At 36.4% G+C, this 115,343-nt stretch carries 102 protein-coding genes, 8 tRNA genes, 1 other RNA gene, 2 pseudogenes and 1 riboswitch (1 of these 114 running past the window's edge); of the genes and pseudogenes, 64 read left to right on the forward strand and 49 right to left on the reverse strand.

The genetic code is table 11. The features are described from left to right. The first annotated feature begins 202 nt into the window (after positions 1–202). The 15 genes and pseudogenes from VL047_RS02670 (at position 203) to VL047_RS02740 (ending at position 14,845) form a co-directional block, all read left to right on the forward strand. Entirely contained in the window at positions 203–553 is a 351-nt protein-coding gene (locus VL047_RS02670; protein WP_325358258.1) for a hypothetical protein, read from the forward strand. A 320-nt stretch (positions 554–873) separates the two neighbouring features. Next, positions 874–1,754: pseudogene (locus VL047_RS02675) on the forward strand (IS982 family transposase). Positions 1,755–1,974: 220 nt separating this feature from the next. Further along, positions 1,975–3,102 (forward strand): 6-bladed beta-propeller, encoded by a 1,128-nt coding sequence (locus VL047_RS02680; protein WP_325358260.1) that lies wholly within the window; start codon positions 1,975–1,977, stop codon positions 3,100–3,102. 36 nt (positions 3,103–3,138) lie between these two features. After that, positions 3,139–3,466: pseudogene (locus VL047_RS02685) on the forward strand (transposase); the annotation flags it as partial. A gap of 206 nt (positions 3,467–3,672) precedes the next feature. Further along, the gene (locus VL047_RS02690) at positions 3,673–6,303 is read left to right on the forward strand and encodes a hypothetical protein (RefSeq protein ID WP_325358262.1); all 2,631 of its coding nucleotides are present in this window, start codon (positions 3,673–3,675) and stop codon (positions 6,301–6,303) included. Between the two features lie 413 nt (positions 6,304–6,716). Then, positions 6,717–6,944, forward strand: coding sequence for a hypothetical protein (locus tag VL047_RS02695; RefSeq protein ID WP_325358264.1), 228 nt, complete (start codon positions 6,717–6,719; stop codon positions 6,942–6,944). Beyond that, entirely contained in the window at positions 6,931–7,992 is a 1,062-nt protein-coding gene (locus VL047_RS02700) for a 6-bladed beta-propeller (RefSeq protein WP_325358266.1), read from the forward strand. The genes VL047_RS02695 and VL047_RS02700 overlap by 14 nt, the downstream gene beginning before the upstream one ends. A 168-nt stretch (positions 7,993–8,160) precedes the next feature. Next, complete coding sequence (locus tag VL047_RS02705) at positions 8,161–8,331, forward strand: hypothetical protein (RefSeq protein WP_325358268.1); 171 nt, start codon at positions 8,161–8,163, stop codon at positions 8,329–8,331. A 608-nt stretch (positions 8,332–8,939) separates the two neighbouring features. Beyond that, on the forward strand, positions 8,940–9,308 hold the full coding sequence (locus VL047_RS02710) for a hypothetical protein (protein WP_325358270.1): 369 nt from the start codon (positions 8,940–8,942) through the stop codon (positions 9,306–9,308). A gap of 3 nt (positions 9,309–9,311) precedes the next feature. Further along, positions 9,312–10,457: a 6-bladed beta-propeller gene (locus VL047_RS02715; protein WP_325358272.1), complete on the forward strand. Its 1,146-nt coding sequence runs from the start codon at positions 9,312–9,314 to the stop codon at positions 10,455–10,457. 110 nt (positions 10,458–10,567) lie between these two features. Further along, the gene (locus VL047_RS02720) at positions 10,568–10,897 is read left to right on the forward strand and encodes a hypothetical protein (RefSeq protein ID WP_325358274.1); all 330 of its coding nucleotides are present in this window, start codon (positions 10,568–10,570) and stop codon (positions 10,895–10,897) included. 162 nt (positions 10,898–11,059) lie between these two features. After that, positions 11,060–12,148, forward strand: a complete 1,089-nt coding sequence (locus VL047_RS02725) for a 6-bladed beta-propeller (RefSeq protein ID WP_325358276.1) — start codon at positions 11,060–11,062, stop codon at positions 12,146–12,148. A 226-nt stretch (positions 12,149–12,374) separates the two neighbouring features. Continuing rightward, entirely contained in the window at positions 12,375–13,040 is a 666-nt protein-coding gene (locus tag VL047_RS02730) for a BF3164 family lipoprotein (RefSeq protein ID WP_325358278.1), read from the forward strand. Between the two features lie 88 nt (positions 13,041–13,128). Continuing rightward, positions 13,129–13,407 (forward strand): BF3164 family lipoprotein, encoded by a 279-nt coding sequence (locus VL047_RS02735; protein WP_325358669.1) that lies wholly within the window; start codon positions 13,129–13,131, stop codon positions 13,405–13,407. Between the two features lie 310 nt (positions 13,408–13,717). After that, positions 13,718–14,845, forward strand: a complete 1,128-nt coding sequence (locus VL047_RS02740) for a hypothetical protein (RefSeq protein ID WP_325358280.1) — start codon at positions 13,718–13,720, stop codon at positions 14,843–14,845. Between the two features lie 118 nt (positions 14,846–14,963). Here the strand turns inward: VL047_RS02740 and VL047_RS02745 are convergent, their stop codons facing one another. From VL047_RS02745 to VL047_RS02755, 3 genes are all read right to left on the reverse strand, one after another. Further along, positions 14,964–16,133: a 6-bladed beta-propeller gene (locus VL047_RS02745; RefSeq protein ID WP_325358282.1), complete on the reverse strand. Its 1,170-nt coding sequence runs from the start codon at positions 16,131–16,133 to the stop codon at positions 14,964–14,966. A 21-nt stretch (positions 16,134–16,154) separates the two neighbouring features. Continuing rightward, positions 16,155–16,283, reverse strand: coding sequence for a hypothetical protein (locus VL047_RS02750; protein ID WP_325358284.1), 129 nt, complete (start codon positions 16,281–16,283; stop codon positions 16,155–16,157). 132 nt (positions 16,284–16,415) lie between these two features. Next, positions 16,416–17,633, reverse strand: a complete 1,218-nt coding sequence (locus VL047_RS02755; RefSeq protein WP_325358286.1) for a 6-bladed beta-propeller — start codon at positions 17,631–17,633, stop codon at positions 16,416–16,418. Between the two features lie 338 nt (positions 17,634–17,971). Here VL047_RS02755 and VL047_RS02760 point away from each other — a divergent pair, with 338 nt between their 5' ends. Beyond that, positions 17,972–18,118: a hypothetical protein gene (locus VL047_RS02760; protein ID WP_325358288.1), complete on the forward strand. Its 147-nt coding sequence runs from the start codon at positions 17,972–17,974 to the stop codon at positions 18,116–18,118. Positions 18,119–18,224: 106 nt separating this feature from the next. Here VL047_RS02760 and VL047_RS02765 read toward each other — a convergent pair. The 3 genes from VL047_RS02765 to VL047_RS02775 all read right to left on the reverse strand — a co-directional run bounded on the left by VL047_RS02765 (position 18,225) and on the right by VL047_RS02775 (position 19,025). Further along, positions 18,225–18,310: transfer RNA gene (locus tag VL047_RS02765), tRNA-Leu, on the reverse strand. Positions 18,311–18,377: 67 nt separating this feature from the next. Beyond that, positions 18,378–18,453, reverse strand: a tRNA-Gly gene (locus tag VL047_RS02770). An 83-nt stretch (positions 18,454–18,536) separates the two neighbouring features. Next, entirely contained in the window at positions 18,537–19,025 is a 489-nt protein-coding gene (locus VL047_RS02775; RefSeq protein WP_325358290.1) for a regulatory protein RecX, read from the reverse strand. Positions 19,026–19,083: 58 nt separating this feature from the next. On the opposite strand from VL047_RS02775, the gene VL047_RS02780 reads away from it, so the two are divergent. Beyond that, positions 19,084–21,537, forward strand: coding sequence for a bifunctional UDP-N-acetylmuramoyl-tripeptide:D-alanyl-D-alanine ligase/alanine racemase (locus VL047_RS02780; protein ID WP_325358291.1), 2,454 nt, complete (start codon positions 19,084–19,086; stop codon positions 21,535–21,537). A 53-nt stretch (positions 21,538–21,590) separates the two neighbouring features. Further along, the gene (locus VL047_RS02785) at positions 21,591–22,187 is read left to right on the forward strand and encodes a DUF502 domain-containing protein (protein WP_325358293.1); all 597 of its coding nucleotides are present in this window, start codon (positions 21,591–21,593) and stop codon (positions 22,185–22,187) included. Position 22,188: 1 nt separating this feature from the next. Here the strand turns inward: VL047_RS02785 and VL047_RS02790 are convergent, their stop codons facing one another. From VL047_RS02790 to VL047_RS02810, 5 genes are read right to left on the reverse strand one after another with little or no spacing between them, the layout of a single operon-like run. Continuing rightward, positions 22,189–23,367, reverse strand: a complete 1,179-nt coding sequence (locus tag VL047_RS02790; protein WP_325358295.1) for a class I SAM-dependent methyltransferase — start codon at positions 23,365–23,367, stop codon at positions 22,189–22,191. 3 nt (positions 23,368–23,370) lie between these two features. Continuing rightward, positions 23,371–24,642: an aspartate kinase gene (locus VL047_RS02795; RefSeq protein WP_325358297.1), complete on the reverse strand. Its 1,272-nt coding sequence runs from the start codon at positions 24,640–24,642 to the stop codon at positions 23,371–23,373. Positions 24,643–24,656: 14 nt separating this feature from the next. After that, on the reverse strand, positions 24,657–25,466 hold the full coding sequence (locus VL047_RS02800) for a DUF3298 and DUF4163 domain-containing protein (protein ID WP_325358299.1): 810 nt from the start codon (positions 25,464–25,466) through the stop codon (positions 24,657–24,659). Between the two features lie 11 nt (positions 25,467–25,477). Continuing rightward, positions 25,478–25,930, reverse strand: a complete 453-nt coding sequence (locus VL047_RS02805) for a GNAT family N-acetyltransferase (protein WP_325358301.1) — start codon at positions 25,928–25,930, stop codon at positions 25,478–25,480. A gap of 4 nt (positions 25,931–25,934) precedes the next feature. Beyond that, complete coding sequence (locus VL047_RS02810) at positions 25,935–26,615, reverse strand: YggS family pyridoxal phosphate-dependent enzyme (RefSeq protein ID WP_325358303.1); 681 nt, start codon at positions 26,613–26,615, stop codon at positions 25,935–25,937. Positions 26,616–26,676: 61 nt separating this feature from the next. Here VL047_RS02810 and VL047_RS02815 point away from each other — a divergent pair, with 61 nt between their 5' ends. From VL047_RS02815 to VL047_RS02830, 4 genes are all read left to right on the forward strand, one after another. Further along, on the forward strand, positions 26,677–27,222 hold the full coding sequence (locus VL047_RS02815) for a DUF4296 domain-containing protein (RefSeq protein WP_325358305.1): 546 nt from the start codon (positions 26,677–26,679) through the stop codon (positions 27,220–27,222). A 10-nt stretch (positions 27,223–27,232) separates the two neighbouring features. Further along, a complete protein-coding gene (locus tag VL047_RS02820; RefSeq protein WP_325358307.1) occupies positions 27,233–29,596 on the forward strand; it encodes an endonuclease MutS2 in 2,364 nt (787 codons plus the stop codon). Between the two features lie 93 nt (positions 29,597–29,689). Then, a complete protein-coding gene (locus VL047_RS02825) occupies positions 29,690–30,382 on the forward strand; it encodes a CoA transferase subunit A (protein WP_325358310.1) in 693 nt (230 codons plus the stop codon). Between the two features lie 14 nt (positions 30,383–30,396). Then, complete coding sequence (locus VL047_RS02830; protein WP_325358312.1) at positions 30,397–31,056, forward strand: 3-oxoacid CoA-transferase subunit B; 660 nt, start codon at positions 30,397–30,399, stop codon at positions 31,054–31,056. On the opposite strand, the gene VL047_RS02835 is transcribed toward VL047_RS02830, so the two are convergent. Further along, the gene (locus tag VL047_RS02835) at positions 31,053–31,697 is read right to left on the reverse strand and encodes a uridine kinase (RefSeq protein WP_325358314.1); all 645 of its coding nucleotides are present in this window, start codon (positions 31,695–31,697) and stop codon (positions 31,053–31,055) included. The two genes, VL047_RS02830 and VL047_RS02835, sit on opposite strands and share 4 nt — an antisense overlap. 1 nt (position 31,698) lies before the next feature. Next, a complete protein-coding gene (locus VL047_RS02840) occupies positions 31,699–32,559 on the reverse strand; it encodes a DPBB and LysM peptidoglycan-binding domain-containing protein (protein ID WP_325358315.1) in 861 nt (286 codons plus the stop codon). Positions 32,560–32,783: 224 nt separating this feature from the next. Between VL047_RS02840 and VL047_RS02845 the strand changes: the two genes are divergently transcribed. The 17 genes from VL047_RS02845 to VL047_RS02925 all read left to right on the forward strand — a co-directional run bounded on the left by VL047_RS02845 (position 32,784) and on the right by VL047_RS02925 (position 49,304). Next, positions 32,784–34,160 (forward strand): NfeD family protein, encoded by a 1,377-nt coding sequence (locus tag VL047_RS02845; protein ID WP_325358318.1) that lies wholly within the window; start codon positions 32,784–32,786, stop codon positions 34,158–34,160. A 263-nt stretch (positions 34,161–34,423) separates the two neighbouring features. Then, positions 34,424–34,496, forward strand: a tRNA-Thr gene (locus VL047_RS02850). Between the two features lie 40 nt (positions 34,497–34,536). Beyond that, positions 34,537–34,617, forward strand: a tRNA-Tyr gene (locus tag VL047_RS02855). Between the two features lie 79 nt (positions 34,618–34,696). Then, a tRNA-Gly gene (locus VL047_RS02860) sits at positions 34,697–34,769 on the forward strand. A gap of 62 nt (positions 34,770–34,831) precedes the next feature. After that, positions 34,832–34,903: transfer RNA gene (locus VL047_RS02865), tRNA-Thr, on the forward strand. A 61-nt stretch (positions 34,904–34,964) separates the two neighbouring features. Continuing rightward, the gene (gene tuf, locus VL047_RS02870; protein ID WP_325358320.1) at positions 34,965–36,152 is read left to right on the forward strand and encodes an elongation factor Tu; all 1,188 of its coding nucleotides are present in this window, start codon (positions 34,965–34,967) and stop codon (positions 36,150–36,152) included. 70 nt (positions 36,153–36,222) lie between these two features. After that, positions 36,223–36,293: transfer RNA gene (locus VL047_RS02875), tRNA-Trp, on the forward strand. 17 nt (positions 36,294–36,310) lie between these two features. Next, on the forward strand, positions 36,311–36,505 hold the full coding sequence (secE, locus tag VL047_RS02880; protein WP_132225344.1) for a preprotein translocase subunit SecE: 195 nt from the start codon (positions 36,311–36,313) through the stop codon (positions 36,503–36,505). Positions 36,506–36,516: 11 nt separating this feature from the next. Further along, on the forward strand, positions 36,517–37,062 hold the full coding sequence (nusG, locus tag VL047_RS02885; protein ID WP_325358325.1) for a transcription termination/antitermination protein NusG: 546 nt from the start codon (positions 36,517–36,519) through the stop codon (positions 37,060–37,062). A 77-nt stretch (positions 37,063–37,139) separates the two neighbouring features. Next, the gene (gene rplK / locus VL047_RS02890) at positions 37,140–37,583 is read left to right on the forward strand and encodes a 50S ribosomal protein L11 (protein WP_325358327.1); all 444 of its coding nucleotides are present in this window, start codon (positions 37,140–37,142) and stop codon (positions 37,581–37,583) included. A 23-nt stretch (positions 37,584–37,606) separates the two neighbouring features. Continuing rightward, entirely contained in the window at positions 37,607–38,305 is a 699-nt protein-coding gene (gene rplA, locus VL047_RS02895; RefSeq protein ID WP_132225338.1) for a 50S ribosomal protein L1, read from the forward strand. A 2-nt stretch (positions 38,306–38,307) separates the two neighbouring features. After that, a complete protein-coding gene (rplJ, locus tag VL047_RS02900; protein ID WP_325358330.1) occupies positions 38,308–38,829 on the forward strand; it encodes a 50S ribosomal protein L10 in 522 nt (173 codons plus the stop codon). Between the two features lie 62 nt (positions 38,830–38,891). Next, positions 38,892–39,272, forward strand: coding sequence for a 50S ribosomal protein L7/L12 (rplL, locus tag VL047_RS02905; RefSeq protein ID WP_325358332.1), 381 nt, complete (start codon positions 38,892–38,894; stop codon positions 39,270–39,272). 162 nt (positions 39,273–39,434) lie between these two features. Further along, the gene (rpoB, locus tag VL047_RS02910) at positions 39,435–43,244 is read left to right on the forward strand and encodes a DNA-directed RNA polymerase subunit beta (protein ID WP_325358334.1); all 3,810 of its coding nucleotides are present in this window, start codon (positions 39,435–39,437) and stop codon (positions 43,242–43,244) included. 18 nt (positions 43,245–43,262) lie between these two features. Next, positions 43,263–47,543, forward strand: a complete 4,281-nt coding sequence (gene rpoC / locus VL047_RS02915) for a DNA-directed RNA polymerase subunit beta' (protein WP_325358336.1) — start codon at positions 43,263–43,265, stop codon at positions 47,541–47,543. 84 nt (positions 47,544–47,627) lie between these two features. Next, positions 47,628–47,939 carry a DUF3467 domain-containing protein gene (locus VL047_RS02920; RefSeq protein ID WP_325358338.1) on the forward strand — a complete coding sequence of 104 codons (312 nt, stop codon included), beginning with the start codon at positions 47,628–47,630 and terminating at the stop codon, positions 47,937–47,939. Between the two features lie 117 nt (positions 47,940–48,056). After that, positions 48,057–49,304: an OmpP1/FadL family transporter gene (locus VL047_RS02925; RefSeq protein ID WP_325358340.1), complete on the forward strand. Its 1,248-nt coding sequence runs from the start codon at positions 48,057–48,059 to the stop codon at positions 49,302–49,304. Between the two features lie 6 nt (positions 49,305–49,310). Here VL047_RS02925 and miaA read toward each other — a convergent pair whose 3' ends face one another. The 5 genes from miaA to VL047_RS02950 all read right to left on the reverse strand — a co-directional run bounded on the left by miaA (position 49,311) and on the right by VL047_RS02950 (position 53,810). Further along, on the reverse strand, positions 49,311–50,222 hold the full coding sequence (gene miaA, locus VL047_RS02930; RefSeq protein ID WP_325358342.1) for a tRNA (adenosine(37)-N6)-dimethylallyltransferase MiaA: 912 nt from the start codon (positions 50,220–50,222) through the stop codon (positions 49,311–49,313). Then, complete coding sequence (locus VL047_RS02935; RefSeq protein WP_325358344.1) at positions 50,222–50,809, reverse strand: IS1096 element passenger TnpR family protein; 588 nt, start codon at positions 50,807–50,809, stop codon at positions 50,222–50,224. Before VL047_RS02935 ends, miaA begins: the two co-directional genes overlap by 1 nt. Before the next feature lie 63 nt (positions 50,810–50,872). Next, a complete protein-coding gene (locus VL047_RS02940; protein ID WP_325358346.1) occupies positions 50,873–52,291 on the reverse strand; it encodes a CCA tRNA nucleotidyltransferase in 1,419 nt (472 codons plus the stop codon). A 112-nt stretch (positions 52,292–52,403) separates the two neighbouring features. Further along, positions 52,404–52,991: an L-threonylcarbamoyladenylate synthase gene (locus VL047_RS02945; RefSeq protein WP_325358348.1), complete on the reverse strand. Its 588-nt coding sequence runs from the start codon at positions 52,989–52,991 to the stop codon at positions 52,404–52,406. Then, complete coding sequence (locus VL047_RS02950) at positions 52,992–53,810, reverse strand: 2,3,4,5-tetrahydropyridine-2,6-dicarboxylate N-succinyltransferase (RefSeq protein WP_325358350.1); 819 nt, start codon at positions 53,808–53,810, stop codon at positions 52,992–52,994. Between the two features lie 251 nt (positions 53,811–54,061). Here VL047_RS02950 and VL047_RS02955 point away from each other — a divergent pair, with 251 nt between their 5' ends. After that, positions 54,062–54,592 (forward strand): DinB family protein, encoded by a 531-nt coding sequence (locus VL047_RS02955; protein ID WP_325358352.1) that lies wholly within the window; start codon positions 54,062–54,064, stop codon positions 54,590–54,592. Positions 54,593–54,642: 50 nt separating this feature from the next. Continuing rightward, positions 54,643–55,041, forward strand: a complete 399-nt coding sequence (locus VL047_RS02960; RefSeq protein WP_325358354.1) for an RNA-binding S4 domain-containing protein — start codon at positions 54,643–54,645, stop codon at positions 55,039–55,041. Positions 55,042–55,074: 33 nt separating this feature from the next. On the opposite strand, the gene VL047_RS02965 is transcribed toward VL047_RS02960, so the two are convergent. Beyond that, positions 55,075–55,668, reverse strand: a complete 594-nt coding sequence (locus VL047_RS02965) for an OmpH family outer membrane protein (protein ID WP_325358356.1) — start codon at positions 55,666–55,668, stop codon at positions 55,075–55,077. A gap of 182 nt (positions 55,669–55,850) precedes the next feature. Here VL047_RS02965 and gyrB point away from each other — a divergent pair, with 182 nt between their 5' ends. Beyond that, positions 55,851–57,803: a DNA topoisomerase (ATP-hydrolyzing) subunit B gene (gene gyrB / locus VL047_RS02970; RefSeq protein WP_325358358.1), complete on the forward strand. Its 1,953-nt coding sequence runs from the start codon at positions 55,851–55,853 to the stop codon at positions 57,801–57,803. A gap of 43 nt (positions 57,804–57,846) precedes the next feature. Beyond that, entirely contained in the window at positions 57,847–59,130 is a 1,284-nt protein-coding gene (gene tyrS / locus VL047_RS02975; protein ID WP_325358360.1) for a tyrosine--tRNA ligase, read from the forward strand. A 16-nt stretch (positions 59,131–59,146) separates the two neighbouring features. Here the strand turns inward: tyrS and VL047_RS02980 are convergent, their stop codons facing one another. The 6 genes from VL047_RS02980 to accC form a co-directional block, all read right to left on the reverse strand. Then, positions 59,147–60,124 carry an acyl transferase gene (locus tag VL047_RS02980; protein ID WP_325358362.1) on the reverse strand — a complete coding sequence of 326 codons (978 nt, stop codon included), beginning with the start codon at positions 60,122–60,124 and terminating at the stop codon, positions 59,147–59,149. Between the two features lie 19 nt (positions 60,125–60,143). Then, positions 60,144–60,497, reverse strand: a complete 354-nt coding sequence (locus VL047_RS02985) for a hypothetical protein (protein WP_325358364.1) — start codon at positions 60,495–60,497, stop codon at positions 60,144–60,146. Positions 60,498–60,499: 2 nt separating this feature from the next. Then, entirely contained in the window at positions 60,500–62,992 is a 2,493-nt protein-coding gene (locus VL047_RS02990; RefSeq protein WP_325358366.1) for a penicillin acylase family protein, read from the reverse strand. Positions 62,993–63,022: 30 nt separating this feature from the next. Then, positions 63,023–63,328, reverse strand: a complete 306-nt coding sequence (locus VL047_RS02995; protein WP_325358368.1) for a hypothetical protein — start codon at positions 63,326–63,328, stop codon at positions 63,023–63,025. Positions 63,329–63,472: 144 nt separating this feature from the next. Beyond that, positions 63,473–64,063, reverse strand: a complete 591-nt coding sequence (locus VL047_RS03000; RefSeq protein WP_325358370.1) for a riboflavin synthase — start codon at positions 64,061–64,063, stop codon at positions 63,473–63,475. 8 nt (positions 64,064–64,071) lie between these two features. After that, positions 64,072–65,550 (reverse strand): acetyl-CoA carboxylase biotin carboxylase subunit, encoded by a 1,479-nt coding sequence (gene accC / locus VL047_RS03005; RefSeq protein WP_325358372.1) that lies wholly within the window; start codon positions 65,548–65,550, stop codon positions 64,072–64,074. Between the two features lie 381 nt (positions 65,551–65,931). Between accC and VL047_RS03010 the strand changes: the two genes are divergently transcribed. Then, complete coding sequence (locus VL047_RS03010; RefSeq protein ID WP_325358374.1) at positions 65,932–66,780, forward strand: N-acetylglucosamine kinase; 849 nt, start codon at positions 65,932–65,934, stop codon at positions 66,778–66,780. Positions 66,781–67,141: 361 nt separating this feature from the next. Here the strand turns inward: VL047_RS03010 and VL047_RS03015 are convergent, their stop codons facing one another. Next, positions 67,142–67,837, reverse strand: coding sequence for an NUDIX hydrolase (locus VL047_RS03015; protein WP_325358376.1), 696 nt, complete (start codon positions 67,835–67,837; stop codon positions 67,142–67,144). A 151-nt stretch (positions 67,838–67,988) separates the two neighbouring features. Between VL047_RS03015 and pfkA the strand changes: the two genes are divergently transcribed. From pfkA to VL047_RS03040, 5 genes are all read left to right on the forward strand, one after another. Then, entirely contained in the window at positions 67,989–68,972 is a 984-nt protein-coding gene (pfkA, locus tag VL047_RS03020; RefSeq protein ID WP_325358378.1) for a 6-phosphofructokinase, read from the forward strand. A 14-nt stretch (positions 68,973–68,986) separates the two neighbouring features. Continuing rightward, complete coding sequence (locus tag VL047_RS03025; protein ID WP_325358380.1) at positions 68,987–69,835, forward strand: hypothetical protein; 849 nt, start codon at positions 68,987–68,989, stop codon at positions 69,833–69,835. Position 69,836: 1 nt separating this feature from the next. Next, the gene (gap, locus tag VL047_RS03030) at positions 69,837–70,832 is read left to right on the forward strand and encodes a type I glyceraldehyde-3-phosphate dehydrogenase (RefSeq protein ID WP_325358382.1); all 996 of its coding nucleotides are present in this window, start codon (positions 69,837–69,839) and stop codon (positions 70,830–70,832) included. Positions 70,833–70,933: 101 nt separating this feature from the next. Continuing rightward, positions 70,934–72,019, forward strand: coding sequence for a dipeptide epimerase (locus tag VL047_RS03035; RefSeq protein WP_325358384.1), 1,086 nt, complete (start codon positions 70,934–70,936; stop codon positions 72,017–72,019). A gap of 65 nt (positions 72,020–72,084) precedes the next feature. After that, the gene (locus tag VL047_RS03040; RefSeq protein WP_325358386.1) at positions 72,085–72,648 is read left to right on the forward strand and encodes a YqgE/AlgH family protein; all 564 of its coding nucleotides are present in this window, start codon (positions 72,085–72,087) and stop codon (positions 72,646–72,648) included. Here the strand turns inward: VL047_RS03040 and VL047_RS03045 are convergent. Further along, positions 72,645–74,069 carry a sigma-54 dependent transcriptional regulator gene (locus VL047_RS03045; protein WP_325358388.1) on the reverse strand — a complete coding sequence of 475 codons (1,425 nt, stop codon included), beginning with the start codon at positions 74,067–74,069 and terminating at the stop codon, positions 72,645–72,647. The genes VL047_RS03040 and VL047_RS03045 overlap by 4 nt on opposite strands. A gap of 84 nt (positions 74,070–74,153) precedes the next feature. Next, positions 74,154–74,529: RNase P RNA component class A (gene rnpB, locus VL047_RS03050), an RNA gene on the reverse strand. Between the two features lie 120 nt (positions 74,530–74,649). On the opposite strand from rnpB, the gene VL047_RS03055 reads away from it, so the two are divergent. The 3 genes from VL047_RS03055 to rpmA all read left to right on the forward strand — a co-directional run bounded on the left by VL047_RS03055 (position 74,650) and on the right by rpmA (position 75,957). Then, the gene (locus tag VL047_RS03055) at positions 74,650–75,147 is read left to right on the forward strand and encodes a hypothetical protein (protein WP_325358390.1); all 498 of its coding nucleotides are present in this window, start codon (positions 74,650–74,652) and stop codon (positions 75,145–75,147) included. Between the two features lie 93 nt (positions 75,148–75,240). Beyond that, entirely contained in the window at positions 75,241–75,552 is a 312-nt protein-coding gene (gene rplU, locus VL047_RS03060) for a 50S ribosomal protein L21 (protein WP_325358392.1), read from the forward strand. 42 nt (positions 75,553–75,594) lie between these two features. Then, the gene (gene rpmA, locus VL047_RS03065) at positions 75,595–75,957 is read left to right on the forward strand and encodes a 50S ribosomal protein L27 (RefSeq protein ID WP_325358394.1); all 363 of its coding nucleotides are present in this window, start codon (positions 75,595–75,597) and stop codon (positions 75,955–75,957) included. Between the two features lie 66 nt (positions 75,958–76,023). On the opposite strand, the gene VL047_RS03070 is transcribed toward rpmA, so the two are convergent. The 4 genes from VL047_RS03070 to clpB all read right to left on the reverse strand — a co-directional run bounded on the left by VL047_RS03070 (position 76,024) and on the right by clpB (position 84,367). Beyond that, positions 76,024–77,016, reverse strand: coding sequence for a polyprenyl synthetase family protein (locus tag VL047_RS03070; RefSeq protein ID WP_325358396.1), 993 nt, complete (start codon positions 77,014–77,016; stop codon positions 76,024–76,026). 12 nt (positions 77,017–77,028) lie between these two features. Then, positions 77,029–79,152, reverse strand: coding sequence for a ribonuclease R (rnr, locus tag VL047_RS03075; protein ID WP_325358398.1), 2,124 nt, complete (start codon positions 79,150–79,152; stop codon positions 77,029–77,031). Positions 79,153–79,236: 84 nt separating this feature from the next. Continuing rightward, complete coding sequence (locus VL047_RS03080) at positions 79,237–81,711, reverse strand: hybrid sensor histidine kinase/response regulator (RefSeq protein WP_325358400.1); 2,475 nt, start codon at positions 81,709–81,711, stop codon at positions 79,237–79,239. 64 nt (positions 81,712–81,775) lie between these two features. Next, positions 81,776–84,367, reverse strand: a complete 2,592-nt coding sequence (clpB, locus tag VL047_RS03085; protein WP_325358402.1) for an ATP-dependent chaperone ClpB — start codon at positions 84,365–84,367, stop codon at positions 81,776–81,778. A gap of 133 nt (positions 84,368–84,500) precedes the next feature. Further along, a riboswitch (cobalamin riboswitch) is annotated at positions 84,501–84,702 on the forward strand. Positions 84,703–84,791: 89 nt separating this feature from the next. Here clpB and VL047_RS03090 point away from each other — a divergent pair. Further along, positions 84,792–86,783 (forward strand): TonB-dependent receptor, encoded by a 1,992-nt coding sequence (locus tag VL047_RS03090; RefSeq protein ID WP_325358403.1) that lies wholly within the window; start codon positions 84,792–84,794, stop codon positions 86,781–86,783. Between the two features lie 18 nt (positions 86,784–86,801). Next, positions 86,802–87,905: a YncE family protein gene (locus VL047_RS03095; RefSeq protein ID WP_325358405.1), complete on the forward strand. Its 1,104-nt coding sequence runs from the start codon at positions 86,802–86,804 to the stop codon at positions 87,903–87,905. A 74-nt stretch (positions 87,906–87,979) separates the two neighbouring features. On the opposite strand, the gene VL047_RS03100 is transcribed toward VL047_RS03095, so the two are convergent. Then, entirely contained in the window at positions 87,980–89,260 is a 1,281-nt protein-coding gene (locus VL047_RS03100) for a DUF6600 domain-containing protein (RefSeq protein WP_325358407.1), read from the reverse strand. Positions 89,261–89,473: 213 nt separating this feature from the next. Here VL047_RS03100 and VL047_RS03105 point away from each other — a divergent pair, with 213 nt between their 5' ends. Genes VL047_RS03105 through VL047_RS03115 form a run of 3 tightly spaced genes read left to right on the forward strand, consistent with a single transcriptional unit; the run spans position 89,474 to position 92,017 of the window. Continuing rightward, on the forward strand, positions 89,474–90,238 hold the full coding sequence (locus tag VL047_RS03105; protein WP_325358409.1) for an ABC transporter permease: 765 nt from the start codon (positions 89,474–89,476) through the stop codon (positions 90,236–90,238). Next, positions 90,238–91,011 (forward strand): ABC transporter ATP-binding protein, encoded by a 774-nt coding sequence (locus VL047_RS03110; protein ID WP_325358413.1) that lies wholly within the window; start codon positions 90,238–90,240, stop codon positions 91,009–91,011. Before VL047_RS03105 ends, VL047_RS03110 begins: the two co-directional genes overlap by 1 nt. Position 91,012: 1 nt before the next feature. Continuing rightward, positions 91,013–92,017: an MlaD family protein gene (locus VL047_RS03115; protein WP_325358415.1), complete on the forward strand. Its 1,005-nt coding sequence runs from the start codon at positions 91,013–91,015 to the stop codon at positions 92,015–92,017. A gap of 2 nt (positions 92,018–92,019) precedes the next feature. Here the strand turns inward: VL047_RS03115 and VL047_RS03120 are convergent, their stop codons facing one another. The 4 genes from VL047_RS03120 to VL047_RS03135 all read right to left on the reverse strand — a co-directional run bounded on the left by VL047_RS03120 (position 92,020) and on the right by VL047_RS03135 (position 96,809). Further along, the gene (locus VL047_RS03120; RefSeq protein WP_325358417.1) at positions 92,020–92,643 is read right to left on the reverse strand and encodes a 7-carboxy-7-deazaguanine synthase QueE; all 624 of its coding nucleotides are present in this window, start codon (positions 92,641–92,643) and stop codon (positions 92,020–92,022) included. Beyond that, positions 92,643–93,521: a bifunctional 5,10-methylenetetrahydrofolate dehydrogenase/5,10-methenyltetrahydrofolate cyclohydrolase gene (locus VL047_RS03125; RefSeq protein WP_325358419.1), complete on the reverse strand. Its 879-nt coding sequence runs from the start codon at positions 93,519–93,521 to the stop codon at positions 92,643–92,645. The genes VL047_RS03120 and VL047_RS03125 overlap by 1 nt, the downstream gene beginning before the upstream one ends. An 8-nt stretch (positions 93,522–93,529) precedes the next feature. Beyond that, positions 93,530–95,317 carry a translation elongation factor 4 gene (gene lepA / locus VL047_RS03130; protein ID WP_325358421.1) on the reverse strand — a complete coding sequence of 596 codons (1,788 nt, stop codon included), beginning with the start codon at positions 95,315–95,317 and terminating at the stop codon, positions 93,530–93,532. 355 nt (positions 95,318–95,672) lie between these two features. Beyond that, positions 95,673–96,809, reverse strand: a complete 1,137-nt coding sequence (locus VL047_RS03135; RefSeq protein WP_325358423.1) for an AI-2E family transporter — start codon at positions 96,807–96,809, stop codon at positions 95,673–95,675. A 200-nt stretch (positions 96,810–97,009) separates the two neighbouring features. Between VL047_RS03135 and bla the strand changes: the two genes are divergently transcribed. Together bla and VL047_RS03145 are read left to right on the forward strand one after the other, a co-directional pair. Further along, positions 97,010–97,909: a class A beta-lactamase, subclass A2 gene (gene bla, locus VL047_RS03140; RefSeq protein ID WP_325358425.1), complete on the forward strand. Its 900-nt coding sequence runs from the start codon at positions 97,010–97,012 to the stop codon at positions 97,907–97,909. Between the two features lie 58 nt (positions 97,910–97,967). Beyond that, positions 97,968–98,264, forward strand: a complete 297-nt coding sequence (locus VL047_RS03145) for a hypothetical protein (RefSeq protein ID WP_325358427.1) — start codon at positions 97,968–97,970, stop codon at positions 98,262–98,264. 106 nt (positions 98,265–98,370) lie between these two features. On the opposite strand, the gene VL047_RS03150 is transcribed toward VL047_RS03145, so the two are convergent. The 11 genes from VL047_RS03150 to VL047_RS03195 form a co-directional block, all read right to left on the reverse strand. Further along, positions 98,371–98,445 (reverse strand) — tRNA-Arg (locus VL047_RS03150). Between the two features lie 72 nt (positions 98,446–98,517). Continuing rightward, positions 98,518–99,867 (reverse strand): TolC family protein, encoded by a 1,350-nt coding sequence (locus VL047_RS03155; protein WP_325358429.1) that lies wholly within the window; start codon positions 99,865–99,867, stop codon positions 98,518–98,520. A 10-nt stretch (positions 99,868–99,877) separates the two neighbouring features. Beyond that, positions 99,878–103,036: an efflux RND transporter permease subunit gene (locus VL047_RS03160; RefSeq protein WP_325358431.1), complete on the reverse strand. Its 3,159-nt coding sequence runs from the start codon at positions 103,034–103,036 to the stop codon at positions 99,878–99,880. Positions 103,037–103,075: 39 nt separating this feature from the next. Next, the gene (locus VL047_RS03165; protein WP_325358433.1) at positions 103,076–104,242 is read right to left on the reverse strand and encodes an efflux RND transporter periplasmic adaptor subunit; all 1,167 of its coding nucleotides are present in this window, start codon (positions 104,240–104,242) and stop codon (positions 103,076–103,078) included. Positions 104,243–104,363: 121 nt separating this feature from the next. Beyond that, positions 104,364–104,882 carry an isopentenyl-diphosphate Delta-isomerase gene (gene idi, locus VL047_RS03170; protein ID WP_325358434.1) on the reverse strand — a complete coding sequence of 173 codons (519 nt, stop codon included), beginning with the start codon at positions 104,880–104,882 and terminating at the stop codon, positions 104,364–104,366. A gap of 11 nt (positions 104,883–104,893) precedes the next feature. Beyond that, positions 104,894–105,388 carry a thiol peroxidase gene (gene tpx / locus VL047_RS03175; protein WP_325358436.1) on the reverse strand — a complete coding sequence of 165 codons (495 nt, stop codon included), beginning with the start codon at positions 105,386–105,388 and terminating at the stop codon, positions 104,894–104,896. Between the two features lie 141 nt (positions 105,389–105,529). After that, positions 105,530–106,324 (reverse strand): HAD-IIB family hydrolase, encoded by a 795-nt coding sequence (locus VL047_RS03180; protein ID WP_325358438.1) that lies wholly within the window; start codon positions 106,322–106,324, stop codon positions 105,530–105,532. A gap of 200 nt (positions 106,325–106,524) precedes the next feature. Next, complete coding sequence (locus VL047_RS13550) at positions 106,525–106,680, reverse strand: transaldolase family protein (protein ID WP_414635302.1); 156 nt, start codon at positions 106,678–106,680, stop codon at positions 106,525–106,527. A 33-nt stretch (positions 106,681–106,713) separates the two neighbouring features. Then, a complete protein-coding gene (gene rpiB, locus VL047_RS03185) occupies positions 106,714–107,169 on the reverse strand; it encodes a ribose 5-phosphate isomerase B (RefSeq protein ID WP_325358440.1) in 456 nt (151 codons plus the stop codon). Next, positions 107,166–109,172: a transketolase gene (gene tkt / locus VL047_RS03190; RefSeq protein WP_325358442.1), complete on the reverse strand. Its 2,007-nt coding sequence runs from the start codon at positions 109,170–109,172 to the stop codon at positions 107,166–107,168. Before tkt ends, rpiB begins: the two co-directional genes overlap by 4 nt. Before the next feature lie 42 nt (positions 109,173–109,214). Further along, complete coding sequence (locus tag VL047_RS03195; protein WP_325358444.1) at positions 109,215–109,409, reverse strand: hypothetical protein; 195 nt, start codon at positions 109,407–109,409, stop codon at positions 109,215–109,217. A 105-nt stretch (positions 109,410–109,514) separates the two neighbouring features. Here VL047_RS03195 and VL047_RS03200 point away from each other — a divergent pair, with 105 nt between their 5' ends. The 4 genes from VL047_RS03200 (at position 109,515) to pgl (ending at position 114,099) form a co-directional block, all read left to right on the forward strand. Beyond that, positions 109,515–110,126, forward strand: a complete 612-nt coding sequence (locus tag VL047_RS03200; protein WP_325358446.1) for an HAD-IA family hydrolase — start codon at positions 109,515–109,517, stop codon at positions 110,124–110,126. Between the two features lie 14 nt (positions 110,127–110,140). Beyond that, positions 110,141–111,574, forward strand: coding sequence for an NADP-dependent phosphogluconate dehydrogenase (gene gndA / locus VL047_RS03205; RefSeq protein WP_325358448.1), 1,434 nt, complete (start codon positions 110,141–110,143; stop codon positions 111,572–111,574). A gap of 24 nt (positions 111,575–111,598) precedes the next feature. After that, on the forward strand, positions 111,599–113,113 hold the full coding sequence (gene zwf, locus VL047_RS03210) for a glucose-6-phosphate dehydrogenase (RefSeq protein WP_325358450.1): 1,515 nt from the start codon (positions 111,599–111,601) through the stop codon (positions 113,111–113,113). Positions 113,114–113,361: 248 nt separating this feature from the next. Next, complete coding sequence (gene pgl, locus VL047_RS03215; protein ID WP_325358452.1) at positions 113,362–114,099, forward strand: 6-phosphogluconolactonase; 738 nt, start codon at positions 113,362–113,364, stop codon at positions 114,097–114,099. Between the two features lie 10 nt (positions 114,100–114,109). On the opposite strand, the gene VL047_RS03220 is transcribed toward pgl, so the two are convergent. Beyond that, entirely contained in the window at positions 114,110–114,478 is a 369-nt protein-coding gene (locus VL047_RS03220; protein WP_325358454.1) for a DUF488 domain-containing protein, read from the reverse strand. A gap of 230 nt (positions 114,479–114,708) precedes the next feature. Here VL047_RS03220 and VL047_RS03225 point away from each other — a divergent pair, with 230 nt between their 5' ends. After that, positions 114,709–115,343, forward strand: the 5' portion of a protein-coding gene (locus VL047_RS03225; protein ID WP_325358456.1) for a hypothetical protein. The gene runs 49 nt beyond the window's last position; the window shows 635 of its 684 coding nt (coding positions 1–635); the start codon lies at positions 114,709–114,711; its stop codon lies off the right edge, out of view.

The following is a 115,343-nucleotide window of genomic DNA, read 5'->3' on the forward strand; positions in this document are numbered from 1 at the left end:
GATGATATTGTCGGGGGGCTAAATATTTGATTCTTGACTTTGATTGAATACAAACTTTGAAAATGTTACATTGATTTAAGCAGAATATGTTGTAGAACCTAGGGTTTATGTAATAGAAGTGGGTGTATATGTAATAGATAAACAATATCTTGATTGTGTTGATAATACTTATGACATTTATAGAAATCAAAAAAATATAATTATGAAAAAGAAGTTACAAAAGATTAGCATTGTTGTAGCAGCCATCGTCTTATTTGTTGGTGCAATGTTATTAAGTGTTAAGAAAAATGACCATGGTCAATGGAAAGTCGCAACAGTTAGTTCGTTTGCTCAGGGGGGAGGGGAGAGTGGAGGAGGAGAAGATGGAGGTGAGGAAGACGGAGTTAAATCTATTATTATATCAGATACTGGCACAACTACCGAGTGCATAGCGAACAAGGTACATAATGTAATTAGCTTCACTGTTATTTGTTTAGGTGATGGCAATTTGCAATGTGTTAGTGGTGATTTCAACCGCTATGAGTCCACTGAATTTAGATGTGGTATTACTTAAAATCTCTTATGAGATAAGCTGTCGACTTCAGAAATAACTTTAGCTTGAAACTTTTGTATTATGTAGCATTGTTGTCCTCAAAAAGGTTCATCGTACTTTAGGACGGACATAATGCTTAAATATTGGAAGAGTGTTTTGATAGATTTGTGGTAACAATTTATATGTCGACAGGATCATCTAGGTGCCACGGGACAATTTTTGAACTTAATTTACCCGTTGGGTGAAATGAATTAGTTGAAAAAAGGTTAGAAATAAACGAGAAAGATATTGGTCAAGATACTGAAATTCAGTATCTTGAAGTTGCAAAACAAACCAATATCATGTCAAATATAACTAATAATTATTTAAAAGTTCTGGAAGTGATAAATTCTTTAAACATTGATTCAGGCTCTCTGGGTCGCATTGGAAGAAAGCCAAAGATGGCTGATATAGAGGTTGTTGCCCTGAGCCTAACAGCAGAATTCATGTCCATTGATAGTGAGAATGACTTGTTCAGACAGGTTTCCAGTTTACAAATACCTAACCTGATCGAGCGTAGTCAGTTTAATAAAAGGCGCAGGAAACTGTTCGGCTTTTCCGAGACAATCCGATTGGCCATGGCTTCAAGATTTACAGAACTGGAAGATTATTTCATAGTGGACAGCATGCCTTTGGAAATCTGTAAAACAGCGCGGCAAAACCGTATAAGGGTCTGTAAAGAGAACTATGAGACAGCTCCTGAGAAAGGTTTCCGTGCTTCCAAGAACACTTGGTTCTATGGCTATAAACTACATGGGGTATGTACCCTTTCCGGAGTTTTTCACTCGGTATTACGAAAGCAAACGTGCATGATGTGCACTATCTGCAGGATGTTAAACATCAACTCTCTGAATGTGTGCTTCTTGGAGACAAGGGGTATTTGTCTGCTGAACAGCAACTGGACCTTTTTGAATCTGCAAAGATTGTTCTGGAAACTCCCATGAGAATGAATCAAAAAGACTATAAAAAGCAACCCTACATTTTCAGGAAATCACGGAAAAGAATCGAAACACTATTCTCTCAACTATGCGACCAATTCATGATCAGACGAAATTATGCCAAAACATTTATGGGTTTCAAAACAAGAATTCTGGCAGAAATAACGGCAATGACCCTGGTTCAGTTTATGAATAAATTCATTTTTAACAGAAACATTAATAATATCAAAATTCAAATTGTTTAATTTCACCCAACGGGTACTTAATTTATAATATAGTGTCTGGTTTTAATAGTCTTTAACGCTCAGTGGTCAAGAATTCATCAACAATGTACTACGATCCACTTTTGAAACTCGCTTCGTACTGTCACCCTTTCGACAGTCCGACCACGCGGTAAATACGAAGTAAATAGTTCAAAATGATGGATCGAAGGCTTAATTCAACAAACACTAAAAACTAGCAATCATGAAAACACCTATCTTTTTTTGTATGTTAATCCTTTTGTTCCAAGCCTGTACCTCTCAGCTGGTGCATGTGGAAGAAGGAAAACAATTATTGAACCCACCGGCTGAACCCACCGAAGAGGGATATTTCACGGATCATTTTGAAATCGCTGAGATTATACCGATTCAGACAAGCGAGGCTTTCCTGGTATCGGATATCAAAAGAGTTATCCGATACCAGGATAAAGTCATTCTGCTTTCAGGTAAGAACAACACCGTTTTTGTTATTAATGCTGACAATGGCCGCATTGAAACACACATCCACAAAATCGGCAAAGGTCCGGGAGAATGGAGATTAATATTGGATATCGCATTTGATGAACAGTCCGAGCAGATATTGATTTACAACGATTACTCGAAACTTCTCACATTTGACCTTCAGGGACAATTCCTGTCCGAATCAAACGTAGACGGCCTGTATGAGAACATCCATGTATACAACGAGGAAGTATTCTTCCATAATAAACTGGAAGGTTACTCCTGCTATCCTTACCTTATTGACGTATTAAATAGGAAGGATAACACATGGAGAGTGATTGGTCGCGATGAGAAAATAGATTTTCCCATAAGGGTTTCCGGAAGACAAATGGTGAAGAGCAAACAATTGTGGTTCACTGCCCCGCTTGATTTCAACCTGTTCAGTTATGATAAGGAACAGATACGAACCCCGTATGAACTAGCTATTCCTGATGCCGGATTGGATGAGAATCTGATAAACAAAGCGACATCCAACCCGATGCTGTTTTTTGGGGAAGTAGCGAAGAATAACCTGATTTACAGCATTAATTCTATCCGGGAAACAAGTGATTATATTGTCTTCCACGCCAACCAAGGCGGTCTTTTTACCATCAACAAGAAGGAAAACGAGGTTCATTGGGATAAATCTGTGGAAGAACTGTCTTTACACATGAAGCTGACCTATTACCCGCATGATGGTGATGACGATAAAATAATGTTCATACTGCCGGCCGAAGCCTATACACAACATGCCAAATCGAACCCGGGAAGTAGCGATAATTCGCTAGATGTCAAGGAATACGACAATCCTATTCTTATTTTTTATAAGCAGAAAAGCATTGTGGCTATATAAAGCCAAGGTAACTATGTTAAACATCAACTATCTGAATGTGTGCTTCTTGGAGATAAGGGGTATTGGTCAGCTGAGCAGCAATAGGATCTTTTTGAGTCGGCGAATATTGTCTTGGAGACTCCAATGAGAACAAATCAAAGGAATATAAAAAGCAGCCTAATATTTTCAGGAAATCACGGAAAAGAATTGAGACATTGTTCTCTCAACTATACGACCAGTTCATGATCAGAAGGAATTATGCCAAAACCTTTAGCGGATTCAAAACAAGAATACTGGCGAAATAACAGCCATGACTTTGATCCAGTATATGAACAAGTTTGTATTCGACAGGAACATTAACAACATTAAAATTCAAATCATTTAATTTCACCCAACGGGTTGTTATTTATATTTATTAATTATTGTTTTACTTGAAAATCTTACTAAATACATATACATTGAAAAGAGAGATTTTAATTTTTAATTTAGAATAAAAGATAAGTTTGTTTGTAAACTTTGAGAAGCTATCCACGGTCACCAATTACGCTTATTGGTTATAACAAAATATATTCTAATATACCAACATCATAAATGAAAAATAAAAGCAAATTCCTCATTTATTTCCTGTTATTATTATTTGGCTGCACTACCGATCGTGCCACTTACGTCGTCGACCAAATAGGGGACGAAGGGATTATCATAAAAAACTGGCATGTGGTAGGGCCTTTTGAGAGTAACGATGATGAGATTGGATTAGAGACAAATTATCTCCCTAACTTTGATAAAGAGGAGAATATTGGGTACGATCAATTAAAAAAGTTGGCTGGTCAACCGGCTGAAATAGGAGATACAATAATTGTTGATTTCAACAAAATATTTTACATCAAAGATGATGATTCGCCCCATGCCGTGGCGTATGCGGGCTGTATAATAAAATCATCCCGTAGCCAAACATTGAAACTAAACTTTTCGAGTGATGATGGTTCGAAAATCTGGTTAAATCAAAAGCATATTTTTACGGATGAGAGAGGATCAGCGATCTATCCGTATCATAATTATATAGACCTCCCTCTTGAACAAGGTGAAAATTTTCTATTGGTTAAAGTGGCAAATACAGGGGGCGGATGGGCTATGTTTGCCGCCATAGAAAAAGAATCCAAGGAAAACATAAGACGCCATAAAAGGAATTTTGAGCTACAGTTCGGCAACGTGTTCCTATCCGAAAATATTATTGAAAATGACACTCTTAGTCTTTCTGGAGGTATTCCGGAACATACGTATAAACTTGAAGTTTTAGGGGTGCAAAATCTCGTCTTTGATATAACTCCCAATCAGAATATAAACATTGGAAATCTACCAGATGGTTTTTATAAGACGGTACTTTATACTCCCACAGATACCTTTACAAATAGAATCTATAAAACAAAAGATTTTACACGTGATTTTGAACGACTGATAACCAATGTACAAAGTTTACCTCATGGGATGGAAAACGAAAATGTTAAAGCCCTATTGCATAGGTATAACATTTTGATGAAGCCCGGAAATTTACCGAAAGAATGGTTTTTAATAAGAAATTGGGACAGACGCATGCTATTCGTGTTTGATAATTTGGAAAAGGAATACGCGCTCATGAGCAACCAAAGTAAAGAAGGAGATGATGCGGGAACCCTGTTGAAATCCTATCGCTCTAAAATCGATGACGGTAGCCAATATTATACCTTACACGTTCCAGAAAATTATGATAAGAATGTTCCCATTCCATTGGTAATCGAGGTATCAACGATTATGAAATGGTTTCCTTCGCAAGTAGAGACCAATCGTTTCGCAAACATTGATTTGATAGACAACTTTGCTGATATGGCAAATAAATACAACATGATTGTGGCGGAGCCCGGCAACAGAACGGTAGACAAGCCTAATTATAACAATATTGATGTAACAGATCTATGGGAAACTATTAATGATATAAAAAAGGCATACAATATTGATACAACCCGCTTGTTTTTAAGAGGAGCATGCAGGGCAGGTTACGAAGCGCTGAAAATGGCGGTAAAATATCCTGATAAGTTTGCGGCTATAGCTATTGTTGCTCCAGAGATTATCCCGGATGACAAATCGGAGGAAAACATCTGGCAGCATGCTAACAATCCACTCAATTTTTTGAAAAATATTCAAAGTATGCCTTTTTTGAATATCCATAGCGTTTTAGATACCCATAGTCCGATTTCCTCAAGCGATCGATTGAATAAATTGGTAACGAAGGCTGGGTTAACGCATTTTTCATACAGAAAACTGTACACCGAGTTTAATACTTTTTACTCGGCGGAATATATGGATGAGATGTTTCATTTTTTCAGTGAGTCGCCCAGGCTAAAACAGCCGTTATCTGTTAAGTTTTCAACTGATCAACTGAAGTACAACCGATCTTTTTGGATCGAGATCAACCATATCGTTGCCAATAAAACCGCAAATATAGAAGCCAGGCTCGAGGGAAATTCCTTGTTCATCAACCATACAAATATAGTAAGCTACACGGTGGATCTCTCAAATCTACCCTATGATGGAAATACGCCATTGACGATCTATGACAACGGGGAAAAGGTGCCTTTGAATAAAACCCACCATAGTAAAGTCACCCTACCTATAGATTTTGTGTCAAATGGCAAAAGCTATAAGAATACCAGAATTGAGGGGCCTTTTGCCCATATCTTCCATAATGCCTTTATAGTTGTCCAGGGGACATCGGGTACTCCTGAGGAGTCGACAAAAATAAACGACGTCATAGAAAAACTTAACACGGATTGGCAGTATCGTTATTATACTGATTTTAGGATAAAGCCTGATACAGTACTCACGGAAGAGGATTTGGCAAACTTCAACCTCATATTAGTAGGTTCCACGAATTCTAATCAGGTGATTAAAAAAATGATTGCAGACCTTCCGATTACGGTCGATAATGAATCTATTTCTATCGGAAATGAAACAATGCAAGGGCAGAATTTAGGTTATTATTTGATCTATCCAAACCCGTCTAATCATCAAAGATATGTCGCAGTTTTGGGATCCAATAATCCTAGAACTTTCAATATTTGGCCGGAAAGAAACAATGTTACTGTCTTTCAAGATGTATCTGACTTCGGTTGGTATGATTATAAAATTTGGGATAATGCATCTCCATCAAAAAACAGATCAGGATATTTTAATGAACAATGGGAATAATCCACAAATTGCTTATTAAACTATTCTAATAAGCATTGGTTTCTGAGTTTAGTTTAAAAAGAAAAGTTGGGCAATAGAGAGAATTCCATATCAACGTATTTCAGCTCAATACAAATCTACTGGGAGCTTTATTATGCACTCCGCAAACTTACCTTATATGATTTTAATAAAATGGAAAAATTGAACTACATTGGAATTTAATTAATAATGGATTATGATATGGAAACAGGAAGCCCAAAATTAGTTATAGAGGGACTTGACAAGGTATCGATAGTTAACTTATGTGAAACTTATGACAGGAGTGTTCTTTTACTAACTCAGTGTTTAATTACTGTAGTGGGGCGATTAGTTGTAGAGTAAAATTTGATTAGTTGCGAGGTAAATATATTAAGTGTATTTTTTATTGAATAATGATGAACCAGATAAAATATTTTTTATATGTAATCTTGATTTTTTTCTTTAGTTTTTGTAGTGAAAGAAGCTCAGTTCATGAGCAAGAAGAAGAAGAAGAAGCTGAATTAGGATCCTATGAAATTATATCATTTGATCCACAACCTTTGGTTGATCCGAGTGAGATTTCGTATAACTTGGAAAATATTGAATTTGTAAGATTGAGTAACGATTCCAATGATGGTGGATGAAATAAGTAATATAATTATCAATGACTCTCTTATCTATGTTATAGATAATTTTAGGAGTAATTCAGTTAGCATATTTGATAAGAAAGGTGCATTTATTAGAAAACTTAATAAAATAGGGAATGCTCCAGATGAGTATACATCGATAAACGATGTAAGAATTGATAAAGGTACTGGAAATATTGAGTTATTGGCAAATTCGAGTCAAAAGCTAATTAAGTATGATATTAATGGTGAATTTATCGAATATAAAAATTTATCAACACCTGGACTTTTTAGTTTTCACCAATTAGGGAATCATTATTACTTTTATAAGGGCTTACAAGTAGATGAGGAAGATATAAAGGATGGAAGGGGATTCCGGTTGACAAGGGCAAATGTGGAAACACCAGATAAGATAGAACAGAGGTATCTGCCTTTTTATTTTGACGATATACATACACCTACGTCTACGGTGAACTTTGTTAATATTAGAGATATACCTAATACAAATGATACATTGGTGCTTTTTGATCAAATTACGGATGAAGTGTTGAGTATAACACAAGATGGTATCCAATCAAGGTATTTATTGGAGTTTGAAGGAGAGCAAGGTAAAAAGTCAATTATTTTCAATGATCCATCTATTAGTAATAAGTCAGAAGTAATAAAAAGTGATCGATTAACCTATTTGTTGGATTGGCTAGAAAATGATCAATATATAATAATAGAGTATAGTTATTTTTCAATTAAGCATAAACAAAGATTTGTTAGCAAGGCATTATTTAATAAAAACACAAAACAAATTTCAATTTTTCAGGACTATTCTAAATTTATGGTAATGCTTGATGGAATTTTTTGGGATTTAGGCAAATACTCTATGTATATAACGAATTCTGGCAAGTATGTATGTGTTTTACATCCGGTTGATTTAATTAGTAAAATTGCTGCTGAGAAGCAGAATAATTCTTCGGATGGGACTTTCAATGAGCTTGTTAAAAAGTATAAACTTGAAAATATTACGGAAAGCGATAATCCGATTTTGATGATATTTAATTTTTCTAAAAACTGAAGTCATAATGATAATAAAATATATATATATAGTTTGTTTTTATTTGTGATACTTGTTCTTGTCTCTATTTCTTGCAATTGGAGAACTACTCCTGAGTTTAGTGAGGAGTATATTAAGAATTTGTTTATCCAAGTTAAGAAAAGGGAAATACATAACAATGATCTTTTAATGCAATCCTATGAAGATGATGGGAGAAGTATTAATGTTTCTTTTGTCCCTGAAAATGATAATCTTATTGTTTTTAAATATTCTATCTCTGTCAAAAGTCCATTTTGTGAGACAGTTCCAGATGCTTCATTACATCATTGTTGGCCTTTATGGCGATCGGTTGGTACGTAGTCCTTAAAAATCCGAATTGAGTGATGAATGATAATCCAATTCGGAAAGATAGATATCAGACTTCTTGAATTGCTTGACATTAAACTCTTTCAGATGCTTCTCAATAATAATTCTTCATAGTATCTTCGGCTAATACCTTAATCATGGGCACGTTGTGGTACTCAATTAGTGATCGATGAGTATTTTCCAGTCAACTATCCCGAGATACTTTTTAAATTGACCATACGTAATATTGTTTTCCCTCAGGATTCATTAAATTATCGCAATCGATAATAATCAACAGAGCTTATTTAAAAATGATTCATAAAAAGGAGAAAAAGGTAGAGTTGAATTTTAAAGTTAAAAGCTTTCTTTTACTATTCAGAAATAGGAACTTAGAGTCTTTTGGAAACATAAAGTCAAAAGGATGAGATGCGATTCTCAGGGGACTAAATATTTGATTCTTGACTTTGATTTGAATACAAACTTTGAAAATGTTACATTGATTTATGTAGAATATGTAATAGAACCCAAGGTTTATAGAATAGAAGTGGGTGTATATGTAATAGATAAGTAATATCTTGATTGTGTTGATAATACTGATGATATTTATATAAAAAAATATAATTATGAAGAAGAAGTTACAAAAGATTAGCATTGCTGTTGCAGCTGTCGTCTTATTTATTGGTGTAATGTTATTAAGTGTTAAGAAAAATGACCATGGTCAATGGAAAGTCGCAACAGTTAGTTCGTTTGCTCAGGGGGGAGGGGAGAGTGGAGACTTTAGCTGGTTTTCGGAAAATTTAGTTATTGTTGTTAAAAAGGGCGATGTCGTATATGATGCAACACTAGGTTTGACTTATAAGGGTTTTACAATAGAAGTTGCTAACTATGAAAATATTAGGACCGGTGATCCAATAGCGATATATAATTATTGTAGTTCGACTTTATTGCCATATCGTTGTTTCAAGGATGAAATTGGTTTGTTTAGCATATAATAAATGAAAGCTAATATTATAATATTGGTTTTCATATTTTCAATTTCATGCTCCTCTTTTAGTCGGCAAAGTCATGAAGAGACGCAAATTGAAACTATTATTGAAATACCTCCTCTTGTAGAAGACAAAATGTTGGATACAAGCAGAATATCATCTGTTCAATTTATTCCACTTGAAACTAGACAAGGTGTTGTTTTGGAGGGGATTGATGAAATTGAGGTTGGAGAAAATCGTGTTTATATATTAGATAGGAAACAGGAGAGTATCTTTATTTTTGATAAATCGGGGAATTACATTAATAGAATTAGCAAAAAAGGGAGAGGGCCAGATGAATACAATTACATTGTGGACTTTGGAGTATATGAGAACACAAACGGAATTGAAATTTACGATCATAGAAGGCTTATTCTATATGATATGAATGGTAAGTTTTTGAGTTCGAAAAGTGTTCCATTTTTTGCGGGGTCTTTTGTCAAAACTGAAAATGGATATGTTTTCTTTGCTGACAATCATTGCAATGAACAATTTTGCGATAATTTGATATTTTGTGACAATGAATTGAATATAACATCAACAGCACTTCCAGTTAAAGACAATTTTAGGAATATTAAATATTCTGAGGGTAGGAGATTGTTGAGAATAGGAGGGGGGATAAAATTAGTAACCTACGATGATTTTATATATACACTTTCATCTTCTTCAATCATTAATAAGGAAAAACCAGTTTTTGAGGGATCTACAACACCAAAAGTATTCTATGAACAGAAGTTTACTTCGCTTAATGATTTTGTAATAAAGTCGTTAAGCAATCCGAATACTGGCTTTATTAATAATTATAAAGAAAATGACAGCTATACTTATTTTAGAATGTATAAAAAGGGTTCTAGCTATAATTATATTTATAATAAACATACTGGATTCGAAATTAGTTACAGAGGAATAGAAAGTGAACTCTTCTTCCGTGAGATATTGGATCTTTATAACAACGAGCTGTATAGCTATTTTTCGGCAATTACTTTAATCGAAAAAATACATTCCTTATCTGAACTTAATCAATTTGATCAAAAGCTGCTGAAAGCAAATGAAACAAAGTTGTTTAATGTTAAAGAGACAGATAATCCAATTATTATGATTTATAAGGTGGATTGATAGTAGGTGTTTATCCAATGGTAGCAGAAATCTTGTGTTTAATTAGAGATAAGGTCGATTTTTTAAATAAATTAAAAAATACAAATATAAAAAACATACAGAAGATTAGTATGACTGTAGCAGCTATCGTCTTATTTACAGGTGTGATGTTATTAAATGTTGAAAAAAATGAACAAGGGCATTGGGAGATGGCAACGGTGAGTTCATTTGCTCAGGGAGAGAGTGGAGCAGGTGGTGCAATTTATAAGAGGAGCACAGAACCGTGTAATTATACATTAAAAGGAGAGTATAATGCAAAGTTTAAGATTCTTGACATTATTTATACTGTACCTGTCTCAGGTTCACTTACTGTGACTTTAGATAAAGGTGAAATAGTTTGTAAGGCTAACGGTGATACAATGTGTACTCCTAGGGATTGTCCAATATCAATAAAGCTGTAAGTTATTTTTTATACAGATTTAAGTGGAGTGAACTCTTAAATCTGTATAAATATTTATTAGATGAATTTAGATTATGATTAATAAACTCTATTATTTATTGTTGTTATTTGTTTTTTACGCTTGTAATAATAAGAGTAAAAGTAATAGCAATTTCAAGGAGATTTGGAAACTATTAAAATTGAATCGCCAGGTCAAGATTCAATAGTTCATTTATCAAACTTCGTAAAGAGTGTGAAGGTAGTCCCATTGGAATTTACAGAAAATGGTGTCATAGGGGAAGTTCAAAAAATGAAAATTTATAAGGACAGGATTTATATACAAGATAAATATCATTCATCGTTACTCGTATTTGATATTCAAGGGAAATTTCTTTATACAATTGGGACTTTAGGGAAGGGAAAAGATGAGTATCTGGATCTTACAAGTTTTGATGTAAATGAGAAAGGAGTTCTGATTTATAATTATAATCCTAGTGAAATATATTTTTATGACTATGATGGGAATTATCTTAGGAAAGATAAGAAAATAGAATTTCAGGGTGAAAATTTTGCTGTGCAAGATGATTATTATTATTTGTATAGAAGCTCTCCTAAAACAGGATCAAAGTATGAGCTGAATGTTTATAGTTTTGATTATAAAGGACAAGTGGGTTACTTTCCATCAAATGTTGCTTTTGAATCAGCGAGTGTTACAGGTTTGTTTTCAGGTGCATCTAGTGATGGTTTGGTACCTTTCCATCTGTCATTAAATGATACTATTTACATGCTGAATAAGGATGAAATAAGAGCATCTTATCTGGTAGATTTTGGAAAATACCGAGTATCTGAAGAGGATCGCTTGGAATTATATAAAAATATGATTTACGTTGATAAAGCTAGTGTTGATAAGGACTTTGCATTTAATGTTAATAATGTTCATCATATTGAAGACTATTTGTTTTTCAATTATTATTATAGATACATACTTCATCCCGTTTTTTATAATAAAAAGAGTAAAACAGTTATAAATTCATATAATATTTTTGATGATGTAAGCAATATGATTTTTGCTAATCCAATAACCCAATATGAAAATAAGTTGGTTGGTGTATATTATCCTGAGAACATATCAACTAATGTAGAATTTATTCAACGATTGATAAAACAGAAAGGACGGGTAACAGATCAAGGTTTGGAAAACTTGAAATTACTTGAAAACCTATCGAAAGATGTCTTTTCTGTAAATGCTTTTATTATTCTTTATACTTTATAAGGAACGGAATAAGGTGTATGGTTTTTAAATGGGTCTAATATGATAAGGAATATAATTTTTTTCATTTTTTTTATTGCTCTATGTTTGGCTACTTTGTTGAATTACCGCCATAAGGCAATCGTAAATTATTATCAATTTGTCCCCTTCTTAGAAAACGATGACTAAAAAGGGGCTTATAACAGCTCTAATATATAAACTATAACTCTCTTATCTGACTTAAAAATTCATGAGATACTTATCTATCTGTATAATCTTATTCTTTTTCATATCGTCTTGTCAATCAGAAAAAACGAAATCAAGTGAACTAATTGATCTGACTCAGTCTCTAAGTTTAAAAGGTCAGGCTATTAATTCAATTGATTCAAGTTGTTTCTATGATATTGAATTGGTCGATTCAATGTTGATATTGGTTGATATGTGTAATACTAACTTTATTTATTCTTATGATTTAAGTACATACAAACCTTTATTTTCAACAGGGATACAAGGGAAAGGGCCTAATGACTTTGTTTCAATGCCTTTTTTTTCTCAGTCGGATAAAGCAAAGATTACGATGTCAGAACCTACAGGGCAAGCAAAACATTTTAACCAAATTAGCGCTACATTAAATGCAAATGAAACTGTACCGTTAGGAGCAGAATTTATGGGCTCAAAGAATATCATTTTTTCAGGAAATAGAATATATGGGAATAACACCTCATCTGGTGATGGAATAATATTCTATAAGGATAATGAGAAGATTAACTGGATAGAACCCCCAAATTTCATTAAAACGTCTGCGGAGATGGGTGATTTTAAACAATTGCTACTGAACAATTCTTTTGTAATTGGGGGCGGGAGTGATGTAATAGCTGTCGGCATGAAGTACTACAATTCTATTTTTTTTTCTTGACCGAGATGGAAACGTTTTAAAATCTTTCCGTTTAAATGATAATATCGCAGAAGATTATATCCCTTCTGTTGAAACGGATACAAAAAATATTTCCGTTAATAATACAGTCTTTGTTAATGATGCATATGCTACAGATAAGTATGTTTATTTCTTGTACTACGGAAAATCATTAAGTGACTTCGAGAATAAACATACAGGGGAAATTTCGCAGGTTATCGTTTTTGATTGGGATGGCAATCATATTGAAAATATATCAACAGATAAGAAACTATTATTTCTTGCCGCTAATGATAATGACGAGAAATTATATGGAGGTGAAATGACAGAGAAGGAGATTGGGAGCATAATTCAATATGAACTTAATTAGTTGATTTACCGTGCGTAAATATATAAAATGAAAATCAAGGTTGGATGCCGAACAGGAAAGCCTTATTTTACGAAGCTAATTTCTTCGATCATTGACTTAATTTGTGTGAGTTGTTGAAAAATTAAATCAATTATAAGATATGTAATGAAACATCGGGTCTGTGTAATAGAAGTATGTGTAAGTGCCTAAAAATTATAAATATTATGAAAAGAAATTACAAAAGATTTGTAGGACGGCAGCAGCCATTGTCATGTGTGTTTGACTCATTTCAAGAAAGCTTGTAGCACTTTATATAAATTATCTTCAGTATATGATCAAGAAATATAATACCCTGCTTATTATTCTTACATCCATGCTTTTCTTTTCTTGCGCAAGCAATTCGGTTACTATTCAAGATGGTGATTATCCGGAAGGTGCAGAACAGGTGCAATTTAAGGAGATTGGCCAGTCTCTAGACTCTCTCAAGCTCATAGCAGAAATTGACATATTTGATGGATCGAAAATTCCCGTAGGGGTTATCGTTGATATGGAAGAGATTGGTGATATGCTTTACTTTGCTGACAGCAAACAAAGCGTGATTCATGTTATCGATAAAGAAACCCTGAAATATAAAACTTCAATCGGAGGGCCAGGACCTGATCAACTATTTAAGATATTCAGTCTGTATGTCTCTGATAACAACCTTCTAGTCGGCAATTCCCAAGGACCGAATCTGTTGAAGACTTTCAGTTCAAACGGGGATTTCCTCATGAGCTATCCTAATAATGACCCACCACTTTGGTTCATATCAATGAATATCAATGATTCATTTATATCAGATTCTGTTGCTTATGTAACTAATATGTTTGCGGATAAAGGAAGGAAAATAATCAGATATGACCTGCGCGGTGGCGAGGCCAATAAAATCGACGAAATTGTCCCTGTAACAGATCTTCATGCCGAATTGGATTCCGCAATTTCAGCAAAAATAATAACAAATATGTCGGTTTTGAAAAGTAATGTTCTTGATTCTTTATTCTATGTTCTTCCGACTAATAAATATCTTATCAATAGTTATAATATGAAAGGAGAGAAAGTAAGCTCGATAGATCTGAGAGGAGGAATCCCTCAAATCAATAAAGCGTATTTGATCATGAAGAAATTACCTTTCAGTTCTTTATTTATGTCGGCTGTTATTGATGATCGAGACAATATCTACTTTCATATTGCTGAATTTGAAGGTGTTGAGGTAGATGATTCTGCGGATGTAATGGATGCTAAAATAGCCAATACAAAAGCAAAATTGAATTTGGTTTCCGTAAATTTAATGGATAAAACTTATCGAATATTCAAGACCGAATCACGAAGTGTGTCACCTTTAAAAATTATTGACGATAAGCTTTGGTGTTTTGATTCTATGAACTCACAATTATTAGTATACCAATTTCCAAATAAATGAGATAGTAATGATTAAAGGAAATTGCTGCTATTTAATTATATGTGATTATGAATTAATTTCTGTAACGGATTACTTTGTAAAGTTGACTTCATATCATCTTTATCCACACAGTATTTTATTATAGTTTAAAAAGAACTAAAACAGGATTATCATTATTTTCAAAACTCTTAATCAAATGGTAACTATCTGAAGTAAAACTGTTTGGTCTATCTGGATATTGATCTAAATAACTCTTATTACTTGAAAGAAATTGATTAGGAACAACACTTACAAAATAATCGTCATAAATTGCAGCGACCACCATATCGCTGATAATTCTTGGGGTTTGAGCGTTACAACTAACACACGAAGAAAACGTGTAGGTTTTGTTTTTTTTGTGGTAAAAAAGCACCCATGTTTTGCCCTCTAAGTTAAAAGAACAGGTAAAGTATTTCGAATTTTCAAAGTAATTACTGATATGCCAACCTTCATCAATTAAGGTGGGACTCATAAAGAAATAGTCCGGATTCTTTCTTAGTTCTTCGCTAAGGGCCCTTTTTCCAAAGTCAATAAAATATTTCGCTTTAAGTTGCAATCCATCTTTGGAAATCTCATAGATGGTATCGCTCAAGTCCTCACTAAACAAAATATTTTCTGAATTGGTTAATGCAAACGAGTTTAAAAACGATATCTTCTTGTGAGATCCCCGATGACCTTCAAAAGGTAAAAGAGGGTGAACAACATTATTCATATTCATCACCAGTGTGCCTGTTGGTATAGTTTCTATCGAAATAGGATGAAAGGTGATTACCTTGGAACTATCAACAATAGCTAGGTTTTTTGAAAAATGATCCAGCTTATTTACTTCAATAAACTTCCCCTCGATGTCATATTTGAAAATGGAATTTCGCGTTATATCTAACGCATAAATCGTTCCTTTTTCATCAATATCAAAGTCAATTATACTAGAATATTCACCTGGACCTTTACCGGGATATTGCACCTTAGTCAGATATTTCCCATTGATGTCAAAGATGAAAATGGCTTTTGAAGTTTTATCGAGAATTAAACATTTATTATTAAAAAAAAGTATCTTGTCTATCCGGCTAACCAAGCTTTCTTTTTTTGTTTCCAGCTTAATATATTTATGCTCTTGCACCAAATCTATCAAAGCATCGTCTTCTCTTTCATCATTTGGTTGAACGGAAATTTTAATTAAATTTTTGTTCACGACACCAGGGTTATTTTGTAAAGCGCAACTAGTCAAAAGCAATAAAAAAACAACCAGATTTTGAAATTTTTGTTTCATAGGTAAATACTTAACTTGTGGTTATGCACAGCAGAATATTCCTGCGTAGCTAATACTCATATCTGTAACTATTCCTGTAGGACAATCTTTACCAATATAAATAACAGAATAAGTTGTATAAATTGTAGTTTCAATTTCGAATTCTTTCATTTTAATTTGACCAATTGCTGTATTATTACTTTCTATTGTATTTTTCTTATAGCCCTTAAACTGTAGATCAGGTACATGTTCAATGATAATAAAATAAAAAGCACTAAGAATTGAGAGAAAGTTAATATTCTTTTACTTTAAAGTAGCCCATAACAAAATAGGATTATTGTTTTCCAAACCTCTTGATTTTAAGTCCGTTAAGATTTTTAAATTTTCAGAAATTTTAGAATCTGTTGATGATATGGTTTTATCTTTGATTAGATTTTCGATATAATCTATATTATTAGGAATCAACGAGGGGTCGAAGACACTTAGCAAAATATTGTCTTTTATGAAAATTGGAGATGGAAAGAAAATATAATTTATATCATTGAGCAATGAATAGTTAAAAAAAACCTCCTTAGATTTTTTATTATAGAAGCAACTATATTGGATCGAATTATAAGTAAAAGAGAAGTAAACTATATTCTTCTGCTCCATGAAATTTTTGATTCCTGTAGCATATTTATTCTTAATAAGAATGTCATTTGCCTGCGTAGGATTTTTAAGAATGGTTTTCAAATCCTCCGTTCTAATTTTATTTTCCCCAAAATTAACATAATATTTTTTATTCAGAAGCTTAGGGCGATGCGAGTAGACGGTGTCGTTATATGGCCTTGTAATTATCATTTCTTTATTGTACTTGGAAAAAATATTATCTCTTATTCTTGAACCAATATCTAGATTTGTCTCAAAATATCTTTCTTCGATCTCTCCAGTTTTATCCTCCACTACCAAACTATGTTCTACTTCTATGGAAGGATTATCTCTAAAAAGATAGTAAAAATTGTCGTTTACTTCAAAATTATCTGCAGAAAACTTCGAGTTGATTTCTCCAATAAAGTCACCGTTTAAGTCATACTTAATAAACTTCCTTGAACCATTATCATAAATTACTAAATTCTTATTATTTTCATCTACAGAAAAATCCGTTAAATCAATATGCTCCTTTGGACCTCTTCCTGAAAAACCTATATTCTTGATAAAATGACCAGAAAAGTCAAACATTAGAATGCTTTCGTTGTTTAGTTCATCCTGAATGAAAATTCTATTTTCGAAGAATTCTATTTTTTTTATTTTTCCTATAATACAAGATTTGTTAAATTCAAGCGGAATAATTTTAACATCATTGATGAATTTAGATAGACGAAGTTCTTCAAGGTCATTTAGGTTAGTTAGATGTATAATGGTATATGAGTCATTTTCACTTTGCTCGTCTAAGTTGGTGCAACTAAAGATTCCAAGGGAAATTAATATAAGTATTACACGTAAGCCTTTTCCTTTTATGGTCATGTTTTTCTTCTGTTTCATTTCTTTATTATTTAAAAGTTTAACAATACCTTAAGTCGCAAAACCAAATGTACCAAAAATACACGCTTAAATTAAAACCACATGTACCACTATTGATTATATTTGATTTGACATTTAAAACCTAAAAACTAATGAAATTTATCGAATTAACTCAATACGATACTGAAAAACTAGTGAATGTAAATTTTGAAAATATGCGTACTTTTAACCTATAGAGAGCTACTCTTTGACGAAAAGCTTGATCATTCTGATTTTTCAATTATGAAAAGCAATGTGAAGAAAAAATAAAAAGGTTAGAAGCGTCGCTCATAGAGGTGAAGGGGATCAAATCGAACACCATGAGTATTGATAATATACTTATAGAAGCAATAGAGGCACTTTCCAAGCTGAAATATTTATATGAAGAGGATAATGCTTTGACCAAAAAAGAGGTGCTAGGTTCGATATATCGTGAAAAATTGAGATTTGACGGAAAAGAATATTGAACCCCAAGACTTAACGAAGTGACGCACCTTATCTATTAGATTAACAAGAAGTTACGAGTAAATAAAAACGGGAAAAATCGTAAGCCATTACGTCTTTCCCGTGCAGTACTGAAGGCGGGAATCGAACCCGCACTCGCTTTAGGGCGAACAGGATTTTAAGTCCTGCGTGTCTACCAGTTCCACCACTTCAGCATGTTTAGTATTCCTACTTAACATATTACGTCTCTTAAACGTAAAATCCCTTGCTATAAGGGATTTGTGGAGCGAAAGACGAGGTTCGAACTCGCGACCTCAACCTTGGCAAGGTTGCGCTCTACCAACTGAGCTACTTTCGCTTATTGTTTTTGTTTTGGTGAATGCAAATATAGGCAGATTTGTCTTTTTGTCAAGCCTTTTTTAAAAAAAAAGTATACTTTTGTTATAAGTCGTTGCTATTCAGGATATCAAAAATCAAATCTTTCTCAAAACCTCTACTTATAGCGTATTGAGCAAGTTTCATTTTTCGTTTATAGGGTTCTTTTTCACTTAAAACGCGCGCTTTCTTCTCAATAATATGAGTAAGTGTACTAAAATATTCATCAGGGTCAATTGTATTTAAGGCTTCGTTTATTAAACGGGGAGGGATTCTTTTAAATTTTAATCCATTGGCTATTTTAATTTTTCCCCATTGTTTTATTTTGAATTTTCCAGATGTATAAGCATGGGTGAATCGTTCTTCATTTAAAAAGTTCTCTGCTATTAAATCGACAATGATATTTTCTACATCAGCAGGATATTGTCCCCATTTATATAATTTATCTCTTATTTCTTGTTGTGAACGCTCTTGATAGGCGCAGAAGTTTTCTGCACGTTTTTTTGCTTGAAGTTTAGTTAAGCGAGTTTCTTTCTGCTTTTCTTGGTCGAACATTTGATAAAATTGATAAATTTTTCTTCTTAACCCAAAAATTGATGAAATTCGTTGCATAATGAATAGACTGACCTATACTATACTTGATATAGCAACAATTATTACTGACCATAAATTGCTTAGAAATGAGAATGATGATATTCGATATTTAATCTATGATAGCAGGAAGGTAAATGACCCTAAACATTCTTTGTTCTTTGCTTTGAAGGGGAATAAGGATGGACATAGTTTTGTTGATGTAGTATATAATTTAGGGGTAAGGAATTTTGTTGTTGCAGATGGCTTTGTTCCCGTAAAGGATTATATTGATGCAAACTTTCTATATGTAGAAGATACGCTTGTTGCATTGCAAACACTGGCTAAGTATCATCGTAAACAGTTCAATTATCCTGTTATCGCAATTACAGGTAGTAATGGTAAGACGGTGGTTAAGGAGTGGCTAAATCAGCTACTTGCTATCGACTTTAATATCGTTCGGAGCCCTAAAAGTTATAATTCTCAGATTGGTGTAGCTCTTTCATTGTGGCAACTAAGTTCAGATAATGATTTGGCTATAATTGAAGCGGGGATTAGTAAGGTTGGTGAGATGGATAAATTAAGAGAAATGATTCAGCCGACTGTAGGTATTCTGACTAATATAGGACCAGCACACAGTGATGGTTTTAGAAGTACAGAGGAGAAAATAGTTGAGAAATTGAAACTGTTTAAAGGAGCGGATAGATTAATTTATTCACCTAAATATATCTCAGCAGCAACGTTGATTCCAGAGGGCTCTCAACTGTTTACATGGGGCTTCGATGATACAGATCTTAAAGTATTAAGAAAAGAGCAAGATAAAGGCTTCCTGACAGTATATGCTGAGTTTAAAAAAAATGAGATAAGTATTGAGATACCATTTAACGATGAGGCTTCTATTGAGAATGCAATAATATGCTGGTCAGTAATGTTAAGCATGAATTATTCTCAGGAAATTATTCGGAAGCGGATGAAGGCTCTTCTTGCTGTTGAAATGCGATTGGAGTTAAAAAATGGAGTTAACAATTGTTCTATTATTGACGATTCATATAGTTGCGATATTGCATCTCTAACTATAGCTCTTAATTTCTTACAGCAGCAAAATCAGCATAAAAAACGCACTTTAATTTTATCGGACATTCCTGGTGTTGAGAAGGATAAGTTGTCTATATATGAGACGGTTGCTTTGTTGTTGAAAAGTAATTCAATCGATGGATTTATTGGCATTGGAAAAGATATAAGTAGTTTCTCAAGCTTGTTTTCTAAAAGCGCAATATTCTACAACTCTACGGAAGATTTTATTAAGGCTTTACCTGGTATGAACTTTCATGATGAGACCATCTTGTTAAAAGGTGCCAGATCTTTTTATTTTGAAAAGATTAGTAAACTTTTGACCTTAAAAACACATGATACTTCTCTTGAGATTAACTTAAACGCTTTAGAATATAATCTTAACTATTATAAAAGGAAGCTAGATAACCAAACTAAGTTAATGGTAATGGTTAAAGCTTTCTCATACGGCAGCGGTAGTTTTGAGATTGCCAATTTATTGCAATTTAATAGGGTAGATTATTTGGCAGTTGCCTATCCGGATGAGGGTATTGCTTTGAGAGTTTCAGGTATAAAATCACCGATTATGGTTATGAGTCCCGACCTGCTTTCTTTTGAAGCGATTATTGATAATTATCTAGAGCCCGAGATTTTCTCACTTGATCTTCTTCGGTCTTTGATTGGCTTATTGGAGGATCGAGGGATCAAAGAATATCCAATTCATATAAAGATTGAAACAGGAATGCATCGACTAGGGTTTGAAGCACAGGATTTTAATGAACTGATTGAAATAGTTTCAACAAATAACTCGGTTAAAATTGCAAGTGTATTTTCGCATTTAGCTGCTTCGGGTTCTCCCAAACATGATGACTTTACCCGAGAGCAAATAGCTAAACTGAAAATGTTTACTAATGAATTGAAAGAAATCCTGCCTTATTCGTTTCTTGTTCATATATCAAATACTGCAGCTATTGAGCGTTGGCCTGAAGCAAGATTTGATATGGTGCGTTTAGGAATTGGCTTATATGGTGTGGGTTCTTTAAGTGAAGGCTTATTAGAAACGGTGGCTACCTTAAAAACGAGTGTTTCGCAAATTAAACATATAAAGAAGGGAGAAACGGTTGGTTATAATCGGAATGGGGTTTTAGAAGATGGAGGGACGATTGCCACGGTAAAAATTGGATATGCCGATGGTTTCAGCAGACGTTTTGGAAATGGTGTGGGGAAATTGTTGATTAAGGGAAAATTGGTGCCGACAGTAGGCGATATCTGTATGGACATGTGCATGGTCGATGTAACAGATATGCCTGTGAAGGTTGGAGATGAGGTTGTTGTATTTGGAAAGGAACCTACTGTAGAGAGTCTGGCAGCATCTATTGAAACTATTCCATATGAAATTATGACGGGTATATCACAACGTGTTAAGCGGATTTATTTTTATGAATAGTTCTTGTAATTAGCCATTAATGATTTTCTATCTTTGTTAAAATCAATGTTTCGATGATAAAAGTAGTTTTGCGCAGAATATTTAATTACTTGGTTAAAGGAACGATCGTTCTTTTACCCCTTGCCGGCGCAGCATTTTTGATATACTGGTTGTTTTCCAGCCTGGATGCGGCATTGAATTTAAGTACTTGGATGTTTATGGACGAGTTTGGGAATCCAATATATGTTCCGGGACTGGGAATTATAAGCGTTTTGATTATTTTGATCTTTGTAGGCTTTTTGATAACAAATTTTGTGACTGAACCGATCTATAATTGGTTTGGCAGAATTATAAATAAGGTTCCTCTTTTCAATACGCTTTATACCTCTTTGAAGGATTTTACTGAAGCATTTGTTGGTGATGCTAAAAAGTTTAATGAACCTGTTATGGTTGAGTTTAATGATACAGGTTTAAAGCGAATTGGATTCTTAACTCAGCGCGATTTGTCTAAAATAGGCTTAGAAGGAGAGGTTATGGTTTATTTTCCATATGCTTATTCATTCGCCGGTCAGGTTGCTATTGCAAAGGCTGAAAAGGTAACAAAATTGAATATTAGTGCAACGGATGCTATGAAGCTGGTAGTTTCTGGTGGCGTTAGCGGTTTGGAATAGATTAATCGCGTTCTGCAAATATTACGGATAACCTATCATTGTCTGTTCTGCAAAAGAATATAAAATTATTATTGTTCTCTTCGATCCTGTGTTTCTTTCGAAGACTTTCTACGTTTAGCGGGAAGTTTTTAGAAATAACGTTTGCAGCTAGCTTTACTTTTGTTTTTTTGAATTCTTTATACTCGAGTGTCTCCTTTACTTTAAAGACTCTTCCTGGGAAAGATTCAATTCTGTTGTTTGATGTATATAAATGCGTGTTTGTATTTAACTTATCAAGCATATAACGTTGTGCTATTAGCTTAAAACCGCCTGCTTTCAAAATTGCAACATCCGGGTCATATAGATACTGCTGAGGTTCTCCTATTTGAAAGGTGGACTCCTTCTCTTCAGTTTCTAGAAATGAAAATGAAGAGTCATCACCTTCGTTTAGGATTGTAGCATGAATCACTGGAACACCATTGAAATTTTTTTCTAAAACAAAGAGTAACTCTTTACAATCATTTTTGAAACTGATAATATGTACCTCTTTTACGTGCTTTAACTGTGATATACTTAAGGAAATATCTAATAAAGGAGATGTTTTAATAATTATCTGTTGGCTTTTTTCAAGCAATTCATCTTGATGCTGTATGATATTTGGTTCGCAATCATCTAGTCTAAAGACCTTCCGGGTGTTAACGCGACGAGATGGATCAATAAAGACTGTGTGGTAAAAAGAGCTATTCCGGATTATATATTCGATTCCATTTTCATTTATAAAATGGATGTTATTTCTCCCCATTTGTTTAGCATTATATGCCGCAATCTGAGAAAGAATGGGGTTGATTTCACAATGAACTAATGATTTTGCTCTTAATGAGAAATAGAAAGCATCAATTCCAAACCCTCCGGTCAGATCAATTACAGTTTCGTTTTCAGGTATGAGTTTGCTTTTATAAAACGCAGTTGTTTCTGAAGATGCCTGTTCAATAGAGATAGTAGGAGGATAGTAAATAGAATCAGTTTCAAACCACAAGGGAAGTTTTTTCTTTGCTTTTTGTCGAGATTCTATTTGAGTGGCTAATTCTGAGCTACTCACCTTTTCGAATGGACTCTTTGCCAAAGCAATCTTCTTAGGGTCTTCGTGTATATTTTTTAATAGAAAGCGTTGTACCGCTGATGTTAATATTTCGCGGTTCATAAATTAATTTATTGCTTTATTACGAATCAGCATTTGACAGGTATAGGAGTTTTTTACTTCTAAAATAATTTCTTTATTTACTAATACCCTGTCAATAGTATCTTGATTGTAATAACGTATTGTTGCTAATTCAAGGTTTTCTTTATAGGAGACTTTAAAATCTTTATTTAATTCTTCAATAAGTTTTGGGATTTTTTCAGAATCATTATCTACGCTAACGGAGAAGTTGATTGCACTGTTGTGCATCATATTAATCTTCACTTTATATTTATAAAAGAGACTGAAAATCTGGCTTAAGTTGTCTTCGAGGATAAAAGAAAAATCTTTTGGTAAGATATTAATCAGGACTTGATCTATCTTGAAAATGAACGAAGGGATGGATAAGCGGTCTTTGGTTTTCCGGATAACGGTACCCACATTATTTGTATCGATAAAAGATCGTACATTGAGTATGATCCCTTTGTTTTCTAAGGGTTTTATTGTTTTTGGATGTATAATGCTGGCACCGTAGTAACTTAATTCTATGGCATCTACATAGGATAATTCAGGTATAAGCTCTGTAGAGTTAAACCACTTAGGATCGGCATTTAAAACGCCGGGAACATCTTTCCAGATAGTGACCGATTCGGCATTTAGGCAGGCGGCGAAAACTGCAGCCGAATAATCAGATCCCTCTCTACCCAAGGTTGTGGTAAAGTTTTCAGACGTTCCGCCTAGAAAGCCTTGAGTTATCGGGATATAGTTTTCTAATAGTTTAGGGATATCTTGTTGGATAGACTCTTCCGTTTTTACCCAATCGATATTTCCTTCTCTATATGTGTTATCTGTGTGAATATAGTTTCTAACATCTAGCCATTTTGTTGGAATATTCTGCTGTTGTAAATAAGCACTTACAATTTTAGTAGAAACCATTTCGCCAATGGAGACTATCTGATCGTATAGATAATCGTATTCGTCTTGTGGTTCTTCTTCAATTATCCAATCAATCTCAACAAAAGTGTTAGCTACATCATCGAATATAGGATTGGATTTATCATGGAATAGTTCTTCTATAATTTTATAATGATAGTTTTTTATTTCATCGAATATCTTATGTAGATCATCAGTTTGATTAAAATATGCATTTAATAGACCTTCAAGCCTGTTTGTGGTTTTGTCCATTGCTGAAACAATAACTAGCAGACTGTCGTTTTTATAGGTTTCAATTATTTTGGCGAGGTTTTTTATGCTCTCAGCATTTTTAACTGATGCACCTCCAAATTTAAATACTTGCATTTTTCTTGTTTAGCTTATTTAATTCCAAGCATTTCTTTTGCCTCTGGAGTTAGCATGTTGTTTATTTTGTTATAAGGAATTTCAAGTCTGGTTACTCCTTCTGCATAAGCTTTGATTTCGTATATATTATAAAGGAATAAGATGCTGTTTTTTTGCAACAGGAAGTTATTGTTTAAAGAGAATTGTCCGTCTTCAAAAAAGTAATTAGGAAAGGAGTTTTGAATGCTGTCAATTCCCTCATCTTTTTTGAAAATTTCTTCTGCTATAAGTGTTAATGAATCCATTTTGTTGTCAAGAATAATATCTTGAATGGTTATTTCCTTTTTAGAATTGAGATTGAAATTGCTGTATATAATTCCATGATTTCCATGAGCGCCACCCATAAAATCTTCATAGTTGACCTGTATACCAAGATAGGTTTTGTGATTTTCTACAACAGTTGCTTTTAGTTGTTTGTACCAAGGCCAAGGGCTGCTATAATCTAGTTTTTGATAGTCTTCATACTCTTTTATAAACCCCTGTCCCGCCTCCTCCATTGAATTGTATTGCATGTCGGGATTATCGTTGAAGTTGATTAAGTTTTTAATGTAGCTATTTATCGTATCATTCTGAAAGAGAGGGTAAGTAGCTTCAAAAAAGGTTTTATCTTGAACAGAATCTATGGCTTTACTTTCAAGCTTGCTTTCCAGGTAAAACTTTTCTATTGTATATGTTAATGTATCCGGTTTGAGATCTGCCGAAGTGCTATTTTCATTGTTGTTTGAATTGCATGCAGCTAAAAAGATTAGAGCAATTGCAGTTATATAGAAAGATAATTTGCGCATAAAAATGTTATTTAGTGATTAGTGATAGAGCCATTTAGCCAACCTTTGTCAAACTCTGCCTTATACTTTCTGTAAAAGTTTAAGGCTGGTTCATTCCAATCGAGCACCTGCCAAACTAAACCAGAATATCCATTGTCTTTACTTACTTGTAAGACTTTCTCGAAAAGTAGTTTGCCAAAACCTTTGCCTCTATGTTTGTCTGTTACAATGATATCTTCCAAATAGATTCTCCGTCCTTTCCAGGTGGAGTACCTAATATAATAAAGAGCCATTCCTTCTATATTTCCGTCTACTTCAGTTACATATGCTTCCCAAACTGGGTTGGCACCGAATCCTGCTTCCTCGAACTCTTCTAAACTTACAGTTACTTCTTGAGGAGCTTTTTCATACTCGGCCAACTCTTTTACTAATTCTAGCAGGCGAGCACAATCTTTTTTCTGTGCTTTACGTAGTTGAGGATTCATTCTTTTAATTTTTGCTATAATCCCGCTCTCCGAAAATTAAACTTCCAATACGCACCATTGTACTGCCTTCTTCAAGAGCTATTTTATAATCTGATGACATGCCCATGGATAACTCCTTAAACGAATCCTCTTTTCTGAAAAAGCTTTCTTTTATCCCGGAAAATAAAACCTTTAGATCATGAAATTCTTCCTTTACCATTTTGATGTTGGGAGTGTTTGAAGCAATACCCATTAATCCGATGATCCGAATGTTTTTCATTGCTTGATATTCTTCTGATCTCAGCAGTTCGATGGTATCTGCATAATCCAGTCCGGCTTTTGTGTCCTCATCTGAAATTTGAATTTGAAGAAGACAATCAATAACTCGTTTGGCTTTTAATGCTTGTTTATTTATTTCTTGCAAGAGTTTTAAGCTATCTACCGAGTGAATTAAGCCAATATAAGGTGCGATGTATTTTACTTTGTTTCTTTGTAAGCTTCCAATTTGATGCCAAATGATATCATTTGGGAGTTTATCATGTTTTTCATTTAACTCTTGAACCTGATTTTCTCCGAAATGCCGCTGTCCTTCATTGTATACTTCTAAAATCTCTTCAATTGATTTTGTTTTTGAAACTGCAATTAGTTGTGCATCATGATTTTCTAACTCTTTGTTAATACTTTGTAGCCTTTCAAAAGTGTTCATGTGATTATATATTTGTGCCCGGACAGCGTAATTATTTGTATTTTTGTTGCTAATTTAAGAAATGCAACGGTTTTTAGGAATTTTACTTTTTTTCATTTTTATAGTTGGCTGTAAATCAGACCGACCAGATTATATTATAAAAGAGAAGGAGATGGCTGGTTTACTGAGAGATTTACATCTGATAGATGGGTACTTGAATACCCTGCCATCTGATTCTGTTCAGCGCCTATCTGCTAATTTAATTGAAGGAGTTTATCAGCATTATCATGTTGATTCAATGATTGTTCGTGAAAGTTTAGAATACTACTCAAAACAACCTCAAGTCCTCAATCGTATTTACTTAAAGGTGGATGCTGAATTAAAGGATATGGCAGTTGTTGCTCAAGAGGTTAGCAGGAAGGCTCAGAGAGAAATATTTGTTAAGGATTCTATTAGAAGTGCCCATGTGGCTGATAGTTTGTTGAGATTGAAGAATGATTCGATAAGATCTAAAGTAATGAAGCATTTGCTTTATTGGAAAGACTCTGATTCTGTAGATCTAAAACCTAAATCCTGGTCATGGGAGGAGCGTAGCAGGCTTCTTGAAAAGTTAAAACTTACTAATTGATATTTTAACAATGATCTACCCTGAAAATGCAGCTGAAAAGTTAGGTTTTAGTGAGATTAAGTCACTCATTAAAAGCAGATGTTTGAGTACCATGGGAAAAGACATGGTAGATAAAATTCAACCGATGCATCAATTTGGTCAGATTGACAAGTTCTTAAGACAAACAAAGGAACTTAAGGAAATACTTGTTAATGATGCTCCATTGCCGATTGATCATTTATATCCAATAAAAAATTTAGTTGAAAAAATACGCGTTGAAGGCTCCTTTCTTTCAGAAGAAGAGTTTTATCAGGTATCTCTGTCTCTAAAGACAGTTTTCGCGGTTATTCATTATTTCCAAGAGAGGGAAGGCCAATACGAGGCTCTAGAAGCTTTGTTTGAACATTTGCCTGTAGAGAAGAGGATTGTTAAAGATATTGATAATGTAATTGATCAGCATGGGAAGATGAAACCGAGTGCTTCTCCTAAATTACAGGACATATACGCTAGCATTTCACGTGCTGAACGCGAAGCCCGTAAGAGAATGGATTCTCTTTTCAAAAATGCACAAGATGCAGGGTGGACTGCTGATGGAAGTTTAACAATACGGGACGGTCGTTTGTGTATTCCGATTTTGGCTGAAAATAAGAGGAAGATCAAAGGTTTTATTCATGATGAATCATCTACCGGACAAACTGTTTATCTTGAGCCGGAAGAGGTGTTTCAATTGAACAATCAATTGAGAGACCTGGAGTTTGATAAACGAAGGGAAAAAATAAGAATTCTGATTGAATTAACTACTCAATTAAGACCGTATACTACTGTTCTAATATCTTATCACGGATTATTAAGTAAGCTCGATTTTGTTCGTGCAAAGGCTTTGTTTGCTATCGATATTGAGGCTGAGATGCCTGAACTTGATAATAATCCTTCTTTGAGTTTAAGAAATGCAAGACACCCACTTCTGTTTCTGAATCATAGAAAAGAAGGTCTGACCGTTGTGCCTTTATATGTAAATATTGATGAGAAACAGCGCATCGTTGTTGTTTCTGGACCTAATGCCGGTGGTAAATCAGTTTGTATGAAAACCATTGGTTTATTGCAAATTATGGTTCAGTCAGGTTTGCTTATACCTGCAGACCCTACTTCTAAGATGGGAGTGTTTAAATCGATTTTTGCAGATATTGGGGATGATCAGTCTATTGAGAGTGATCTTAGTACGTATAGTGCCCATCTTTCTAAGATGCGCTATTTTATAGAGAATTCAGGAGGGAAGACACTTGTCTTGATTGATGAGTTTGGTGCCGGGACTGATCCGCAATTCGGTGGACCGATTGCTGAAGCGGTATTGGAGAGCCTTAATAAAAAGAGAGCGCGAGGAGTAATAACTACCCACTATTCGAATTTAAAACTTTTTGCTAACTCTACCGAAGGTATTGAAAATGCATCGATGTTATTTGATAATGTAGTTATGAAACCCCGGTACATTCTTGAAATAGGGAAGCCGGGAAGTTCTTATGCCTTTGAAATAGCTCATAAAATTGGTCTTCCTGATGATGTTTTGAATAATGCAAAACAGAAAATTGGTGTTCAACAGAAGAAAGTTGATCTTCTGTTAGTAGATCTGGAGCGTGAAAAGAAAGAAGTTTTTGAAGCAAGACGGAATTTTCAAAAGAGAGAGAGTCAGCTTGCTAAGCTCGTTGAAGAGAACGAGTCTATGAAAACCTATCTTGAGGAGAATAAAAAAACGCTTTTGAAGCAGGCTAAATTGGAAGCACAAGAAGTGCTTCGGAATGCTAATAAGTTGGTTGAGAATACAATTTCTGAGATTAAGGAAGCCAATGCAGATAAGGATAAAACCAAGGAGCTTAGAAAAGTATTAAAGACTGAACTGGATAAGAACTTAGTGAAGGCTTCTAAACCTGTTAAGACTGAAAAAAATGAAGATTTTCAGGTGGGCGATTGGGTTAAGATAAGTGATACAGGAACGATTGCACAGATTATGGAAATAGCTAAAGATAACCTTATTTTGGCTATGGGAGACTTGCGTTCTGTGATAAAAAGAAACCGTGTTGAGAAAACTACCAGAAAGGATGTTCCTAAAGCTTTAAGGAAGTTGCACGGTACTGATATGACTGATAGTATTGCTAGCTTTAGTCCGGAGATCGATGTTCGAGGGATGAGGACGGAAGCTGCTATTTATGATATTGAAAGATATTTAGATAAAGCAATTATGATGAGCTTCCCTTCATTGAAGATTATTCATGGTAAAGGAAATGGTATTCTCCGTAAAATGATCAGGGATTATTTGCGAAAATACAAGGAGGTTGATAGGATGGAGGATGAACACGCTGATCGTGGCGGAGATGGAATCACTTATGTCTATTTTAGTTAATTCGATTCGACTTCTTATAATCCATCTTTGAAATAGTGATATCTTGAAAAAATATTATAACTTGTTTAAAATTAATTTCAATTAATAAAACAAATGATTAATAAAGTTGTAGAGGGTGCTGAAGAGGCCTTGTTGGGGCTTCAAAATGGTATGACTATAATGTTGGGAGGGTTTGGGCTTTGTGGTATTCCGGAGAATTGTATAGCTGCTATCGTTAAAAAGGGAATAAGCGATTTAACGTGTATATCTAATAATGCAGGAGTCGATGATTATGGAATTGGGTTGATGCTAAAGGGTCGTCAGGTAAAAAAGATGATTGCTTCCTATGTAGGTGAGAATGCAGAATTCGAACGTCAATTATTGAATGGTGAACTGGAAGTAGAATTAGTTCCACAGGGTACTTTAGCGACACGTTGTATGGCTGCAGGTTATGGAATGCCAGCTATTTTTACTCCTGCGGGTGTAGGGACGGAAGTTGCTGAAGGAAAAGAATCTCGTATATTTAATGGAAAGGAGTATCTAATGGAATTAGCTTTTGATGCTGATTTTGCAATTGTGAAAGCATGGAAAGGAGATACTGCAGGAAATTTAATTTTTCGTTTGACGGCCAGGAATTTTAATCCAATCATGGCCATGGCCGGTAAGATTACTGTTGCTGAGGTTGAAGAGTTGGTTCCTGCTGGTGAACTGGATCCGGATCAAATTCATACTCCTGGAATATTTGTTCATCGTATTTTTCAAGGCGAGAAATATGAGAAGCGAATAGAGCAAAGGACTTTTAGATAAAACAGGTTTTTAGAATGTTAGATAAAACGGGTATTGCAAAACGTATTGCAAAAGAGATAAGAGACGGTTATTATATAAATTTAGGTATTGGTATTCCGACTCTTGTTGCCAATTTTATTCCAGAAGGTATTAATGTAGTTCTTCAATCTGAGAATGGTTTATTAGGAATTGGGCCTTTTCCGGTTAAAGGTAATGAGGATCCTGATTTAATTAATGCAGGAAAACAAACGATAACTACTATGACAGGATCAGTAGCTTTTGATTCTGCAGTAAGTTTTGGGATGATTCGTAGTCAAAAAGTTGATTTAACTATTCTGGGTGCAATGGAAGTTTCGGAATATGGAGATATAGCGAGTTGGAAAATTCCTGGTAAAATGGTTAAAGGAATGGGAGGAGCTATGGATTTAGTAGCATCAGCTAAAAATATTATTGTAGCTATGCAGCATGTAAATAAAGATGGTCAGAGTAAGTTGCTATCGAAGTGTTCTTTGCCTTTGACTGGGAGCAAATGTATAAGTAAAGTGGTGACGGAAATGGGGGTGTTTGAGATAGACAAGGAGCAGGGTGGATTTATATTGATTGAAAGAGCTCCTGGCGTCAGTGTTGATGTAATCCGTAATGCTACTCTTGGTAAATTAATAGTAATTGGTGAGATTCCTGAGATGTGTTTTTAAAAGAAAGCTTGCCTTAAATAAGTAGAAATTTCTTTACTGATAATATCAATGTCTTCTTCATTCTCAATATTGTTATCTATAACTTGATTGCAACTTTCTTTGAAGGGTAGTAGGTATTTATGATACGCCGGAATAACATGATTATTCCATTTATATAAGACTTCTTCTTCGTTATATCCTCTTTCTATAAAATCTCTTTTTAGTCTTCTTTTTAAGGCTGTCTTTTCATCAGTGTACATAAATATGCGATGATCTATCAATGTATTGATTTCGTTGTAATGAAAAATAAACAGACCTTCTATTATAAGTATAGGGGCGGGTTTGATTTCCAGAGTTTTTGACTTAAGTAGCGGATTGTTGAAAGTATATTCTTCTTTTGTAACCGTTCTTCCTTCTATCAGTGATTTAATATCGTTATAAAAAGAATCTTTATTGAATGCAGACGGTAGATCGAAGTTATAAAGTTTGTTTTCTTCTTTCGTCTTGGTATTTGCCGGGATATAATAGTTATCTAAAGATATAAAAGACGCTTCACCTGGGTTAAAGTGTTTAAGAAAGCAGTTCAGAAAATAGGTTTTCCCAGAACCACTGTTTCCAGCAATACCGATTATATATGGTTTCTGATTAAATCTTTCTGTCATTTTAATTGACTGGTACACCGTAACTGATATCTATTAAGAAGCGTTTGTCTAATATTCCTAATAAATCTGCAGTTGATTTTGATATAACTATTACTGCATCACGCGTGTTGTTGTTATCTGTGTACTTACCTACGATTTTTGCAAAGGTTGTTTTATGTGTCATAGGATTGGTTATTTTAACCACTGTGCCAACGGGAGCAGTTTTATGAAGTGCCAGCATATTCCCTTCATTGGCGTTTAATCCATCCATCCAGACACCTATTCCTTTTTCATCAACTTGCCTTAATCCGTAACGATTCGATGGCAGAGGAAGGGACATTGATGGTTCTTCAATGATTTCCGTTTCATTAATATCTTCTGGTTCATCAGCTATTTCAGTGATCGACTCTCCTTGGGGAATATTGATTGTTTGACCTGCTTTGATATCCTGTTCGTTCTTTAACTTATTTTCTTTTACGATTTCAGCAATCGAAACTTGGAATCTTTTTGAAATAGTATATAAGGTTTCTCCTGCTCCTACTTTATATTGGATGTTCTGATCTTGAGTGTCTGGTTCAGGGTTTTGGCTGGAAGAAGTAGCAGATGTAGTGATAAAAGCACGGTTAGTCGGTATCTTGATCAGATCGCCAATTTTGAGTGACTTATTATTGTTGAATGCTATGATGTCTTTGGGTTGAACCTGATATTGTCGGGAAAGAGAATAATAGCTCTCCTTGGCTATTACACGATGCAATATAACTTGTTTTCCATTATTATTTTCTACACCTATTGAATCAATGGCAGCAGAGGAAGCATATGAAGCTTTTGCAAGTATTAAGAATAAAACCAATATAAACCCTTTACTTATATACTTAATATTCATGTTAATTGTGTGTTGTGAATTAGATGGATCTAATTGCTATTAAGAACGTCTTATATAATTGTTTTTGTATTTAGTTTCTTCAAATAATTATTAAGAATTTGCAGTGTTCCTGTTTCTGTTTAAAAGAAATGGTTTATGTTGTGGTTATAACGCACGATTTAGTGTATATTTATAATCACAATATTTATTATAATGGGCAAAATTAATAATTAAAACTATACTTTATGGATTCTCAAACACTAAAAAGGTTTTGTTCATTACTCATAGGTGTGGTTTCTTTGATATGCATTTTTACAGGGAACAGTATAGCGCAAGAAAAGCCAACGTCAGTTTATCGGTTTTCTATTCGTGAAGAGATTAATGCATCTGCATGGAGAACTACTCAGCAAGCTTATTTAAAGGCAGAGACTGCGAATGTGGATGCTATCCTCATAGAGATGAACACTTTTGGAGGCTTGGTTAACTTTGCAGATTCAATTCGGAGTAAGATATTAGATTCTCCAATAAAAACCATTGTTTATATAAATCATAATGCAGCATCTGCAGGAGCTTTGATTTCCTTAGCTAGCGATAAGATATATATGGCAAAAGGATCGAGTATAGGGGCGGCTAGCGTGGTTGATGGACAAGGGGAGGTTATGCCTGAGAAATATCAATCTTATATGCGGGCTTTGATGCGCGCAACAGCCGAGGCTACTAACCGAGACCCAAAGATAGCAGAAGCATTTGTAGACCCGGATATTGATGTACCAGAATTGAAAGAAAAAGGCAAATTACTTAGTCTTACTTCTGGAGAAGCTCTTAAAGCGGGCATTGCTGATGGAGAGGTGAGTAGTATAAATGAAATATTAGAGCATGAAGGTCTAGAAAATGCTGTTTTAATAGATCATCAAATTACGTGGGTTGATTCGGTTATTGGTTTTTTAACTAATCCAGCAGTTCAGGGGTTTTTGATAGTTTTAATTATGGGAGGGATTTATTTTGAGATTTCTTCTCCTGGAATTGGACTTCCATTTATCGTTGCATTAGTTTCTGGTTTACTTTATTTCACTCCATTATATATTGAAGGATTTGCTGCTAATTGGGAGATATTGTTATTTATTGTTGGAGTGATATTGTTAGCTTTAGAAATATTTGTCATACCTGGGTTTGGAATTGCAGGCATTGCGGGGATTGCGTTTATCATTTGTAGCTTTGCTTTTAGTATGGTGCCAAATGATGCTTTTGATTTTTCATTAACTGAACCAAACTTATTATTTAGATCATTTATGTTGGTAGTTATTTCGATTGTTGGAGCTATTGTCTTATCTGTTATTTTCGGCAGGAGCATTTTAAAAACCAGGGCATTTAAAAGGTTGGTTTTACAGGATGAACAGAATTCCTCAAAAGGATATGTTTCTTCGGTAGTAGATTTTTCATTAATTGATAAGGATGGTGTGGCACGGACGGATTTACGCCCGTCTGGTAAGGTTGAGATAGACGGGAAATGGTATGATGCAGTAGCTTTAGGCGGATATATAGCTAAAGGAACAATGGTAAAGGTAGAAAAACATGAAAATTATAATTTATTTGTCCGACAAAAGTTTGAAGTACCCAGCTAATCTTTTGCCTTAATTTGTTAACAATTAACCAGTTGTTATCGGGTGGTAATTTTCAATCAAAATTTTTATCAATAAATTGAAAAATTGTTAGAATTTAATGATTTATTTTTTCTTTCTTTGTGGCCTGAAAAGAGGGGAAAGGGTAATAAGAAAGAAAATTTAGTTTTATTTTTCTTTTGATATATTACAACTTTGTATATCTTTGCAGTCCCTAAAGGAAAAGGTCTATTATAGTCGCTTAATAAATCTTTTAGGTTGAAATCGCCTCCTTAGCTCAGCTGGTAGAGCAACTGACTTGTAATCAGTAGGTCGCTGGTTCGATCCCGGCAGGGGGCTCACGTTAAGAAGCCATAGGGCTTTTTTGAAATTAGGTGTTGGGGGGGTTCCAGAGCGGTCAAATGGGACGGACTGTAAATCCGTTACTTCGGTTTCGAAGGTTCGAATCCTTCTCCCCCCACAATGAAATTGAGACTACGTTGGGTCTTATTCGATCCCTTAAATGTTTGGGGTTGTCGAATTAAAATAAAACTAAACAAGCGGAAGTAGCTCAGTTGGTAGAGCGATAGCCTTCCAAGCTATAGGTCGCGAGTTCGAACCTCGTCTTCCGCTCTTGAAAGTTAAAAAGTTAATTCCTTGATAATGAGGTCTTAACTTTTTAGTGTTTCAAACAAGCCGATGTAGCTCAGTGGTAGAGCACTTCCTTGGTAAGGAAGAGGTCATGGGTTCAAATCCCATCATTGGCTCGTAAGCGTAAATAATGAAATCAAAATAAAAAATTAACTTATCTACTAATTCGCATACAACATGGCAAAAGAGAAATTTGACCGCAGTAAACCACACTTAAACATTGGTACAATTGGTCACGTTGACCACGGTAAAACTACTACAACAGCAGCTATTACTAAAGTTCTAGCTGATGCTGGTTATTCGGAAGCACGTTCATTTGATTCAATTGACTCTGCTCCGGAAGAAAAAGAACGTGGTATTACTATTAATACATCACACGTTGAATATTCAACTCAATCACGCCACTACGCGCACGTTGACTGTCCTGGACACGCTGACTATGTAAAAAACATGGTTACTGGAGCTGCTCAGATGGACGGTGCAATTATAGTTGTTGCAGCTACTGACGGACCTATGCCTCAAACTCGTGAGCATATCTTGTTAGCTCGTCAGGTTGGTGTACCTGCATTGGTTGTTTTTATGAATAAGACTGACTTAGTTGATGACCCTGAGTTATTAGACTTAGTTGAAATGGAAATTCGTGAATTATTATCTTTCTACGAATATCCTGGAGATGATGTTCCTGTAATTCGTGGATCTGCATTAGGTGCTTTGAACGGAGAGCCTCAGTGGGTTGAGAAAATGTTAGAATTGATGCAAGCGGTGGATGATTTCATCCCAGTTCCTGCACGTTTAACTGATCTTCCTTTCTTAATGCCGGTAGAAGATGTATTCTCGATCACTGGTCGTGGTACTGTAGCTACAGGTCGTATTGAAAGAGGTATTATCAACTCTGGTGAAACTGTTGATATCTTAGGTATGGGTGCTGAAAACTTAAAATCTGTAGTAACAGGTGTTGAGATGTTCCGTAAGATATTGGATAGAGGTGAAGCTGGAGATAACGTAGGTTTATTGTTACGTGGTATTGAAAAAACTGATATCCGTCGTGGTATGGTTATTTGTAAACCAGGTTCAGTAACTCCTCATACTGATTTCAAAGCTGAAGTTTACGTATTGTCAAAAGCAGAAGGTGGACGTCACACTCCATTCTTTAACAAATACCGTCCTCAGTTTTATTTCCGTACAACAGATGTAACTGGAGAAATTACCTTGGAAGAAGGTGTTGAAATGGTTATGCCTGGTGATAACGTTACAATTAATGTTAAATTAATTAACGCTATTGCAATGGAAAAAGGACTTCGTTTCGCTATCCGTGAAGGTGGTAGAACTGTAGGTGCTGGACAAGTAACAGACATTACAGCTTAAGATTAATCTGTAAAACATTAATAACAATAAAGTACCCGTCTTTTGGAAGGGTACTTTATTATAAGTTACTACGGGCATAGTTCAATGGTAGAATAGAGGTCTCCAAAACCTTTGATCAGGGTTCGAATCCTTGTGCCCGTGCAAAATGTATATATTTTATGGCTAGTGTACTTGAGTTTTTTAAAGAATCGTATAACGAGATGATCCATAAGGTTACTTGGCCTACTTGGGGAGAATTGCAAAATTCTGCTGTGGTAGTACTGATTGCTTCGTTAATTATAGCATTGATTATTTTAGCAATGGATGAGTCTTCAAGTTCTATTTTGAAATTGTTTTATCAGTCAGTAGGCTAGAAATTAAACTAATGGCAGATCAAAAACTAAAGTGGTATGTAGTACGTGCCGTAAGTGGTAAAGAAAAAAAGGTAAAGCAATATATCGAAGCTGAGATTAATCGCTTGGGTATAACTCATTTGGTTCCACAGGTATTAATACCGATGGAAAAGTATTATCAAATGAGAGATGGAAAGAAAATTGCTAAAGAACGAAACTTTTATCCCGGTTATGTGTTAATTGAAGTTGCACTTGATAGTGAAATTGAACACCTTATCAAAGGAATTAACAGTGTAATTGGATTCTTGGGCGATAAAGAAGGTAATGCAATTCCTCTTCGTTCAGCAGAAGTAAATCGTATATTAGGGAAGGTTGATGAAATGTCTGAACAGGCTGAAGTTATCAATGTCCCTTACTTTGTAGGTGAATCAGTAAAAGTTGTTGATGGTCCATTCAACGGTTTTACCGGTGAGATTGAAGAGGTAAACGAAGATAAGAAGAAACTTAAGGTTATGGTTAAAGTCTTCGGTAGAAAAACACCTCTTGAATTGAATTACATGCAGGTAGAAAAAGAGTAAAATAGAGTACAAGTAAATGTTACGTTATATGCTTCCAACTTACTAACAAACATTTAGTAATTAAATTAAAATCAAAAATGGCAAAACAAGTCAGTGCTTTAGTAAAATTGCAAGTGAAGGGTGGTGCTGCCAACCCGTCGCCTCCAGTTGGACCTGCATTAGGTGCAAAAGGGGTGAACATTATGGAATTTTGCAAACAGTTTAATGCACGTACCCAGGATAAACCTGGTAAAGTATTACCTGTTGTCATCACTGTTTACGCCGATAAATCCTTTGATTTTATCATTAAAACTCCTCCTGTTGCGATTCAATTAATTGAAGCAACTGGATTAAAAGGAGGCTCTGGTGAGCCTAACCGTAAAAAGGTAGGCTCTGTTTCTTGGGAACAAGTAGAAACCATTGCAAAGGATAAGATGACCGATTTAAATGCGTTTACTGTTGATTCAGCCATGAAAATGGTTGCTGGTACAGCACGTAGTATGGGTATCACCGTAAGTGGCGATGCACCCTGGAACAATTAATTAAACAGAAATCAATTTAAAAAGTGGCTAGATTAACAAAAAATCAAAAAACGGCACTTACCAAAATTGAAGCTGGTAAAGTATATTCGTTACAAGAAGCTTCGGCTTTAGTAAAAGATATTACCACTACTAAGTTTGATGCTTCCGTAGACATTGACGTTCGTTTGGGCGTTGATCCACGTAAAGCAAATCAAATGGTACGTGGTATTTCAACTTTGCCTCATGGAACTGGTAAAACCGTACGTGTTTTAGTACTTTGTACTCCTGATAAGGAAGAAGAAGCTAAAGCCGCCGGTGCAGACTATGTTGGCTTAGATGAGTACATCAGCAAGATTGAAGGAGGATGGACAGACGTTGATATCATTATTACAATGCCTAGTGTTATGGCAAAAGTAGGGAAATTAGGCCGTATTTTAGGTCCCCGTAACTTAATGCCAAACCCTAAATCAGGTACAGTTACCCAAGAAGTTGGAAAAGCTGTAACGGATGTAAAAGGCGGTAAGATTGACTTCAAAGTTGATAAAACCGGAATCATTCACGCTTCAATAGGTAAGGTGTCTTTCCCTGCAGATAAAATTTATGAAAATGCGTTAGAAATTCTTCAAACCATTTCTAAATTAAAACCTTCTGCAGCTAAAGGAACTTACTTTAAAAGTATACATGTCTCATCAACAATGAGTCCAAGTATACAAGTTGAAACTAAATCAGTAGCAGGAATTTAATCATGAGAAAAGAAGAAAAACAAGAAATTGTAGAAGCTTTAGTAGATCAGATTAAAACCAGTGGTAATTTTTATATTACCGATACTGCTGATTTAACTGTAGTAAAAGTATCTGACATTCGTCGCAAATGTTTCGAAAGTGGTATCTCTATGCAAGTAGCTAAGAATACTTTGATTCGGAAAGCAATGGAATTAGCGGGCGTTGATGCAGGAGAGTTTGATGATGTTTTAAAAGGATCATCTACTCTATTGTTTTCTACAATCGGTAATGCACCAGCTAAATTAATAAAAGATCTTAGAAAGACTGGTCCTAAACCTGTTTTAAAAGGAGCTTATATTGATAGCTCAGTGTTTATTGGTGACGATAAGATAGATTTATTAGCGAGCTTGAAATCGAAAGAAGAGCTTGTTGGTGAAATCATTGGCTTACTACAGTCTCCTGCTAAAAATGTTGTTTCTGCTTTGCAATCAGGCGGAAATAAGCTTGCAGGAATTGTTAAGACTTTACAAGAAAGAGAAGGTTAACGAACACCTTTAAAGTTCGAGAGATATTATTATTATAAAGCACATTAAAAAATTTAAATAAAATGGCAGATTTAAAATCGTTTGCTGAACAATTGGTAAACTTAACGGTAAAAGAAGTTAACGAGTTAGCTCAAATCTTAAAAGACGAATATGGTATTGAGCCTGCTGCTGCTGCAGTAGCAGTTGCTGGACCTGCAGCTGGTGGTGGTGACGCTGGTGCTGCTGAAGAAAAAACATCTTTTGATGTTATCTTGCAAGAAGCTGGTGGTTCAAAATTAGCAGTTGTTAAATTAGTAAAAGACTTAACTGGTCTTGGACTTAAAGAAGCAAAAGAATTAGTTGATGGTGCACCTAAACCAGTAAAAGAAGGTGTTGCAAAAGACGAGGCTGAAGCTTTGAAAAAACAACTAGAAGAAGCAGGAGCTACTGTTGAGATTAAATAGTTCTCTAATATAGTACTTATGGCATTAGACTCCGGTAATTTTCCGGGGTCTATTGCTGTTTGGAGAAAAAAGTAATATTACTTGTTTTGACTATGCAAGTTTCCTTTTAGGATAAAAAATATAGTCTAACGCGCAGTTTATTTAAACTAAATTCTTATTCCCTTGGCAAATAAAGATATTCGTAACGAAAGAGTAAATTTTGCTACCAGCAAAAAGGTTATTGACTACCCTGATTTTCTGGATGTGCAACTTCAGTCTTTTATGGAGTTTTTTCAACTAGAAACCACTTCTGATAACCGCCACCAGGAAGGGCTTTTCAAAGTGTTTTCTGAAAACTTCCCAATTTCTGATTCAAGAAATATATTTGTTCTTGAATTTCTAGATTATTTTATTGATCCGCCACGTTATGATATTCAGGAATGTATTGAGCGTGGCTTAACTTATAGTGTTCCACTAAAAGCAAAGCTTCGTTTATCTTGTAATGATGAAGAACACGAAGATTTTGAAACAATTGTTCAAGATGTTTATTTAGGAACTATTCCTTATATGACGCCGAAAGGAACATTTGTTATCAATGGTGCAGAACGTGTTATAGTTTCCCAGCTTCATCGATCGCCAGGTGTATTTTTTGGTCAAAGTCGTCATACAAACGGCACAAAATTATATTCTGCCCGTGTTATTCCTTTCAAAGGTTCATGGATTGAATTTGCAACGGACGTTAATAACGTGATGTATGCATATATTGATCGTAAAAAGAAATTCCCTGTTACTACTTTGCTTCGTGCAATTGGTTATGATTCAGATAAAGATATTCTTGAATTATTCGAATTAGCTGATGAAGTAAAAGTAAGTAAATCAGGTCTTAAAAAATTATTAGGAAGAAAATTAGCTGCTCGGGTTCTGAAGAAATGGGTAGAAGATTTTGTAGATGAGGATACAGGTGAAGTTGTATCTATTGATCGTAATGAGATTATTCTAGAACGTGAAACGATACTAGAAGAAGATCATATTGATATGATTATTGATTCAGGTACTAAGACCATCATTTTATCGAAAGATGATGCGGCTAGTAATGCTGATTATTCAATCATATATAATACTCTACAAAAGGATACCTCTAACTCAGAGAAAGAAGCAGTAGAACATATATATCGTCAATTGCGTAATGCAGAACCACCTGATGAAGAAACAGCTCGTGGGATTATTGATCGTTTATTTTTCTCAGATAAACGTTATGATTTAGGTGATGTTGGTCGTTATAGAATTAACAGAAAGCTGAAGCTTGATACTCCTGATGAAACGAAGGTTCTTACGAAACAGGATATCATTGCAATTGTGAAATATCTGATTAACCTTATTAATTCAAAAGCTGAGGTTGATGATATTGACCATTTATCAAATCGTAGAGTACGTACCGTTGGTGAACAATTATACGCACAATTTGGTGTAGGTTTATCAAGAATGGCTCGTACCATACGTGAGCGTATGAATATTCGCGACAATGAAGTATTTACTCCAACAGATTTAATTAATGCACGTACTTTATCGTCTGTGATTAATTCTTTCTTTGGTACAAATCAGTTGTCTCAATTTATGGATCAGACCAACCCATTGGCTGAAATTACCCATAAACGAAGACTTTCTGCCTTAGGACCTGGTGGACTTTCACGTGAAAGAGCAGGATTTGAGGTACGTGACGTTCATTATACACACTACGGACGTTTATGTACTATTGAAACTCCTGAGGGGCCGAATATTGGTTTGATATCATCTCTTTGTGTACATGCGAAAATTAATAATCTAGGTTTTATTGAAACACCATACCGTAAAGTAGTAGACGGAAGAGTGGTTGTTGAAGAGCCTGTTATTTATCTTTCTGCAGAAGATGAAGATGGTAAAACCATCGCTCAGGCGAATGCTGAATATGATGAAAAGGGTAATTTTATTACACCTCGTGTAAAAGCTCGTTATGAAGGAGATTTTCCTATCATTGAACCAGAGCGGTTAGATTTAATGGATATTGCTCCGAATCAAATTACATCAATTGCTGCCTCATTGATTCCTTTCTTGGAACATGATGATGCTAACCGTGCATTGATGGGTTCGAATATGCAACGTCAAGCTGTTCCTTTGTTGCGCCCAGAGGCTCCAATCGTTGGAACTGGCCTGGAGGGTAGAGTTGCAAAAGATTCTCGTACGCTTATAAATGCAGAAGGCGAAGGTGTGGTTGAGTATGTAGATGCTAATGAGATTAAGATTCGTTATAACAGATCAGATGATCAAAAGCTAGTTTCTTTTGATGATGATGTTAAAACATACAGACTAATTAAATTTAAGAAAACCAACCAAAGTACTTGTATTAACTTGAAGCCGATTGTTAGAAAAGGCGAAAAGGTTACAAAAGGACAGGTTCTTTGTGAAGGATATGCTACTCAGAACGGTGAATTAGCTTTAGGACGTAATTTGAAAGTTGCATTCATGCCTTGGCAAGGATATAACTTTGAGGATGCGATTGTAATTTCTGAACGTGTGGTAAGTCAGGATATCTTTACTTCCCTTCATATTGATCAATTCGAACTTGAGGTTCGTGATACAAAACGTGGAGAAGAGGAGTTAACACCAGATATTCCTAACGTTTCTGAAGAGGCAACTAAAGACTTGGATGAGAATGGAATTATTCGTGTGGGAGCAGAAGTAAAGGATGGAGATATTTTAATTGGAAAAATTACTCCAAAAGGAGAATCAGATCCTTCACCGGAAGAAAAGCTTTTACGTGCAATATTTGGTGATAAAGCGGGTGATGTTAAAGATGCATCTTTAAAAACACCTCCTTCGATTCAAGGAGTCGTTATTGATACCAAATTATTCTCTCGTTCTAAGAAAACTACGAAAGCAGAAGAGAAAGCAGCATTAGAAGAGCTTGATAATCGTTTTAATAAAGCGGTTAAAGCTCTGAAAGAAAGATTAGTTGATAAACTCTTTAACATTGTAAATGGTAAAACCTCTCAGGGTATTTACAATGTATACAAAGAGCTGTTGTTTGCCAAAGGAGCTAAGTTTACTCAAAAGATCCTTGCTGATTTAGAGTATGCGAATATTAACCCTACTAAATGGACTACAGACGATGATAAAAATGAGTTAATCAAACAAACATTGCATTTCTATAATATCAAACTTAATGAAGAGCTAGGTGCTTATAAGCGTGATAAATTTGCAATTAGTGTTGGTGATGAGCTTCCGTCAGGCATTGTTCAAATGGCGAAAGTTTATATCGCTAAAAAGCGTAAGCTTAAAGTGGGTGATAAGATGGCCGGACGACATGGTAATAAAGGTATTGTTGCACGTATTGTACGTGACGAGGATATGCCGTTCTTGGAAGATGGAACACCGGTTGATATTGTTTTGAATCCACTGGGTGTGCCTTCACGGATGAACCTTGGTCAGATCTATGAAACTGTTTTGGGTTGGGCTGGTCAAAAATTGGGAGTAAATTTTGCAACTCCTATTTTCGATGGTGCTTCAACTGAAGAGGTAGAAGAATGGATTGACAAGGCGAAACTTCCTTCTTCTGGTAGAACGTATCTTTACGATGGTCTAACAGGTGATCGTTTTGATCAACCAACTACAGTTGGTGTGATTTATATGTTGAAACTTGGTCACATGGTAGACGATAAAATGCACGCACGTTCTATTGGGCCATACTCACTTATTACGCAACAACCTTTAGGTGGTAAAGCGCAGTTCGGGGGTCAAAGATTTGGAGAGATGGAGGTGTGGGCACTTGAAGCATTTGGTGCGGCCAATATTTTACAAGAAATTTTAACCGTGAAATCAGATGATGTTGTAGGAAGGGCTAAAACTTACGAAGCAATCGTAAAAGGCGACAACTTACCAACTCCATCGGTTCCCGAATCATTCAATGTATTAGTACATGAATTAAGAGGTTTAGGTTTAGATATCACATTAGATTAGTACCGTTAAAAAAGAGCTATGTCTTACAAAAAAGATAGTAAAATTAAAAGTAATTTCACTTCGATAACCATTAGTTTATCATCACCAGAGGTGATTTTAGAACGATCAAGTGGTGAAGTTTTGAAGCCCGAAACGATCAATTATCGGACTTATAAACCAGAACGTGATGGCTTATTCTGCGAACGGATCTTCGGTCCGGTTAAAGATTATGAGTGTCACTGTGGAAAATATAAACGTATTCGTTATAAAGGAATCGTTTGTGATCGTTGTGGGGTAGAGGTTACAGAGAAAAAAGTTCGTCGCGAACGCATGGGACATATCAACTTGGTTGTTCCTGTTGCTCATATTTGGTATTTCCGTTCTTTACCTAATAAAATTGGTTATTTATTAGGCCTTCCTACCAAGAAGCTTGATATGATTATTTACTACGAACGTTATGTAGTAATTCAAGCTGGTGTTAAAGAAGAGGATGGAATTAACTACATGGATTTCCTTACTGAAGAAGAATATCTTGATATTTTAGATACGCTTCCTAAGGAAAATCAATATTTAGATGATAAAGATCCTCAGAAGTTTGTAGCAAAAATGGGAGCAGAAGCTCTTGAGGAATTGCTTAAACGTTTGGATCTTGATCAACTTTCATATAATCTTCGTCACCAAGCTGCAAATGAAACTTCTCAACAACGGAAAACTGAAGCGTTAAAACGTTTACAGGTTGTAGAGGCGTTCCGCGGTTCTAGAGATCGTATTGAAAATCGCCCGGAATGGATGATTGTAAAGATTGTTCCTATTATTCCACCAGAACTTCGTCCGTTGGTACCTTTGGATGGAGGGCGTTTCGCTACATCTGATTTAAATGATTTATACCGTCGTGTTATTATTCGTAATAATCGTTTGAAGAGACTATTGGAGATTAAAGCTCCTGAAGTTATTCTACGGAATGAGAAACGAATGTTGCAAGAAGCAGTAGATTCCTTATTTGATAACTCTCGCAAGGTTAATGCTGTTAAAACAGAAGGTAATCGTGCTTTAAAATCACTATCAGATATCCTAAAAGGAAAGCAAGGTCGTTTCCGTCAAAACTTATTGGGTAAACGTGTTGATTATTCAGCTCGTTCAGTAATTGTTGTTGGACCGAACTTGAAACTGCATGAATGTGGTTTACCTAAAGATATGGCAGCAGAGCTTTATAAACCGTTTATCATTCGTAAGATGATTGAACGGGGTATCGTGAAAACTGTTAAATCTGCTAAAAAGATCGTTGATCGTAAAGATCCGGTGGTTTGGGATATCCTTGAGAACGTTTTGAAAGGACACCCTGTGCTACTGAATAGAGCACCTACGCTTCACAGACTTGGTATACAGGCATTTCAACCTAAATTAGTTGAAGGAAAAGCAATCCAGTTACACCCTTTGGTTTGTACTTCTTTTAACGCGGATTTTGACGGTGACCAAATGGCTGTGCATTTACCTTTAGGAAATGCTGCCATACTTGAAGCTCAGATATTAATGTTGGCTTCACATAATATTTTAAACCCTGCAAACGGTACTCCTATTACAGTTCCTTCTCAGGATATGGTTTTAGGTTTATACTACATTACAAAGGGTAGAAAATCAGACGAGTCTCGTATAGTTAAGGGACAAGGGATGACTTTCTATTCTGCAGAGGAAGTAATGATTGCATATAATGAACGTAGAGTTGATTTACATGCATTCATTAAAGTAAAAGCGAATATTAAGAATGAAGATGATGTAATCGAGAATAGAATCATTGAAACAACAGTAGGACGTGTTTTATTTAATGAAAAGGTTCCTGTTGAATTAGGATATATTAATGAACTATTAACTAAGAAATCACTTCGTGATATCATTGGTAAAGTTGTTAAAATATCAGGTATGGCACGTGCTGCTGATTTCTTAGATGATATCAAGCAACTTGGTTTCCAAATGGCATTCCGAGGTGGTCTATCTTTCAATCTTCAAGATTTAAATATTCCTGATGCTAAGGCTGAATTAATAGATTTAGCTACTAAAGAGGTTGATGAAGTAATGAATAACTATAATATGGGTTTCATTACAAACAACGAGCGTTATAACCAAATCATTGATATTTGGACACGTATCAACAACCGTCTTACATCTTCTGTAATGAAGATTCTATCGGAAGATAACCAAGGTTTCAACTCTGTTTACATGATGTTGGACTCTGGAGCACGTGGTTCTAAGGAACAAATTCGTCAGCTATGCGGAATGCGTGGTTTGATGGCTAAGCCTCAGAAATCAGGTGCATCTGGTGGAGAAATTATCGAAAACCCTATTCTTTCTAACTTTAAAGAAGGATTATCAGTATTAGAGTATTTCATATCTACTCACGGTGCTCGTAAAGGTTTAGCGGATACTGCCTTAAAAACAGCTGATGCTGGTTACTTGACTCGTCGTTTACATGATGTTGCTCAGGATATGATCGTTACTGAGGAAGATTGCGGAACTTTAAGAGGAATCTATACTACTGCGTTAAAAGATAACGAAGATATCGTTGAACCTTTATACGATCGTATATTAGGAAGAACTGCTCTTCATGATGTTTATGATCCTGCGACAAACGAATTATTAGTTAAGGCAGATCAGGATATTAATGAAGAAGTAGCATATAAAATTGAACGTTCATCTGTTGAAGGTTTAGAAATACGTTCAGTTCTTACTTGCGAAAGTAAGAGAGGTGTATGTGGACTTTGTTATGGAAGAAACTTGGCAAGCGGTAAACCGGTTAAGATGGGAGAAGCTGTCGGTGTAATTGCTGCTCAGTCAATTGGAGAGCCAGGAACACAGCTTACTTTACGTACATTCCACGTTGGGGGAACTGCATCTAATATTGCAGCAGAATCTCAAATTGTAGCTAAATTTAATGGACGTATTGAATTTGAAAACGTTCGTTTTGTAGACCGTGAGAATAGTGCACAAGAGAAACAGCACGTTGTTTTAGGACGTTCAGGTGAATTCCGAATTGTAGATACAGATACTAATAAGGTCGTTATGACGAATAATATACCTTACGGGGCATTTTTATTTGTTAACGATGGTGATATCTTGAAACGAGGAGATCTTATTTGTTCATGGGATCCTTACAATGCCGTAATTATATCAGAATTTGCCGGTAAGGTAGAATTTGATGCAATTATTGAAGGTGTAACGTTCCGTGAAGAATCAGATGATCAAACTGGTCACCGTGAAAAGGTAATTATTGAAACTCGTGATAAAACTAAAAATCCATCTATTAGAATTTTAGATAAGAACGGTGAAGTAATTCGTAACTATAACATCCCGGTTGGAGCTCACATTTCAATCAGTGATAAAGAGAATGCAAAGGTTGGAGCAATTATTGCTAAGATTCCTCGTTCTACAGGTAAGACTCGAGATATTACAGGTGGTTTACCTCGTGTAACTGAACTGTTCGAGGCGAGAAACCCATCAAACCCAGCAGTTGTTACTGAAATTGACGGGGTTGTAACGCTTGGAGGAGTAAAACGTGCCAATCGCGAAATTTCTATCGAATCCAGAGATGGTCAGATTAAGAAATATCTTGTTCCTTTATCAAAACATATTCTGGTACAGGATAATGACTTTGTGAAAGCTGGTATGCCGTTATCGGATGGTTCAATTTCTCCTGCTAATATTCTGAAGATTAAAGGACCAGCAGCTGTTCAAGAATACTTAGTTAATGGTATTCAAGAAGTTTACCGTCTTCAAGGTGTAAAAATTAATGATAAGCACTTTGAAACGATTGTACATCAAATGATGCAAAAGGTTCATATCGAGGATCCGGGAGATTCAATTTTCTTAGAAAAAGATAATGTTAGTAAGTGGGATTTCATCGAAGAAACTAACGATATGTTCGATAAGAAAGTTGTGGTTGATCCAGGAGATTCAAACGAATTAAAAGCTGGACAGATTGTTTCATCACGTAAATTGCGTGAAGAGAATTCGAGCTTGAAGCGTCGTGATTTGAAGTTGGTGGAAGTACGTGATGCAATTTCGGCAACATCTAGCCCTATATTACAAGGTATAACGCGTGCATCTTTAGGAACCAAATCGTTTATTTCTGCTGCTTCCTTCCAGGAAACTACAAAAGTATTAAATGAAGCGGCTATCCACGCTAAGCAAGATAACTTGTTAGGATTGAAAGAAAACGTAATTGTTGGACACTTAATTCCTTCAGGTACCGGTCTTCGTAAGTACGATAGAATGATCGTTGGATCGAAAGAAGAGTTTGAAAAACTCATGGCATCGAAATTCGATTAATATTAATGATAGAACAATAAAAAAAGCCTGTTTAGAACTCTGAACAGGCTTTTTTTTTAATATATTTATTAAAAGATTTAATTTATGAATGAACAAGGAAAACAGCAAGAGATAAATATTGAACTTTCGGAAGAAGTTGCTGAAGGAACTTATTCTAATTTAGCTATTATCACTCATTCTAATACTGAATTTGTATTGGATTTTATAAGAGTAATGCCCGGTATACCAAAGGCCAAAGTAAAATCTAGAATTATTTTAACTCCTGAACATGCAAAGCGCTTAATGAATGCAATGAAAGATAATATTGATAAATTTGAAAGCATTCATGGTGAAATTAATACAAATGAAGGACAGGTATTCCCAATGAATTTTGGGGGACCACCTGCAGAAGCTTAAGTTATTTGATTTAGTATAAAACGTTCTGCCAGCTGTTCTTGTTATATAATATCCTTTCTAAATTAAACAGTTGTTTTACTTTAAATAAAGAATTGTTTTTGCTTAATTTAAGAATTCATGAAAAAGCTTATTCTACTATTGCTTCTGTTTTCACCAGCCTTATCATTCGCACAAGGCTTTCAGGTGAATTTACAAGGAGCTAAACAATCGGCTATGGCTGGTTCTGGTGCAGCACTTATCCTAGATGAGTCGACTATTTTTTTCAATCCTGGTGCGATGAGTTTCGTTCCGTATAATTCGGCGAGCTTGGGGATGAATGCGACTATGTTTAGACCATCGTTTACAGCTTCTGGTAGTGATAACACAGAAAATGTGAAGAAAAAGGTTGGTACGCCTTTCGCCGCTTATGCGCTTTTTGGTCCTGATCAAGCAAAATGGAAAATAGGATTAGGGGTTTATACGCCATTCGGTGGATTGACGGAATGGGACAAATCTTGGTCAGGTAAGTACACTTTGCTCGCAGTAGATTTAAAAGCTATTTATTTTCAACCGACATTTAGCTATCGTATTACAGATAACTTAGGAATTGGTGTTGGCCTTATTTACAACTACGGAGATGTTGATTTGAAACAAGCAATACCTCTTGGTTTTAGTGATGGGAGCGATGCGAATGCTCATTTGACTGGTACAGGTAAGGGGTATGGATGGAATGCAGGTATATATTACAAAACGCAAAATGGCGTGTCCTTAGCCCTGGTTCATCATTCAAAAGTAGTGACGAAGTTGAGGGATGGAGATGCTGTATTTAACGTTCCTGATGCTTTCAAGCAATTTTTCCCTGAAGGAAATACATTTGATTCAGAAATACCTTTGCCTTCTACAACTACACTGGGAATTGGCATTCCGGTTAATGAGAAGACTTCAATAGCAATTGATGGTAGCTTTGTTAATTGGAAAGTGTACAAGGAGTTTGTCTTTGATTTTTCAAAGAATACTCCCGCTCTAGAAGATAGCCGCTCTGAAAGAAATTATGGAAACGGAGGAGCCATAAGACTGGGTGTTCAGCATCAAGCAAGTGAAAAATTGACTTTAAGAGCAGGGTCTGCATACCTTTTTACACCGGTAAAAGATGGCTATGTAACTCCTGATTCACCAGATGGAAATACGCTAGTTTTAAGTGCAGGTGTAGGTTATGAAGTAAATAAAAGGTGGGAGATTAATGCCAACATGATGTATGGAACTGTTGAATCAAGAGAAGGCACCTTATTGGGTCCAACGGCAGAGGGTACGCTAGAACCTAGTATATCTGGTACTTATAAAATCCATGCTATCGCCCCTGGTCTTTCTATTGGGTATAAGTGGTAGGTTAACCTAACTTGTTTTTGATTTTATGTAGTCAGAAATAGATTTGAAATCATTAGGTTCAAACCAACGTGTGTCTAAATCTTTTTTAAACCAAGTTAGTTGCCGTTTTGCGTATCTTCTTGTGTTTTGTTTTATTTTTTCAATGGCTTCATCTAAGTTGTATTTGTTATCTAAATAATCAAAGATTTCAGTGTAGCCAACAGATAATAGAGGGGCTTTATTACGATAGTTATAAAGTCCTTTTACTTCTTCAATCAACCCTTCTTCAATCATTAAATCTACACGGTGGTTAATCCTGTTATATAAATCTTCCCGATCTGTATTCAGACCAATATTTATTGTATTAAATTTACGCAATCCTGTTTCTTTTTTTCTCCATATTGAAAAAGGTATTTGAGTAGTTTCAAAAACCTCTAATGCCCTGATAATACGCTGAGGGTTATTGATATCAACTTCATTGTAATAGTCAATGTCAACCTTTCGCAAGAGCTCTTGTAAAGGAATAATTCCATCTTCCTGAAGTGTTTTAACTAGACCTTCACGAATTCCCGGAGCAGGTTTTGGCAGGTTATCTAATCCTTTGCAGACCGCATTAACGAACAGACCTGATCCTCCAACTAGTATTAATGTATCAGTTGTTTCAAATAGCTTATGGATGCAGTTTAAAGCATCACGCTCATAATCGCCGGCAGAGTAGTTGTCATGAATACTGTGTGAATTGATAAAATAATGAGTTACAGCCTGAAGTTCATCCAAACTGGGCTTAGCAGTTCCAATATTCATTTCTCTATAAAATTGCCGAGAGTCAGCAGAAATTATATCGGTGTTATATTCTTTCGCTAATTTAATGGATAAGGCAGTTTTGCCTATGCCGGTAGGGCCGACAATGCAAATAAGCTTTTTTGATAAGTTAATCATTAAAAATCATCGTCACCGCCAGATGGATCTGTAAATTCATCTGTTTCAGACTCCTCATCATCCAGTAGGTCAACGTCTTCTTCTTCAGCATCGTATCCCATATCGTTTAAGAAGTCGAATTCACTTTTTGTATCCTCATCAGATCCAAGATGCGCTTCGTCAATACCTCCCATATTGTTGAATATCTTTGGAGCTTTCCCTACGCTTTTAAATACAAAAGGATATTGTTTACCTTCCTCCTCTGATAAAATCTTTATTAATTGAACGTGGAAGTCAAAAGGTCGTTCAAAATTATAGGTGTAGTAGAATTTTTGATGAGGATCATCTATATGTTGATTCAGACGAGTATTGTCCATTAATAAGACTCCTTTTCGGATTCTTGTTTCAGAAGGTAAATAGGTAAACTCTTCACCCTTTTTCCATTGATCGTTACTGATAAAAAAAGAGGAAGGATGCTCGGGATCGTAACCAACCGACTCTAATATAGCTCGGTGTAAATCAAGAAAAGAGTGTTTGGATAGCACTTCAATCTCACGAATTACTTCATCGTAATCTTCAAATGTAACCCTAAATCTATAAATTGCCATGATCAATGAAATTTTATGCGAAGATGTTTAAAATTAAATGATTTTATAAATTTTTTAAAAAATTTAGTTCTGTTTAGTACTCTTTGCCTCTAAACCCAACGACTTCGCTGTTTTAATCATAAACTCCGTTGCGTCTTTTTTGTTGTTGTTAATGTCTCCATCCAAAATAGCTTCGCGTATTGCATTTTTTATAATACCTACTTTTCTTCCCGGTTTAATATTAAAGAATTTCATGATATCTTCTCCATCAATAGGAGGTTGCCAGTTTCTTATCTGATCACGCTCTTCAACATCTTTAAGCTTTTGTTTAACTTGTTCAAAATTCTCACGATACTTTTTACGCTTATATTTGTTTTTCGTGGTTACATCGGCATGGCAAAGTATCATTAAGCTATCAATATCATCTCCGGCTTCAAAAAGTAGTCTTCTCACTGCTGAATCAGTAACAACATCCTGGGCTAAAACAATTGGGCGTAAATGAAGTAAAACCAGCTTTTGTACAAACTTCATCTTTTCATTTAGTGGAAGCTTTAATTCAGCAAAAAGTTTTGGAACCATTTTAGCTCCCCGATCCTCGTGTCCATGAAATGTCCATCCTTGAGTTTCGTCAAATCGTTTGGTCAATGGTTTCGCTATATCATGCATGATAGCGGCCCACCTTAACCATATATCCTCACTTTCTCTTGCAACATTATCCAATACTTCTAATGTATGGTAAAAGTTATCTTTATGGCTTTTTCCTTTAATAGTTTCTACTCCATAAAGATTAACCATAGCAGGGAAGATAATTTCTAGTAAGCCTGTATTAAATAAGTGTTCAAAGCCAACAGAGGGCTTATTTGAAGCTACAATCTTTTGTAATTCGTCTATGATTCTTTCTTGAGATACAATTTTAATACGCTCCTTGTTTGTTCTTATAGCATTTAATGCTTCTTCATCGATATCAAATTGAAGTTGAGAGGAAAAACGAATAGCTCGCATCATTCTTAACGGGTCGTCCGAAAAAGTTTCTACGGGGTTTAAAGGTGTACGAATTAAATTATGTCTGATATCTTCTATTCCATTAAACGGATCGAGAAGCTCACCGTAGTTTTCTTTATTTAAACTCAGAGCCATTGCATTGATGGTAAAATCGCGTCGCAGCTGATCATCTTTTAAGTTGCCATTCTCTACAATAGGTTTACGGGAGTCAGATCGATAAGACTCTTTTCTTGCACCCACGAACTCAATATCCATGTTGTCATAATGCAGCATCGCAGTTCCAAAATTCTTAAATACTGAAACTTTTAATTTAAGTGTTTCTGCAACCTTCTCGGCAAAAGCTATTCCGCTACCAATAACTAAGATGTCAATATCATTCTTGAAATCACGTTTCATAAACAGATCCCGAACGAAACCTCCTATAACGTAAAGCTCAACTCCGCTGGTATCTGCTAAATCGCCAAGAGTTTTAAAGATGGGATGTTGTAGTCGTTCATTCATATGGGAAAGTGTATGCTTGTTTAAAGCGTATTGGCCACAAAAGTACGAAATAGCTATCATAAAATAATAAAGAGAGCTATTGCTGTAGTTTTGTGAAGTGAGTTTTGTTTTTCTACGGTTTTCGAATTAACTCGAATTGACCTGAAGGCCCAAGTTTAATAATTGTTGAAGCAGAATTTTCTTGTTGATCTTCCTGCTGATAACTTACGACATAATCTACTCCATTTATGATCTCGTCTTCTACCTCACTGAAGTTTTTTGGTGATGGGTGATTTGTTAAATTGGCAGACGTAGATACAATGGGTTTCCTAAATCGATGTATTAATTCCTTGCAAAAGTCATGCTTTACGATTCGTATACCTATGGTTCCATCTGCCGGAATCAGATTGGGACTTAGATTTTTGGCACCTGAATAAATAATTGTTAATGGGGTATCAGAGTATTCAATTAATTCATAGGCAACATCCGGAATCTCACGTACATAGCTGCTTAATTTATTGTCGTTATCCAATAAAATAATTAAACTTTTGTTTTTTGAACGACCTTTAAGTTGATTTACCTTTTCAACAGCTTCAGGATTGGTAGCATCACAACCGATACCCCATATTGTATCTGTTGGATACAATATAATTCCACCCTTTCTTAATACATCTAAAGCCTGTTCTATATCTTTTTTAAAAATATGAAAATCGGAGCTCATTTATATAGCAACATTATGTTCCCTTAACGCATCGTTTAAGGAGGTCTTTTTATCTGTAGATTCTTTGCGTTTACCAATGATTAATGCACATGGAACCTGATATTCACCCGCTGGATATTGTTTTGTATATGAACCAGGGATAACTACTGAGCGGGCAGGAACAAATGATTTATATTCAACAGGTTGCTCTCCGGTAACATCAATAATTTTGGTAGAAGCTGTTAGAACAACATTGGCACCTAATACAACTTCTCTTTCAACATGAACCCCCTCAACTACAATACAACGAGAGCCAACAAAGCAATTGTCCTCAATAATTACAGGTGATGCCTGGACAGGCTCTAAAACGCCTCCAATACCAACACCTCCACTTAGATGAACATTCTTGCCAATTTGTGCACATGATCCAACGGTAGCCCAAGTATCTACCATGGTACCTTCATCAACATAGGCACCAATATTTACATAAGAAGGCATTAGTATTACTCCTTTTGCAAGAAATGCACCGTAGCGTGCAAGACCATGAGGAACTACCCGAACACCCAATTCTTTATAATTGGTTTTCAGTTTCATTTTGTCGTAGAAAACAAAAGGACCAGCTTCTATCACTTTCATTTTGCGAATAGGAAAATACAAGATTATAGCCTTTTTTATCCACTCATTTATATGCCAACGGTTACCAATTGGCTCTGCAACACGTAACTCTCCTTTGTCTAATTTTAAAATAACAGTTTCGATCGCGTCTTGATATTCTTTGTATTCTAATAATTGACGATCTTCCCATGCATCTTCGATTAGTTTTTTAATTTCTGTGGTCATTTGAATGTTTTGAGACGAAAATATTGGAACGAAAATAGATATTTTTAAAGAAAAAGAATTAATAAAAGGTAAAAATAAGTAAAAGCGCAAAGATTATTTAAGTTTTTTGATCGTAGCAGACTCTGTTTATAACGAATGCAGAAAGATCTGTGTCGTTTTATGCAACGGATGATAACTACTATTAATATATTTGTAGAGCATTGATTCGAGACAATGGTAATCCATTTATTTTTAACCTTAAAAAATTACTTATGAAAATTTTAAAAGCAACAACAGTCCTTTTCTGTCTTCTCTTTGTTTCTGTTATAACAAAAGCACAAAGCCAGGTCGATGAAATTGTAAAAGATTGGGAAAGAGCAAAAGCTTATACAAAAGAATACCTGGATGCAATGCCCGAATCAGGCTATGATTTGAAACCTACGGCTGAGATGCGTTCATTTGCAGAACAAATGTTGCACTTAACAGACGCGAATTACAGTTTTGCTTCTACTGTATCTGATGAGAAGGTTCCTGCAGACAAGGTTGGATTAGAAAAAACATCAGATAAATCGAAAGAGAATGTGACTAAGTTGGTTTTGGCAGGATATGATTTTGTTATAAATAGTGTGAAAAAAATGTCTCCGGGCAAATTTAATGAAAATACGAAATTGTTTGATCGTTTTGAAATGACAAAAGGCACTGCATTGGCTAAATGTTTTGAACATCAAACACATCATCGAGGACAGGCAACTGTATATTTAAGATTAGCAGGAGTAACGCCGCCACAGGAAAAACTATTTTAGTAAGTAAGACCTGATCTATTACTCCATAAAAGAAATTCATATTTTTGTGTATGGCGAAAGAATTAGAGAAGTTACGTATCGATAAGTATTTATGGGCAATACGACTATTTAAAACAAGAAGTCTGGCGACCGATGCTTGTAATGCAGGAAGGGTAAAGTTGAACGGACAAAATATCAAACCTGCCTATGCAGTAAAGATTGGTGAGACCTTTCAAATCCAGAAAGGTATCGAAAGAAAAACTATAAAGGTGATTGGTTTATTAAAACAGCGAGTAGACGCTAAAACTGCTGTACAGTTTTATGAAGATCTGACACCTGTAGAAGAAACTCAAGCTTATAAATCAGCTTTTCATGCGCCGGTATTACGACGAGATAGAGGAACCGGAAGACCAACGAAAAGGGATAGGAGAGAGATTGATAATTTAAGAGATGAATGGCAAGAAGAGTAGCTTATGGCAAAGCTACTCTTCTTTGAAGATATTTTATTTTTTCTCTTTCTTGTATTCAGCATTTAAACCGTCTACAACTTCTTTAGTAACTTCTAAGCTTTTATCAGCATACAATACTGTTGGGTTTGCAGTAGAGTAGGTAAGTACCAATTTATATCCTTTTTCAGCAGAAAACTTCTTAAGATATTCAGAGATTTTATTATAAAGTTTCTCGTTTTCTTGGGCTTCTTCCTGACCTAAAGAAGTACTTGCATTTTGATTAAGACGTCCAAGCTCTTCTTGTTTTCTAGCTAATCTTTCCTCTGTAGCAGCACGTTGCTCTGCGCTCATATTTCCTGCCGATCCTTGATACTCTGCAACTTCACGTTGAAAAGCATTGCCTTTGGCAGTTAAATCAGCTTGGGCCGCCTTAGTTTTGCTTTCGAACCTTGCAGTTACATCTTTGAAATATTCGTAGTTATGTAGAAGTGAGTCAGAATTTACATAAACAATTTCATTGATTGCATTATTGTTTGCCGACAAGCTGTCATTTGAAGAGGTACTGGTAACCGCACCTTTGTTGTTACATGATATTAGGGCTGTAGAAAATAAGACTGCTAAGCCTGCGTTAAAGAGTGTATTTTTCATTTCAATTTGATTACTATGATTGCAAAGATAAAATTTCCATGTTATTTCCCAACTATTTAAATCAATAGTCACCTACATTATTAAAAATAGGCCTAAATCAATCGATATAATGTGTTTTAGGTTCATTCAAATTGAAAAATAGCGTATTTTTTTCGTATTTTTGTGAATTGTAAAATCAATTTATGAACGAAGAAAATAAGAATAATTATTCAGCCGATAATATACAAGTTCTTGAAGGTTTAGAGGCTGTTCGTAAACGCCCATCCATGTACATTGGTGATACGGGTGTAAAGGGATTACATCATTTGGTATACGAAGTCGTTGATAACTCTATTGACGAAGCAATGGCTGGCTATTGTAATGATATAGCTGTTGTTATTCGTAAAGATAATTCCATATCAGTTGAAGATAACGGTAGAGGGATTCCTACAGGTATCAATAAAAAAGAGAATAAATCCGCTCTTGAAATGGTTATGACCATGCTTCATGCCGGTGGTAAATTTGATAAAGATACTTATAAGGTTTCCGGTGGATTGCACGGTGTTGGGGTTTCCTGTGTGAATGCTCTTTCTACCTTGCTTATTGCTGAAGTACATCGTGAAGGTAAGATTTTCAAACAAGAGTATGAGTGTGGCAAGCCAATGTATCCTGTTAAGATTATTGGTGAATCAGAACGTACAGGAACGAAGGTTACGTTTTATCCTGATACAAGCATATTTACATTAAATAATGTTTATAATTACGATACACTTGCTGGAAGGCTGCGTGAACTGGCATACTTAAATAAAGGTATCAAACTTTCTCTTACTGATGAGCGGGACGAACAAGAAGATGGTTCTTTCAGAAAGGAAGAGTTTTATTCTGAAGGCGGATTAAGCGAATTCGTTAAATACCTGGATGGTAACAGACATTCTTTGATTCCTCAGCCGATACACATTGATGGTGTTAAGCAAGGAGTTCCTGTTGAGCTTGCTTTGCAATATAATGACACCTATACGGAGAATGTTCATTCTTACGTTAATAATATTAATACCATTGAAGGCGGTACACACGTAGCTGGTTTTAGAAGAGGATTAACTCGTACATTAAAATCCTACGCAGAGAAATCAGGACTGCTTAAAAACCTTAAAATTGAAATAGCGGGTGATGACTTTAGAGAAGGTCTTACCGCTGTTATCTCAGTTAAAGTACAAGAGCCACAATTTGAAGGTCAAACAAAAACGAAGCTCGGAAACAACGAGGTAATGGGTGCCGTGGATGTGGCTGTAGGTGAGATTTTAGGAAATTACCTGGAAGAGAATCCGCGGGAGGCTAAGATCATTGTTAATAAAGTTATTTTGGCTGCAACTGCAAGAGCAGCTGCTCGGAAAGCACGTGATATGGTTCAACGCAAAAGCGTAATGAGCGGAAGCGGCTTGCCGGGTAAACTAGCAGATTGTGCAAATAATGACCCCGCTAAGTGTGAAATCTATTTAGTTGAGGGAGATTCGGCGGGTGGTACAGCTAAGCAGGGAAGAAATCGTGAATTTCAAGCAATTTTACCTTTAAGAGGTAAGATATTGAATGTAGAGAAGGCAATGGAACATAAGATCTATGAAAATGAAGAGATCAAGAATATGTTCACTGCATTAGGAGTTAGTATTGGTACTGAAGATGATGCTAAAGCTCTTAATCTTACAAAACTACGTTATCATAGAATCATTATCATGACGGATGCTGATGTGGATGGAGCCCACATTAATACGTTGATCCTGACTTTCTATTTCCGTTATATGAAGGAGCTTATTGAAAATGGATATTTATACATCGCCAATCCTCCATTATATATGGTGAAGAAAGGTAAGGAGTTTGAATATGCGTGGACTGAAGATCAACGTATTGCGGCTGTTCAACGTTTGAAAGGGTCTGGCAAGGAAGATAGCGTTGGTATTCAGAGATATAAAGGTCTTGGAGAGATGAATGCAGAGCAACTTTGGACAACAACGATGAACCCTGAAACCAGAACGTTACGTCAGGTAACCATTGATAATGCTGCTGAGAGTGATAGGATATTCTCCATGCTTATGGGAGATGAGGTAGCACCAAGAAGAGAGTTTATTGAACGGAATGCACGATATGCCCGAATAGACACCTAAACTTAACCTCCTTTAGCCTATTTTTATATCCCATTTAGATAGAATGAATTTTGTAGAAGAATTACGCTGGCGCGGCATGTTGCAAGACATCATGCCGGGCACAGAAGAGCAATTGAATAAAGAATTAACTGCCGGATATATCGGTTTTGACCCTACTGGAGACTCTTTACATGTAGGTCATTTAACACAAATCATGACATTGATTCACTTTCAGCGTGCAGGGCATAAGCCTGTGGCTTTGGTGGGTGGTGCAACAGGAATGGTTGGTGACCCTTCCGGTAAGTCGGCAGAAAGAAATTTATTAGACGAGAATACATTAAGACATAATGTAAGCTGTCTTCAAAATCAATTAAAGAAGTTTCTTGAGTTTGGGATCGAAAGAAACCAGGCTGAAATGGTGAATAATTACGATTGGTTTAAGAATTATGGCTTTCTAGACTTTATACGCGATGTAGGTAAGCATCTTACTGTGAACTATATGATGGCTAAAGATTCTGTGAAGAAGCGCCTAGAAAGTGAGAATGGAATTTCTTTTACCGAGTTTAGTTATCAATTAATTCAAGGCTATGATTTCTATCATCTTTGGAAGAATAATAACTGCCTTATTCAAATGGGAGGCTCAGATCAGTGGGGTAACATTGTTACGGGTACAGAACTGATTCGCAGAAAAGATGCGGGTACAGCATACGGTTTAACAACCAAGCTAATTAAGAAAACAGATGGAACCAAGTTTGGAAAAACTGAAGGTGGTGCTGTATGGTTGGATGCTGCAAAAACATCTCCTTTTAAATATTTCCAGTTCTGGTTAAACACCAGCGATGAAGATGCGAAAAACTGGATCAAAATATTCACCTTAAAATCGCAAGAAGAAATTGAAGCCATTATTAAGGAGCATGATTCAGCTCCTCATCAAAGACTCGTTCAAAGAGCATTGGCCGAAGATATTACCATTCGAACCCATAGTCAGGAAGCTTACGATACAGCGATAAAAACAACGGACTTTTTATTTGGTAATGGTTCTCTCGAGTTTTTAAATCAACTGAACGATACAGAGCTTCTGGAAGTTTTTGAAGGAGTACCTCAGTTCACAATTGCCAAAAACGAATTAAGCTCTGGAATCAATATCGTAGATTTACTTTCTGCCCATGCTGCTGTTTTTCCTTCTAAAGGCGAAGCCCGCAAGATGATTCAGGGAGGCGGGGTTTCAATCAATAAGCAAAAAATTGATGAGCCTGCTCAAATCATCAATACAGATCGTCTTCTTAATGGCAAGTACCTCGTTGCTCAGCGAGGCAAAAAGAATTACTTCCTGTTAATTGCTGAATAACTTTAAAAGAGTGGTGTTATTGGATCATTAAATTGCATCCACGAACATCACTCTGATCAAAGCGTCCTAACACTTCAAATTGTCCCTTTTTATTCATTCTGCCCAAATCCTGTGTAGATATAAAAGAACAAGAATTGATGTTCGCTAAATCTATTACATTAATACCTCCCGAGAATCCGGTATCTAGATAGCTGAAAGGGTCATTAATGTCTCTTATCAATATTTTCATCCAGGGCGGACAAGCAAATAGTCCACCACCCTTTGAGTAAGCTTGTGACAATAGTTCGGTCATTCCATATTCTGCATGAATGGAAGAAACTCCAAAACCTTCGCATAGAATTTCGTGTAGTTCCTGACGTATTATTTCTTTTCTTTTGCCTTTCATTCCTCCGGTTTCCATTACGATCAATTCAGGAAAATCAATTTGATATTGTTCTATAAAATCCAACAGAGCGTATGTTACCCCGAAAAGGATGGTTGGTGTTTTCTTTGCCTTTAAATTAATCAGGTTTTCGTGCAGTTCATCATGATTATATAAGAAGTAGCCGCTTTCAGGACAATTACTGTTTTTAATTAAATCGTCTACCATATAGATTAAAGACGAGCCAGTTCTTTCCAGATAAGAGGGGAGCAGCGCCAGTATTGCTACATCCTTTGTGTTTCCATAGGAAAGTTCAAAACACTTTCTAAAGCTCTTTTCATAGATCGATATATCGCTTACATAATGTTTGCTTGTTTGAGAACCGGTGGTGCCGGAACTGGAAAAAACCTGTTCAGTCGGTTCGCTTGTTGAAACTACTTGATGGGTTTTAAAAAATTCAATGGGTAGAAATGGGATATCCGAAATGGCTGTAATCTTTTCAGGTTTAATATTTAAAAAGTGAAGGTAGTGGTTGTAAACTTGGCATTCCTTTGCTTGCAGCCTGAAAATCTCTAAAGCAATATCAGTGAATGCTGATTCGGATTCTATAGAAAATAGTTTTCTTATATTCATGATTAATACCGCAAAGGTATCAATTATTGCTGAAAAACTTCCTTAACAGAAAGCCTGATACACCAGCAAAGCCAGCTGTTAAAGCACCAGGCAAAGCACTTATTAAAGCTACCAATAGCCAATTATAAGAGCCTGATGATAACCCTAACATTTCTCCCACCCGGTTAGAAAGGATGTGGTCATTTTGAAGACTCAAAAAGATACTCGTAAGTAACCAAAGGAAAAAGATAGCCAGAAATGAACTTAAAAAAGCAGATGTTGCTGAATCGGCTTTTAACCCGCAGCAAATAACTACGATTGGTATAATGATCCACCAAGGGAAAATTAGCTGGCCGATGAAGGATATTACAATAATGAGTAAAAAGAGAAACATACTTAATCTTTTGATTTTCTTAATTCGATTTGACTAATTATACCCTTTTGATTTAGATTGCTATCTTCAAGAAATAGTAATTCATTGAGCTCTCCTTTTTCCCAGGTAGAGATTTGATTGTCGTAGAATTTACTTCCCGGATTTCCTGATTGTCCGCCAGGTATTACTCCAAAAGCCTTAGGTTTATTGCCTAGTAAAACAATCATTCGCCAAGAAGGGCCATTGCTTTCACTCATGGCATTCACCGTATGTTTTGATCCGCCTACCTGCAATGCCTTTGATCCAAAGCCTCCAATATCAGCCAGATGTGGTACATGTGTCTTCTTAACTCTTCCCCATTCCCAATTGTTGAGGTTGCTGCCGTAGCTTTTTTCCAATTGTTTAATAGCATCCTTAAATGAAGCTTGAACGATATCCTCTCTTGTTAGTTTTGTTGAACCATTAAAAAACCAATGCGATGTTGGTTCATGCAATAATAGGTGAACCGTTCGGTCACGATTTGGGTAGCGCATTAGCACCTCACTACCGCCAAAATCATCCGTCCATATCATTCTGTTTAAGGTATTATACCAGGTTTCAAAGAGGCTGGCTGCTATCGAGTTTACTTCATAGCGACGATCCCAATTAGAAAGCAAATTTAGTGCTTTTGACTCTGTGGAGTTTAACCCTTTATCTGTTTGAATAATGTGCACCAAAGTGTCTAAAATATTCTCGGCCAAAATACTATAATTATCATTTTGTAAGGCTTCGAAGCTCTTTACATCAGCAGAATGCATGGCTTCTAATTGTGTATTTATCCGATGAGCACGCTCATAACTGCTAAATTCCCATCCAAGATAATAAGGGTAACTTTGGTCGACAGGCCATTGATTGGCAGAGCTTACATAACCTCTTTCCGGATTTTTAATCGTAGGGTTTTCTTCACTAGGTATCCTGTTTATCCATTGATCGGTTGAGTCATTTCCATCCAAAAGAAACTTACCTTGTCTTTTCTCCTTTAAAGGGAAAAGTCCGTTCGATGTAATGGAAATATCACCCTGTCTGTCTGCAAAAACAAAGTTCTGTGCAGGTGCAGAAAAGTAAACGAGCGCCTGTTTGTAGCCTTCATAATCTTTTGCTTTATTCAATTCGTAAAATGTTCTCAACTCGTTGGAGGGAAGGTGTGCTACCCATTTTAAGGCATAATCTACCGGTATATTATTGGCCATGCTAAAGTCTGCTGGTTTCTGATTTTTTGCATAGCTAACCGGTCCCTGACGAGTATAATATACCGTATCAAGAACAGATTTTTGTCTGCGGATTTTTATTTCCTCAATTCTGCGACTTGTTTTCTCCCATGTATTATTATACAAATATTCCTGATGCGTATCGTCTTTAAATTGAATTTTATACCAGTCTAACACATCCGAGCCAACATTGGTAACTCCCCAGGCAATGTTCTCATTAAATCCAATAATAACATTAGGAGCTCCGGGGATTGAAACACCGTATACATTTATTGCAGGTGCATGGAGTTGTATTTGATACCAAATAGAAGGAAGTGTTAGATCTAGATGCGGATCGTTAGCCAATATAGGGAAGCCCGTGCTAGATCGATTTCCGGCAATTGCCCAATTATTGCTGCCAATGTTTTCTTCTTTGATTGCCGTTAATAGGCGAGATGATAGAGGCCATTCTTCTTTTCTTGTAGCATCGTTTTTTAATGAAATAAGGGGCGATGGACTAATTAAAGGCTTTGGAGCCTTTAGATCAAAATCCCAAGGTGTTCCGACCGGAATAATTGGATCTTCTTTAAAGGGATAGTTTGGAAATAAATCATTAACAACCTCTTCTCCATATTTTGCCAAAATATTGTTCATAGCCAATTCATTGGTACCTCTGGCTAGGGTAGCCGACATTAATTTTAACAAAAGAGCAGAGTTTAAAGGAGTCCATTCCTCTGGCTCATAATTCAGAATTTTAAATTCAATGGGATATTCGCGGGGAGATAAATCTTTAATATATGCATTCACCCCATCAGAATAAGCTTCAATAATCAGCTTGCTTTTGGGGTCGTTCAAACTTTCTTTAAGCATGGCCTCTGCACCATAAACCATGCCCATTCGTCGTTGGTAACGATCCAGTTCCAGGGCTTTTTCTCCTACTACCTCAGAAAGCCTCCCTGCAGCATAACGCGTTTGGAAATCCATCTGCCATAGTCGGTTTTTAGCAGTAATATATCCCTGAGCAAAATAAAGGTCATGTTCATTCTGTGCAAATACGTGCGGAATTCCCTGTTCGTCTATTAAAATACGTACGCTATCCTGTAATTCGCTTTTAATTAAAGATTGGTTGATAATATCCTCTACGTCTTCAGCATTTTGCCAAAAACCTGTAAAGGGATTTAGGAACTTTCCAAGGGGAGGAACGTCTCCTATTTTTGAATTAAATAAGAAAGCAAGCCCAAACGTAATCGCAATAAAAGCAACCAATTTTATTAAGCGAGTTCCTTTCATTGCGATTATGTTGTTATAGGTTAATTGATATTATAAGCGTTTACCGCCCGCTTCATTAATCTCTTGTTGTTCTTTTAATTTATCTACGTTGTTTTTTTCACCAAAGTTTTCTGTTTTATCAGAGAAACCATTTAACAATTCATTAATTGAATCAAAATTATCAGCTGTACGTTGATGTATATCAGATAATACCTTTGTCAGGTTCTTATCGTTTAAATCAAAATTATCAACTTCTAGTCTCCCAACTTTTTCAATGATTGCCTGCTGACTGTTTTTCAAATCCTGCATCTGTCGGACAATCTTTTCCATCAACTCAAACTTCTTCAACTTATCCATAATTTTTCTTTTTGATTGATTATCAATATATTAAATAATAGTGAATAAAACAACCCTTGAAAGAAAATGTTTGGTTTCTTTACAGAAAGCGGATAAAAATAATTCAGTTTACATCAATATAGCGTAAACCCGATAATTAATAAATTACACTCTTAGCGATAGGAGCTTAGAAACATATTTTCCGATGATATCAAATTCAAGATTTACTTCGCTTCCAACAACAATATCTTTAAAGTTTGTATGCTCCAGTGTGTACGGAATAATGGCAACCGTAAATTCATTTATGCCTGAATTAAAAACTGTAAGGCTTACACCATTTATACAAATTGAACCCTTCTCAACCGTAATATTACCAATGGAAGCGTCGTATTGAAAGGAAAACAACCAGCTTCCGTTTTCGTCTTTCCTTGATACGCAAGTCGCTTTTTGATCTACATGGCCTTGAACAATGTGGCCATCCAATCTGCCACCTACGGCAGTACAGCGCTCTAAATTCACCATGTCGCCAACTTTAATCTGTCCAAGTGTGCTTTTAAGCAAGGTTTCATTAATCGCAGTAACGCTATGTTCATCCTCATTTATAGCAGTTACGGTCAGACAAACGCCATTATGAGAAATACTTTGATCTACCTTCAGTTCATTTGAAATAGAAGACTTGATCTTTAAATTAAGATTGCTTCCTTCTTGAGTCAATCCGGTGACCGTTCCGATGGTTTCTATTATTCCGGTAAACATATATTATTTTAATTAACCCTGTTCCTCTTCCAATTAGAAGATACGGTTTTTGTTACAGTTAATGATTCTTGTAATTCTTTTGAGAAAATATGATTCGCAATTATTGCAGCCACCTCATCTTCCTCACTATTAACAGGAAGTGTAGTTTGGGTATTAAAATGTGAATCAACGAAGTTGGTTGTATAGCTGCCGTCTTGAAAGACTGGGTGGTTCATTACGAACTTGCCAAAGGCCAATGTGCTTTCTATACCGGTAATCTGATACTCATCAATAGCCCGTTTCATTCGCTGTATGGCTTCATCCCGCGTGTCGGCCCATACAATTAATTTAGCGATCATCGGATCGTAATAGACCGATATTTCCATGCCTGCCTGATACGCATTATCTACCCGCACCCCTGGGCCTTCAGGAAGCTTATAGGTCTTTAAAATGCCGCTATCAGGAAAGAAATTATTCGATGGATCTTCTGCATAAATTCTTAATTCGATGGCATGTCCATGAATGCTTAAGTCTTCCTGCTTTAATGCCAATACTTCACCTCGGGCAATTTTAATTTGCTCTTTCACCAAATCTACTCCGGTAATCATTTCTGTAATCGGATGTTCAACCTGCAAACGTGTATTCATTTCCAGAAAATAGAAATTTAAGTCTGCATCCATTATAAACTCGACTGTCCCTGCACCTACATAATTACAAGACCGCGCTACGTTAATGGCACATGCGCCCATTTCCTCACGTATTTTAGCATTCAAGGTAGGTGTAGGAGCCTCTTCAACAACCTTTTGATGTCTTCTTTGAATAGAACATTCGCGCTCAAACAGATGGATCACATTTCCATGCTCATCTGCTAAAACCTGAATCTCAATATGCTTAGGTGAAGTTATATAACGTTCTAAAAATACAGAATCATCGCCAAAGGCCGATTTAGCTTCGGATATTGCCGATTTCAGTTCTTCCTTAAAGTCCTCTTTCGATTTTACAATACGCATTCCTTTTCCACCACCACCTGCTGCTGCTTTAATTAAAATAGGGAATCCGATTTCTTCAGCCTGAATCTTCGCCTCCTCAATATCTCTTATAGGTTCCTTTGTTCCTTTAATCATGGGGATATTGTAGCGCAATGCCGCATCTTTGGCAGATAATTTATTGCCCATAATCTCCATAGCTTCAGGAGAGGGCCCAATTAACGTGATACCTGCCTCTTGTAAAGCCTTGGCAAAGGCCGGATTTTCTGATAGAAAACCATAGCCGGGATGAACTGCATCTGCTTGAGTTGCTTGACAGGCACTGATAATATTCTCAATATTTAAATAGGATAGGTTAGAGGCAGCCTCACCAATATAGATAGCTTCATCAGCATACTGTACATGCAGAGCCAGGCGGTCGGCAGCCGAGAAAACAGCAACGGTCGCAATTCCCATTTCACGTGCAGATCGCATAATCCGAATAGCAATTTCGCCGCGGTTCGCAACTAATATCTTTTTCATAATAATGTTATTATAAAGAAGTTCTTTTTTTAATGATATTTAATTCAACTACTGCGAATATGCAGACATCTTCGGGTGCTTGTAAATTACAATCATTTACAAATTTAACAAATTGATCCAACTATAATTAAATTACTTCTTTTAAGTAAAAAGGAAATAAGTTGTGACTAATTGTAAAAAGTACACACTATTTCTTAACTTTAAATTCCTGCTTAAAACTGCGTTTATAGAGCACAAAGGGCGATTATGGAAGATGCGTTCAATATCGTGGAAAAAATAAATTGATAAAAATTTGTAAAAAATAATGAAAGCCGTATTTTGCGAAAGAATTAACCATAATTTAACGACAAATACAGAAATTTATTTTAATAAAACTTATATATGATCATTATTGCTGACGGCGGTTCTACAAAAACTAATTGGTGCCTTATAGATGGTTCAGGAAGAAATATCTATTTTAATACAGAAGGATATAATCCCTATTTTGTAAGTAGCGAATATATTCAAAGTTCTCTAAAAAAAGGACTACCGGATGATCTAGCGTTAGATCAAATCACGGAAGTTTACTACTATGGCGCCGGTGTTCATAATGTAGAAAAAGCAGAAGTTATTAAAGACGCATTTGCACTTTTCTTCAAGAACGCCAAGATCTCTATTGGTCATGATCTTTTAGCCGCTGCACGTGCCTTATTGGGTACTGAAAGTGGTTTTGCGGCTATTCTTGGTACGGGAACAAATACTTGCCTATACGATGGAAATGATATTACATTAAACATTGATTCTGCTGCCTATATTTTAGGTGATGAGGGAAGTGGCTGCTATATCGGCAAGAAATTACTAACTGATTATGTTCGTGGCTTAATGCCTGCCAATGTTCGCGAAGAATTTTGGAATACTTACAAGCTTACGCCTGATGAAGTAATGGACCGGGTTTATACCAAACCTTTAGCGAATCGTTTCTGTGCAAGCTTTAGCAAATTTGTTTACGATAACAACGTTAATATAGCATACTCTCGAAATATTGTTAAAACTTCATTTGTTGACTTTTTCACTAATTTAGTTTCTAAGTATCCTAACTATAAAGATTATTCTTTCAACTGCATTGGTTCTGTAGGTTATAACTTTAGAAATGTTCTGGAAGAAACGGCTGGAGAGTTCGGAATGAAAATAGGTAAAATCATTCGTTCTCCGATAGATGATTTAGTGAAGTTTCATCAAAGTAAAAAATAAACAGCTTTTTTAATGGCTTGAAAAGGGACTCCATAATTGGAGTCCCTTTTTTTTTGTTCAATCATATTAAACATTAATTAAACCAGGAATATGTAGATCCTATCTCGGTATAAGTTGCTTTAATCTCACTATTAATTCGAACTACTCAAACAGGGACCAAACAGGGGTTAAACAGGGACCAAACAGGGACAAGACTCGCATATTACCCCTGCTTGAACCCTGTATGGTCCTTGTTTGATCCCCATTATAAGCTTGGATGATATTTACAGGTTTCGGATATGTATTGGAAAAAAATAAGGTTTGATAAATGAATATCAAACCTTATTTTTTTAATGCTATAGTTATTTTTTAACCCTATAGGTTATTTTTTAAAAGACAAATCGTTTTGGAAGATTTTAGCGTATTTGCGTTTGTCGAACTTATAAAGTTTCGCAGCCCGATAGGATACTCCCTCTTGTTTTTCATCCAATTCTTTTAGGAAATTATAATTCAGCATCTTTTTTCGGAAGTTACGTTTGTCGAGCGAAATGCCAATAATGGCTTCATATACTTTCTGGAGTTGGGTTAAGGTAAATTTCTCAGGAAGTAATTCGAAAGCAATCGGAGTATATTTAATCTTTTGCCTGATTTTTTCTAAGCTGCGAGCAATGATGTTTGCGTGGTCAAATGCCAGTTCGGGAAGATTTTCGACCGGATGCCATACCGCTTGTCGAACATAGTCCGAGTGGGGTTTTAATGTCGATTGACCTTTAAGGCGCAGCAGCGCATAATAAGCAACTGTAATTACACGTCCTTGTGGGTGCCTTTTCAGGTCACCGAAGGTATAGAGCTGTTCCATGAAAATATTTCTTAATCCGGTATGTTCGTATAAAATACGCTCTACGGCATTGTCAATAGTTTCAGAATGTTCAACAAAGAAGCCGGGTAGTGCCCACCAGTCTTTGTATGGATATTGATTACGTTCTACGAGTAAGACTTTGAGTTCCCCTTCATCAAAACCGAAGATTACACAATCGGCTGTAAAAGTTGATTGAAGGTGGGTTAGTGTTGAATACAAAATATTATAATTTATATGTATATAAATATTAAACTACTATTTTTGTTATTATTGATACAAAAATGTAAAAAAAAATACAATTTTTTATGATAGTGTAGAAAATACACGTTATATTCGTATCTTATAATTTGGACGTGATATTTAATTTTTTGTGCAGAAAATAAAGAGAATAGGAGTTTTTACCTCCGGGGGCGATGCGCCAGGAATGAATGCATGTATTCGGGCAGTAGTTCGAACAGCTATTTATAATAAACTAGAAGTTAGCGGGATTATACAGGGTTATCAAGGGATGATTGATAATCACTTCGTCGATATGGACAGCCGTTCGGTTTGTAATATCATTCAATTAGGAGGTACTATTTTAAAAACAGCTCGTTGCAGCGAATTTCGGACTGTCGAGGGTAGAAAAAAGGCTTATGATAATTTAAAAGCAGCAGGTATTGATGCTTTGGTGGGTATAGGTGGTGATGGTACATTCACAGGTATTGAAATCTTCTCTCGTGAATATGATATTCCGGTAGTTGGAATTCCCGGAACAATCGATAATGATTTATACGGTTCTGATTTTACATTGGGCTTTGATACAGCCTGTAATACAGTAATTGAAGCAATTGATAAAATAAGAGATACGGCGGCTTCGCATGATCGTTTGTTCTTTGTGGAAGTGATGGGTCGTGATTCTGGTTGCATTGCTTTGAATACGGGTATAGCTGGGGGGGCGGAAGCCATTTTAATGCCCGAAAAAGCAACAGCTATTGATGATCTTATCGAAAGTCTTGAAGGTGCAGTAGCTGGTAAAAAGAGTTCTACAATTGTAATTATTGCAGAGGGAGAACAAAACGGCGGTGCTTATAATATAGCACAACGCGTTAAGGCTAAATTCAACTATTATGACACGAAGGTTACTATTTTGGGGCATTTGCAACGCGGTGGTTCTCCTTCAAGTTTTGATAGGGTATTGGCGAGCAGATTAGGTTTTTCGGCAGTTAATTTATTGCTGTCCGGAGAAAGCAGAAAGGTGGTAGGATTGAAAGGTAATGAAATTCACCATGTTCCTATTGAAGAGTCTATTAATAATAAGGCTTTTAAACTGGCGCCTGATATGATTGAACTATCTCATATTTTAGCTATTTAGTTTAATAGTTAATTATGATAGCAGTTGTATATAGTGGTTCACGTTTGGCAGATTGGCGTTTAGCTGAGAGAGGCAAGGTGATTGCAGGGTTTAAAACGATGGGAATCAACCCTCATCATAACGATGCAGCCAGAATAGAACAACTGTTAAATAAGAATAATACGTTGATTAATTATGCCGAAAAGATAAAACGTATTTATTTTTTCGGAGCAGGTGCTTCAGGAGAGAATCGAATCATTGTTTCGAAAGCATTTAATTCATTTTTTCGTTTTGGGAAAGTCTTTGTAGGTCATGATTTAAAAGCTGCGGCTTTGGCTACATGCGGTGATCACAGAGGATTGGTAGGGATTATTGGAAGTGGATCTAATGCTGCGTATTATAATGGAAAAAAGCTTGAGCAAAATAACTATGGCTTAGGTTATATACTGGCGGATGAGGGTTCTGCTAATTGGTTGGGTAGAAATATTTTACAAGATTATATTACTCAGACAATGCCTCCGGATCTAGTTCTTAAATTTGATGAAAAGTATTCACTTGATGCCAAGTTAATATTAGATAAGGTTTATAGACAGGCGAATCCTATTTTATTTTTAAGTTCATTCTCCGAGTTTGCATTTGAAAATAGAGAGAATATTTATGTCAGGAATTTGGTTATTAAAGGATTTAATCTTTTATTTAAAAAGTATTTCATCCCTTTAAAAGAGAGACACGACATTCGTACTGTGAGTTTTACAGGAAGTGTGGCTTTTGACTATCAAGAATTACTAGAAAATGTGGCCATTAGCCACGGTTTCGAAATAGGCACTATAATTAGGGAGCCTATTCATAATCTTTTGAATTATTATTTAAATAAAAACAAGTAAAATGAAAATTGGAATTAACGGATTTGGAAGAATCGGACGATTAGCTTTTAGAGCGGCAATAGAACGCGGTGTTGAGGTTGTTGGTATCAACGACTTAGTATCTCCAGACTATATGGCTTATATGTTGAAATATGATTCAACACATGGTCGTTTTAAAGGAACAGTTGAAGAAAAAGATGGTCATTTAGTAGTAAATGGTAAAACTATTCGTGTAACTGCAGAAAGAGATCCAGGTAACCTTAAATGGAATGAAGTTGGCGCTGAAGTTATTTTAGAATGTACCGGACTTTTCTTAACAAAAGAAACAGCTCAAAAACACATTGATGCCGGTGCTAAAAAAGTAGTTCTTTCTGCTCCTGCCAAAGATGATACCCCTACTTTCGTAATGGGTGTTAATAATAAAGAATTAAGAGCTGACCAAACTATTGTTTCAAACGCATCTTGTACTACAAACTGTCTTGCACCAATGGTGAAAGTATTAAACGATAACTTCGGTATCGTAGAAGGTTTGATGACTACTGTTCACGCAGTTACTGCTACTCAAAAAACTGTTGACGGTCCTTCACAAAAGGATTGGAGAGGTGGTAGAGGAGCTTACCAAAACATCATTCCATCGTCTACAGGTGCTGCAAAAGCAGTAGGTTTAGTAATCCCTGAAATTCAAGGAAAATTAACCGGTATGTCTTTCCGTGTTCCTGTTGCTGACGTTTCTGTTGTAGATTTAACTGTTAAATTGAAAACTCCAACTACTTACGAGCAAATTAAACAAGCGTTTAAAGATGCTTCAGAAGGAGAATTGAAAGGTATTGTTGGCTATACAGATGAAGACGTAGTATCTGAAGATTTTAAAGGAGATCCACGTACTTCTATATTTGATGCAAAAGCAGGTATTGCTTTAACTGATACTTTCGTAAAGGTTGTTGCTTGGTACGATAACGAATGGGGTTATTCAAATAAATTAATTGAACTTGTTCAAGAAGTAGGTAAATTAAAATAATTAGCGATTTTTCTTTAATTATTAAATAGTATAAAAGAGAACACCGAAAATTTCGGTGTTTTTTTATGTAATATTGTTTCGTTTATAACTTGATAGATAAGATGGATAATCTCTTGAATAGTGCAGATTCAAATAGTCCGTTTAAAGATGGGTATGCCCGTGTTATGGGTAAATTCACCTTGTATTATAAGCCCTATTCTCTTGAATTAAAGCATGTGTTTACGGTAGCCAGTAATTCCAGATCAACAACGCCGGTAGTATTGGTGGCTTTGGCTTTTGATGGCTATATTGGTTTCGGTGAAGCTTCTATGCCCCCATATTTGGGAGAGAGTCATGCGAGTGTTTTAAACTTTTTGGAACAGGTAGACCTTTCTAGTTTTGGCAGTCCGTTCCTAACAGAAGATATTCTGTCCTATGTTGATCGTATAAAAGTTGGAAATACAGCTGCAAAAGCATCCCTGGACATTGCCTTGCACGATCTGTTAGGTCAAATCATGGTGCAACCCTGGCATAAGATATGGGGTTACAATCCTGAAAATACCTCTCATACTTCTTTTACTATTGGAATTGATAAGCCTGAGATTGTAAAAAAGAAGGTAGCAGAAGCAGAACCTTATAAGTTATTGAAGGTAAAGCTGGGTCTGGATAGTGATAAGATGATGATTAATACGATCAGGGAGCTTAGTGATACACCCATTTGTGTGGATGTGAACCAAGGTTGGAAAAATAAAGAACAAGCCTTGGAAATGACTCATTGGCTGGCTGAACATGGCGTTGTTTTTATAGAGCAGCCTATGCCTAAAGAGCAGATAGATGATAATGCCTGGCTTACGGAAAGGAGCCCCATTCCTACCATTGCTGATGAAGCTATACAGCGATTAGGCGATGTTCATTTAGCAAAGGGTGTTTATTCGGGGATAAACATCAAGTTGATGAAATGTACGGGTATGCGAGAGGCTAAAAGAATGGTGGAGCTTGCCAGGGAATTGGATTTAAAGGTGATGTTGGGATGTATGACAGAAACATCTTGTGCGATTAGTGCTGCCGCACAACTTGCTCCGGTGGTAGATTGGGCGGATTTAGACGGCCATTTATTGATCTCCAATGATTTATTTAAAGGGATGTGGATTGAGGATGGAAAAATAATGCTCCCTGAAAGACCGGGAATTGGTATCCGGCTAATGTAAATTTCTTTACTTGTATTGTTTTTATAAGATCATAATGATACCTTCAATTAATAAATAGCCTTACCATGATTAACAAAACTGAACCTCAAATTAGAAGCTTATTAGTTTCAGAGCCTTTTATGCTTGATCCTAACTTTAATCGTTCTGTTGTTTTGCTCGGTGAACATAATAAATCAGGGACGATAGGGTGGGTGCTTAACCAGCCATCAACATTAATATTAAGCGATGTAATGAAAGACATCCCTAATGCAAACTTCCGTGTTTTTATTGGTGGGCCGGTTGGACATGACTCTATTCAATTTGTACATAAATGTTATGACAGGTTAAATAGTGGAATAGACTTGGGCGATAATATTTATTGGGGTGGTAATTTTGAAGTTTTGAAAGTATTGATAGCCAACAATGCTATTAAAGAGGATGAGATCAAATTCTTTTTAGGCTATTCGGGTTGGACTGAAGGTCAATTAGCCCGTGAACTTCAAGAGAATACCTGGATAGTAAGCAATAATTTCAACAGCGACATCATTTTTGTGGATGATGAAGAAAATCTTTGGAAAGAAGCAGTTGTTAATTTAGGGCCTAAATATGCCCATATTGCTCAGTTTCCAAAGAATCCTATGTGGAATTAGCTATCGCGCTTTAATCCGTATTTTTCTATTTTGCTGTAGAGGTGGCTGCGTTGAATCTCGATATCATCAGCAGTTTTAGATACGTTCCAGGCGTTCTTTTCTAATTTGTATTTTATATAGTTTTTCTCGCTCTGATCTTTATAGTCCTGAAATGATTCGTATTGATCGTAGTCAATTCCAGCCTCCCCATTTAGAGAATTGCCATTGTGGTGATTTATATTGGTGTTATTGTTATGATGCGCTGATGATGGGTTTGCGTAAATAACAACATCATTTTTAGTGATAACCTTATCGCTTAATATAATCAGGCGTTCAATCATATTTCTTAGTTCACGAATATTACCAGTCCACGGCAAATTCTTTAAAGCCTCTATAGCATCTGGTGCTAACTTCTTTTCGGGCATTCCGTAATCTGAGCAGATTTCTGAACAGAATTCTTTTGCAATAATGGGGATGTCTTCACTGCGTTCAACAAGTGGTGGTACATGTATTAAGATTACACTTAAGCGATGGTATAAGTCCATTCTGAAATTACCATTCTCAATTTCAAGAAGTAAATCTTTATTTGTAGCAGCAATTACCCGAACATTGATTTCAAGTTCTTTTTCTCCTCCTACACGTGTGATTTTATTTTCCTGAAGTGCACGTAAAACTTTGGCCTGTGCAGAAAGGCTCATATCACCAATTTCATCCAGGAATAGGGTTCCGTTATGGGCTTGTTCGAATTTCCCGATCCTTTGTTTGACCGCCGAGGTAAAGGATCCTTTTTCGTGACCGAATAATTCACTTTCAATCAATTCTGAAGGAATAGCGGCACAGTTAACTTCAATAAGAGGTGCATCGCAACGGTTTGATTTTTCATGCAACCATCGGGCAACTAATTCTTTTCCGCTTCCGTTTGCACCGGTTATTAAAACACGTGCTTCGGTAGGAGCTACCCGGTCAATAGTTTCTTTAATACGGGCGATGGGTTCAGATTCTCCCAATATTACCCTTGTTTTGCTAACCCGGCGTTTAAGGACTTTGGTTTCTGTAACCAGATTTCCACGTTCCAGAGCATTTCGTACAGTAATTAACAGGCGGTTTAAATCCGGTGGTTTTGATATAAAGTCGTAAGCTCCCTTTTTACTGGCTTCTACGGCAGTTTCTACTGTTCCGTGACCGGAGATCATAATAAACGGAAGGTCGGGTTTTATCTTCAGAGCTTCGGATAGAACTTCCATTCCATCCATCCGGCTCATTTTGATATCGCATAATACCAAGCTTATATTATCTTTTTTGATAACTTCTAAACCGTCAATACCATTATCTACATCGGTAACGATGTAGTTCTCGTATTCAAGAATTTCTCGTAAAGTACTACGAATTGCACGCTCATCATCAATGATTAAGACTTTTGTCCCACTTCTTTTATTTGGCATTTAAAAAAAATTCTAAGGTTTATTGATTACAAAACTATTTGCAAGGTTAATTATTAAAGTAAAAGTATGCAACAATTTATTAAATAAAAAAGCAAGCCTATAAGCCGGATTCTGTTTAGATTTTATTCATATCTGTCATTTATCTAGCCTTGCTATTGCTAGCAAGATCTAACGGTCTACCCGTTTCAAATTTGCCGAAGGCAAAGGAAGCGAGCAACTCCCGATTTGAAACCTATTTGACCTTTCAACTCTCGGGGTTTACCGCCATATGTGTCACCACACATAACCGGGAGCTCTTACCTCTCGTTTTCACCCTTACCTGATTGCTCAGGCGGTATATTTTCTGTGGCACTATCCATCAGCCCTTTGAAGACTGTCTTCCTGTTAGGAAGCGAGATGCTCTATGTTGCCCGGACTTTCCTCCTTAACATAATGTTAAGGCGACAGTTCGGCTTGCTTTTATCAAAGGTATGAAATAATTGAGATTTTTAGTAATTCTTAATATTGATAGCCTCATAAGAGATTTGTTGTGAAGCTGTGGTTAAATAGCTATTTTTGCACGAATTATTAATTTTTCCTTATGAGTAATCGTGCGAAGACCATTTTTTTAAGTTTATCTATTTTTGGATCTTTCTTTATATACTGTGTTTATTACTACAGCAAAATGATTCAAAATGCGCCTTATCGCTCTTATGAGTTGGAGTCGATTGTGTTTAAATACGGTGAGGGAAACAACTTAATAAATCAATTTGACTCCAGGACCAATACATACCAATATCTGAATGCAAGTGATTCTTTGGTGAGCACTACGGTGCATTTAAATAAGGATGATTTTATTTATATTCACCACAAAGCTGCAGAGCTGGGATTCTGGAATTTTCCCGATGATATGACCCATACAGCTAATCCGGAGGATGCTAAGAAGTCTACTCATTTCTATGTAGAATTTAATTATAAGGAGAAGAGTAAGCAGATGTTGGTCGATGTTAATTACGATGGAAACCCTAAGCTTCTGGATGCTGCTAAATCATTGGTGGGAGAGATGCAACGCCTATTGAACGATGCTCAGGACCGATAAATACATATAAAACAAAATCGATAATATTTTTGTGGAGGAAGAATAAATTCTTAGCTTTGCGCTTCATTTTATTCATCAATTAATTAATTAACAATGTACGCAATAGTAAATATAGCCGGACAGCAATTCAGAGTTGCAAAAGACCAAAAAATCTTTGTACACCGTTTACAAGGAGAAGAAGGCGCTAGTATTGAATTTGACAATGTATTGTTAGCAGAAGATGGTGGCAAATTTAGCGTAGGAACTCCTTCGTTAAAAGGTGCTAAGGTTTCAGCTAAAATTTTGTCACATTTAAAAGGAGATAAGGTAATCGTTTTCAAGAAAAAACGTCGTAAAGGCTATAAAAAGAAAAATGGTCACCGCCAACAATTTTCTAAAATAGAAATTACAGGTATTTCATTATAATTGAATGTAAAACGGGTATTTTATACCAATAAAAGATAAAAAATGGCACATAAAAAAGGTGCGGGTAGTTCTAAGAACGGCCGTGAGTCGCATAGTAAACGTTTAGGTATTAAGATTTTTGGAGGTCAAGACGCTATTGCAGGAAACATTATTGTTCGCCAGCGTGGTACTAAGCACCATCCAGATAAAAATGTTGGTTTAGGTAAAGACCATACTATTTTTGCAATGATTGATGGTACAGTTGTTTTCAAAAAGAAAGCAGATAACAAATCATATGTTTCTGTTCTTCCTTTTACACAAGCTGAAACTGTTGAAGCGGCACCAGCTGCGAAAAAAACAGCTAAACCTGCTGTAAAGAAAGAAACTAAAGCTGCTGCTAAAGCAGAAGCTCCTGCTGCAGAATAATAATATTTTGTCTATAACAGAAAAGCCCGATTCATATGAATCGGGCTTTTCTGTTATAGACTTTCGCTATTGATTGCGTATTAATAAAGTTTCGGCTAAGCGACGTAAAGGTTCTTTTCTCTTCTCTTCTATTGGGATTTCTGCAAGTGCAGAGAAGGCCATATCTGTATATTTTTTCATTTCTTGCTTAATATAACTCTGTATGTTCAGCTTGTTATATAGATTAACGATGGAAGCTATCTTCTCTGAAGGCTTGAAGTCTGTTTTATTTAACCAGGAAATGATTTCATGCCTGTCTTCTTCATTTGCCAACTCCAATGCTTTCAGGAGTAAGAACGTTTTCTTATTTTCCAGAATATCTCCTCCAACCTGTTTTCCAAATTTAGTACTATCACCAAATACGTCTAAGAGATCGTCTTGTAGCTGGAAAGCAATGCCAAGATTCTCTCCGCATTGATATAGAAGCTTTGCATTTGCATCCTTTGTTTTTGCAACAATAGCACCTAATTGTAAGGAAGCTCCAATTAAAACAGCTGTTTTTAATCGAATCATTCCGATATAGTCTGTAATGTTGATGTCAATGCTTTTTTCGAAATCCATATCGAATTGTTGTCCCATACATACTTCGGCCGCCGTGCGATTAAATACAGATAATAAGGAGGGCAGGACTTCTGGGTCGTTCTGTGAAATGAATTGATAGGACTGGATAAGCATGAAATCTCCTGAGAGGATAGCTGTATTTGTATTCCATTTCTCATGTACGGTCGCTTTTCCACGACGTAATGGAGCCTTGTCCATGATATCATCATGCATCAGGCTGAAATTGTGAAATACCTCAATCGCCATAGCAGTAGGAAGGGCGGTATGAGCCGCGCAGTCAAACATTTCTGCAGAGAGGAGAGTCAGGGCCGGTCTTAATCTTTTGCCTCCTATACTTAATAGATATTGAATGGGTTCGTATAAATCTGCCGGCTTTTCCGGAAATTTAATATTTCTTAAACCTTCATTAATAATATCTTGGTAAAGCTTAACCTCCTGCATAGTTTCTTTCAAAAGCACAAAGCTAAACTTTTATGATACTAAGGTAAAATCTATTTGTCTTTTTGTTAGGTCAACGTTCTTTACTCTTACGCGGACTTCATCACCGAGCTGATATTTCTTCTTTTTACGCTGACCGATGATTGCATAGTTTTTTTCATCAAGTGCGTAGAAGTCGTCGGTCAAGTCACGCAGTCGGATCATTCCTTCACATTTATTCTCTTCAATCTCAACGTACATTCCCCATTCTGTAACACCCGAAATAATTCCTATGTATTCAGTTCCGATCTGATCTAATAGGTATTCGGCCTGTTTGTATTTTATTGAAGCTCTTTCTGCATCTGCAGCTCTCTTTTCCATCTGTGAAGCATGTACAGACATTTTTTCATAAGCTTCTTCACTTACTGAGTTGCCATTATCAAGATAATGTTCTAATAGCCGATGCACCATCATATCCGGATACCTTCTTATGGGAGAAGTAAAATGGGTGTAGTAATCGAATCCTAAACCATAATGACTGGTACTCTTGGTTGTGTAAATTGCTTTTGCCATCGAGCGTATAGCAAGTTGTGTAAGAACATTCTGTTCTTTCTTTCCTTCCACTTCTTCCATTAAATGGTTTAAAGAGTGTGCAGTTTCTCTGCTGGAATTGGTATTTATTTTATAACCAAAGCGAGCAGCAAACTGAGCAAAATTGAGTAAGCTTGCTTCTTTTGGAACATCGTGAGCGCGGTATACAAAGGTGAGTTTATTTTTTCCCTTATGTTTTTTACCAATAAACTCAGCTACCTTTTTATTCGCCAAAAGCATGTAATCCTCAATAAGTTTATGAGCGTCTTTACGCTCCCGGACATAAACTCCCAGTGGTTTTCCATTTTCATCTAAATGGAATTTAGTTTCAGCAGTTTCAAAGCTAATAGCACCACTCTTGAAGCGTTTGTCACGCATGATATAGGCTAATTTATTTAAGATTTCTAATTCATCACTTAGTTCTCCTTCTTTGCTTTCAATCAACTCCTGAGCGTCTTCGTAGCTTAATCGCTTATCCGAGTGGATAACGGTTTTTCCAAACCACTCGGATAGGATATTTGCTTTTTCATCCAGTTCAAAGACTGCTGAAAAGCAAAGTTTATCTTCATTTGGCCTCAATGAACATAAGTTATTTGAAAGTCTTTCCGGCAGCATGGGTATGACACGATCTACTAAATATACGGATGTACCTCTCTCGTAAGCTTCGTGGTCGAGGGCAGTATCCGGATGTACATAATGGGTAACATCTGCTATATGAACACCTATTTCATATTTGCCTTCTTCAAGTTGTACGAAAGAAATGGCATCATCAAAATCTTTTGCATCAAACGGGTCGATTGTAAAAGTCAACTTATCTCTAAAGTCTCTCCTTTTCGCTATCTCTTCATTAGGAATTTGAGCAGGTAATGCTTCAGATTCCTTTTCTACAGCAGCAGGGAAGGATAGAGGAAAGCCATAGTCGGCAAGTATAGCATTCATTTCGGTGTTATTCTCACCTTGAGCGCCAAGTACATCTTTTACTACTCCAACAGGATTTTTGCTTCCTTCCGGCCAATCGGTGATGGTTACTACTACCTTTTCACCATCTTTAGCACCATTGAGGTCTTCAACCGGAATAAAGATATCATGAAGCATTTTACGATCATCAGCAATCAGGAAAGCGAAACGAGGAGACACTTTAAGTACGCCTGTAAAGCTTTTTCGGGCTCTCTCTACGATTTCTATTACTTCGCCTTCTTTCTTACCTATGCGTTTGCTTTCATAGGCATGAATTTTCACGATATCTCCATGAAGCGCATTTCTGAGCTTTCTGGGAGCGATATAAATGTCATCTTCGAATTCATCGTCGGTTACTATATATGCAGAACCATCGGCTGTCATATCTACTCTACCGGTAAGTACTGTTCGTAATTCTTTAAGAATGTACTTTCCTTTGGCGATTTCTTTGAATAAGCCGGAGCGGGTACCTGCTTTTAGAATTTCCTGGATTCCCAACTTTGAATCCTGATCAGGGAGGTTCAGTTTTGCACTTACTTGTTTGTAGTTTAATGCTTGATTTCCTGATTTTTGTAAGACTTCAGTGATCAGTTGGGTAAGGATATTTTTAAATGTATTATTTTTTGCCATTAGAGTTAAATTGGACGTAGAAATGCTTTCTTTGCTAAGATATAAAACAATTATTTTAGAAAAGGTTTTATGAAAATAAAATGCTTAAGACATTTCCTTTTTATGAATATCTAAGATGAATTGTTGTAATAAGTTATCGATTTCTTTTAGTTGATTTAAGCTCAGCGATTCTCCATTCCTGAGGTCAATTTCCATCTTTCTGAGTTTAAATGCGATAGAGTCTCCTCCTAATTGTGCCGTTCGCCCGGCCATACGATGTACCAGTAATTCCATATTATCTTGGTTCTCAGCGTGAAAACTATCATATAGATCCTTTAAATCTTTTTGTGTATCGATGGTGAAGAGCTTGATAATCCATTCTAGATCTTGGTCTTCTAAACTATCTGTCAGCAGTTGATCTTCATCAATAATGAAGTCGTTTCTATTGGATAATATTCCCAAAGCCTCAAGTAAGTCGACTTCTTTGAAAGGCTTTAAAAGTAGTCCGTCAAAACCGAGAGAAAGGATGTCCTTTCGTTCTTCCGGTAGTGCCTGAGCTGTAAAAGCAATGATTTTTACCGATCCATCGTATTTTTCCCGGAGTTTTTTATAGAGATCCTTGCCGTTAATTTCCGGCATACGCATATCTGTAAAGATATGACTCAGCTTTTGATCATAGGGGTGGTTTATTGCATCTTTTGGCGATTGAAAGCATTGGTGGTCAATGTTATATTTGCTTAGAATGCTGTGGCATAAGTCTAGTATAAAGCTGTCATCATCTATTAACCACACGGTGTTTTTGAAAGTGGATGCTGGTTTTAATGCAGGTAGAGCAGGAAGGGCTATCTCATCTAGTGAGGAAGTTGGCAGACTGAAGGTGACCGTAAATACAGAGCCCTTATCTAAGACGCTTTTTACGTCTATTTGTCCATTCATTGCTTTAACCAATGTTTTTACAATGGACAGGCCTAATCCATTTCCAAAATGAATACCTGAGTCAGAATTAGTTGATTGTTCAAATTCATCAAATATTTTATCAATGTCTTCTGGTGGAATTCCCGGACCGGTATCTTGAATGCGGTAATTAATATCCGTATTTGTACCGTAATCGGTAGAGCTAACCTGTAATAGGACTTCTCCTTTATCGGTGAACTTTATAGCGTTTCCAACTAAATTGAATAAGATTTGCTTCAAACGGAATGCATCTCCTAACACCAATCCATTACCTGCTATCCTTGTTGAAAGATGAAGTTCAATATTCTTTTGTTTAGCTTGTGGGCGCATGGCTGTTGCAACTTCCTCCGCAAGGTCCTGTATGTTAAGTACTTCTTTTTGGAAATTGAATTTACCTGAATTAATGCGGTTATAATCAAGTACTTCATTTACAATCTGAAGCAGGTGTTGGGATGACTGATAAATAACATTGATTTTCTCACCATCCTTATTAGCATAGCGTAGTTGCTCGGCGTAACCTATTATAGATTGCAAGGGTGTTCGTAATTCATGACTCATATTGGAAAGAAAACGTTGTTTTGCAGCACCATGATATTCTGCAGCATTTTTAGCGTTTTCGAGTGCCAGCCGATAATTCGCACCCTTTCTTAAGTCGGTTAAAATGAAGTATATTAATACTATGGAAACTAAAAAGAAAGAAAGCAAGATCAAGCTAATTCTCCTTACGCTTTGGTTTACTACGGTTCTAGCTTCCAGATTCTCAAATTCCATTTGATGCATGGCTTCCTGCTCAACTTCATGAAGGATATTGAACATATCGCTCACCAGAATATTTCCTGCCAGTGTTAATTCTGTTTCGTGGTTTATAAATGTTGCACTCTTTTGCTTTTGCCGAGCTTCAAGAGCCTGTATAGCCTGATCGATTTTCGCCTCTGTGTTTTCAGTGCCAAGGTTTTTTATCGTATCTATTTTAACATTCAACTCTTCATGAACAGTTTGCGGAACTTCTTGTTGTACATCGTTTTCAGACTTACTCTTAACACCAAAAAGCTTGGCGAAGAAACCCCTGTTATCTGTTTCAGCAGAAGAAGGATCAATTGTTTTTGTAGTTATCTTTTTCTCCGTTGTTATAATCCTGCTATCGCTTTTTGGAACTTCCTGAATTAAAGAACTAATGTTCTTAATCTGATTTGAAAAGGCCTGATTGTCAACTAAGTTTTTTCTTACCTGAATATAGGAATTGAATAGTTTGTCACGTTCATTTAGTAAAATCCGGATAGAATCTATGCGATTACTCTGCAGGCTATTATTAGGATACAGGCTTTTAAGAGTGTCGAGCGATTGGAGTATAAAATCAGATTCATTTACAAAGCCACTATAGTCTTTATGATTTAATACCTGTGCCCTTTGTACTTGATCTATTTGTAATATATCGCGAGAAATACGACTTACCAAGCGTAGTTTTTCGTTGGGTGTAGAAATTATATCGACCTTATTTAGCATCTCATCGAAAGCAATCTTACTGATGAAATAGGCTAAGCCCAATGCAATACCACAAGATATGATAACGAATACTACCTTTTGATATACATTGGATCCGGATTGATTTTTTATGTTATTATCCATTCTATGTAAATAATAAAGGCACAATAAATGTGCCTTTATTAATCTTTAACGAATAGCTTAGCTATTAATTATTCAGGAAAACGAACTTATTGTCAAATACATCCAGTTTTATATTACTATCCTTACTTATTTTATTAGCTAATATTTCCTTTGATAATTCGTTTAATACTCTTTTTTGTATAACTCGCTTAAGCGGTCTTGCCCCAAATTGAGGATCATAGCCCAACTGTGCCAGCCAGTCCAATGCTTCCGGACTTGCTTCAATTGAGATTCCCATTTCGGCTAATTGCTTTTGTAAGTTATTGAATTGCAGAGCAACTATTTCCCCAATTTCATCCCGTGTCAATGGAGTAAACATAATTACTTCATCAATTCTATTGAGAAATTCCGGGCGGATTGATTTCTTTAAGAGTTCAAATACTTCATTTCTTGTTTTAGCTATTATCTCTTCCCGATTTATTTCATTTAAATCGGTAAAGTTATCCTGAATAAGGTGAGAGCCGATATTAGAAGTCATTATAATGATGGTATTTTTAAAATTAACAACCCTTCCTTTATTATCAGTTAAGTGACCATCATCCAATACTTGAAGCAAGATATTAAATACATCCGGGTGTGCCTTCTCTATTTCATCCAATAAAATCACTGAATAGGGGTGTCTTCGAACGGCTTCAGTTAGCTGACCGCCTTCTTCATAACCAACATATCCTGGAGGAGCTCCAATTAGTCTTGAAACGGCATGTCGTTCCTGATATTCGCTCATATCAATACGAACCATCAGATGCTCATCATTAAAGAGGAATTCTGCCAGAGCTTTCGCTAATTCTGTTTTACCAACACCTGTTGTTCCCAAGAATATAAAAGAACCAATGGGCCTGCGTTTATCACTTAGTCCGGCACGAGAACGACGAATAGCATCAGCGATGGCATCAATGGCTTCTGATTGGCCTGCAACACGTTTATGTAATTCATCCTCCAGTTTAAGAAGTTTTTCACGTTCGCTTTCCACCATTCGTGTAACTGGAATACCCGTCCAACGAGAAACAACTCCAGCAATATCCTCTGCAGTTACTTCCTCCTTTAGCATTCTGTTTTCGGATTGATATTCTTCAAGATCTTTCTTGAATTTCGTTACATTATCTTGAGCTTCTTTTACTCTTCCGTAACGAATTTCAGCAACCCGACCATAATCACCCGCACGTTCAGCCTGTTCTGCCTCTAATTTATAGTCTTCAATCTTTTGCATTTCCTGATTGATCTGGTCAACAAGCGATTTTTCACTTTGCCAGGCTGCCCTTAAGGAATCACGCTCTCCAACTAAGTCAGATATCTCCTGACTGAGTTCTTTAACCGCTTTCTCATCTTTTTCACGTTTAATGGCTTCTCGTTCTATCTCCAACTGCATAATCTTTCTTTCGATTTCATCAACAGCTTCAGGAACTGAATCCATTTCAATGCGTAGCTTGGAAGCGGCTTCATCCATCAAATCGATTGCTTTATCTGGTAGAAAGCGATCGGTAATATAACGTTGCGAAAGTTCTACAGCTGCTATGATAGCACTATCCATGATACGGACCTTATGGTGGGTTTCATAACGTTCTTTTAAGCCTCTAAGAATAGATATTGCATCTTGAGTATCCGGTTCATTGATCATAACAATCTGAAACCTGCGTTCTAAGGCCTTGTCTTTTTCGAAATACTTTTGATATTCGTTTAAGGTAGTAGCCCCAATTGCTCTAAGTTCTCCTCTTGCTAATGCAGGTTTTAAAATATTTGCCGCATCCATTGCTCCCTCGCCACCACCAGCACCAATAAGAGTATGGATTTCATCAATGAAAAGTATGATCTCACCATCGCTGTCGGCTACTTCTTTAACAACAGACTTTAGACGTTCTTCGAATTCACCTTTATATTTGGCTCCGGCAATCAATGCGCCCATATCCAACGAGTAAACTGTTTTTGTTTTTAGATTTTCCGGCACATCACCCTTAATGATTCTATGTGCTATACCTTCGGCAATAGCAGTTTTACCCACACCTGGTTCACCTACTAATATGGGGTTGTTTTTCGTCCGTCGGGATAGTATCTGCATGACGCGTCTTATTTCTTCATCACGGCCGATTACCGGGTCAAGCTTGCCAGATTCTGCATACTCATTTAAATTACGGGCGTATTTATTTAAGGCATTGTAGGTTGCTTCTGCATTTTGATCCGTTACCCGGCTATTTCCTCTTAACTCAGTGATAGCCGTTTTTAAATCCTTTTCCGTAGCTCCCTGATCCTTCAATAGGCCGGAAGCTTTATCGTTTGAGTCTAAAATCGCGAGAAGCAAATGCTCTACAGACACAAACTCATCTTTAAATTCTTTTAAATAAGATTGAGCCTTTTGAATAATAGAATTGCTCGAATTGGATAAATAAACATTGCTGCCACTTACCTTCGGGAAGCTATTGATCTGAGTATCTAATAAATCACTTAAGTGGTTTACATTGATGTTGAGTTTTTTTAGTAAATGATTAATAACATTCTCATCAACAATAAGTAAAGCTTTCAAAAGGTGTGCAGGTTCAATTGCTTGTTGTTGATTTCCAATTGTTATTTCAGAAGCTTTTTGGATAGCTTCCTGTGCTTTTATTGTAAAGTTATTGAGATTCATAATATCTTTTTCTTATGCTAACATCAAAACATATACCATTGCATATAGTTTGGAATTACCTGAAATAATGGCTGATAGGAATTTGAGGAAATGAAAAAATGTCTGAGTTTAAGTTTTGTATCCTTCTTTATTCTATATTTGCATTGCATTTGGTTAAAGATGATTGATATCATACTTTATTAAAAGGGAATTTGGTGAGAATCCAGAACTGTCCCGCAGCTGTAAGCTCTATTAATCAAAGGTCTAATTATTGCCACTGTTTGTTTCCCAAAACAAATGGGAAGGCCAGACCGGGAGGAGTAAGTCAGAAAACCTGCCTAATGGAATGAATTGTTAACGGCTTTCGGGGATTGAAGCCAGATTCTGCTTGATATATTATCATGCTTAATTTCATTGCGTTCGCCCCCGTATTTAATTAATTTCTGTGTTTAGAATTTATTTGTGCTTAATTCTTTTCGGTGTTCCTGCTATAATTAAAGCTCAGGTAGATACTGTACATTATGGGGATACGTTGAAAAAGGTTGAGATAACCCGCCCTCTATTCTATAAGGAAGAGGCTTCTACGATGCCTGTACAACATTTGTCTAAAAAGGATCTGGATATTTTAAACAGTATTTCTGTTTCTGATGCTGTAAAATTCTTTTCAGGTGTTCAGGTTATGGATTATGGAGGGATAGGCGGTATGAAAACGATTGATGTCAGAAGTCTGAGCTCTAATCATACCGCGGTTTTCTATAATGGTATTGCTATTAACAATGCTCAAAACGGACAGGTTGATTTAGGGAAATTCTCATTGGATAATATTGAATCCATTACTTTATTTAACGGACAACAAACCAAATTATTAATCCCTGGCAAAGCCTTTTCATCTGCATCAACTTTATTGTTAGAGTCGCAAATACCTGTTTTTGAAGAAGGGAAGAGTTATCATTTTAAAATAGGTACACGTATAGGAGACTTCGGCTTGTTTAATCCATCCTTTTTATGGCAGCAAAAACTCTCAAAAAATACAAGTCTGAGTTTTAATACCGAATGGGTTAAAGCGAATGGCCGTTATGATTTTTATTATGCCAAAGGTAATGTTGATACCCTGATTAATAGACAGAATTCAGATGTAGATGCCTTGCGATTAGAAGCATCTCTTAATGGTACATTAAAAGATAGTAGTAACTGGGAACTTCACCTTTATAATTATACATCAAAACGAGGGTTACCCGGAGCAGCCGTAGACAATAAATACTATTCAAATGATCGCCAATGGGATAAAGATTTTTTTATTCAGGGCCGATGGGAGAAAAGGTATAATGACCTTTATAGCTTATTAGTCAATGCGAAATACAACCGTCAGGATTTGCGTTACCAAGATCCCGATTTCCATAATACACAGGGTTTCTTGGAAAATAATTACAATCAAAAAGAGGTTTATCTTTCTGCCGCTAATTTATTTGTTTGGTCAAATACTTTAAAGTCATCTCTTTCAGCAGATTATTTCTACAATTCATTAGATGCTGATTTAAAGGATTTCGTTTATCCAGAAAGACATACTCTATTGGTTAATGCAGCTATTGAATGGCAAAAGAATAATTTTAATATTCAAGCCAATGGTTTGGCAACCATATTAAAAGAGAAGGTACGCGTAGGCACTAGTACAGGTGATAAACAGGTGCTGAGTCCTTCTATATCTGCTTCGTGGAAGCCATTTGAAGATCAGAACCTTTATATTCGATCATTTTTTAAATCGATTTTTAGAGCACCTACTTTTAATGACTCGTATTATACACTCGTTGGTTCTACTAGCTTAAAACCTGAATATGTAAAACAGTACGATCTGGGATTCACTTGGCAAAAAGCATTTGATAGTCGGTTACAGCAAATCACCTTTAAGGCAGATGCCTATCATAATCGTATAAAGGATCGTATAACTGCCATTCCTTTAGCTAATTTATTTCGGTGGACAATGGTTAATTTAGGCAGGGTAGAAATCAATGGTATTGATTTTGGAGCGTCAGGTAATGCGGAATTAGCTGCAAATATCAACCTTGACTTTGGAGTTAATTATACCTATCAAAAGGCTATAGATAAGACAGAAGGTGGTGCGAATTTTAATCAGCATATACCTTATGCTCCAAAGAATAGTGGATCAGGGTTTATCGCAGCTGTTTATAAAGCGTTTGGCTTGAATTATAATCTGCTTTATACAGGAGAGCGCTATAGTCTGAGACCTAATATACTGACCAATAAAATGGATGACTGGCTTATTCAGAATCTATCTGTCTCTTATCATAACAAGTTTGCTAAACTAAATTATAAAGTTTTAGCCGAAGTAAATAACATTGCCGACATCAACTATACAGTCATTAGAAACTACCCGATGCCGGGAAGGAACTATCGTATCTCTTTTCAAATTTCTTATTAACAACTATATATATATATCATGAAAATTCACTTTAAAAACCCTTTGTTAGCAAGCTTTGTATTGCTTTCTGTAATTCTTGCATCTTGTTCAAAAGATAACTCGTTAACTCCTGAGGAGCAGCCCGACCCGGTAAGTGGAGTCTATGTTTTGAATGAAGGAGACTTTCAGGCAAATAATGCTAGCCTTTCTTACATTGATTTCTTAACAGGTAATCTTACACCTGATATTTATGGAACAGCAAACTCTTCAGATCCTTCTAACCCAAAAGCTTTAGGTGATATAGCTAGTGATATGGATATATATGGAAGCTTGCTATATGTAGTTGTTAACGAGTCTAATAAAATTGAAATATTAAATGCTTCTACAGCTAAAATTGTTAAAACTATTAATATTGATCAGCCTCGTTATATTGCTTTTCATAGCGGAAAGGCATTTATTACTTCTTATACAGATCACGTGTTTGTATTGGATACTTTAAGTAAAACAATAACTGCTCAGATTAAAGTAGGTCGTACTCCAGAACAGATTGTAGCATCGGGAAATAGATTATATGTAGCAAATGCCGGATGGGCAGATGCTATAACCGGAGGCGAATACGATAATACAGTTTCTGTAATTGATCCGGTTCTACTGAAAGAAGAAAGCAAGATTACGGTTGCTGATAATATTGATATTATTTTTGCTGATAATAAAGGTAAATTATATGTAAGCTCAACAGACATCTATAATACTGTTGATTGGAGTATTTTAAAACCTTCTCGTTTATATAGAATTGATACCAAAACAAATAAAGTAGACAAGGAATATGAATTTGGCGCTCATTTAATGGCATTTACTAAAAATAAGGCTTATTTAGTAAGTAATAATTATAAAGCAGGAGAGGATACTTTCTTGGAGATGGATTTGGGAACTGAAACTTTAACAGAATCGGATATTTTTAAAGGGGTTGAATTGGATCACCTTTATGGTTTAGCGGTTGATTCTGATAACGGAGATATATGGCTTTCTGATGCTAACTACGGGCAGTTAGGTAAAGTTCGCCGCTACAATAAAGCATTGGATAAGATCGATTTGACTTATACAACGGGCGCTTTTCCTTCAGTATTCGTATTTAAGAGATAAATGAAAACCAGCCATTCTAATAAACAAGAAGGGGGATGCCAATAGCATCCCCCTTCTTGTTTATTAGAATATTTTTATCTGCTACTTCGTTCACTGCGAGCTCTACTTTGTGTGCTTCTTCCAGAAGCTGCAGAAGATGAACCCTTCGAAGGACTGGCACTGCGAACAGTTCTTGTTGCTGATGAACGATCTGCTGAAGAACGAGCTGTGCTTGGTCGAGCTTTTGTTTGACGAGTTGCCGGTGCTGTTTGACGAGCAGGGGTGCTTCTCTGCGTTGTAGTACGACTCTGTGTTGTAGTACGACTCTGTGTTGCCGAGCGGCTTTGCGTTGCAGAAGAATTCGGTGTTGTTACTCGCCTACTAGGAGCAGTTGACCTTCCTTGTGCATCGCTGCTCTGACCCTGTGCAGGAGCTGTCGTACGTACAGGATTAGTTGCAGTAGGACGTTGTGTTGTCGGACGAGTAGTAGTTGAGCGACTTTGTTCTGGTCGCGTTGTTGCTGCTCTTCCTGTGTTCACTGTATTACCCGGTCTTTCAGAGTTCCTTGGCGATACTGCTGTTGGACGTTCACTTCTATTAACATCGTTGATGCTGGCAACACGTGATGGTCTGCTTGTTGTACGAGTTGATTGGTTGATCTGCGGACGGTAAATTGAAACCGATCTTGAATCAATCGTAGCTCTGCCCGGACGGCTGCTATTATTTACATTATAAACTCTTACTGGTTTACGGGTTGCGCGTTCCAACTCACTTCGTCCAGGTCCACCATAATAGTTACGGTTATTATAAACATAAACATTGTTTATAATTGTGGTGCGATTATAGAAATTATTGTACCTGCTATAAGGTGTATAATAACTATAAATACGCGGACTAAAGAAGTAACGTTGAGGAACAAATACCCAATGACTTAGCGGTATATTGATGCTCACACCAAAGCTAACTCCGGGACCGAGAGGAGCCCACCCATATTGTCCGCCTCCCTGGCGCCAAGATACCCATGCTGGTCCCCATTCATATCCCGGAACCCAGGCCCAACCGTAATTGTTGTTAAATACCCAATTACCATAGTGAAAAGGAGCCCATCCCCAATCATAATCAGAATACCAGGTATTTCCGTACTCTGTATTAATCCAATGACCATTGGTTGCATAAGGTCTAAAGTCTCCTCTTACATCAGGTAACCAAATATATCCATACTGTGGATCATTTATCCATTGTCCGTAAGGAGAAAGTTCATCATAGAATAGCTGAAACGACACTTGTTCATTTTGTGCCTGAACTTGTTTGAGCCCGGTGCCTAAAAATAGGAAGATAGCTGCAAGGCTAAGAATTATTTTATGTGCGTTTTTCATGTCTTTATCGATTATTGTTTCGTTGTTTCTATCTCTATGACGAAGTTTACCTACTTAAGGTTTAATTATAGTTAATAAATAATAAATATTTGTTAATTATTTATTAAACGATAAAATTAAATAAGTTCCTTATTTGTGCTGTTTTAATAATATAACTTTTAATTTTGCCTGATATTGCTATAGAGCAAAAATTATCATTTCTAATATAGATAAATGATTTCAAAGACGATTGATAAATACCTTGTAGAGTTAGCTGAAATCCACCGTTTTGTGATGCGCTTTTTTAGAGAGGTTTTTGTAGGACCTTTTGAGTTTAAGGAGATTATTCGCCAATGCTATGAAATAGGAGTGAAATCACTTCCCTTAATTTCTCTAACAGGTTTTATTATAGGTGTAGTTTTCACAAAGCAATCCCGTCCTTCTTTAGCAGACTTCGGAGCTCAGGCCATGCTTCCTGCTTTAATTGCCATAGCTGTTATCAGGGCTTTGGCACCTTTGGTTACTGCCTTAATTGCTGCCGGTAAAGTTGGTTCTCAAATCGGTGCAGAACTAGGCTCCATGAAGGTTTCAGAACAAATTGAAGCCATGGAGGTATCCGGAACAAACCCTTTTAAATTTCTAGTTGTTAGCAGGGTAGTAGCTACTTCGGTAATGATCCCTATTCTTATGTTTTATACGGCTTTTGTAGCACTTATGGGAGCACAAATGAACATAGCTCAAAACGAAGCGACAACCATAACTGTATTTTTTACAGAAGTATTCGATGCGATCACTTTTAGAGACGTCTTTTCATCTTTAATTAAGTCTATTGTATTTGGGTTCACCATTGGAATTGTGGGTTGCTTTCAAGGTTATACATCTTCTAAAGGAACAGAAGGAGTAGGAAGAGCAGCTAACTGGGCAGTAGTAATGTCCATGTTCCTGATTTTTATAGAAGAGTTGCTGATTGTTCAAATATTACAGCTAATACCTCAATAATGAAGAAGGCAAAAGACTTTATAAAATACGATGAATCGGTCATTACGATTCGTGATCTGTATAAATCTTTCGGCGACCTGCATATTTTGCGAGGTGTAGATTTAGACTTGTATCAAGGTGAGAACTTAGTGGTTTTAGGTAGGTCCGGAACCGGAAAGTCGGTTTTAATTAAGATTATTGTTGGCTTATTGCAAGCCGATAGTGGCCAAGTTGAAGTTTTAGGAAACTCATTGAAAGATATTTCTGTTAAAGACTTACAGGCTCTACGCCTGAAGGTAGGATTCTCATTTCAAAGTAGTGCGCTTTATGATAGCATGACTGTTCGGGAAAATCTTGAGTTTCCATTGGTCCGCGTAAATCGTAATTTAACGCGTAAGGAAATAAATACAGCTGTAACGACTGTGCTTGATGCGGTGGATTTATTGCAATCCATTGATCAAATGCCTTCTGAGCTTTCCGGCGGACAAAGGAAACGTATTGGTATTGCCAGAACCTTGATCTTGCGTCCTGAAATCATGCTTTATGATGAGCCTACAGCCGGACTAGATCCATTAACTTGTATAGAAATTAATAAATTAATAAATGAAGTGCAAGATCGTTTCAAGACTTCATCAATTATTATTACCCACGATTTAGCTTGCGCGAAAAGCGTTGGCGATCGCATTGTAATGCTACTTGACGGAACTTTTGAAAGACAAGGTAGCTTCGATGATATTTTCGATACGGATGATCCACGGGTTAAGCCGTTCCGTGATTATAATTTTATAGAATAATATGAATTCAGCAGAAAGAAAACGTTCGATAATTGTAGGTTTATTTGTCTTTTTTGGCATTATTATCCTACTCGCCGGAATTTTCATAATTGGCGGACAGCAGAATCGCTTTGGCAACGTTGTGCATATAACAGCAGTTTTTGATAATATTGGCGGATTGAAGAAAGGTGGAAATGTGTGGTTTTCGGGAGTGAAAATCGGAACCATCAGAGAGATTAGCTTTACAGAAGATAGCCGTGTAAAAATTGATATGGTTATTAATGAAGAATCGAAAGAATACGTTCGGAAGGACGCATCTGCGGTTATCAGTTCGGAAGGCTTTATTGGTAATAAAATGATTGTCATTGAAGGCGGAAGCAGCGAAATGGCTTATGTTGAAAATGGAGACCAGTTACGTTCTAAAGCAGGAAACGACACGGAAGCTATGATGGCAACCCTACAAGTAAACAATGAGAATCTGGTTTCAATAACGGATAATATTAAAAACCTGAGTGAAAGAGTAAGAAAGGGAGAGGGAGCTATCGGTGCATTTTTTACAGACTCCATGATGGCTGTAAATATGAAAGCAATGATGCAGAATTTAAATCAGGCGGCCTTAAACTCAAAGAGAGTTTCAGAGAACCTGGAAACGTTTACTGCTAAATTAAATAATGATGGCGCTTTGACCAATGATCTACTGACAGATACCGTTGTGTTTAAAAGCCTTAAGGCTTCTGTTGCTCAGTTAGAAAGTGTTACTCAAAATGCGTCTGAGCTGACTAAGAATTTAAGCGATGCAAGCAGTAAGCTTAATGATAGTGATAATGCGCTTGGATTATTGTTAAATGACCCTGCTACAGCCGATCAGCTGAAACAAACAATGGGTAATCTGGAGTCAAGTACTTATAAACTAGATAGAAATATGGAAGCTTTACAGTCTAACTTCCTGTTTCGTGGTTTCTTCAAAAAGGAAGCAAAAAGAGCGGAAGCTGCTCGCCAAGATTCTATTAAAAATAGCAATCAATAAGATTAAGGGATATTCATAAACTTATGGGTCTGTAATGAAACTTCCCACTGCGGGTTGTTCATTACATACTCAATGATAAGCGGAGTCATCTTCGCTGCATTTGACCATTCCGGTTGTAAATAAAGCTTACAGCTGGGAGATACTAACTTTGCATAATCTTCTGCCCATTGAAAATCGCTCTTATTAAAGATAATGATCTTTAGTTCGTGTGCAAAAGGAGTAATGTCGGGCCGGGGTGATTTAAACTTTTTAGGAGATAGACAAATCCAGTCCCATTGTCCCGAAAGTGGGTAGGCCCCGGAAGTTTCAATAAAAGTCTGTATGTCATTTTCTTTTAACTTTCGGGTAAGGTAATCCATGTTGTAGATAAGAGGCTCACCACCGGTTACTACGACCGTTTTTGCAGGATATTGTTTAGCATGTTCAACAATCTTATCAGCAGCAGTTAAAGGGTGAATAGAGGCATCCCAGCTTTCTTTTACATCGCACCAATGACATCCAACATCACAACCTCCGAGACGAATAAAATAGGCAGCTTTACCCGTATTATATCCTTCGCCTTGAATTGTATAAAACTCTTCCATTAAAGGAAGTAAAGTACCATCTTCAGGAACTGAATTACTCATTAGTAGATTTCCTTTTTTGCTGACTTCAGTGTGTTCTTCAATAAGCCAACAATTGTCATTAATCCAACACCACCCGGTACCGGACTGATCCATGAGCTTTTTGGAGCTACATGATCAAAATCAACATCGCCAAATAGTTTGTAACCCGACTTTGTTTCAGACGATTGTTCTCTGTTAATTCCAACATCGATGATAATAGCACCGTCTTTAACCATATCAGCAGTTACAAAATTCTTTTTACCAATAGCTGCAACAATGATATCTGCTTGCTTTATAAAAGCCGGAAGATCTTTTGTTCTGCTGTGGGTAAGTGTAACTGTACAATTGCCGGGTTGGCTGTTGCGTGCAAGTAAAATACTCATCGGACTGCCTACAATATTGCTTCTGCCAACTACTACCGCATGTTTACCAGCAGTTTCTATCTGGTAGTATTCCAACATTAACATAATGCCGTAAGGTGTAGCAGGAATAAAACAAGGTAGGTTTCGCATCATTCTGCCTAAATTAACAGGATGAAATCCGTCTACATCTTTTCTGTAATCTATAGTTTCTGTAACCTTCTCCGGGTCAATATGTTTTGGTAATGGAAGTTGTACAATTAGACCGTCTACACCCTCATCTGCATTAATCTCTCTTATTTTTTGGAGAACTTCTTCTTCAGAAACATTTTCATCATAACGAATCAGAGAAGATTGGAAATTTACCTTCTCGCAATTCTTCATTTTGCTGGCAACATACGTTTCACTTCCACCATCATTGCCAACTAAAATAGCTACCAAATGAGGCTTTCTGCCATTCTTATTATAAAAGTCGAGTGCTTCTGCAGCAATATCTTCTTTGATTTTTGCTGAGACAAGTTTACCATCTAATAATTCCATTGTGTTTTTTAGTCTAATTTTAATACAGCCATGAAAGCAGATTGCGGAATTTCCACATTCCCTACTTGGCGCATTCTCTTTTTACCCTTTTTTTGTTTTTCAAGAAGCTTACGTTTCCTGGAAATGTCACCACCATAACATTTAGCGGTTACATCTTTACGTAATGCCCGAACACTTTCTCTCGCTATAATTTTCGCACCGATAGATGCCTGAATAATAATTTCAAATTGCTGACGGGGAATTAATTCTTTTAACTTCTCACAGATTCTTTTCCCAAACTCATACGAATTGCTTCTATGAATCAATGAAGAAAGAGCATCTACAGGTTCAGAGTTTAACCGAATATCCAAACGAACCAGATCGGATTGTTTATAGCCAATCTGATGGTAGTCAAAAGAGGCATAACCTTTTGATATAGTCTTTAATTTATCATAGAAATCAAAGACGATTTCTCCCATCGGCATTTCGAAAATCAATTCAACCCGATCAGAAGTTAAATAGGACTGATTTATAATCATCCCCCTTTTCTGAATACATAAAGACATTACCGGACCAACATAGTCTGATTTTGTAATGATACTTGCCTTAATGAAGGGTTCTTCAATGTATTGAATTTTACTAATATCAGGCAGGTCTGATGGATTGTTAACTTTTATCTCACCATCCTTTGTCGTATGAGCAATATAAGAAACGTTAGGAACGGTAGTTATTACCGTCATATCAAACTCGCGCTCCAACCTTTCCTGAATAATCTCCATATGGAGCATACCCAAGAACCCGCAACGGAATCCAAAACCCAAAGCTGCCGATGACTCAGGCTCAAATACAAGCGATGCATCATTCAATTGCAAACGATGCATACTTTCTCTGAGTTCTTCATAATCTTCCGTATCTACAGGATAAATTCCTGCAAATACCATGGGCTTAACCTCTTCAAAACCCTGAATAGCCACTGTGCTAGGTCTTAAAACATTCGTTATGGTATCTCCAACTTTAACTTCGCGCGCTTCTTTTATACCCGAAACGATATAACCCACATCTCCGGTTGATATTTTATCCTTAGGCGCTTGTGTAAGCTTTAAGGTTCCTACTTCGTCAGCATAATATTCTTTACCGGTGGCAATAAACTTTACACGGTCGCCCTTTTTTATTTCTCCGTTCTGCACTTTAAAATAAGCCATAATCCCACGAAAGGAATTATATACCGAATCAAATATTAAAGCTTGTAGTGGAGCTTCAGGATCACCAACAGGTGCCGGAACCCTTTTAATGATAGCTTCTAAAATTTTATCTACACCTAATCCCGTTTTTCCAGATGCCGGAATAATATCTTCTCTTTTCCCGCCTATTAATTCAATAATCTGATCTTTTACTTCTTCCGGCATAGCACCAGGAAGATCCATTTTATTTAATATAGGGATGATCTCCAAGTCATGCTCCATTGCCAAATAAAGGTTGGAGATGGTTTGTGCCTGAATACCTTGAGAAGCATCCACAATTAATAGCGCTCCTTCGCAGGCAGCTATTGAACGTGAAACTTCATAGGAGAAATCGACGTGTCCGGGAGTATCAATTAAGTTGAAAATATATTTTTGACCTTCAAAGATATAATCCATCTGAATGGCATGGCTCTTAATGGTAATACCACGTTCTCTTTCTAAGTCCATATTATCCAATACCTGGTTCTGAGACTCACGTTGAGTTACTGTTTGTGTATGTTCCAACAAGCGATCTGCGAGGGTGCTTTTGCCATGATCGATATGGGCAATAATACAAAAATTGCGAATATGCTTCATTTATGGGAATAAGAAATGCGTTTTAAAAGGCAAAGATAAATCTTTGATTTGTAAAACGAGCAGAATTATTTATTAGGCATGATATTTCCTTGTTTTTCTTCATCAGAACGATTTTTTAAAGGATCGGGTAAGGGATTTCTCCTGATTTTAAGAAAGCTGTACTAAACTAGTCCGTACCAAGATAGTACCTCGTATAAGATTCCAGAGAGCTTTCACTCTAATTCAAGTGTTATGTCTACGCTATTTTGGTCGAAAAAGCGTAGACATAACACTTGAATAGCACTGGAAAAACTGTAGGATGTATTACAAGGTATGGACAAGGGTCATAGAAGGTCTGGATCGCTCAGGGTGAAGATTACTCTTTTTTCTCCTTTGGAGGAGTTTTTCGTTGTCTTCTTTTTAGTTTAATAATGTTTGTTTGGGATGTCAAATGGATTTTATCGGGTTCGCCGATTAAAAATCCGAAATGTGAGAGCGATGGGATAGAGTCAAGTATTACTTTTGTAATTGCAATGAGTGGAAGAGCTAAAATTAGTCCGGCTAAACCAAATAACATTCCTCCTAATAATAAACCAACAATAGACATTAATGGGTTTATGCTCACTTTGCTGCCTACTATATTGGGAGTTATAAAGTTCGCTTCCAGAAATTGAACGATTTGAAACCAAACAATTACCCCTATCGAATACCAGGCACTGTCCTTGGTCGCAATTGCGAATAAAGCGGGTAAAATGGAGCCTATCGCTATACCAATGTAAGGGATTAACATTAGTAAGGCAGCCAATATTCCAAAGAACCAGGCATAACTAATTCCCATTAATAATAATCCTGCTGTATTTAATATGGCAACAATACCCATTACGGTGATTAAACCAACCAGGTAGTTTTGAACTACGCTGTAGATGTTATTTAAGATGGTATTTACTCTTTCTTTACCGGTAGATTTAAATGAAATCAAGAAGAATTCGCGGAAGAAATCCCGATAATAGAGCATAAAGAACACAAATAATGGAACTAGAATTACACTGGATAAAATTCCTCCGATGGAACTGAATGCTGTTTGCAAATAGGTTGTTGCATTGGATAGGGCATTATCTGTAAATTCATGGAACTTTTGCGATATCATTACATCCGTTACTCCCAGCTTCGTGTTTGCCCAGTCTAATATAACAACAAGGATCCCCTGAAGCTTATCAGCCATGTCGTTCCCGTTTTTTCCAATATTAAGTGCCTGATTTACGATGAGGTAAATAAGTCCAGAGATTATGATGATTCCAATAATTACTGCAATAACTGAGGATAGTAATCTTGGAAACTTCCATCTCTCCATCATTCTTGATAAAGGATATAATGTAATGGCAAATAGCATACTGAATAGTAAGGGTACCAAAACACTTTGTAAGCAGTACATAATTAAAATAATTAAGACAATGCTGACTAAACGTGCTGCTACTGTAAAGACAGAAGTTTGTGAAAGAGGGTTTTGCTCCATATTTTGTATTCAGTTATACGTGGTAGGATACTATAATACTACATAAAAAAATTGTTAAATGAAATTTAAGTCGATAGAATCCGTGTTTTTTAATTAACAAGTGATCTATTTATTAGTTTTGAATTGATTGTTGTGTGGCAGAAATTATAAACTTTATCTAACTTTATCACATTGATAATTTCAAAACAAGTTAATATAATATGATAAAGACCGTGATCAGTGCCCTTGTATTTTCATTTTTATCTTTTTCTGCTTTTGCACAAACCGATTTACTTAAACAGCAGATCGAACAGGTTCTTGCAGGCAAAAAGGCGACTGTCGGTGTTGCCGTTTATGGTTTCGAAAAGGGCGATACGCTAAGTGTTAATAACCAAATTCACTATCCATTGCAAAGTATTTTTAAATTCCATATTGCTTTGGCTGTTTTGAATAGAGTAGATAAAGGGGAGCTGGCACTTGATCAAAAAATATTAATCACGAAAAAGGATCTGTTGCCAGATACCTGGAGTCCTATCCGAGATGATTATCCCAATGGTAATGTTCAACTCACGATAGCCAAAATTATAGAATATACTATTGCCCAAAGCGATAATAATGGTTGCGATATTCTTTTGAGATTAATTGGAGGTGCTGAAACTGTTAATGATTATATAAAAAGCATTGGTGTTAAGGACTTTTCTATTCGGGTAAATGAGGAAGAAATGCACAGAGAATGGAATATTCAGTTTTTAAACTGGACAACACCCGAATCTACTATTGAAGTATTACGCAAATTTCATAAGGGCAAGATCCTGTCGGAAGAAAGTTATGATTTCTTATGGAAGACAATGGCAGGCACCACGACAGGGGTGAAGAGAATAAAGGGAAAATTACCGGCTGGAACCACCGTTGCTCATAAGACAGGAACTTCCGGAACAAACGAGGAGGGGATAACAGCAGCTATAAATGATGTAGGGATTGTTACTTTGCCGACAGGGGAAGATTTTGCAATAAGTGTTTTTGTTTCTAATTCAAAAGAATCTCAGGAAACAAACGAGCGTATCATTGCTGAAGTATCAAAATTAGTATGGGATTGGTTTGTAAATCAAGAACCATCTTAGCTAACTTCAAAACTATTAAGCACTTGGCTTGTTTATTAAATAAAATAAACAGGACATTATGGAACAAATGAACGTTGAAGAAGTATTTAAGATAACAATCGATTTCGAAGCCGATAATCTTCCTAAAACAGTAAAGATATTTCGACCGTTATTATTTAATGAAGGTGAAGGTTTTCGATCTGTGCTTGGTCCTGATCTGCAAAAGGGGATTGTGGGTTACGGAGATTCATTAGATGAAGCATTGCTTGACTGGGATAAAAATCTAAAAGAACGGATTAAATCTAAGAACATTAATGATGAAGTTGCTCAATATGTAATTGATACATTAAATACTTCTGTTAATGATGTTTGGTAAGATAAGACTGTTAAAGAGTCCAAACTCGAACATTTTTACAAAAAAATGTAAGATTAATTAAGAAACCCTTGCAAATAACTGTGAATTAGTTAATTACAAGGGTTGTTGGTGTCCCCGACGAGATTCGAACTCATATCATCAGAACCGGAATCTGACATTCTATCCATTGAACTACGGGGACGGTGCGCAAAGATAGAATAATCAACCGTTTATTTCAAGCATATAATGAACACATCCGTGATCTATAAGAACTTTATTTCCATCCGCCACCTAATGAGCGATAAAGATTTACAATAGCTGTTAGCTGTTGTAAATGGTCGTTGACGCTAGAAAGCTGTGCTTGTAATAAACTTTGTCTTGCTGTAATTACTTCTGTATAGTTTGCGAAACCATTCTCAAGAAGTTCTTGGGAGTAATCTGCTGATTTTTGAAGTGCATCCGTTTGTTTCGCACGAATGGTTATTTTCTGTTTGGCCATTTCGTATGAAGATAATGCATTTGAAACCTCTTGTCCGGCAACCAGCAATGCATTTTTGAAATTCAACCTTGCTTCTTCCTGTTGAGCTAATGCAACCTCTAAACGGGTTCTATTAGCGCGTCCGTTAAAAATGGGTTGTGTTAAACTTCCGCCAATACTGGCAAGCCATGAACCTGGATCTAGTAAAGTACTTAAAACATCTGAACTAAAGCCTGCCGACCCGGTAATAGAAAGAGTAGGGTAAAAGGATGCTCTTGCTACATTGGTTAATTCAAATTGTGTTCTGAAATTCAATTCTGCCTGCATGACATCCGGACGGTTAGCCAATAATTGAGCAGGTACACCTGCATTGAGAGAGCTCAAGGTTTGTTGATTGATTAATTTACCCCTTTCGATACTTCCCGGTGCAGAACCTATCAGAATGCTCAAGGCATTTTCTGTTTCTCTAATAGATTGTTTAAGATCCGGAATGGTAACTTCGGCTGCATAGCGTTGTGCTTCACTTTGTACCACTGCTGCTTCTGTAACGGTTGCAGCTTCTTTTAAAGCTTTCATTGTTGTTACGGTGGTATCCCAGTTGATAACAGTTTGTTGAGTAATCTGTAATTGCTCATCCATGGCCAATAAACGGTAGTAATAATTTGCAATGGATGATATCAGACCTGTTTGTATAGCTTTTGCTGCTGCTTCCGTTTGAAGTAAATTGGCAAATTCTGCACGTTTACTGCTGCTTAATTTACCCCAGATATCAAGTTCCCAGGCAGACGATGCTCCCAATGTATATTGAGTTTTCGCACTGGTAGCTCCTGCACCTATGCTCAAGCTGGGTAGCAAAGCTGCTTTGCTCTGATCGAAATAAGCTTGTGCTTGTTGAATACGGGTATATGCAGATAATAGATTCGGATTGTAATTTAAGCCTTTCTGTATCAAGCTTTGCAAAGCAGGGTCTGTAAATACTTCGTTCCAGCTTAAATGAGCAATCGTATTGGTATCTGTTGTGTTTATGTCTCTATAAAGGCTATCTGTATTGATTTCCGGTGCCTGGTAGCGTTTGGTTACCGAGCATGAAGAAAGGATGCCGATGAGAGACACGAAGAGTATAGAGCTTAAAACTCGCTTAGTCATAATCTTATTATTAAACATAATCCGTATTGGTGTTTGAGGTGTCTTCAATTGCTGTTTGAGCTTTCCCACTAATACGTTCTTGTAAACCTTGGAAAATAACGAATAGGGCAGGGATAACAAATACACCGAAAATAGTTCCGATAAGCATTCCACCGATAGCACCCGTACCAATTGCACGATTACCCACTGCACCTGCGCCTCCCGATAATGCTAATGGTACTAAACCAAATATAAATGCGAATGAAGTCATTAGAATAGGTCTTAAACGTGCTTGTGCTCCTTCTAGGGCTGCCTGAACAATGGGCATTCCATTTCTTCTTCTTGCTATCGAGAATTCCACAATCAAAATGGCATTCTTTGATAGTAATCCCACCAGCATTATTAGACTGATCTGGAGATAAATATTATCGGTAACCCCGAACATGTTGGCAAAAATATAGGTTCCTGCTAGACCCATTGGAAGCGATAGCAGTACAGCAAATGGTAATATATAGCTCTCATACTGTGCGCTTAAAAGCAGATACACAAATACAATAACCAATAAGAAGATAAATAACGTTTGACTACCTGCGGAGATTTCTTCCCGGGTTAGTCCAGAAAATTCAAAGGCATATCCCACCGGAAGTGATGTTGCGGCTACTTCTTCAATTGCTTTAATGGCATCACCTGAACTATATCCCGGATTAGGAGAACCTTGGATTCTGATTGCAGTATAGAGGTTAAACCGTGAGATCGACTGTGGGCCATATACTTTATTAAGTGTAATGAAGCTGCTGATAGGAGCCATATCTCCATTTTTATTTCTCACGAAAATAGCATTCAGACCTTCAGGATTGGCTCGATATTCAGGCTCTGCCTGATACATTACACGATATTGTTTTCCAAATTGATTAAAGTTGGAAGCATACGATCCGCCATAATAACCTTGCATGGTACCTAGTATGTCATTTACAGTAAAACCTGCTTCTTTGGTTTTTTCAACATTAACTTCAATTTCGTATTGAGGAAAATTGGGGTCAAAAGAGGTGGTTGCTGATTGAATTTCCGGTCTTTCGCTTAGTGCAGATATAAAATCATTGCCTACTTTGCTAAATGTTGCTATATCAGAGCCTGTCCGATTTTGTAATTGGAACTCAAAGCCCTGTGAGTTACCAAAACCCTGAATAGGAGAAGGGGTAAAGAAAATAACCCGTGCTTCTTTTATATCTTTTGTTTTTGCAATTAATTTCCCAATAATCGACTGAACATCTTGCCCTTCACCTTTCCGTTGATCCCAGCTTTTTAGTTTAACAATTAACATGGCATAACTACTACCCTGACCACTAATTTGTCCGTTTCCTGTTATCCTCAAAACATTTTCCACCTCAGGTATCGACTGTACAATTTTTTCTACTTCACTAGAAACAGCCTCTGTGCGCTCAAAAGATGAAGAGGCAGGTAAAGCAATATCTACGTTGATAGAGCCGGTATCTTCAGTAGGTACGAAAGCGGTAGGCGTTACCAATGTCAGGTAGTAAAATATCCCTCCAAACGCAATAATCCCTGCTACTGCGATCCATTTTCTTTTAATTATAAACGAAACAGATTTTTTATATTTATGAGTAGTAGCATCAAAAGCTACGTTAAAGGCCGCGTAAAACCGTTCTAGAAAATTTTGCTTTTTATGCTCTTCTGCATGAGGTTTTAAGAAGAGCGCACAAAGGGCCGGACTTAATGTTAACGCGTTAACAGCAGATATAATAATAGCTACGGCCAAGGTCAATCCAAATTGTTGATAAAACACTCCCGCAGAGCCGGTAATGAAACTTATCGGGACAAATACGGCAGCCATAATGAGCGTAATGGAAATAATGGCACCAGTAATCTCACCCATAGCATCCTTGGTGGCGGCAAGGGAGGAAGTGTAACCTTCGTCCAGTTTGGCATGGACCGCCTCGACGACGACAATCGCATCATCCACTACAATACCAATTGCTAAAAGAAGTGCGAAGAGAGTAAGTAAGTTAATAGTAAACCCAAATAGATTCAGGAAAAAGAACGTACCGATAATGGCCACGGGTACGGCGATAGCCGGTATCAAGGTAGAGCGGAAATCTTGCAGGAAGATAAATACTACCAAGAATACCAGAATAAATGCTTCTATTAACGTAGTGATAACTTTACTGATGGAGGCATCTAGAAAGTCGTTTGCATTTACAAGAATGGTGTATTTAATCCCTTTAGGGAAAGATTGGGAAGCCTCTTCCAATACTTTTAAGCTTCCTTCAATTACTTCCTGTGCGTTTGACCCAGCTGTCTGACTAACGGCAACACCCACCGATGGTTTGCCATTAGTGGTTGAGGAGGTTGCATAGTTCATAGCACCTAATTCAACTTTAGCCACATCTTTCAGGCGCAGGTACTGTCCGTCGCCACCTGCCCGAATAATAAGGTTTTCAAATTCGGTCACATTTTTTAGTCGCCCGGTATATTTGATCGTATATTGAAAAGACTGCATACCCTGTTCGCCAAATTGGCCGGGAGCTGCCTCGATATTCTGCTCTGCCAGAGCTGCACTAATATCGCTTGGAATTAAGCCATAGGTAGACATGATATCAGGTTTGAGCCAGATACGCATGGTATAGTCCATTTGTCCAAACGCTCTTGCTTCTCCCACACCTGAAACTCGTTTCATTAATGGAACAAGATTTATCTCTGCATAATTCTGCAGAAAGGTTTGGTCATAAGTAGGATCATCACTGTATAGAGCAAAAACAACTAGGTTACTGCTCTGCGATTTAAAAGTAGAAACACCTGAACGGGTAACTTCCTGAGGTAATTGGCTGGTAGCACGTGCAACACGGTTTTGTACGTTAACAGCTGCTATATCCGGATCAGTACCAGTTTTAAAAACGATTGAAATACGCGCACTTCCGTTATTGCCGGCGGATGAACTCATGTAATCCATGTCTTCAACACCGTTAATCTGCTCTTCCAGCGGCACAATAACACTCGTTAAAACAACATCGGCATTTGCTCCCTGGTAAGAAGCCGATACAACAACAGTCGGAGGTGCTATAACAGGATATTGACTAATAGGTAAACTAATCAGTCCTAAAATCCCCAGTAATACAATCATAATTGATATTACTGTAGCTAGAACCGGCCGTTCAATAAAGTAATTAAACATAATTTATTATTAAATATCTTCCTTAAAAGAGAATTTTGTTTATTTGTTAATTGATTGGTATAAGCTGTCAGTGTTTACTGTAACGGGTTTTATAACCAAACCATCTCTTAATGTTGCCAAGCCTTCCATTGCAATTTTATCGCCAACAGATAATCCTTCTGTTACAATATAAAATTGTCCGTCGTTATTTCTTAAAACAGTGATTGGTTTACTTACTACTGACCCATCATCCTGAACATTATAGACAAATCTCTTTCCCTGTATTTCAAAAGTTGATTTTTGGGGTATAACAATTGCTGATTCATAGGTGACAGGAATCGTTACAACTCCGCTGCTGCCACTTCTAATGGTGTTATCTGGATTTGGGAAATTAGCACGAACACTAATGGAACCAGTTGAAGTGTTAATAAGTCCGCTGGTGGTTTCAATCTTTCCTGGATAAGGAAATTGAACGCCATTGGCTAAAATAAGTGAAACAGGAGGCATCGCTGCCAGGCTCGCTTTTGTTGAAGTTCCATTAAACTTTCCGGAGATTTCAAGTGCTTCTTTCTCGTTAATTGAGAAATAAGCATAGATATTGGTAATATTTGAAACAACAGTTAAAGGTTGTGCTGTATTGCTGCTTACTAAGCTCCCGATTTTATAAGGCAATGTGCCAATCACTCCGTTTACCGGGCTGGTTATTTCGGTGTATCCCAGATTGGTTGTAGCATTGACTAAATCTGCTTTTGCCTTAGCTAACTGAGCTTTTTGAGTTTCAAGATTGAATTGAGCACCTTCTAATTGATATCTGCTAATAATGTTTTTCTCAACAAGGGGACGTATTTTGTTTACTTCCATTTGTGCAGAATTAACACCGGCTTCTGCGATTTGAATTGTAGCACGTGCAGATCTTACACCTTGCTCATATTGAGGCGCGTTGATTAAAAAAAGAGGCTGCCCCTTTCTTACAGTAGCACCCTCATCAACGTATATTTTCTCAATAAAACCATCTACCTTTGGCCGGATCTCGATGTTTTGCTCGCCTTCAATGGTTGCAGGGTATCTGCTATTTAATGTAATTGACTGGGGCTGTATGGTAATTACAGGAAAGTCCATAACTTGATTACCTGCTGCATTGTCTGTGCCTTTATTTTCACCACATGAAGAAAGCAATAGTAAGGCAGGGATAATAAAAGCTGATAGTGGTTTTATCCTATTAAGCATAAAATTAATTGGTTGTAGTTAATATCTGATGAATTCAAATGTACAATAAAACAGGTAGTAAATGGGTTTAAAACAAATACAAAAGGTAAATATTGTGTTACAACTTACCTTGTCTTAATTTTTACCTAGCCTTAATAATTTCAATCACACGATCCAAGCATATTTTAAACCAGGGAGTGAACTCTTCAGGTTTATTTTGGATTGCATGTTCTAAATCGGTTATATTGATATATTTAAAATCAGCAACTTCTTGATGGTTTATAATTGGTAGAGAGTCGCTGACTCCAAAAAATACATGATCTATTTCATGTTCAATAAGCCCATTCTCAAATGAGGCTTTATATTGAAATTGGAAGCGATGGGTTAAGTCGCAACTTAAACCCATCTCTTCCATTAATCTTCTATTTGCAGCATCTTCGGTACTTTCATTGTCGCGAGGATGGCTGCAACAGGTGTTACTCCATTTGCCGGCGGAATGATATTTATCAAACGCCCTTTGTTGAAGGAGCATTTCACCCTTGTCATTAAATATAAAAATGGAAAAAGCACGATGTAAAGCGCCCTTTTGATGAGCCTCGATCTTTTCCATCGTTCCAATTGGATTGTCTTTCTCATCAACGAGAATTACATACTCATCCATTTTATTGAAATTTAAAGTGCTTTTAATGCAGCTGAATAGTTTGGTTCTTGTGTAATTTCAGGAACTTGTTCTTCATAAACGATATCTCCATCTGCATTAATTACAACTACTGAACGGCTTAATAAGCCTTTGAGAGGGCCGTCTACCATTTGAACTCCATATTCTTCACCAAAATTGGTTCTGAAATCGGACAGCATTTCCACATTTTTTATTCCTTGAGCCGCACAGAACTCTGATTGAGCAAATGGTAAATCTTTTGAAATACAAAGTACTACTGTATTTTCTAAGCTTGCTGCCTCTTCGTTGAATTTTCTAACAGAAGTTGCACAAACGCCTGTGTTCACGCTTGGAAAAATATTAAGGATAACATTTTTTCCTTTATAGCCTGATAGGCTTTTGTCGGATAAGTCAGTTCCAACTAAGGTGAAATCTTTTGCTTTATTTCCAACTGCGGGTAAGTTTCCAACAGTTTGTACATTACTTCCTTTAAATGTAATTGTAGCCATGATATATTGTTTTGAATTTAATTAATATTTTGAAAGATTGTTTTCCAAATATAGAATAATTACGAATCCTTTCCAATAAGATATATGCAATACAGGCTTTAAAGCTTATGTTTACAATCAGATGATTGTAAACTTTTTAAATTAATTTGATCCTAATTTTTTATTTATATCTCGGAAGGTCGTTAGTTGACTATCGTCCATGCAGGCAATGATGGCTTCAATAGCTCGTTTTGTTTCTGTTGGGTTTGCGATATGTATCGAAGTTACACCCATTTCTTTGGCCGGATAATCGTTTCCACCCGGAAATATAGCATCGCCGATAAATATCATTTCTGAAAGGTCGATCTTTAGAATATCCAGAAGCTTTTTAATGCCGTAGGATTTATCAATACCTGGTTTTGTAATATCTATTGAAGTGGTACCTCCTAATCGAACAGAAAATTCAGGGATTAACGTATCCAAGATTTCTTTAATCTTCTCTCGTTTAACAAAGTTGGGATCCCATATTGTCTTTTCTTCCAAAGGTGCATGTTGCCCTAATGCGGAAAAGGTTATTTGACTTTCACGATCTTCAATTTGTTCTCCCCAGGTTTTCTTTATAATCAAATTAGACTGGGCTAAGGCTTGTTTTAATGAGCTAAATATTTTTGCTTTCTCGTCTTTTGTAAGATCATCGGCATAAAGCTTTTTCCATTCGTTTTCATAGCCATAGAATTTGGTTCCACATGTTGGGAGGATGGTTAAATTCTTGAGATTGCTATCTTTGGGCAGTTTCTCAACAACTTGTTTTTGAAATTGCGCCCAGTCACCTCCGGAAATTACCGATACTTTCAAGATCTTTAAAAGCCCCTTTAAAAGCACAGCCATTTCCTCATCAATTGATAATTTACTTTTGGCAAGTGTTCCGTCGAGATCGAATATAATCAGCTTCTTCATTTTTTGTTATCTTTTATCATAATTACCATTTCTGCACTTGCAATAGTAACTTCCCAACGATAGAATTCACCTCCCAGATCTGATTTGTCATTCAGACCGATACGGATGATTGGATGCCCCGCCTTTTCAAGAAGATCAAGTTTTTTTCACTGATAGTATTGACTTGTTTCTTATCTATTCTCCAGAGATAGGGATCCTGTTTAAACAATCGTTTTCAAATTGTTTGCTCTGTTAACAGCTTTGTATAGTCTTTTGGCTTCAATCATAGAGCCTTCAGTATCTCTGGCAAGATATGGAGAGACCTCTAACCTGACAAAACCATCCGTGCCTTCGGATGAATCAAATACCGACAACAATTATCACAAGCGTTTTGAAACTAATTGTGTTTTTCATTTCATATTTACATCTTCTATGGTGGTTATTTTAGCTAATCTTCTTTTATGACGAGGTTCATCGGTGAATCGGGCGTTTAAAAAGGCACGTATAATATCTTTGGCTAAGTCGATACCAACTACCCGTTGGCCAATGCATAGAACATTAGCATCATCATGCTCTACCGATTGATGTGCGGAATATGTATCGTGACAAACAGCGGCCCTGATGCCTTTAAATTTATTAGCAGTTACGCTTACTCCAACCGCACTGCCACAGATCAGGATCCCTCGCTCGGCTTCTTTATTTTGCAGCGATTCTGCGACCTTTGCTGCATAATCGGGGTAGTCGTCGTCAGCTATTTCAGAATAGGCACCTAAATCGTGTATGGAGTAACCTTCTTCCTTTAGCAAGCCGGCTAAAATAGATTTGTATTCAAATCCGGCATGATCAGAACTTAAAACAACCTTCATGATTTCTTATTGTATAATTCTTTTACTTTACTAACAACATGCTCAACTGTAAATCCATAATGCTTAAATAGGTCTTTAGCAGGAGCACTTTCTCCAAAAATAGAGATGCCAATTACAGCACCCTCTTCACCAACCCATTCTTCCCAACCTTGTGGAGAGCCAGCCTCTACTGCAAGACGTGATTTGCAATCGGGGTTGAGTACGGAATTTCGATAGGCTTCTGGTTGCTTTCTGAAAACCTCCCAGCTAGGCATGCTAACAACACGCGTATTAATGCCCTGGTTGAGAAGTTCTTTTTGAGCTTCCAGAACCAGCTGGACTTCAGAGCCTGTTGCAATTAAAATAGCATCAAGTTGCTTGTCCTGTTCTTTTGATAGAATATAAGCTCCATTTGATAATCCATTAGCGCTAGAAACTTCAGTTCTATCAAAAATGGGCAACTTTTGTCGAGTCAGCACCAGCATCGTTGGTCCTTCGGTTTTCTCTAATGCATATTTCCATGCTATCACCGCCTCGTTTGCATCGGCTGGCCGGATTACACACATATTGGGCATTGCTCTGAGAGAGGCTAATTGTTCAATGGATTGGTGAGTTGTTCCATCCTCGCCAAGTCCGATAGAATCATGCGTCATTACATAAATGACCGGTAATTTCATGATAGAGGCCAAACGAATGGCGGGTCGGGCATAATCGGTAAAAATGAAGAACGTTGATGCATAAGGTCGAAGGCCTCCATGAAGCGCTAATCCGGAGCTTGCAGCACACATTACATGCTCCCTGATTCCCCAAGCTATGTTTCGGTTTGCATATTTCCCTTTCTCAAAGTAACCTGAACTTTTAATCATTGTTAAGGTCGAGGGCTCCAGATCTGCACTACCTCCAATTAACCAAGGAACGTTATCTGCGATTGCATTAATGAAACTGGAATTAATTTCTCGCGTTGCTTTCGGACCGTCTTTTGGTAAATAAACCGGCAAGTTCTTATCCCAATCTGGTGATAGTTTTTGCTCTAGGCTGTTTTCTAATTGTTGATATAGCTCGGGATATTTTGATTGGTAGCTATCACATAAGGTTTTCCATTCTTCTTCCAATTCGTTTCCTTTAGCTATCAAAGTGTTCATATGTGTTTTCACATCATCCGGAACAAGAAACTTTGCATCTTCAGGCCATCCGTAGAATTTTTTAGTCAACTTTATTTCCTCTTCCCCTAATGGTGATCCATGTGCTTCTGGCGTATCTTGTTTATTGGGTGATCCATAACCAATATGTGTTTTTAAAATAATAATGGAGGGCTTATCTTTTACTGTTTTTGCATGTTCGTAAGCACTGGATATTTGATCGATATTATTTCCCCCATCAGTTAATTCCTGAACATCCCAATGATAGCTTTCAAAACGTTTGGCTACATCATCCGAATAGCTGAGTGAAGTATTTCCTTCAATAGTAATGTGGTTATTGTCATAAAGGCAAATGAGTTTTCCTAATCCTAAATGACCGGCAACAGAAGCTGCTTCATGCGAAGCTCCTTCCATGAGGTCACCGTCGCTACAAAACACATAGGTATAATGATCAATGATCTTTTCTTCTTTATTATAGATTGCTGCAAGATGTGCCTCAGCCATTGCCATCCCAACAGCGGTCATAATTCCCTGCCCTAAAGGTCCTGTAGTAGTTTCTATCCCCGGAGTTAGTCCAAATTCCGGATGTCCGGGAGTATTACTACCCCATTGTCTGAAATTCTTTAAATCGTCAAGCGAAATATCATAACCACATAGGTGTAACATCGCATATTGAAGCATAGATGCATGGCCATTTGAAAGAATAAAACGGTCTCTATTTAACCATTTTGGATTTTTAGGGTTGAATCGAAGATGGTTCATCCATAATGCAAATGCAGCAGGAGCCAAGGCCATGGGTGTTCCCGGATGTCCGGAATTAGCTTTTTGTACTGCATCCATTGCTAAGCATCGTATCGTATCAACGCATTTTTCGTTTATATTCATGAGATTTAATTAAGATTCGTTATTGTAAAATTACAAGTGTAATTAACTATTGTTTTTATTCTTAGAATAATGACTTGCTTCAAACAATTGCTCCAGTCTATCGTAATATTCACCTCGATTTGCCATGCTATTATTGGATGCCCGTTGGAGCAATGAAATGCTTTCATCCATTGCCAGAATACCTCCATCTTTAGCAACCAGGGTCATAGCTATTTCGATTAGCTCTTTCAATTTCATTGAGGATAATTAAAGCGGGGAGTCCCAATCTCCGATTTTAATTCAGGACATTTTCTTTTTATAAACAATTTATAATTTACTTTGTTTGTAAATGCTTAGAATATCATGAACATGTTATCCCCCAAAGTAATTTTTCTTGACGTTGGCGGTGTCCTTTTAAATAATGCTTGGGGACATGAGTCCAGAAAAGCAGTTTGTGAAAAATTTCATCTTAATTACGAAGAATTTGAGGTATTACATCAATTTGTGTTTAATTTGTATGAAATTGGCAAAATTACTCTGGATGAATATATAGAAACTACTGTTTTTAATCATCCAAGATCATTTGCCAAAGAAGAGATAAAGGAGTTTATGTTCTCTCAGTCTGTTCTGTTACCCAATATGTTACAGTGGATAATTGAATGGAAAGAAAAACATAAGATACCTGTTTTTTCACTGAATAACGAAGGAAAAGAATTGAACGATTATCGAATACATAAATTTGGATTGCATCGCTGCTTTGATGGATTTATTTCTTCTTGCGAAGTAGGCATGCGAAAACCGGATCCGGAATTATATAAATTGGCGCGGGGTATTGTGCAATTGCAGCCACATGAATGTGTGTATTTTGACGATCGCATCATGTTAGTTAATGCTGCTGCAAAGCATGGTATTCATAGCTTTCATCACCAAGATTTTGAATCAACTAGGATGATTTTCGATAATTTTACAATATAATTACACAATGAATAATGAGTAATTCGAATAGTAAAGACTATGTCTTAGGAATGATTGGTCTGGGTACGATGGGTCGAAACTTATTGCTCAATATGGCTGATCATGGATTTGCAGTATCAGGTTTTGATCTGGATCCACAAAAGGTGGCTCAATTAGAGGAAGAAGCGGATGGAAATAATGTTAAAGGATTTTCAACTATCGTCGACTTTGTTGGAAGCCTGAAAAGTCCGAGAACGATTATGCTACTAGTACCTGCGGGAAAGATAGTTGACAGTGTTATTGAAGACCTATTGCCCTTAATTGATCAAGGGGATATTATCATCGATGGCGGGAACTCTCATTTTACAGATACCAATCGCCGGGTAGAAGATTTAGAACGTCAAGGTTTGCATTTCTTTGGAATGGGGATCTCAGGTGGTGAGGAAGGCGCCCGTCGCGGTCCAAGCATGATGCCGGGAGGGGATAAAGCTGCTTATGAGGTAGTAAAGCCAATACTGGAAGCAATATCTGCCAAAGTTGATGGTGAGCCTTGCGTAACCTATATCGGTCCTGGTGCATCAGGCCATTTTGTAAAAATGGTGCATAATGGCATTGAATATGGAATTATGCAATTAATTGCTGAAACCTACGAAGTGTTTAAGAAAGGATTGAAGTTAGATAATGAAACAATTCAGCGAACTTTCAAAGAATGGAATGAAGGTAAATTACAATCCTATCTATTAGAAATTACAAGTGATATTTTTGCCTTTAAAGACAAAAAAACGGGTAGGTTGCTGGTTGATTTAATCAAAGATCAGGCAAAAGCAAAGGGGACCGGTAAATGGACTTCGCAAATATCCATGGACTTGACATTACCTATCACCGTAATTGATACTGCGGTTGCTATGCGTGATTTGTCTAGATTTAAAGATTTGAGAGTACGTGCTGCTGCTGTCTATTCAAAGAAAGAACTAAACGGATTGCAATCTGAAGACCAGCAGGCTTTTATTGCCAATCTCAAAGAAGCTTTCTATTTCAGTATGATTATTACTTACGCACAAGGTATGCATTTGTTAATGCAAGCATCTGAGGAATATGGCTATGGACTGGACTTGGCTAAGATTGCTAAAATCTGGCGGGGAGGATGTATTATCCGTGCTCATTTCTTAGATACCATTTATGATGCTTTTCAAGAACATTCGGATTTACCACATTTATTGCTTGATGCTAAAGTAGAATCTCTTATTCAAGAAAGCTTATCGGATGCTCGTTCGATAATATCAAAAACAATACAACAGGGAATCGCGGTACCAGCTTATGCTGCTGCCTTAGGCTACTTTGATACACTAAGGAGTGAATCAATGCCGGATAACCTTATACAAGCACAACGCGACTTCTTCGGCGCACATACCTATGAACTTATAGGAAGCGAAGGAAGTTATCACACTAATTGGGAAGAAAAATTATAAATCGTTAAATATTAATAATAGCTCATGGCTTCAAAAATTGTTCACGAACAACCTACTATTTTCATTATTTTCGGTGCAACAGGAGATTTGTCCTGGCGAAAACTCGCACCAGCACTTTACAACCTGTATTTGGATAAATTCATGCCGCATAATTTTGCAATCATTGGAAATGCAAGAGCCAAAATGACGAATGAAGAGTTTCAGGGTAAAATGCTTGAAGGAGTTAATCAGTTTTCTAGAAATGGAAAAGCTGATAAAGCTATCTGGAAAGACTTTGCACAACACATTTCGTATCAGAGTTCTGATGTACAGGACAATGCAAGTTATAAATCATTTGCTGATTTTATTGAAGCATTTGAATCAAAGCATAAAAGTAAAGCTCGGGTAATTTATTACCTGGCTGTAGCGCCGCGCTTTTTCCCGATTATCGCTTCTAAACTTGCTGAAAACAATTTAGCAACAGATCCTAAAACCAGTAGGGTGGTTATAGAAAAACCATTCGGTCATGATCTTGAATCAGCCAAATCTTTAAACGTATTATTGTCGACTTTATTCCAGGAAGAACAAATTTATCGTATCGACCATTACTTAGGAAAAGAACCTGTACAGAATATCATGGCTTTCCGCTTTGCGAATTCGATCCTGGAGCCTATCTGGAATCGCAATTACATAGAGCACGTGCAAATCTCTGTTACCGAGCAATTAGGAGTGGAGAATCGCGGAGGCTATTATGAGGGAGCTGGCGCGATGAGAGATATGATTCAAAATCACCTGTTGCAATTGCTTTGTTTGGTAGCGATGGAAACGCCTATCAACTTTGGTGCTGATGAAATACGTAACAGAAAGGTTGACGTATTACATTCTATGAGAAAGTTTGAACCCGATGATGTTCAAAAGTATGTTGTAAGAGGGCAATACGCAAAGGGGTGGATTGAAGGAGAAGAAGTAGAAGGCTATCGTAAGGAGCAGGGTGTTGACCCTCAGTCTAATACAGAAACCTTTGCGGCCGTTAAGTTTTTTGTAGACAACTGGCGTTGGCAAGGTGTACCATTCTATGTACGTTCCGGAAAAAGAATGCATCAGAATACATCTACAATTATTATTCAATTTAAGGATGTTCCTCATTGTGTTTTCCCTTCGGAAGTAACCGATAATTGGCAACAAAACCGATTGGTTATCAGTATTCAACCTGAAATGAGTATTCGTTTGCAGCTACAGGTTAAGAGACCAGGGTTGGATATGGTTCTTAATACGGTTGATATGCTTTTCAATTATAAAGGAACTTATAAACATGGAGAGCCAGAAGCATACGAAACTTTATTGACTGATATTATGGAGGGGGATCAAACTTTATTTATGCGTGGCGATCAAGTTGAAGCTGCGTGGGAATTGTTGATGCCAATCCTAAATGCTTGGTCTAATCGTAAGAGTTTAAGCTTCCCGAATTATCAGTCTGGTTCTTGGGGACCAGAGCTTGCTGAGGCATTAATTGCACAAGATGGTTTCCATTGGTTTACGCTTCCTTTTGATAACGAATAATCATCTGTAAATTCATTATAATAAAAAGGGTGGAGGTTTTAATCTCCACCCTTTTTATATCTTGCTTATTCATCTTTTCACCTGAATTAATTGACATTATCAGGCTCTTCATTGATTCCTTTTTGATTAAAATAAAGTATCTTTAATTCTTTAACTAAGATTAATTGTTAGAGTTTGGCTATTTATAGTAATTAATGTAAGTCTTATTTAATATCTTAGATGGTTATTTAAGTCGTAAAAAATATATCATGAATAAACCGAATTTTAAAGTTTTTGAAACTGTAGATAATCTTCTTTTATCGTTAGCTGACTCATTTGTAGAGATTGGTAATGAGGCAATTGAAGATAATGGCAAATTTAATGTAGTGTTATCAGGAGGGAGTTCTCCTAAGAAGCTATACGAATTATTAGCATCTCCAGCCTATCAAAATAAACTGGATTGGAGTAAAGTAAATTTCTTTTTTGGAGATGAGCGCAATGTGCCAGCAAACGACTCTCAAAATAATGCTTTGATGGCAAGAAAAGCTATGTTTGAACCACTTCTGATTCCTGAAGCTAATATATTTGCAATTGATACTTCTTTAGAGCCTGCGAAAGCCGCTGAAGCTTATATGAAAACTATTGAAGAGCAATTTTTAAAAAAGCCTATTCAGTTCGATTTAGTATTATTAGGCTTGGGTGATGATTCGCATACCGCTTCTTTATTTCCATATACGACAGTTTTGAAGGAGAAGGAAGCCTCTGTTAAGTCAGTTTTTGTAGAGAAACTAAATACTGATCGAATTACTTTAACAGCAGCTTTAATTAATCAGGCAAAGCGCATTGTCTTTTTAGTATACGGAGAGGGTAAAGCAGCAGCTGTTAAAACTATTTTTGGTGAAGTTCGAGATACGGAAAAATATCCTGCTCAACTTATTCGCGAAGATAATCAAACCTCCTGGTTTTTAGATAAAGACTCTGCGAGTAAAATTACTATCGAGGGTTAGGAATAAGTTTTTATTCGCGTTTGTTAGAGACGTAAAGATCTTTCAAGTAGCTTTTAAGAACGAGAGCGTCATTGTGTTTTTCATCTTTTGCACCATAAAGAAGAGTAACAGGATGTTTTTTAATTTGCTCTATCAATTGCGACACTTGTTCCTTGTTTTTTTGAAGTTCAGAAAAGTAACGTTTTTTAAATTCGTCCCATTTATCGGGATCATGTCCAAACCATTTACGAAGATGGGTGCTTGGCGCTATGTCTTTTAGCCATAAGTCAGCACCTACTTTTTCCTTTGTTAACCCCCTGGGCCATAGTCGGTCTACCAATATACGTACACCATCTTCTTTGTCAGGTTTCTCGTAGACCCTTTTGATTTTAACGGTCATTCCATTTGATATTTCTTAAGTAACAAGTTAATAAATATTTTGTTTACAGACCTGCTTTATTCTCCTATAAAGAAATACCCGACTCGAAAGAGAGGTTTTCTCTAATGTGAAAATACCTAATATTAGGTATTGTAGCACTCTGCTTGGGGTGATAGTTTTGCATAATATAAACTGCTGGAGGTTATATAAATCGACACTCGAGCATTAATTTCTCAAATAAAATAGAAGATATGAAATCAAAACATTTACTATTGAGCATGTTTGCAGGCATCTTGTTCCTGTCTTTATTAGCTCAGCCGGCTTTTGCCCAAAAGGCAAAGAATAGAGTAATGACGATTAGTACAGAGAGTGGCGCCAATCTTTTTGTGGATGGTAACCAGGTAACATCACCTGTAAAAATTAAAATTCCAAAATACTCTAATATCAGTGTAAAAGTAGAGAAAGTTGGTTTTGTAACAGAAACTCGTAAGTATGAGAACAATGGAATCAATATCATTCCGAAGTCTGATTTTATTACTCTAATAAAAGATGAAGCTTATGAAAATTCTTTTGTTACAAATTTGGCTAATCAGGATATTGACATTCGTCCGGCCAGAAATCAAGATGACTCTTGGGTATTATTAAGTCGCTTAGTGACATCTACTTTTGATGTGATTGCAATTACTGATAAATCAACAGGATATATGGCTACTGCATGGTCGGCTAAAACGTTCAATTCAGGTGTTGTTCGAACACGGCTAATCGTAAAAACAAGCAATACAAACCCATTAGAATATAAAGCTAAACTGGTTTCAGAAATTGCGCCTCCTGGTGTAGGTGTAAACTCGGATGAATCATTTCGTAAATGGGATCGTGTATTGCGGAC

Source organism: Albibacterium sp., from assembly GCF_035514885.1.
GTDB lineage: Bacteria > Bacteroidota > Bacteroidia > Sphingobacteriales > Sphingobacteriaceae > Albibacterium.

Bases quoted from the DNA above. Each gene is read 5' to 3' on its own strand.
- VL047_RS02680 (WP_325358260.1), top strand. From the start codon at position 1,975: ATGAAAACACCTATCTTTTTTTGTATGTTAATCCTTTTGTTCCAAGCC.
- VL047_RS02980 (WP_325358362.1), bottom strand. From the start codon at position 60,124: ATGAATATAAGAAAACTATTTTCTATAGAATCCGAATCAGCATTCACT.
- VL047_RS02800 (WP_325358299.1), bottom strand. From the start codon at position 25,466: ATGCGCAAATTATCTTTCTATATAACTGCAATTGCTCTAATCTTTTTA.
- VL047_RS02940 (WP_325358346.1), bottom strand. From the start codon at position 52,291: ATGAATGAACGACTACAACATCCCATCTTTAAAACTCTTGGCGATTTA.
- VL047_RS02960 (WP_325358354.1), top strand. From the start codon at position 54,643: ATGGCGAAAGAATTAGAGAAGTTACGTATCGATAAGTATTTATGGGCA.
- VL047_RS03125 (WP_325358419.1), bottom strand. From the start codon at position 93,521: ATGGAATTATTAGATGGTAAACTTGTCTCAGCAAAAATCAAAGAAGAT.
- VL047_RS02720 (WP_325358274.1), top strand. From the start codon at position 10,568: ATGACTGTAGCAGCTATCGTCTTATTTACAGGTGTGATGTTATTAAAT.
- VL047_RS02825 (WP_325358310.1), top strand. From the start codon at position 29,690: ATGATTAATAAAGTTGTAGAGGGTGCTGAAGAGGCCTTGTTGGGGCTT.
- VL047_RS03115 (WP_325358415.1), top strand. From the start codon at position 91,013: ATGAATTCAGCAGAAAGAAAACGTTCGATAATTGTAGGTTTATTTGTC.
- VL047_RS02740 (WP_325358280.1), top strand. From the start codon at position 13,718: ATGATCAAGAAATATAATACCCTGCTTATTATTCTTACATCCATGCTT.
- gndA (WP_325358448.1), top strand. From the start codon at position 110,141: ATGAGTAATTCGAATAGTAAAGACTATGTCTTAGGAATGATTGGTCTG.
- lepA (WP_325358421.1), bottom strand. From the start codon at position 95,317: ATGAAGCATATTCGCAATTTTTGTATTATTGCCCATATCGATCATGGC.
- miaA (WP_325358342.1), bottom strand. From the start codon at position 50,222: ATGATTAACTTATCAAAAAAGCTTATTTGCATTGTCGGCCCTACCGGC.
- VL047_RS03035 (WP_325358384.1), top strand. From the start codon at position 70,934: ATGGATAATCTCTTGAATAGTGCAGATTCAAATAGTCCGTTTAAAGAT.
- VL047_RS03165 (WP_325358433.1), bottom strand. From the start codon at position 104,242: ATGCTTAATAGGATAAAACCACTATCAGCTTTTATTATCCCTGCCTTA.
- VL047_RS02730 (WP_325358278.1), top strand. From the start codon at position 12,375: ATGAGATACTTATCTATCTGTATAATCTTATTCTTTTTCATATCGTCT.
- VL047_RS02995 (WP_325358368.1), bottom strand. From the start codon at position 63,328: ATGGATAAGTTGAAGAAGTTTGAGTTGATGGAAAAGATTGTCCGACAG.
- VL047_RS02965 (WP_325358356.1), bottom strand. From the start codon at position 55,668: ATGAAAAATACACTCTTTAACGCAGGCTTAGCAGTCTTATTTTCTACA.
- VL047_RS02690 (WP_325358262.1), top strand. From the start codon at position 3,673: ATGAAAAATAAAAGCAAATTCCTCATTTATTTCCTGTTATTATTATTT.
- idi (WP_325358434.1), bottom strand. From the start codon at position 104,882: ATGGATGAGTATGTAATTCTCGTTGATGAGAAAGACAATCCAATTGGA.
- VL047_RS02840 (WP_325358315.1), bottom strand. From the start codon at position 32,559: ATGAATATTAAGTATATAAGTAAAGGGTTTATATTGGTTTTATTCTTA.
- VL047_RS02835 (WP_325358314.1), bottom strand. From the start codon at position 31,697: ATGACAGAAAGATTTAATCAGAAACCATATATAATCGGTATTGCTGGA.
- VL047_RS02700 (WP_325358266.1), top strand. From the start codon at position 6,931: ATGATGGTGGATGAAATAAGTAATATAATTATCAATGACTCTCTTATC.
- rpoC (WP_325358336.1), top strand. From the start codon at position 43,263: ATGTCTTACAAAAAAGATAGTAAAATTAAAAGTAATTTCACTTCGATA.
- tkt (WP_325358442.1), bottom strand. From the start codon at position 109,172: ATGAATATAAACGAAAAATGCGTTGATACGATACGATGCTTAGCAATG.
- VL047_RS02950 (WP_325358350.1), bottom strand. From the start codon at position 53,810: ATGACCACAGAAATTAAAAAACTAATCGAAGATGCATGGGAAGATCGT.
- VL047_RS02775 (WP_325358290.1), bottom strand. From the start codon at position 19,025: ATGTTCGACCAAGAAAAGCAGAAAGAAACTCGCTTAACTAAACTTCAA.
- VL047_RS03025 (WP_325358380.1), top strand. From the start codon at position 68,987: ATGATAGCAGTTGTATATAGTGGTTCACGTTTGGCAGATTGGCGTTTA.
- VL047_RS02955 (WP_325358352.1), top strand. From the start codon at position 54,062: ATGAAAATTTTAAAAGCAACAACAGTCCTTTTCTGTCTTCTCTTTGTT.
- VL047_RS03105 (WP_325358409.1), top strand. From the start codon at position 89,474: ATGATTTCAAAGACGATTGATAAATACCTTGTAGAGTTAGCTGAAATC.
- VL047_RS02945 (WP_325358348.1), bottom strand. From the start codon at position 52,991: ATGAGCTCCGATTTTCATATTTTTAAAAAAGATATAGAACAGGCTTTA.
- VL047_RS03200 (WP_325358446.1), top strand. From the start codon at position 109,515: ATGAACATGTTATCCCCCAAAGTAATTTTTCTTGACGTTGGCGGTGTC.
- VL047_RS03100 (WP_325358407.1), bottom strand. From the start codon at position 89,260: ATGAAAAACGCACATAAAATAATTCTTAGCCTTGCAGCTATCTTCCTA.
- VL047_RS02820 (WP_325358307.1), top strand. From the start codon at position 27,233: ATGATCTACCCTGAAAATGCAGCTGAAAAGTTAGGTTTTAGTGAGATT.
- rnr (WP_325358398.1), bottom strand. From the start codon at position 79,152: ATGGCAAAAAATAATACATTTAAAAATATCCTTACCCAACTGATCACT.
- VL047_RS03010 (WP_325358374.1), top strand. From the start codon at position 65,932: ATGATCATTATTGCTGACGGCGGTTCTACAAAAACTAATTGGTGCCTT.
- VL047_RS02750 (WP_325358284.1), bottom strand. From the start codon at position 16,283: ATGAAAGAATTCGAAATTGAAACTACAATTTATACAACTTATTCTGTT.
- VL047_RS03155 (WP_325358429.1), bottom strand. From the start codon at position 99,867: ATGACTAAGCGAGTTTTAAGCTCTATACTCTTCGTGTCTCTCATCGGC.
- VL047_RS02745 (WP_325358282.1), bottom strand. From the start codon at position 16,133: ATGAAACAAAAATTTCAAAATCTGGTTGTTTTTTTATTGCTTTTGACT.
- bla (WP_325358425.1), top strand. From the start codon at position 97,010: ATGATAAAGACCGTGATCAGTGCCCTTGTATTTTCATTTTTATCTTTT.
- VL047_RS03195 (WP_325358444.1), bottom strand. From the start codon at position 109,409: ATGAAATTGAAAGAGCTAATCGAAATAGCTATGACCCTGGTTGCTAAA.
- rplL (WP_325358332.1), top strand. From the start codon at position 38,892: ATGGCAGATTTAAAATCGTTTGCTGAACAATTGGTAAACTTAACGGTA.
- VL047_RS02695 (WP_325358264.1), top strand. From the start codon at position 6,717: ATGAACCAGATAAAATATTTTTTATATGTAATCTTGATTTTTTTCTTT.
- VL047_RS02790 (WP_325358295.1), bottom strand. From the start codon at position 23,367: ATGAACCGCGAAATATTAACATCAGCGGTACAACGCTTTCTATTAAAA.
- VL047_RS03220 (WP_325358454.1), bottom strand. From the start codon at position 114,478: ATGACCGTTAAAATCAAAAGGGTCTACGAGAAACCTGACAAAGAAGAT.
- tpx (WP_325358436.1), bottom strand. From the start codon at position 105,388: ATGGCTACAATTACATTTAAAGGAAGTAATGTACAAACTGTTGGAAAC.
- VL047_RS02755 (WP_325358286.1), bottom strand. From the start codon at position 17,633: ATGAAACAGAAGAAAAACATGACCATAAAAGGAAAAGGCTTACGTGTA.
- VL047_RS03095 (WP_325358405.1), top strand. From the start codon at position 86,802: ATGAAAATTCACTTTAAAAACCCTTTGTTAGCAAGCTTTGTATTGCTT.
- VL047_RS02830 (WP_325358312.1), top strand. From the start codon at position 30,397: ATGTTAGATAAAACGGGTATTGCAAAACGTATTGCAAAAGAGATAAGA.
- zwf (WP_325358450.1), top strand. From the start codon at position 111,599: ATGGCTTCAAAAATTGTTCACGAACAACCTACTATTTTCATTATTTTC.
- VL047_RS02935 (WP_325358344.1), bottom strand. From the start codon at position 50,809: ATGGCAATTTATAGATTTAGGGTTACATTTGAAGATTACGATGAAGTA.
- VL047_RS03145 (WP_325358427.1), top strand. From the start codon at position 97,968: ATGGAACAAATGAACGTTGAAGAAGTATTTAAGATAACAATCGATTTC.
- VL047_RS02785 (WP_325358293.1), top strand. From the start codon at position 21,591: ATGATAAAAGTAGTTTTGCGCAGAATATTTAATTACTTGGTTAAAGGA.
- VL047_RS02780 (WP_325358291.1), top strand. From the start codon at position 19,084: ATGAATAGACTGACCTATACTATACTTGATATAGCAACAATTATTACT.
- VL047_RS02715 (WP_325358272.1), top strand. From the start codon at position 9,312: ATGAAAGCTAATATTATAATATTGGTTTTCATATTTTCAATTTCATGC.
- VL047_RS03080 (WP_325358400.1), bottom strand. From the start codon at position 81,711: ATGGATAATAACATAAAAAATCAATCCGGATCCAATGTATATCAAAAG.
- VL047_RS02990 (WP_325358366.1), bottom strand. From the start codon at position 62,992: ATGAAAGGAACTCGCTTAATAAAATTGGTTGCTTTTATTGCGATTACG.
- VL047_RS02710 (WP_325358270.1), top strand. From the start codon at position 8,940: ATGAAGAAGAAGTTACAAAAGATTAGCATTGCTGTTGCAGCTGTCGTC.
- VL047_RS02760 (WP_325358288.1), top strand. From the start codon at position 17,972: ATGAGTATTGATAATATACTTATAGAAGCAATAGAGGCACTTTCCAAG.
- tyrS (WP_325358360.1), top strand. From the start codon at position 57,847: ATGAATTTTGTAGAAGAATTACGCTGGCGCGGCATGTTGCAAGACATC.
- VL047_RS02670 (WP_325358258.1), top strand. From the start codon at position 203: ATGAAAAAGAAGTTACAAAAGATTAGCATTGTTGTAGCAGCCATCGTC.
- gyrB (WP_325358358.1), top strand. From the start codon at position 55,851: ATGAACGAAGAAAATAAGAATAATTATTCAGCCGATAATATACAAGTT.
- rplU (WP_325358392.1), top strand. From the start codon at position 75,241: ATGTACGCAATAGTAAATATAGCCGGACAGCAATTCAGAGTTGCAAAA.
- VL047_RS02810 (WP_325358303.1), bottom strand. From the start codon at position 26,615: ATGAACACTTTTGAAAGGCTACAAAGTATTAACAAAGAGTTAGAAAAT.
- rpiB (WP_325358440.1), bottom strand. From the start codon at position 107,169: ATGAAGGTTGTTTTAAGTTCTGATCATGCCGGATTTGAATACAAATCT.
- VL047_RS03045 (WP_325358388.1), bottom strand. From the start codon at position 74,069: ATGCCAAATAAAAGAAGTGGGACAAAAGTCTTAATCATTGATGATGAG.
- VL047_RS02705 (WP_325358268.1), top strand. From the start codon at position 8,161: ATGCAATCCTATGAAGATGATGGGAGAAGTATTAATGTTTCTTTTGTC.
- VL047_RS03055 (WP_325358390.1), top strand. From the start codon at position 74,650: ATGAGTAATCGTGCGAAGACCATTTTTTTAAGTTTATCTATTTTTGGA.
- tuf (WP_325358320.1), top strand. From the start codon at position 34,965: ATGGCAAAAGAGAAATTTGACCGCAGTAAACCACACTTAAACATTGGT.
- secE (WP_132225344.1), top strand. From the start codon at position 36,311: ATGGCTAGTGTACTTGAGTTTTTTAAAGAATCGTATAACGAGATGATC.
- rplJ (WP_325358330.1), top strand. From the start codon at position 38,308: ATGAGAAAAGAAGAAAAACAAGAAATTGTAGAAGCTTTAGTAGATCAG.
- VL047_RS02925 (WP_325358340.1), top strand. From the start codon at position 48,057: ATGAAAAAGCTTATTCTACTATTGCTTCTGTTTTCACCAGCCTTATCA.
- VL047_RS02985 (WP_325358364.1), bottom strand. From the start codon at position 60,497: ATGTTTCTCTTTTTACTCATTATTGTAATATCCTTCATCGGCCAGCTA.
- VL047_RS02845 (WP_325358318.1), top strand. From the start codon at position 32,784: ATGGATTCTCAAACACTAAAAAGGTTTTGTTCATTACTCATAGGTGTG.
- VL047_RS02920 (WP_325358338.1), top strand. From the start codon at position 47,628: ATGAATGAACAAGGAAAACAGCAAGAGATAAATATTGAACTTTCGGAA.
- VL047_RS02795 (WP_325358297.1), bottom strand. From the start codon at position 24,642: ATGCAAGTATTTAAATTTGGAGGTGCATCAGTTAAAAATGCTGAGAGC.
- rplK (WP_325358327.1), top strand. From the start codon at position 37,140: ATGGCAAAACAAGTCAGTGCTTTAGTAAAATTGCAAGTGAAGGGTGGT.
- VL047_RS03120 (WP_325358417.1), bottom strand. From the start codon at position 92,643: ATGAGTAATTCAGTTCCTGAAGATGGTACTTTACTTCCTTTAATGGAA.
- VL047_RS03040 (WP_325358386.1), top strand. From the start codon at position 72,085: ATGATTAACAAAACTGAACCTCAAATTAGAAGCTTATTAGTTTCAGAG.
- gap (WP_325358382.1), top strand. From the start codon at position 69,837: ATGAAAATTGGAATTAACGGATTTGGAAGAATCGGACGATTAGCTTTT.
- rpmA (WP_325358394.1), top strand. From the start codon at position 75,595: ATGGCACATAAAAAAGGTGCGGGTAGTTCTAAGAACGGCCGTGAGTCG.
- pgl (WP_325358452.1), top strand. From the start codon at position 113,362: ATGAATAAACCGAATTTTAAAGTTTTTGAAACTGTAGATAATCTTCTT.
- accC (WP_325358372.1), bottom strand. From the start codon at position 65,550: ATGAAAAAGATATTAGTTGCGAACCGCGGCGAAATTGCTATTCGGATT.
- nusG (WP_325358325.1), top strand. From the start codon at position 36,517: ATGGCAGATCAAAAACTAAAGTGGTATGTAGTACGTGCCGTAAGTGGT.
- VL047_RS03180 (WP_325358438.1), bottom strand. From the start codon at position 106,324: ATGAAGAAGCTGATTATATTCGATCTCGACGGAACACTTGCCAAAAGT.
- VL047_RS03110 (WP_325358413.1), top strand. From the start codon at position 90,238: ATGAAGAAGGCAAAAGACTTTATAAAATACGATGAATCGGTCATTACG.
- VL047_RS03000 (WP_325358370.1), bottom strand. From the start codon at position 64,063: ATGTTTACCGGAATAATAGAAACCATCGGAACGGTCACCGGATTGACT.
- VL047_RS02815 (WP_325358305.1), top strand. From the start codon at position 26,677: ATGCAACGGTTTTTAGGAATTTTACTTTTTTTCATTTTTATAGTTGGC.
- VL047_RS02805 (WP_325358301.1), bottom strand. From the start codon at position 25,930: ATGAATCCTCAACTACGTAAAGCACAGAAAAAAGATTGTGCTCGCCTG.
- VL047_RS03135 (WP_325358423.1), bottom strand. From the start codon at position 96,809: ATGGAGCAAAACCCTCTTTCACAAACTTCTGTCTTTACAGTAGCAGCA.
- VL047_RS03160 (WP_325358431.1), bottom strand. From the start codon at position 103,036: ATGTTTAATTACTTTATTGAACGGCCGGTTCTAGCTACAGTAATATCA.
- clpB (WP_325358402.1), bottom strand. From the start codon at position 84,367: ATGAATCTCAATAACTTTACAATAAAAGCACAGGAAGCTATCCAAAAA.